The organism is Metabacillus indicus, assembly GCF_046603695.1.
GTDB lineage: Bacteria > Bacillota > Bacilli > Bacillales > Bacillaceae > Bacillus_P > Bacillus_P indicus.
In genome coordinates, this window is record NZ_CP176757.1 from 3,086,048 (window position 1) to 3,201,390 (window position 115,343).

A 115,343-nucleotide genomic window follows, 5' to 3' on the forward strand; every position below is an offset into this window, starting at 1 on the left:
TTTTGGATAAACGCATGCAGATGAAACAAAATATCATCCAGTTTGCCGAAAAATTTCTCTTTCAGCGGCCCCGGCAGCTGATTCAGTTTCCGGTTCAGCCACTTGTCGTATGTCCGTCCAAAATCTGAGCGAAGATCCTCCCGCATGGAATCTTCCCATCTTTTGATTTCTAAAAGCAAGGCGGTTTCACGTTTAGTTAGCGCCATGTTCAGCCTCCTGTAAATCTCCATTGTTTTCCTTATTATATCACAGGGAACGCTCCGTGCATGAGGATCTGTTATTTAAGAAAGAAACCCGCACATGCATACATGACCGCAGCTGCAGCACATCCGACTGCGGTAAATTTCAATTTATACCTTGCGTAGGATACAACCGGCATTTCCAAAATGGATGCCGTAGTAATCGTGGTATCACCAAGCGGAGATGTCATGGCCCCAAACGCCCCGCTTGCAAAAACCGCCCCGACTGTCAAAGGCAGTGATGCTCCTGAAGCAGCTGCGAGAGTCATTCCAAGAGGCATAAACAACCCCCACGTCCCCCAGGATGATCCGATGAAATATCCTACTGCTGAACCAAGCAAAAAAATGATGGTCGGGACGAATGCAGCCGGCAGGACATCTCCAAGCGTTGAACTGATAAAATCTGAAAACCCGATATCTTCTGCAGAAAGAGACAATGCCCACACAAGGATCAAAAGAATGATTGCCTGCATCAGCTGGTTGCCTCCGTCGTAAAAGTGATAGAGCGTTTCTTTCAGCGGCACGCGTCTTATGCTGTAAAACACTAATGTCAGAACGAGTGTTAAAAACACAGCAAGCAGCATGACAAATGTGGCATCCGCTTTTGCAAATGCCTGAAAAAGGGACTTTGCCCCTTTTTCCGTCCCGTCCTGCCACAGCAGAAACATCGACAGACCCAGCAGGAAGAATAAAGGCACAATCAAGTGCCAAGGCTGAGCCTCTACTTGTTCAAGCTCTTTCTTAAGCCCGACGCCATGATAGGGATGTTCCTCCGCTGCTTCTTTCTTTTCATCCTGCTTCTTTTTCGGCTTTTTAAACGTGCCGACAAGACCAAGGACCAGCATCGCGATGGCAAAAAAGTTAAACGGAATACTCTGGAGATAGATTTGATACGGCGGAAGATCGAGCTGATTCCGCTCAATTCCCCCTTCTACGAGTGACAGCATGAATCCCGTAAAGGCCGTTCCCGCCGGCAGGAGAACAATGGTTGAGGCTGTTGAAACGTCCATTGTAAATCCTACTTTTTGTCTTGATAGCTCGCTTTTTTCCATCAGCGATTTAATGACAGGACCAATCATCATAATCCTGAACATCGGCATCATGAACGTAAACGGCAATGACAGCCAGATCATGCTTAACAGGCCTCTTTCTGATTTGACCCTTTTGCCTACCCACTCTGAAAAACCTTTGATGCCTCCGGAGATTTTCATAATGCCGACAAGTCCGCCGAACAAATAAAGAAATCCGATAATCTGAATGTTTGTATCATCTTCAAGTGTTTTCAATACATACTTCAAAACCTGCTCAAGCCCTCCAAGCAGATCAGGTTTTACAAGATAAGAGCCGACAATAAGACCCGCTACAAGTCCGGGCAGTATTTCCTTCAGCCATATGGAAAAAGCAATAACGATGAGAAACGGTACAAGCGAAAGCCAGGCATACTCCATGATTGGCGCTCTCCTTTTGCATGACATTTCTGCTTAGTATTGCCTATAACGGCCATTAATTGCGCAAAAAAAGACAGCCGTTTATGCCGGCTGCCTTTTGCGTTTCATTATTTTGCAATGCGCTCTACGTCGCGTGCAATCATCACTTCTTCATTTGTAGGAATGATCATGACTTTAACCGGCGAGTGAGGGTAGCTGATAAACGCCTCTTCACCGCGCACCTGGTTCAGCGAAGGATCCCAGTAAACACCCATGAATTCAAGGCCGCGAAGAACGCGCTCACGAATATCAATGCTGTTTTCCCCGATTCCTGCCGTAAAGATGATCGCATCTACACCGGACATGCGCGCTGCATAAGAACCGATGTATTTATGAATTCTGCTTGCAAACACTTCAAGGGACGTTCTTGCACGGTCGTTTCCTTCTTCAGCAGCCTTTGTAATGTCGCGAAGGTCTGAAGAAAGTCCGGAAATACCTAGCAGTCCGCTCTTTTTGTTCAAGATATCAAGCACTTCAATAGCTGAGTGTCCTGTTTTTTCCATGATGAACGGGATAAGGGCAGGGTCAATGTTCCCTGAACGCGTACCCATCGCAACACCTGCAAGAGGTGTGAAGCCCATAGAAGTATCAATAGACTTTCCGCCCTCAATAGCAGCGATGCTTGCGCCGTTTCCTAAGTGGCATGAAATCAGGCGAAGCTGCTCAATCGGACGGCCAAGAAGCTCAGCCGCTCTTTCTGATACATATTTATGCGACGTGCCATGGAATCCGTATTTGCGGATGCCGAACTTTTCATAGTACTCGTATGGAAGACTGTAAAGGAAAGACTGGTCAGGCATTGTCTGATGAAAAGCAGTGTCAAAAACGGCTACAGCCGGCACATTTGGAAGCACTTCTTTAAATGCTTTGATTCCGACAACGTTTGCCGGATTGTGAAGAGGAGCAAGCTCTGAAAGCTCTTCAATTTGTGCAAGTGTTTCAGGAGTAATCAGGACAGAATCGTCGAACTTTTCGCCTCCGTGAACAACACGGTGTCCGATTCCTTCAATTTCATCAAGCGATTGAATGATGCCAAGGTCTGTCAGTTTAGAAAGAAGAATTTTAACAGCCACTGCGTGATCTGGAATATCCGTTGTTTCTGTTTGCTTTTCTCCGTTCACAGAAATCGTGAATACAGCATTGTCTAACCCGATGCGCTCAACAAGACCTGCTGTCAGCACTGTCTCTTCAGGCATTTCAAACAACTGGAACTTCAATGAAGAGCTCCCTGCATTAATTGCAATTACTTTTGCCATAATGGTTACCGCTCCTTTTTATATAAAAACACGATTGTGTATTAAAAAAATAAAGAAAATCAACTCTTCTTTATTCTTTACAAATGAACCCGAATATTATCTGCCTTTCTCATTTAAACATTGCATGTCAGACATTTCAAGTGCAATTCACACCTGCAATCGTTTACAGTTCATATTCATTTAATTCTGACTTTTCGTGTTGTCAGACATAAAAAAGAACCGCGCTGGAGCGGTTCGTGAATGTTATTTATTTTCTTTAAACCAGCCGTCAAGCTGCTTCATAATGGACTGCATGCCTGCTTTATCGGAGAAGCTCGGCAGCTCGGCAAGCATGGCGTGCTTCGGTGCAGAAACACCTTCGCCTTTCTTTTGAAGAATAAACAGGCTTTTCTCATGCTGCTTGTCTTTAAAGAGGGTTTGCGGCAGTTTCAAAAGCCCCTGAACAATAGCGTGATCCTTTAAGTATGCTTTCAGTTTCGGCGCTTCTGCAGACTCAAAAAGATGATTCGGCACGATAAAGAAAAGATAGCCGCCCGGTTTTGTATAGTTCAGACTCTGCTCAATAAACAGGTGATGGGAATAAGAATGACCGCTGTCTGCTTTTAATGTGAATTTGTCTGCACCGACATCATTTGGATAATACCCTACAGGCAAATCGCAGATGACGTAATTTACAGGATCTACATAGAGCGGCTCAAGAGAATCCTGGTTATAAAACTGAACAGTATGCTCTCCAAGATTGGCATTCAAATAAGCAAGCTTAATCAGGAGGTCATCCACTTCCACACCGTAGCTCAGCACATCCTCCCCGCCAATATGGTTAAGAACGGCTGTAAGAAGGTTGCCTGTCCCTACAGCAGGATCAAGAATCGAAATGTTCTTTTCCCCGGCTGCAAACTTGTTTACCAAATAGCCTGTAAACAGCCCGACTGTATCCGGAGTCATCTGGTGATTGGCATGAGCGCCATCTTTAAGGCCCTTTAAAATAACAAGCTGAAAGGCTTTGCGGATCTCCTCCTTTTGGAAGGAAGAGATGTTTGCCTGTTCATATTTTTTTGCAAGGTTCTTTTTCGTGACCTCGCTCATCTCATCTTGCAGGACTTCATTCTGGAAAAGATTTTCGCCGGTTTCCGCTACGGCTTCAATATATGTAAGGTTGCATTCTTTTGAAATAATCTCTGCTGATTCATTCATCATCGTGAACAGCTTTTCAACATTCGAAACGGCTTGCATGGTCGTTTCCTCCTTCATGGTTCGTATCCCTCATTCTACTCATCAGGAGGTGATAATTCAAGCAGGATTGCCTGGGCTTCATAAAAAAGAACCTCGCTGCCGAAAGGGCAAGAGGTTCTCAAGAACACTAATCAGTTAGCAGCTTTAGCCGCTTCGATTGCAGCATCATAGTCAGGGTGGTTCGTTGCTTCGCTCACGTATTCTACATACGTTACTTTGTCATTGCTGTCGACAACGAATACGGCTCTCGCAAGAAGTCTTAGCTCTTGGATGTGTACGCCGTATGCTTCGCCAAATGAAAGGTCGCGGTGGTCTGATACGGTTTGGACATTTTCAATGCCGTTAGCTGCGCACCAGCGCTTTTGCGCAAATGGAAGGTCGACGCTGACAGTCAGCACTTTCAGGTTGTCAATTTTTGAAGCTTCTTCATTAAAACGGCGTGTCTGTGCATCACAAACACCTGTGTCGATAGAAGGAACGACAGAAAGAATGCGTACTTGTCCTTTTGAATCGGACAGTGAAACTTCTGATAGATCATTGGCAAGCACTGTGAAATTTGGAGCTGTATCTCCGGCTTTTACCTCGTTTCCGATAAGTGTTACCGGATTTTGCTTGAATGTAATAGACGCCATTTACTATTCCTCCTCCGAAAATATGTACAGTGTAAATATAGCCTGAATCAGGCGCTGTTTGCAACGGAAAAGGGCATCTTTTCCCAAATTACAGCAAAAAAAACGCCTGTCATCCTATGACGGGCGTCCGGGCTTAAATATCAAAATCATCTTTTTGCTGCTGATGGCCAGTGTGGCTGTGATCATTTTTGTTCTTTTTGAAGATTCCCTGAATTTTTTCCACTGCCTGTGGAGCCGTATCAAGAATGCGTTCGTACAGGTGTGTGCTTTCATCTAAATGAAGCATTTTGATTCCATTGTGGCCGACAATGAGAAAGGCAATCGGCGTGATGGAAACTCCGCCACCGCTTCCGCCGCCAAATGGATGTTTATGGTGGTCGTGCTGACCGCCTGCTGTTCCGCCGGTATTCTTTTCTTCAATACCCGTTCCATTAAACTCACTGCCCCCTGCTGCAAAACCGAAACCAACCTTCGAGACGGTCAAAATGACGCTTCCGTCAGGTGTTTCGACAGGGTCGCCGATGATTGTATTGACATCAATCATCTGCTTAAGATTTTCCATAGCCGTCTTCATCAGGCCCTGAATTGGATGATCACTCATAAAAAGGTTCCTCCTTTAAGCTGGTGTGTTCTTTTTCTTGGACAAAAAAGAAAACTGCTGATCCCGTAAAGTTGGACGTCCGCCTCTCCAGTATTTGAGCAGGCGCAGTCCCGCCAACATAGCATGCCCTGTTCGAAAGTGGAGCATACATGAAAGCATCGTTTTTGAGCTCTTTTGATAAAAATTCGGCTCAATTGAAAGAATGGGCCGATTCTTCAGTTTCATATAATGGCTGATGATGCCGAGAGCCGCTCCTTTTAACGTCCACCCGGGCCCAATAAGGAAACCTGTTTCAGCGGCGTCACCTGTACCTATCTCAGACCGCCACTCAAACTTTGTGATGGAAATATTGGCGAGAAACCGTTTCACGATCGCATGCAGATGCACAATATGCTCGGTCAGTTCCTTCAGATCCTTTATGCTCGTCAGCATATCATCAGGAGAAACTTTTTCGTCACTGTTCTTAGGCTTCTTGTTTTCGCCAACTGCTTTTTCTTTTTTCAGCAGCAGGTTCGGTCCATCAGGATCCACTTTAATTAAAGGAATTTTATAGGTGTATTTCAGCAGTCCGAAAAAAGTCCTGAATTTAAGGCTTATCTCATCATCGTGCCCTACGTGCCTGATATCAGCGATAATCGTTATTTTCATAAATAAGATAAGCGTAAATAAAAGAATAAGTGCAATAGCGCAAATCCAGATCCAGGCCACCCCTGTCACATCCTTTCAATCCTCCAGTATCGTCCTCGGCAAAAAAAAATAAACCTGCGGCGGATGCAGGTTTATCTCGGTCAAAACTTATTCTGTCCCTGCCGGAGCAAGGATTCTTCCGCTTTTTCTCAAATATTCAGTTACAACGGCTGTATCTGCAAACAAATCGTGCACTCCCTGTTTCTTTGGAGTGAATGCTGCGACAGCGTAGCCGATCCACGTAAACTTTGAAATAAATCGCCCGATAAACTCTCTGAACAGAACGGTGCTCCATGTCAGTTCTTCCTGTTTGACGGAAATCACTTTCAGCCCAAGCACCATTTTACCGAGAGTTTGCCCGAGAAATTTCGTCATCAGGACAAAATACGCGTAAAAGACGGCCGCGGAACAAATCGCAATCGGAGAAAAAATGAACGTTTTCGATACTGGTATATCCAGCCATGTAAAAAGCGGATGAAAAACAATCCGGTTGATGCTCCAAATGACAATAATATCAATCAAATAAGCCCAGAATCTAAGCCAGAAGCCGGCATAGTGGACGTCCATTTCTTCTTGGCGATAAAGAGGCTGCTCCCGGGTTTGGCTGTTTTCTTCAAACGTAGCATCCATCTGCAAACCCTCCTTTTATTCTGAGTACAAATACATCATTCTTGGTGAATTCGACTGCGAGAAGAAACGGTATAAGCCCATCAGCTCAAATTCCTCGCTGAACACTTTTGTCGCGCCAAGTGAAAGCAGTGAATCAAGCCCGGCATTCGTTTCATACTCGACTACCTGTGCACCGTCGATCTTCAAATCTTTTTTCATGCCTTTTAACGCATCATCAGAGTATCCGAGTTCATCAATCAAGTTCAGCTCTTTTGCCTGGCGTCCGTCATAAATACGGCCGTCTGCAATTTTTCTTACTTCTGCATCCGACATCCCGCGCCCGCCGGCAATAACATCGACAAATCCGCTGTACGCATTATCAACCATTGCCTGAAGGATTTTGCGGTCTTCGGATGTCATTTCCCTGGAAGGAGACATGATATCTTTAAACTCCCCGCTCTTGATCGTTTCGAACTTCACGCCATATTTCTCAGCAAGGCCGCTGTAATTCACTCCCTGCATGATGACGCCAAGCGAACCGGTTAAAGTATCAGGGGCTGCGTAGATTTTGTCTGCCGGGGCAGAGATATAATAGCCTCCTGAGGCGGCTGTTGTTCCCATTGACACATAGATCTTTTTGTCATGCTTTTCTTTTGCATCCATTAAATGTTTATGTATTTCCGCACTCTCCACAACTCCTCCGCCCGGAGAATTCACTTTGAGCATAATGCCGCGGACATTGTTGTCTTCTGCTGCAGCATCGATCATTTTCAGGAACTGCTGATGATTGTAGCCTGCCGTCTCAAAAAAAGACGTCACATTTTCACCTGTATCCTGAATCACGCCGTTCACTTCAAGGACGACGATTTTGTCTGATTCATTTCCTGCTTCAAGCACCGTTTCTGCAAATTCTTCGTTTGCTGAAAGTGCATCTGTAAAGGCATTGCTGTTGGCCAAAGCCATACTTGTCAAGCTGATCACAACGGATACCCCGAAAAGAACAGCTGCGGTGACAAGTGCCCCCCATCGTTTCCCATTCATGCTGATTCCTCCTAAAACAGTTTCTGCTGGCCGAAAAACATTAGCCCGGCACGTGCAATTATTTTAATATTCAAGCCGAAAATGGTAAACTAAACACCATAAAGTATTGTAACACCATTTTCTAGGATTGTGTAACTTTTCCAACATTAAGGAGGATCACCATGACAGATAATCGGCGCAATGTTTACTTTTTCTACAAAAAACAGGATGATTTAGTACATAAAGTGGAAGGGCTTACTTCCCTCGCTTCCGAAAATGGATTTACAGTCGTGCAGGATGCAAAACAGGCTAACATCATTGTCAGCATCGGCGGGGACGGCACATTCCTTCAGGCTGTCAGAAAAACCGGATTCAGAGAGGACTGCCTGTATGCAGGAATTTCCGTAAAAGGAACTGTAAGCCTTTACTGTGACTTTAAAATCGAAGAAACAGATAAGATGATTGACGCCATGAGGGAAGCTCAAGTGGAGGTAAGACGTTATCCACTCTTAAATGTAACCGTTGACGGACACACATCCTTCCAGTGCCTAAACGAATGCTCCATCCGCTCCGGCATCATTAAAACGTTTGTTATCGACGTCTTTATTGATGACCTTCACTTTGAAACGTTCAGAGGGGACGGCATGATCATCTCTACGCCTACAGGCAGCACAGCCTATAACAAATCCGTTCAGGGAGCAGTGGTTGACCCGCTTCTGCCATGTCTGCAAGTAAGCGAGCTTGCCTCTTTGAACAACAATAAATACAGAACACTCGGTTCCCCGTTTATCTTGAGCGGAGACAGAAAGCTTACGCTGAAAATCGTCCAGGACGGCAATGACCACCCTGTCATCGGCATGGACAACGATGCCCTGAGCATCCGCCACGTCGAGAACGTCGAGCTTTCCTTAAGCCCATCCATGATTAAAACCGTTAAACTCAAAGACAATTCCTTCTGGGAAAAAGTGAAGCGGACATTCCTATAAAAGAAAGCAAGCGATTTAATGGTGTCCACTTTGGATAAAAAAGCAGCAGATACCCTGTATTTCGTGATTGATGAAATATAGGGTATTATTTTGTTTTTTGCTGACTTATATTCTACTCCGCTGATTTATAGGGCAGCATTTTAGCTTTTTGCATCCCTATAGTCTGCTACTCCTAATTTATAGGGCAGCATTTTCCCTTTTTGAATCCCTATATTTTGCTCCTGCTGATTTATAGGGCAGCATTTCGGCTTTTTGCATCCCTATATTCTGCTACTCCTAATTTATAGGGCAACATTTCGGCTTTTTGCATCCCTATATTCTGCTACTCCTAATTTATAGGGCAGCATTTCGGCTTTTTGCATCCCTATATTCTGCTACTGCTGATTTACAGGGCAGTATTTTGGCCTCTTGCCGCTCCATAATAACCGCCAGAGGAGGATGAACGGAATTTCAAAATTCATTTTGCACGCTGTTTCCAATTTCCTCTTCGGTTACTTCTTTCAATACATGTTTGTTTTATTTGTTATACTTTTCCTGTATATCAGTGAAGCTCTGGGCTATCCATTAGATCCAACATTAGAAAAAGGATTATTGGTTCCTTTTCTATTCATTACCGCTGCGGCAGGTTTGGTTTACTTTCCAACAGTCATATTGACAAACATGTATTGCCGGAAGAAGATTGAATGGAAATGGACCCCTTTTTTACTGCTCACTTTTCTCTTTTTTTCATCAGGTGTCTTTTCAAACGGAGAGAGAATAGCAACCTTTTCCAATTAATAAAGCGATTGAACTGCAAAGCATCAATGAAAAAACGCCCGGGAAGCCAGGCGTTTTTCTTGTTATATGATCTTGCAATCGTTCATTGACTTCTTCTCATACACTACCCTATCATCAACAACCGTCATAACAACTTCGGTCTCAAGCAGGGCATCTTCTTCAAAGATATCCCTGCTCAGGACGGTGAAGTCTGCGGTGTATCCTTTTGCGATGCAGCCGTATTCATGTTCATGATGCACGGCATATGCGCTCCCTTTTGTGTATAACTCTACCGCTTCATATACCGACAACCTCTCTTCCGGAAGATAGACCTGCCCGTCGTAAATGCTCTCTCTTTTTACAGCCGAGTAGATGCCAAGGAGGGGAGCAATCGGTTCAATCGGCGCATCTGATCCGCCTGCACAATTCACGCCTTCATTTATTAGTGTTTTCCAGGCGTAGCAGTACTTTATTTTATCCCGTCCGATGCGGTCCATCACCCATGGAAAGTCACTTGATGAAAATCTCGGCTGAATGTCGAGAATAACCGGGAGTTTTTTTACACGTTCAATCAGTTCCGCGTTCAGAATCTGAGCGTGAATCAGCCGGTCGTGCTGATGCTTTTGAAGGGGCGGATTCGCCTCAATGGCATCCAGTGCTTTTTCAAATGCAAGGTCGCCAATCGTGTGAATGGCAACCTCCATGCCATATCCTCTGGCTTTTTGAATCAGGCTGTTAAGCCCTTCTTCTGAATGGATGCTGACGCCATTTGTTCCGGGATCATCTTCATAAGGTTCGCTTAAGAGAGCCGTTCTTCCCCCAAGTGCACCATCGGCGAACAGCTTCATTGCGCCAAATTCGATAAACGGCCCCAAATCCCGCTCTTTTTGCTGAAATTCATCTGTTATATGATGATGAACAAGAAGATGCGCTCTAAACGTTTTCTTTTCTCCATTAATCACGGAGTCAAATGCGCCAAGAACATTTTCCAGGCTGCCGTAATATGACAGATCTTCGGTATGTCCTCCAACAAGACCTTTTTTATGGCAGTCTTCAATCGATTTCAGCAATGCTTTATGTAAATACTCCTTTGAAACCTGCGGTTGTGCCTGAAAAACAAGCTCCTGGGCCCCATCATGCATATAGCCTGTCGGATCGCCATTTTCATCCCGGACAATCAAGCCGCCTTCCGGGTCAGGAGTTTCTGAAGAAATACCTGCCAGCTCCATAGCTTTTGTATTCACAATAACAGCATGATGGCAAATACGTTTAATTAAGATGGGATGAACATTCGAAATGTCATCAAGCTCTCTCCTGTGGAGAATTTTGCGGTCAGGAAATTGGTTTTCATTAAACCCTTCTCCGATAATCCACTCACCGTGCTGGATCGTCTTTGCACGCTCACGCAAGCTTTCGAGCACTTTCTCTGAAGAAGCCATTTCTGAAAAATCAAGGTGCATCAGCTTTTCGCCATGGCCAATCACATGCATATGACTGTCTGTAAATCCCGGCAGCATCGTATGTCCGCCTAAATTCATTTCTTTGGCCCCGGGATACAAAGACCGGAGTTTTTCCAGATCCCCCGTATCTTTAATGTAGCCTTTTTCGGTATAGACCGCTTCAACTGTATCTCTTTCTTCTATTAAAGTATAAATTTTTCCGCCGAACCAAAGCGTGCCCACGTTCTCATTCCTCCAGCTCTTTCATTTGAATCTATGGTATCATTCAGAGCATGGAAAAACCAGACAGAGAGCTCCTGTCTGGTTTTCATAAATTTTAAGCTTCTGCAAGCTCTCGCTGTCTGAGCTCAATCCGTCTGATTTTGCCTGACGTCGTTTTTGGCAGTTCCTCGACAAATTCAATCTTCCTCGGATATTTATAAGGTGCAGTCAGTTCTTTTACGTGATCCTGAAGAGCAGGAATCAGATCCGGTGAGGAAGCATCCACTTCCTCCTGAAGCACGACAAATGCTTTTACGATGCTTCCGCGAAGCTCATCCGGACTTGCGACAACCGCGCATTCCTTGACGAAAGGATGCTTGACGAGCGCATCTTCGACTTCAAACGGTCCGATTGTATAGCCGGAGCTGATGATGATATCGTCTCTTCTGCCTTCAAACCAGAAGTAGCCGTCTTCATCTTTTCTGGCGCGGTCACCTGTAATATAGTAGTCCCCTCTAAACTGCATGGCAGTCCGCTCGGCATCTTTGTAGTATTCTTTGAAAAGAGCGGGAGTATCGACATGCACGGCGATGTCGCCGACTTCTCCGGCCGCACAGATGTCTCCGTCCTCATTGATGATTTCCACTTTGTTGCCTGGCGTCGGCATGCCCATAGAGCCGGGTTTCAGCTGCATTCCCTTCATGACGCCGACAAGAAGTGTGTTTTCTGTCTGGCCATATCCGTCTCTGACTTCTATGCCGAAGTAGTTTCTGAACGTATCAATCACTTCCCGGTTGAGCGGTTCTCCTGCTGAAACGGCGCTGTGGAGCTCAGGAAGTGAATAATCCTTCAGATTGTCCACTTTGGCCATCAGGCGGTACTCTGTAGGTGTACAGCAAAGTACGTTTACTTTATAATCCTGAAGCAGCTGAAGGTACTTCTTAGGTTCAAAGCGTCCGTTGTACACAAGTCCCGTTGCCCCCGATCCAAGAACCGATAAGAACGGGCTCCAGATCCATTTTTGCCAGCCAGGCCCCGCCGTTGCCCAGACAACATCATTCTCTTCAATACTCAGCCAGTTGCTTGCAGCGGTTTTAAGATGGGCAAATGCCCAGCCGTGCGTATGAACGACGCCTTTTGGATTGCCCGTTGTTCCCGATGTGTAGGACAAGAAAGCGTGGCTGTCCCTCTTTGTTTCTGCCACCTTGAGATCGCCTGATTGCCCGGCAGCCTCTTCTTCAAGGCTGTACCAGCCTTCTGCTTTTCCGCCGGCTGCAAACTTGTGCAGGCCGTCATATTCCTTAATCCCGCTGCATTCTGCAGTAAAATCTATGTAGGAAATGATGGCTTTCACATCTCCGTGGGTCACTCGGTATTGAAGATCCTTGGTACGCAGCATTTCTGAGCTTGGTATGACAACAAAGCCTGCTTTAAGGGCTCCCAAGTAAACCGCATATGCTTCCGGAAACCTCGGAATAATGACAAGGATTTTATCTCCCTGTGTAAGACCCTTACTAAGTAAAGCGCTTCCAATTCTGTTCGCTCTATCAAGAAGCTGTCCATATGTAAGTTCCTGTTTTTCTCCCTGCTCATTTTCCCATTTAAGGGCTACCCGGTTTGCATCTTTTGCGTGTTTTTCAACTTCTTCTACCAAATTGTAGATTTCTGGCGCAATTAGTTCATCTCTCAGCATAAGTGACCCCTCCTTGTACTTTCTATTCGATTATACATAATAATTTAACATTTTTGAATATTATTACAAAATAACTTTGTCTTCTTAATAAAATGAAAAAAGACACGGATGGAATCCGTGTCCTGTCTTAGCTCTGTTCATTTGATTCTACTGCATTTTTTGGTTCGTTTCTTCGTTTTCTGCCTTGCTTTCTTGACTTTTGAAGCTTTTGATCCTGTTCCGGTCCCTCAGAAAACTCAGTGCGGTTGTTTTTTGTCATGATTAGCAGCCTCCTCTATATGAATTGCTCATTGAGCAAAAAAGGGCAAAGAAAAGAGCGGGGTATGATCCCCACCCTTCGTAGCCATATCTATTTAGTTCAGGTTATTTTGAAAATCCACCCATGTTTTGTTGAGCGTAAGATACTAGACGTTTAGTGATCTCACCGCCAACAGAACCGTTAGCACGAGCAGTTGTTTCAGGTCCTAAGTTCACTCCGAACTCAGAAGCGATTTCGTATTTCATTTGGTCGATCGCTTGTTGTGCGCCTGGTACTACTAGTTGGTTTGAGCTGTTGTTTGCCATGTGTTTTCACCTCCTTGTGAGTATAGATTGTGTAAAAACACATGGCTTCATACAAACTTAATTTGGTAATTGTTCACAGTTTTTAAAAGAGCTCATCGAATTCCTCTTCAGAAGCAGCAGACAATTCCACTAACTCAGTTCGTTCAACAGCTTTTAAAATCATCGGCTCAAAATCAAGAAAGCTTTCAAAACGCTGCGCTTTCTCAAGCTTTGGCTTCGTTGCCGGTGATGGAGGCGTAAAAATGGTGCAGCAGTCCTCATACGGCAAAATGGATGTATCATGCGTGCCGATCTGCTTTGCAAGAGAGATGATATCTTTTTTGTCAGAGGCAATCAGCGGTCTGATGATAGGCGTGCTCGTCACGTCGTTAATGGCAAACATGCTTTCAAGCGTCTGGCTTGCGACCTGCCCGAGACTCTCTCCTGTCACAATCGCAAGCGCGTCATGCTTCTCACGTATCTTATCGGCTATTTGAAGCATCATCCTGCGCGTGGATGTCATGACATAGCTTTCAGGAACCTGCTTTTGAATCGCTTCCTGTATCTCGGTAAATGGAACGATATGCAGTCTGATCCTGCCCCCGAAAACAGTCAGTCTGCGGGCAAGTTCAATCACCTTTTGCTTTGCCCGCTCACTTGTGTACGGCGGGCTGAAAAAGTGGACAGCTTCAAGCTCTATTCCTCTTTTCATCGCAAAATAGCCGGCTACAGGACTGTCAATTCCTCCTGAAAGCATCAAAACGGCTTTACCGCTCGCACCTGCCGGCAATCCCCCGACGCCTTCGTAATCTCTTGAAGACAGATATGCCGCTTCTTCGCGAACCTCAACCCTTACATCAATATCCGGACTGTGCACATCTACAGTCAGTCCGTCAGTATTCTTCAAAATATGGCTGCCCACTTCATAATTTATTTCATTTGTCAGCAAAGGGAATGTTTTATCCGCTCTTTTTGCGGAGACTTTAAAGCTGTCTCCTGACTTATATTGACCTTCTATTAAAGCGAGAGCACCATTTTTGATTTCTTCCAGTTCTCTTTTCGTCTTCAATACAAGACTGAAGGAGTGAATGCCGAATACGAGCGGGAGCTTCTCGAGAATCTCCTCGTGATTCTCCCCGTTCAAGTTGATATAAAGCCGGTCGCGGTTGCCCCAGTACCCCAATGCAGGATAATCAGACAGCACCGATTTGAGGTTTTGCTTCAGACAGTTTACGAACCATCTTCTGTTTTTTCCTTTAGTGGTAATTTCCCCGTACCTTACCATAATGTGCTCATACTTCATAAAACTACCTCGCAAGTTTCACTAGTTTTTTTACAGATGCTTCTAAAACGGCTAAAAACCGCTCCAGGTCCTTATCTTCTGTGTCGTACGAAAGGCTGACCCTGATGGAGCTTGAAGCAACTGACCCGCTTTTTCCCATCGCAAGCAGCACTGTGCTGCTGCGCTTTCGTTTTGAAGAGCAGGCAGAGGTGGTAGAGACATAAATCTCTTCCTGTTCAAGCATCCGCAATAGAACTTCCGCCTCTGTACCCGGCACGGAAAAGTTGATGATATGGCCGGCCGACTGCCCTGCAGGCGTGTTGATCTGAACTGTATCCATATTTGCCAGCCCGTTTAATAAGAAGTGTTTTTGCCTGTTCATCTTTTCCCGGTTCGATTTGTACCGTTCAGTCGACATTCTTAGTGCTTTTGCCATCGAAGCCGCAAGAGCAGCACTTTCCGTTCCGGAGCGTGCCTGCATTTCCTGTTCGCCTCCAGAGAGCATCGGCAGCAGTTTAACCCCTTTTTTCATATAAAGGGCACCGCATCCTTTCAAACCATGGAATTTATGGCCTGAAATCGTGCACAAATCAATATGCTTAAGCGGCAATGGAACTTTTCCTGCTCCCTGGACAGCATCCACATGAAATGCGATTTTTGGATATGACGCAAGCATTTCCCCTATTTGTTCTATAGGCTGGATGGTCCCAACCTCATTGTTTATATGCATGATTGACACCAGGATCGTGTCAGGTCTAATGGCTTCTTCTACTTTTTCTATTGTGATCATCCCGTATTCATCCGGCTGCAGGTATGTAACGTCAAAGTCAAAGTGTTCCTTTAGCTGCTTGATGCTTTCAAGGACCGAGGGATGCTCGATCTTACTTGTGATGATATGTTTTCCGTGATGTTTTCTCGCAAGAGCTGACCCTTTAACTGCCAGATTGTTCCCTTCCGTGCCGCCGGAAGTAAAAATGACTTCGCTTTCTTCGGCACCTAAAAGCGCGGCTGTCTGCCTTCTTGCCTGAGTGAGGACCTTTTCCGCTTCAGCTCCGAGGCTGTGCAGGGAGGAAGGATTGGCAAAAAACCGGGTTGCAACTTGTGAGAAAGCGTGCAATACTTCATCGTATGGTTTTGTTGTAGCGCTATTGTCCAGGTAAATCATTTCCTGCTCCTCCTGTGTACAAACGAGGATGATTTCCTCAATCTTTATAGTTTGCACGAAACAAACAATCATAATAACACAGTTTGATGAAATAAGAAATCTTTGAAAGAACATTTGACAGATTTAATTTTTAGAATATAATAAAAATTGATTTAGTCACATTTTTCGACAAATTTTTTGGCGGATGTGATAGGATGTAAACGGATACATTGTTAGTACGTATATCTCAGGGGGATTTTTTGATGTCGAATAAATCGTTAACCATAAAAGAAACATTTGTTATAGGACTGATGCTGTTTGCATTGTTTTTTGGCGCAGGGAACCTTATTTTCCCTCCGGCACTGGGGCAGCTCTCAGGAGATCACATGTGGACGGCGATTATCGGCTTCCTTATTACAGGCGTTGGACTTCCGCTTCTTGGAGTCATTGCCATCGGGCTGTCCGGAAGTGATATTCAGTCCCTTGCAGGCAGAGTCCATCCTCTGTTTGGATTCTTCTTTCCTTTTGTACTCTATCTTGCGATCGGCCCGATTTTTGCGATTCCGAGAACGGCAACGGTCACATTTGAAATTGGGGTGATTCCATATTTGCCGGAGTCATCAAGCGGCGATGGCTGGATCCTGTTCCTTTTCACGCTGGTCTTTTTCGCTGTGACGTACTGGCTGTCTTTGAACCCTACAAAGCTTGTTGATACAATCGGCAAGCTGCTTACGCCGGTCCTGCTTATAGTACTTGCCCTGATCACAGTGAAAATGCTGGTTACTCCGCTTGGAACGTTTGAGAGTCCAACGAAAGAGTACGAGAACGGCGCGTTTTTCAAAGGGTTTCTTGAAGGCTACTTGACGATGGACACACTTGCGGCACTGGTCTTTGGAATTGTCGTCATCAATGCGGTTAAAGATAAAGGAGTTACAGACAGATCTCAAATAGCAAAAATCTGCTTAAATTCAGGCCTGATTGCTGCCGGCGGACTCGTGCTTGTATATGTATCATTGGCCTATCTCGGCGCTACAAGCGTCTCGAAGATTGGTTATCTTGATAACGGCGGAGCTATTTTATCTGAATCTGTCCATTACTTATTCGGCACGTTTGGAAATGCAGTGCTTGGAACCGCCATCCTGTTTGCATGCCTGACAACAAGTATCGGACTCGTATCTTCCTGCGGCAATTATTTTTCGAAAATTTTCCCAAGTCTGTCTTATAAAACGATTACCTTCATCATTTGTCTGTTCAGTATGACAGTGGCAAACGCCGGATTAACAAAGCTGATTTCGTTTTCTGTACCTGTTCTTGTGGCGTTATATCCTCTTGCCATTGTGCTGATTGCTTTATCTTTCTTCCACTCCTATTTCAAAGGAGCAAACGAAGTTTATCTTGGAAGCCTGCTGTTTACATTTGTGATAAGCGTTGCTGACGGCCTGAAAGCGGGAGGGCTTCTTCCTGCAGGACTGGACGCCTGGATGAAAGGAAATGTTCCACTGTTTGAATATGGAATTGGCTTTATCGTCCCTGCTGCTGTCGGCGGCCTTCTGGGATACATCTATTCCTCATTCAGAACGGCATCTGCTTCACCAGACAGCCAGAGAAAATAGTTGAACAGACATAAAAAATCCCGCACCGTTGAAGGTGCGGGATTTTTTATTTGGACGTCTGCTCTTCCAGCATGCTTTGAAGCTTTGAGAGCGAGCCCGGCTCAACCTGTTCCAAGGCTGCAGCTGCTTTATCAAGCGATTTTGTATATTCATAATTGCGGAAGTGATCTTCCGCTTCTTTCAGCTGTTCAGCGAGCGTACCATTTCTTCTCCGGTACTTGTTGCCGTACTGAATGACTTTCTCTGTCAGGTAGACTTGTTCGATCATCTCGTCTGACTGTCTTGAAAAAATTTCAATATGGGCAGTCGCTTCTTCAAGAATTCGATTCACTTCAATCATGTTAAGCGGGATTTCTTCAAGCTTTCGGCCAGCGTCTCCAAGCGAACGCTTCGCCTCTTTCAAAAGTTCTGCAAGATTCGGCGGCAGTCCCGGTACGTTGCTTTTTTGAATCTTCCGGCTTGCTTCATAAAGCTGTTTTCTTCCTTCAACAAGAGCTGCCCTTGCTTCTCTTTCTTCTTTCCTTAATGCAAGGAGCATTTCACTGAATTCCTGGTGCTCTGCACGCACTTCTTCAATTTGACTTTGGAGCTGCTCGAGCTCCTCCTTCAAAATGGAATGGGCCAGCTGTTCGGACTGAAGCTTGTTCTGGATAAGAGAAAACTGTTTGCACAGCGCTGAAATCTGTTTTTCAATTTTTCGGCGGCGGTCAAGGTCAACTTCTGAAATCTGGTAGCTTTCTTTGACAAGTTCCGCTTCTTCTTCTGTTTCCTGGCGCTTTTTAAGAAGATCTGCCAGCTGCTCATCTATTTTTACAGCAGCCGTCTGGACGAAATGATGGGCGAGTACTTCTTTTTCAAGCAAGTCGTAAAAAGTATCAATCGCTTCCTGCATCTCTTCTATATTTTCTTTTACTTCCAGTGTCTCGCCTTGAGCAAGAAGGGCCATATACGCCTCTAGCTGTTTGTTCATTTTTTCAAGCTCTGTCTCAAGCTGGATATGTTTCAGGTGGAATCCGTTCTCAAGCATTTCCTGATAGCCGTCTGACAGCTCTGAAAGCTGATTCGGAATGACAGTCTGACATTCTGCGAGCAGCTTTGGAATTTCATCAATTTTCTCAAGCAGAATATGGATCTCGTCCTTTTGCCCCAGAAGGATTTCACGGGCTGCAAGGTAATTCCCTTCTTCTGTTTCCGCTTCAAACTGCTTAAGCGCCTCAGTGATCTCTGCAAGCTTGATCTCAAGCGCTGCATGCGACTTTCCGAAGGTATGGCTGTGAGCCAGAAGCGTCTTCTTCGCTTTTTTGACTTGTGTTCTTACCTCTTCGATTTCTGTGCTGTTTTTCTCTTCACTCGTAATCAGTTCATTGATCTCAGAGATGATGATTTCAATTGATTCATCCACAAGCTTAAGCGTTTTCTCGATATGTTCAAGCACTTTTTTCGATTTAGTAAAGCGGTACTTGTCCGCGTAATCCTCTGCATCAAACAGGAGCTCCTCTACTTCCGGAAGCTGGGCTGTCAGGATTTCGTCCCACTCTTTTCTCCACCGCTCAAATAATTCTTCCGCCTGTCCTGTCATCTTTAGATCTTTGACCTTCGAAAGCTCATCTGCAATCGACCGGTTCATGATCTCGATTTTCAAGGCTTCCAGCCGGTCTACTTCTTTGTAGATATTTCTTCTGATTGCGTAGCCGACTCCAAATAAAACCAGCAAAATGACAATAAGTCCAATAACGACTTCCATAGTGAGCCCCCTCGTTGTGTTCCAGCAAATCGTCATAACAAGGTATAATATATTTATATGAATGTAAGTAACGATTGTCGAATTTTCATATGTAATCTGATCATTGTACGGTTAAATGTTTTTTCATTGTATTTATGATACCATGTAAACGACAATTTTTGACCGGTATTTTAAATTTTTTTGCACAATTTATCGCCATATTTCGCGGTACTTGAGAGGGGATTTTCTGCATGAGAAAAAAAGACGGACATGTACATACGCCATTTTGCCCGCACGGCTCTGATGACAGCCTTGAAATGTATGTTGAAAGGGCTTTGAGTGAAGGGTTTGAGGAACTGACTTTTACAGAGCATGCCCCTCTTCCGGAAGGGTTTGCAGATCCTGTTCCGGGGAGCGACAGTGCTATGAGCCATTCTGAATTGGAGGATTACATTACCCGGGTCACTTCTGTAAAAAAGACCTATTCCGGACATATAAAAATCAACCTCGGCTTTGAAGTGGATTACATCCGCGGGTATGAAAAGGGGACAGAAAGTTTTCTAAACGACTATGGCCCGTTCATGGATGACGGGATTTTGTCTGTTCATTTTCTGAAGCCCGGCAGCGAATATCAATGCCTTGATTTTGACAGTGATACCTTTTTAAAAATGGCCGAATCGGCCGGCGGCGTAAAGAAGCTGCATGAACTTTACTACGAGACCCTGATTGCTGCAGTTAAATCAGAGCTTGGTCCTTATAAGCCGGGCAGGCTGGGACATCTGACGCTTATAAAAAAATTCCAGAAAGCATTTCCTGCTGAGTTTGACCTAAAAGACATGCAGCTGTCCCTTCTTTCTGCTGTTAAAAAGAACGAGATGGAGCTCGATTTTAATACAGCAGGACTCAGAAAAGAACTTTGCGGCGGGATCTATCTTGACGGATGGATGATCAAGGAGGCAAAAAAACAAAACATCCCTCTCATATACGGGTCTGATGCCCATAGTGCAAAGGATGTTGGAGCACACTATTTTCATTATGAGGAGGCCCTGGTCTGATTGGCCGGAATCCTTACACGATTGCTTCCTTCTTTGAAGGATCGCATAAAAGATGGTCAATCCAGATTTCAATTTCGTGAAAATACTGTTTCACAAAATAGGATTCATGGGTTTGAATATAGAGCACTTCGCTCATATATTGCGGCTGAAGGTACGGCATGTTCAGAAGGCTCTTCAGCTGCACAAGAATGTGGGCCATCGGTGCTTTCCGGAACTGTCCGGAGCGGATGCCCTCTTCAAGAATGGCTTTAAAAAAGTACTTTTCTTTTGTGAGATACGTTGTCATCACTTCTCTGATCAACATTGAATCGAGGGTTACTTCTCTCAGAACAAATCGTGCAAGTTGACGGTTTTCATGCTGATAGTTTAGAATATCCCCAATCAAGAGAAGCAGGCAGTTTTTTGGTGTTTCTCGGCTCAGGCGGAGATAGCCTGTTTCAATGACTGAAAGGTATCCTTCATAATACTTTGAAACCAAGTATTCCAGAAGGCCGCCCTTTCCATTAAAGTAATAGGAGATGTGAGCAACATTGACATTCGCTTTTTTGGCAATTTCCCTTACGGATGTGCCGTTAAAGCCCTGTGTGTTGAACAGTGCTACAGCTGCATCGATGATCTTTTCTTTCGTTTGATTGGAGGCGTTCGGCTGCACTGGCATAAATCTCACCCCTTTCATCATTACTTTGTACATTCAAGAAAATAGGAAGATATCCTCTATTCTTTTATCGACAAAGTTTGTCCGCGCGCTCTAATACGCGTGAAAAATACACAAAGGTGGGGAAATATCGTGTTTCATGTCGAAAAATACAGCGGGAAACAAGAAGAAAATTACGAAATGCTCATTAAGCAGCTGAAGGCTTTGCTCGATGGAGAAAAAGATGCGATCGCCAATCTGGCCAATGCGTCGGCTCTTTTAAACCAGTTTCTTACGGAAATCAATTGGGTCGGTTTTTACCTTTACAAAGACAGCGAGCTTGTTCTCGGCCCGTTTCAGGGACTGCCGGCATGTGTAAGAATACCTGTCGGAAGAGGCGTGTGCGGTACCGCTGCACAAAACCGCAAAACAGAGAGAGTGGCGGATGTCCACGCTTTTCCGGGACACATTGCCTGTGATGCCGCATCTCAGTCTGAAATCGTCGTCCCGATGGTGAAGGACGGGGAGTTAATCGGCGTCCTTGATATTGACAGTCCGATTAAAGACAGATTCAGCGAGCTTGACCAAAAGTATCTGGAGAAGTTCACGGAAACGCTTGTTGATTTTCTGTAAGTTTTCAACTTAAATGACGACAAAATGCCCGAGAGCTTCATAGCCTCTCGGGCATTTCAACTTTATAAAGCATCCAAAGCCTGGTTCAGATCATTCCAGATGTCTTCCACATTTTCAAGGCCGACAGACAGCCTCACAAGATTGTCGCTGATGCCCATCTCATGCCTTTCTGCTTCCGGTATAACCGAATGGGTCATAGTGGCAGGGTGCTGAATCAGACTCTCCGCATCACCCAGACTTACAGCGATTTTAATAAGATTCAGCGCGTTCATAAACCGCTGGACCTCCAATTTGCTCTCTTCTTTTAACGTGAACGAAATCAATCCGCCGCCTTTTTTCATTTGCTTCCTGGCAATGCGCGTTTCCTCAGAGTCACCGATAAATGGATACACAACCTGCCCGACTGCAGGATGCATCAGCAGTCTCCCGGCAATTTCAGCAGCACTCTCACAATGCCGGTCCATTCTGACTGGGAGAGTCTTCAGCCCTCTAAGCAAAAGCCATGCATCAAACGGAGACATAATGGCCCCGATATCTTTCCTTTCAGTCATGGCAAGCTTTTGAATGTACTCTTTATCCCCTGCAGCAAATCCGCCGATCACATCTCCATGACCGCTGATGTATTTAGTGGCGCTGTGAAGAACGATATCACAGCCGTGAGAAAGCGGCTGCTGAAGGTACGGCGAGCAGAACGTATTGTCCACCACGACGCGAAGCCCATGAGCTTTAGCAGCTTCTGCAACGGTTTGAAGACTGATGATCTGCATCGTTGGATTAATTGGTGTTTCAATATAAATAAAGGCAGTTTCCGGTCTGATCTCTTTTTCAATCTCTTCTTTAGAAGAAAGCTCAGAAAACGAATAAGTCACGCCAAATTTTTCTTTTAGCATGTTCAAAAGGCCAAACGTACAGCCGTAGATCCCTTTTGAGCAAAGAATGTGAGAACCTGTTCTCACCATTGACATCATGACGGCAGAGACCGCCCCCATGCCTGATCCAAAAGCAAGTGCTGCTTCTGCCCCTTCAAGAGATGCAATCTTTTGTTCAGCCAGCTGAACCGTCGGATTGCCGAGTCTTGAATAGATGTGTCCTTCTTCCTCTCCCGAAAACCTCCGCTCTCCACTTTCCGCCTTGTCAAAGACAAAAGTGGCCGTTTGATAAAGCGGCGGAGCCAGACTGTTATATGGATCTTTCATCTTTTCCTGACTGTGAATCACCTTTGTTTCAAATTGATATTCCTTCCCCATGTCTTTTCCCCCTTAAGCTGCTGCCTTCCATATCATATGACAAATCAACTAATTTTGAAAGCGCTTTCTTATTTTCGTAAAAAAAGAAGAGTCAGGAGGTCTCGTGCATGACCTCTGATTCTTCATAAAAGACTGCGCAGTTCTTTCCGTTTTCTTTTGCTTTGTAAAGCGCCTGATCTGCTCTTCTTATCATTCTTTTCAGAGATTCAGGCTCCTCTGCCGTCCAGTGGGCAACGCCGCACGAAATCGTAACAGATGGAAAAGTCTCATTCTGTACAGAATCAACTATGCGGTTCGCAAGTTCGATACCGTAACGCGGGTCAGCCTGCGGCAAGTAAACGGCAAGCTCCTCACCGCCCCATCTGGCTCCAACGTCACTTTCTGTGATGCTGTTCATAATGATGCCTGCCACCTGAATCAAAATGTCATCCCCTGTCTGATGCCCGTGCGTATCATTAACGGTTTTAAAATCATCAATATCCATCAAGATAAATACTCCCTGGCTGTCCGTTTTAAGAGAGTGCTGAACCGAATCATCCAGATAATTTCGGGAATACAGTTTTGTAAGATGGTCTGTAATGACCAGCAGTTCAAGTTCTTCTCTCAGCATGGAGTTCATTAATGCAAGCGTTGAATGGTGAATAAGGGACTGCATCAATTTAAACATTTCAAACGTGAAAGCATACGGATTCCTATGCAGAATAACAGCGAAACCCTTCAATTCATCCCTTTGAACCATCGGAATGGCAATCAAGGAAGAAAAAGCGGCATCTTTCACCTTTAAGTCTCCAATGAATACTCCTTCAAGTTCCTGCCTTACTCTGCGCTCTGCAATTTCCAGATAAAAAGAAGCTTCTGCCGTATGAAAAAACGACGTACTGCCTGGAAGCATCCTCGTCCCTTCGCTGCTTGTATAGAAAAAGCCCGTCTCATCAGCAGAAAAAGAACGGATCATCCGGTCAGACATAAAGGTCATCGTATCAATGAGCCTTAAATTTTTGTTGAGTTTGTGCGATGTCTCATTGATGAGCTGCAAATCGGAAACAAGTTTTTTCGACTGTTCGTAGAGCTTGGCATTTTCAAGAGCATGACCGGCAGCTTCAGCAAGTGAAGCGGTCATCACCGTTTCATCCTCGTCCAGTTCAGACCGGTTCTGCTGAGTAACCTCGACTACACCGTAAATGCCCTGGTTCCCTTTAAGCGGCGCATACAAAACAACCTGGTTTGAAGACTCAGAGGCATCCCATTTAATCTCTCCGGTCAAATAGGCTTCCATCGCGCTCTCGCTGCCTGTCCCTTCGTAATCAAACTCTTTCACGGGCAGCTGATGGCTGCTGTCACTGTCGTGTGATAAAAATAAATAAAAAAGATAGTCAGGAAACATTTTCTGAAGAGATAAAATCAATTGATTTAACACTTCATCCTTATTCATAGTCGCATGAAGCCTTTTAGTAAGCGCATAGAGCTCCTGATAGTTTTTTTCCATATCCGTTTTCTTCTGAAGGCGCTGAAAGTGTGCAAGAAAAAGACTGCATTCTTTAATTAGAAGTCTATAAAAATCTTCATCAAAGACGTGTTCCTTCTCGGTTACAGAAAGCAGAAATCCCTCAGAAAGCATAAGGTCGACCCTTGACTCTGTCCGCTCGATCAACGAGCGCTTCTGTCTGAAGGGCACCGTGTGGTAGGAATGCGAACTTGCAGCAATCAACAGGTACTGATCCTCTTTGCGCTTAAAAAAAGAAACATACTCTGCACTTAAATATGATTGGAGGCAGCTGACAGCATATTCCGCTGCATGTCTGCTGTACGGACGTGCCTGACTGCTGATATAATCAAAAAAAGAACTTTTAATGGATAGTAGTATGTATTCAGAATGACTTGTCACAAAAATCCCCCGTATGTCCGAATCAGCTTTCGTTCCTTCATTGTAACATATATTTTTTTCCAATTTATTAACCGAATGTGTTTTTTCCTCTATTTGTATTATCGTCTTTTCTGATAGATTGTTGACTTTCCAATATCAAAATTATATAATGGTCGTTGTGTAAAATAAATATTCGCAGCCTATTGATACCACTGCTGTGATTTCATTTTGTTCCTCTGTGACGAGGTGTATCGTGTAACTCTCTGCTGCTGGAGCGAGGATATATGAAAACAAAATGTGCACTCAGTCAGGGTCAGTCTGTTTTTATTTTATGCCAAATAAAAACATGTAAGGAGGAGACATCTATGTCTCGTTATACAGGTCCAAGTTGGAAACTTTCCCGTCGTCTGGGAATTTCATTAAGCGGAACAGGTAAAGAATTAGAAAAGCGTCCATTCGCACCAGGTCAGCACGGCCCGACTCAGCGTAAAAAACTTTCTGAGTACGGCTTACAGCTTCAAGAAAAACAAAAGCTTCGCCACATGTTCGGTGTGAACGAGCGTCAATTCCGCAACACATTTGACAAAGCTGCTAAAATGACTGGTAAACACGGTGAAAACTTCATGATTCTTCTTGAATCACGTCTTGACAACGTTGTTTATCGTTTAGGCCTAGCTCGCACTCGCCGCCAGGCACGCCAAGTTGTTAACCATGGCCACATCATGGTTGATGGAAGCCGCGTAGACATTCCATCATTCCAAGTGAAGCCAGGTCAAACAATCACACTTCGCGAAAAATCTCGCAACCTTGACATCGTTAAAGAATCAATCGAAGTAAACAACTTCGTTCCTGATTTCCTAACTTTCGATGCTGACAAATTAGAAGGTACTTTCACTCGTCTTCCAGAGCGCTCTGAAATGCCTGCTGAAATTAACGAAGCTCTTATCGTTGAGTTCTACTCTCGTTAATCTGTTTCGAACCCCCTTATCATGTTGTTTTTACAACATGTCAGGGGGTTTTTTGTTTTATCTTCTCTGCAAATTCAGTCATGCTTGCACGATCAGACGTTTTTGATACAGCTGCCTTTCTTCCAAAGAAGACAGAAATGACTACTATAAATGCTGTTAATACTGTCACCGTTGTGATAGATTCGCCCAAAAAGAGAGCAGCAAACCCTATCATCAAAAACGGCTGTAAATATTGCAGCTGGCTGATTCGTGCAATCCCCCCTGCTGCCATCCCGCCATACCAGGCAACATAGGCCAAAAACTGGCTTACAACTCCCAAATAGAGCAAACTGACCCAAGCCTGCCATGGAACACGCAGCATTTCCACAGACATCTCCATCGCTACAGGAATCAGGAAAAAAGGCGCACCTATTACAATAGCCCAGGCAATAACTTGCCAGCTCCCCATTTCCTTTGACAGCTTTCCTCCTTCAGCATAACTCAGTCCCAAAATAAGAATGGCTGCTAAGAGTCCTGCATCCTCTAATTGAAGTTTTCCCAGACCCAAATACATCGCATATGCAATGACCGCTCCCGAACCAATGAAACTTGCAATCCAAAACCTCAGAGAAGGACTCTCTCCTGCTCTAAACAGGGCGAAACCCGCTGTTGCCAATGGCAGTAATGCCAATTCCACTGCTCCGTGCGAAACCGGGAGGGTCTTCATTACCCATGTAGTCAGTAAAGGAAAGCCTAACACAGCTCCTGCTGCAACAATGAAAATACCTTTCAGCTGCTTAAGGTCAGGTGCTTTTTCCTTTCGGACGAGCAGTATTACTCCCGCCAATATGGATGCAATGATTGTTCTTCCTAATCCCACAATCGTTGTGCTGAAATATTCAACTGCTATACCTGTAGCGGGCAGAGTTAAACTAAAGCAGATGACACCCGTTAACCCCAACAGTAACCCCATTTTTTCTTGCTCCATTTTGTCTCCTCCTTAAATTATCCAGAAAAATGAGGACAATTCAGATATAATCACATACTATTAGAAACAGATAACGGATACCATTGCTGTTTGCCGCATCTGTCAGGGTACAGTTGTTTTTAAGGAGGGCGGAACGAGATTGAATCTAAAATATCTTAAACTCGCAGAAGATATTAAGGGTGAACTTAAAAAAAGAAATTTACCTGCCGGCAGTAAACTTCCTTCTATCAGAAGACTGTCTGAGGAATATAACTGCAGTAAAAATACGGTCATAAAAGCATTCAATGAACTAGAAAAAGAACACTTGATATACGCAATCCCCCAAAGCGGCTATTACCTAGTAAACGAACCAAAACTGCCAGACAATCAACCTGGTACAATAGATTTCTTATCCGCTGGCCCAGATAAACAGCTTTTGCCCTACAAGGAATTTCAGCATTGCATCAATCAGGCAATAGAAACATACAAGGAAGAGATTTTTACATATTCAGATCAACAAGGCCTGCTTGCGCTGCGTAAAGAACTTGTAAACAACTTTCAATATAATCAGGTTTTTACATTTGTTGAACGTGTAGTTATCGTTTCAGGTTCACAGCAAGCCATACATTTGCTGACTGCCCTGCCATTTCCTAATGGCAAAAAAAATATTCTGATTGAACAGCCAACGTATTTCGGTATGATTGAAACGCTCAAAGTAAATCAGGCTAAAGCCTTTGGCATTGAACTATCCATGACTGAAATTGATTTAGAACAAATTGAATATCACTTTAAAAACAACGATATAAAGTTTTTTTATGTTATCCCGAGATTTCATAATCCCCTCGGACACTCTTATACGAATGATGAGAAGAAAAAAATTGTGGAGCTTGCAAATAAATACGATGTTTATATTGTTGAGGATGATTTCCTGGGTGAATTGGAACGAAATAAAAAAGCGGACCCGTTTTTCGCTTTCGATCCTTCTGGAAGAGTCATTTATATTCAAAGTTTTTCTAAAATTTTTCTGCCAGGCCTGAGGATTGGAAGCGTTATACTGCCCGGCAATTTAGTTGGAAATTTTTTGCGCTATAAATTTAGTGCTGACTTTAACAGCCCTGTCCTTTCCCAAGGCGCCCTCGACATTTATTTAAAAAGCGGAATGTACCGCAGTCATTTAAAGAAAATAAAAGAAGTATATTTTCATAGGATGAACCTGTTGAAACAATCTTGCGGACAATTTCTTCCCAAGGGAATCCATTATACTAAGCCAGATTCAGGATTTTATCTTTCTATCTATTTACCGAACAACATTTCATCAAAAAAACTCGCCCTATTACTTTCTGAGCAGAAGGTTCTTTTAGATGATACACACAGAATGTTTCTCCCAGAATTTAATAAAGACAATCTCATTCGTTTATGTATTTCCCAGGTGCATGATCAGGAAATAATACGAGGCGTGAAAAAGATAAATGAAGCTATTACAGCATTTGACAATAAAAAACCTCATGCCATTTACCCTCACAACTAAAAAGGAGTCCATGCTTGATTTTTGGGTTTTGAGGGCTTCCTTCAGTATGGTTACATGATTAAACCCACTCTACAATTGCGGAGTGGGTCTTAGTCTGCTGTTATAGGTACTAGTCCACCCGAAATCCGGATTGTACCGCGCAGCAAATGACACTTCTTTGTATTTTTTTCAAGCAGCAGCTAATCACACTAAAGTTTTAGAGATAGTAAAAGGCAATCCTTTTTAATGAGAGGTTGCTTAAAACGATTACTTTTCAATTGGCTTCTGTCTGGTCCACTATTACCTTACCATTCTCGTCTAACAAAGGTGTGAGAGTGCAGCCTTGCGCACTCCATGTGTATAAATAGTTAACACCTGTTTGACGGTCAACCCATATAGATATTAGGCTCCCCTGCTGAGAAGTTTGGATCAGCTTTTCATCAAAACGTTTATCATCTTTTTTAATGAACATTATTTTTCACTCCTTATAAATACTTTTAAATACCTAATCTCCTTTCTCCTTTAGTGATTAGATCAATACTGTATGCCACATTATTCTATACAGTGAATTTTTTTCCTGCATGTAACAATCCACTATTTTTCTTCTGCATGTTACTTCGAGTTTTCTGCGTGATCGAAAGCAACAGTTACATCTCCAGCTCCTGCAGCTTGAGCAAAACGCGATGCGTCCTCAATAAATCCCATTCTTGTGTACTGATAAGTACTCGAGAAACTTTCATAGAACAGCACTAGACAGTTATCACCATACAGCATAATATCTCCTGCCCGAATCTCTCCCGGCCTTTCGGAGTCTTCAGGAAGGGCATTTGAAAAATTGTAGAATTATTCATTGCGATTATGATCGTTCATATTAATACGCCGAAACTAAAGCTTTTATAGATTGGTGTTCTGAGGGAGATTCTACGCTGCAACAGAGGTATGAAATGTTTATCGAACGCAATGCGAGTGTAGAGGCTCAAATCGAGGAATTGAAAAAAAAAGACTATGGAAATCATTCATCATAAATGCTGGTATTACAAGACTGCGATGGACGCAGGAACAGAGAAAATTCATAAAGAAAACGACTAAGCACGACTTGAAAACTGCCTTTATTTTATCTTTAATAGGATGGAACAAAGGCAGTCTTTGTCTCTTTGAATCGCCAACCGTTTTTTCTAAAACTATGCATAATTCACTCTCTTCCCCTTCACACCGGCAGATAAAATGTTGTCCACCTTAAAGATCCTCACCTGCTGCTTTGAAAAACAGTACGCCTTTACATAGCTGCCGCGCATTTCCCTCACAGCAATTGTTCTCTGGGTCAGAGCTCCTTTTTCAGAAAGATAAATAATTTCAATCGGAAGCTTCTGATTTATCGACCTCTCAAATAATCCGTTCATGTTGTCAGCTCCTTTTCTCTCCCTATATTATATGCAAACACATGTTCGTTTACAACTTTTTGGGTGAGAATTTGGAGTGTGAATTTTGGAACTAAAAAGATACGATGAATCGCTTTCTTTTTTTAAAGATAGCCCACTCTTTATATCCGATTTCTTTTAACCGCTTTTGAACTTCATCAAATTCATCACCAACGCGGTCTGCTGAATGGGCATCTGATCCGAATGTTACTTTGACACCATGAAACAGCGCTCTTTCCAGAATTTCATCGGCCGGGTACCATCCGCCGCAATATTTATTTTTCCCAGAAGTATTTACTTCAATTGCGATTTCAAACTGCGATAAAATAGATAATGTTTGATCAATGGCGTTCGTCTGAATGAGAGAAAATTCCGGATAATATCCTTTCATAGCATCAATGTGGCCCAGAATTTGAAAAACACCGCTTCGGGCAGACTGTTGAATTAATTCATAATAGTTATTTTTCGTTTGTATCTTCTCCTTAATTGAAAGTCCCTCCCAGCGGTTTTTTTCAAAGATATTTCGTCCATCAACATGGTGAACAGAACCAATAATATAGTCAAATGGGTATTTCTCATATTGCCGTTTATATAACTCAATGTGTTCGGGAAAAAAATCAGATTCTACACCTAAAAGTACTTCGATTTGTCCTTTAAATTCATTTTTCAATTCAAGAATCTCTTCTACATAGGCTGGAAAATGACTATTTGCCATCGAGATATGCGGAAAAAGGTGATCTTCTTCACTGTAGAAATACGGTGAATGGTCTGAGATTCCTATCATATTGAATCCCTTTGTTATAGCTGACTGAATGTAGTCCCTGATTGATCCCTCTGCATGACCGCACCTTTTATGATGCGTATGGTAGTCAAATTTCAATTAATACACCTCCTTTTATTAGTTTACCAATTTTTCACTCAGCCAAAAAGCCACCCCTTTTAAGGATGGCTGATCATTAATAGATAGAAGAATAAACGATGTTGGCTATTTCTTTTGAAAGCGGACCTGTACTCGGGTAATTTCCATTTAAAAGTTGGCCGTTATTTTGTTTATTGGTCAGGATAATGATTTGAAGATCGTACTGCGGATCAATGATCATCTGTGTTCCTGTAAAACCAGTGTGACCGAAGGCTTTCTCTGAATAATGGTCCCCCATATACCAGCTTTTTGCTTTCTCAAAGCCGTAACCTTGACCAAACATCTGATCGGTAGTGAACGTTTCAACTGTTTCCTTATCGTAAATTTTTGTTTTTCCATATGCTCCGCCATTCAACATGACTTGTCCAAGTACCGCTAAATCCTTTGCAGTAGAAAACAACCCGGCGTGTCCGGCAACACCGCCGTTCGCATAAAAACTGTTCCCGTCATTCACTTCTCCGATAAGTGTGTAGTTTCTCCAGTAAGGAAATATGTCTGGATCTTCTGCTACAAAGTACCCGAAATTCGGGTCATCAATCATCTTATACTCGTATGGATTTCCCCAAGACGTAGCCGCAATTCTATTTCTTAAGTTTCCATCTGGTGTAAACATCGTATCTTTCATTTTAAGAGGCTTGTAGATTTGTTTTTCTAAATAATAATCTAACGATTGATTTGTTATCTTTTCAATAATAAAACCAAGTGTTAAAAAGCTAAAATCACTATATTTCCTTTGTGTTCCAGTTTCATATTCAAGTTCTAGTCCGTTTATATATTCGAGCACATCATTTGAGTTTCTTGCATAGAGGTAAGTAGGGTACCATGGGGTTAATCCTGAAGTATGTGTTAATAAATCTGCTATGGTAACATGTCCTTTGCCCTTTTGAGCAAACTGTGGAATATATTTCTTAACAGGGTCTGACAGGTCAAGCTTTCCCTCAAAATTAAGTTTCATAATTCCCTGAGTGGTTCCCATTACTTTCGTAACGGAGGCTAAATCAAAAATCGTATTTTTCTTCATTTTATGAGGATGTTCCAAAAGATTTCCCATATCATATTTTTGAGAATACCCGTATGCCTTTTCTTTTACTATCCTTCCGTTTCTGGCAACGAGAACAACAGCCCCCGGCGTAATGCCGTCTTCAATTGCCCGATATACCGCACGATCAATCTCGCCGAGAACCTTTGGATCCATTTTTTGTTTTAAAGGAGTTCCATACATAAGTTTTTCAGACCTATATTCATTTGCAGAAACATCTGTTTGCGCTACTGCGAAAAATAGAAGACATATAAGCAAATAGACTACATACTTCTTCATTTTCATTCCCCCTCGTTAAATTGTGATGAGTATCTCCTTTAAAAAACTTTTTCCGTATTCAGGAGATGGAAGATTCATATATTCTGCCATTGTAGCTGCAATATCAGCCATTGTTTCTCTTTCTCCTATTGAGACAGGCTTTACGTTATTCCCTATTACAAAGATCGGAGTTTGTTCTCTTGTATGATTAGAATGACCGATCGTCGGATCGTTCCCATGATCTGCTGTAACAATTAATAGGTCATCATTCTCAAGCAATGAACAGAATTCCTCAAGAAATGCATCTGATTCCTCAAGTACTGAGCGATACCAGTCACTGTCCTGTTTATGTCCAGCAAGATCCGTTTCCTGAACATTAACAAGAAAAATGGCGTTATCTTCAGCATTACGGTAGCTTTCCAGGAAAGATTTTAAAACACTGGCAGTTTCCACAGCAGGGTTACTGAACCCCTTTGCTTGTATGACATCTGCGGTTTTACCGATACGGTAAACGGGATAGCCTTCCATTTCCGCTATGTGTGCAAATTGCCTGCTGTAATCTACACCATAACCAAGATGCATTACCTGATAGCCTTCTCCGTAAACTTCAGCATTCGGGCTGTCTATTCCAAACTGGCCTGTGGGAAGTTTTCGTGCTGCTGCTAATATCTTCTTAACAGACGTTTTTTCATTCCCAAAAACAATAACCCTGCTTGTATCAACACATTTTCTTACTGCTCTTGCAACCTCACATGCTTTCTCAAACTGAATTTGATTTAAATCACAAATCAAGTTAATAATATTTCCCGGTGCTGACTCCAGATTATCTCCAATTACAATACTGCCGTTTACTAATAAAATTGGAGAATTGGAAAAGGGATGTTCTACAAGATATCCCTTTTCTGTAAGTGAGAATTTTATATCCCTGGCTACCTCTTTCATGAACCTTTTCTGAGGGACAGCAGGCTTACTCCCCATCAGTTCCTGATGTCCCATAAACGTGTCGGCACCAGCGTGGGCAAGATTGCTTTTTCCGTATGCAGCTATCGGTCTGCCCTCTCCATGCGTCAGCCGGTTCAGACCCATTTTATAAAGAAAGGGAATATTTAAGTCAGTGGATTCTTTCAAATGAAGATAAGTGTTTGCATAAATGTCCTCAGGTTTTACATTGGCACAATCTTTCATAGCCCCGACTCCAAAACCATCAAGAATAAATAACGATACTCTTCCCATTTCTCATACTCCCCTTCTCTGAAAGTGGACTAGTTCAGGAGTTTTAGAATCTGTATTTTTAATAAATGCGACATGGGATCTAGTAACAAATATCTGTGTGCGGAAAGCATATAATACGGGATCTCCCACTTTCATATTGGAGTTCCTGGTTAAGCTGCCGTAATAATCAATGTTCTCAGGTGAAGCATACTCTGCAATTGCTTCTCTATTAAGTCTTTCTCCAAATAAGGCTTTAGACATGTTGGATCGGGCATAAAAGCCGCCGGCAATAGTGTAGGCATGCTCCTCATCCATATGAGAGATTTCTGACAAGTACGCAATACTTGGAATTTCCAGAAGATCCTCATTATAAGCATGAAGCGGAGTAGTTCCTGTCAGCGCATGACCAGGCTCTCCATGTGTAATACCAACTTTTTTTAACATAGGTATTGTTTCACAACTTGTTGAGCTGGGAGCATTCAAATGAAGCACTTTAATACCCTGATTTAAAAGGGTATCTCTTGCTTTAAGTATCGTTTGCAAATTACTGGTGAATTCGAAACCATCCTTTTCACTATTCAGCTGCATAACGGGAAAGCAGGTCAGTCCAATCAGGTTTATCCCCTGAAGCTTTTTTAGTTCTCTAACACTATAATCTAATTGCTCTAGTGAAAATCCTCCGTACTGACCAGGGAATATAAGATCATCTTTGCTGATCACTCTTAAAATGACGTCTTGTTTCAAACCAAACTTAATGGCCGACTTAGAAAGCTGAACGGCCTTTTCCAGAGAAAACAGCGTGATTACTTCAGGTTTTAATTTTGTAAGAACCGTATCCCATTGATATTGTCCAGGCTGTACAAGATGTCCCAGGTTCCCGATGTTGCAGCCGGCTTCAAAAAGATTAAACGCTTCATCAATATCAACAGCAACCGCTTGCTTTATTCCATTTGCCTGAATGATCCTCCCGATAAATCCGCTTCGTCCAATCTGCTTGGTCATGTAATATAGCTGCAGCCTATTACTTTCAGCCGTTTTAGCTAAAGAGCGAACATTCTTCTCCACCGAATCTAAATCAATTACATAGGTATTGGGAGGAATAACGCCACTTTTATGCAAAATGGCAGCTGCGTTTATTAATGCAGGGTTTCGTTTGCGTAGCACGTCTATAAACAAAGCTGTTCAACCCCTCACAGCCTCTTTAACTGCCAGACCCAGTATTCTTAATACCGTTTCGGCTGAGGCTTTCATTGGATTAATTCTTAAGCCGCACTCTTTCAGATGCGGTTCACTTTCAAGGAAACTTCCTGAAACACGATAAATCATCGGCATAATCTCATACTTTGATTCCGCACCGACCGGATAAGTTGCTGCTCCAAATAAGGAAGCTTTTTCAATAACTAAAGGAGCTATTGGATCGGTGAGAACGGCAATGACATTCTTGGATTGGGAATTGGTTATATAAGCTTCTTTAATAAAAGGGTACGAACCGTTATTGAGCAAACTGCAAAGTTTCTCGACCTGTTGATTTTGAATAGCGAGCATAACAGGAGCCATTGTCATTGCCCTTAGAAGTTCATGTGCTTCCGGTCCCTGTACCTGTCCTCCGCCCGAATAATTAGTTTTATGGATTTTTTCGATAATTCCTTTAGAACCGAGAATCACGCCAATCCCTTCTGGACCCAGCAATTTAAATCCTGAAAATGTAGAAATGTCTGCTCCATATTCCACCCCAATTCCTTTCATTTTCATCGCACAATAATTGTCATCCACTACAATCAGAATATCCGGCCTCGTTCTTTTAACTAAGGCAATAATTTCCCTCAAATCATAGATATCTTCTAGCTGCTGCCTTGCGTGCTGGATATAAAAAACTTTGATGTTATGGTGAGCTCTTAGCGTTTGTTCAACATCTTCCATCTTGTTGTAATCTACAATTTCTTGCCTTAATCCCATTAATCTAAAGGTTTCTTTTGTTGTCATATACATTGGAGCCTTGTGAACAATAACAGAGTCACCCGGCCCTGCAACCATACTGAGCGCAATTCTGATTGCCCCTGATCCGCTTCCCCTGACAAGCGAACAATCTTCCGTGTCAAAAACGCCAGCAAGAACTTTTTCAACAGCCGCAGTTGTTTTAGGGCGGCTGAAATCAGGATTTAATCCTACATCTCCTGTCTCAAAAAATGCATTATTGGTAAACACTTTTGTCATTTGATTGACCAATTTGAATTGAAGAGCGATCGCCTCATCCATTGTTCGGTTAACAAGTACTGAGTCTGCATATTTAAGCGCCACTTATATCAACCTTTCTATCCGATGCTGAATGCCTTTTGAGGATTTTCTACAAGTAATTTTTTTATAACTGCACTGCTGACGCCACGCTTTTTTAATTCAGGTACAAAAGTTCGAAGGACAACATCATATCCCTGTCCTCCATACCTTTTAAGATGGGATTTTCTTGTCAGATCACCTGATAGCAACAATTGATCTTCAAAGCCTTCTTCAAGAAAGTACATAAGTGATTCAATGCGGTCAGCGTCAGTCCTATAATTTTCTTTTCCAATTGTGTCTAAAGCCGCAAATGCTCCGCTTTTTAATACTTCCAATACACTATCGTCGCTCACATTTAAATCCTGATGCCCGATAACAACCTTATTCAGCGGGAGACCTTCATTCTGAAAGAGGGTAATTTGTTCAAGGGCACAGGTTCCCAAAGTTGTATGGGTAGATAAGGGAAGTTTCGTTTGTTTCGCTGCCTGAATTGCTCCATAAAACAATTCCGTTTCAATAGGTTTGAATTCATTCAAACTGCTGCCGATTTCTCCAATTACACCGGGTTTAATTCCAGTCTGTTGGATCCCTTCTGTTATCTCATCGACCATCCACTCACCAAAATCGTCCCTGTCCCAGCCAAGTTTTGAATCGGGAATAAAGGGGTCCTTATAGCATCCCGTACTTGCAATAATATGCACCCCAGTTTTCCTGCTGATTTCCACAAGCTTTTGAATATTTCTACCCATACCATCATTTGTTACTTCTACCAATGCTTTGCCTCCAAGAGAGACAAAACTGTTCAAATCTTCGATAATTACCTCTATATCCTCTAAACAGGTATCATCATCTTTCTTAATTCTGCTCAGATCAACATAAAGGTGTTCATGACACGCACAGACACCTAATTCATGAGGCTCCAGCTTACCAATGACAGTCTGAATATACATTAAGAATCCTCCTTACCCTGCTGGCGGAGCGTAAAGGCCCAATAGAACAAGGATATTTCCGATTATCCCTACTGCGATAGCCCCAATCGGACCGACTGCCATTCTGACAATAGGGCGGCCAGCTGCCTCATTTAGAAGATAAATTCCTGCAATTGCGAAAAAACCAAGTCCAGGAACTATTACATTTGCTGCATTTGCTCCACCGATTAATAGAGCAACTTCCAAAACACGTGTCATAGCGGTACGAATATTTTCTCCTGAAGCGCGAATGCCGGGATAACGGTCAAGAACCTTTGCTAATTGAGTCAGAATCATAACTTCTATGAAAATGATAAGCGCTCCTAAAACAGCAGCTATAAATGGATTAGGAGAAAAAATACCTGCGCCAAAAACAAATGTAAAACCTGCTGGTCCATAGACACCGGTAGCGATCGCTGTGCTTGCAATTAGAGGAACAAATCCGATTGCTTTTGCAAGTGACGCAATGCCACCCTCAGCTATTTTTCCCTCAGCAAGCAGATTAAGTGAAATAGGATCTCCGGCAACCAGCAGCTTGCTTGTGGCAGCAGCGATAAGCCCACCGCTAATCATCAGCACCCAAGCATATTTCTTTATTTTTGCAACACGTTCAGTGAATAAGGCTGCCAATGCGGAAAGGTTTTTTTCGTCTGATTTTTCTCTGACAGCAAATCCGATTAAGAATATCATCCCTATAATCAGTGCTATACCTTCTGGGCTTAACACGATTTGAGTACCATTTATGCTGATTAGTTTTTCTGTGTTTGCAAAAACCATTAACTGCCTAGCAATAGCTGCGACAATGAACGTGATGATACCCTTTTTGATTCCAAATTGAAGTGCTATGGCGATTGCTGGAAACACCATAAAAGATACGACTACCGGTTCTCCAATTTTATTGAACCCATCTGCAAAGTTAAGCGGCAGCATAGCAAAAGCATCAACAACTACCTGAAGACCATAGTAGATGCCTGCACCATACAAAGCCCCGGCAATTCCAGCCAGAACAGAATGGATTTTTCCTCTATTAAAGGCAAGGCCTATTATATCTGTACCAAGGAGAATGCTGTGAATCAAAATAATGCTTCCTGCAATGGAAATTGGGATACCAAAACCGATTACCAAACCAAAACTCATCGCAAATGCTGTAATGGAAAGCTCTTTGCGGCTCATCCTTCCTTCGAGATTCTCCGGAACAATAGGCCTTAGACCATCATTAAATACAGCAATTCCCAAGTTTGCCATTACTGCTGCAAGTGCCCCTATACACGCCATCAGAATAACTTCTGCCATCTTCCATCCCCCGTCCCAATATCAATCTTTTTATCTTTTTTTCAGAGCAGCCATTAAATACTCAATCGCTTTTTCTTTGTGATCACCTGTAAATCCAAAAGCTCTTGCTCCTTGTTCAACCGCTGACTGCACATTTTCTTTAACTGGTGTCTTTCCTGGCATTGAAATGGTCGCGCATGCAGGTTTCCCAAGCAAGGCAATTGCCATAGCCAATGCTCCTCCTCCTCCTGTATGACAGGCTCCTACGTAATAATCTGCATCTCCTGTCTTGAGCATCATCGCAGCTTCTAGATCAGCTTTTACAACTACATTTACTTCGGCACCACCATATTTTTTTACTAAACTCTCAATCTCTTTCTTTTCTACTTGTCCGCCTACCACAATTTTCATCTTTCTTCCTCCTCTTCTGCTGTCAGGACCGAAACAAAATGCATATATAAAAAATCCTTTTCTTCGTTTGGAATAGTAAATCCGCACTCTTTTTCAATCCACTTAACACGATTTTGCGCTTCCTCCAATTTTGGAGAACGATAAATTTCATCCATTATTGTTGCAGGAGGACTGTTTAACGGTTCATTTCTTTCTACTCTAGTAACAGCCATTGCCAAATGAGTAATCAGCATCTGATAAATGGAAGTGTCTAAATTTGATACATAAGCTTGGATTGTTTTATGGCAAATTCTTTGTGCATGGCTAGTAATGGCATCTCCGGTTTGCAATACTTCGAGTCTTTCATAAAGCTCTTTCATAGGCTCCACCCCAATGTACAATAATTTGTATTTTGAACATAAAAGGGATTCCTTAATATTTAGGAATAAACTCCCCTTTTACAACCATCCTTTGAATTGTTTTAACCTCATTTAAGTTTAAATGCTTAAGAATGTACTCTGCCTTTTTGTTTTCTTTCCGAATAACACAAACAGCTTCTCCAATATTCTGCTCTTCTTTTATAGAAAATTCAGATACTAACGGCATCATGTGATATAATTCGCTGTCAATCTCATCAATATTCCAAACAGTAGCATCAATTGTTCCTGCTTTAAGATGCTGGAGCAGATGCATGTAATTAAGTTCAACAAATTCAATGTCCAGCTGATCTGCCTCAGCTTTCACTAAAAGCTGTTGATCAGTAGAGTTGTAATCAATTCCTATCTTCATACCATCTTTGATTTCAAAGTTATTTTTTTCTGAAAAAAAGACGGCGTGTTTTGACACATACGTGCTCGGTCCAAATGACAGTGCAATTGATAAATCTGGATTCCGTCTAATGGCTTCAGTTGCTGAAAATTTTGATACAAGGGCAAAATCGTACCTGCCTTTACTGACTTCATCAATTCTCAGTCTCGCCCCTCTCATGAATGCAATGCTTAAACTGAGATGATTTTTTTCAAACTGAGAACTTAGTCCAGTTGCTATTCCTTCATACTTTTTAGAATAGGGAAGCGGCATCACCCCAGTCATTCGTTCAGCTCCGCAAAATTTAAAGAGAGCAGGAATGTTTTTACTGCGAAGAAATGTACCCATATGACCTTTTGCTTCTAAAGTAATACTTCCGCTTTGTTCAAGATATTTTAGGGCTGTCTGTACAGTCCCCCTTCCTACATTATATTTTTCTGATAAATCGCCTACCTTGGGAATTCTGTCATTTACATCAATAAACAGTAAATCTTCAGCAATTCTCTGTAAAATAAGCCCTTTCTTAGAAAGAAGAGATTCAAAAATTTCCATAGCACCACTCTTGTACAATTATTTGTATTTTCATTGATGCAAACTTACCACAATTTTTAACCGTTTACAAGATTGATTTTTCTGATATTTAACGAAACGAAAAAGCACATCGATCAACTAAAGATCAATGCGCTTTTGTTATTCGCTTTATTTGTACTGAATCAGCGTGTACTTCTTCTTCCCTCTGCGGATCACGGTAAACTTGTCGTCAATGCGGTCTTCGGCTCCAAGAACTTTGTCTGTTTCCTGAACGCGTTCGCCGTTAATGTAAACCGCTCCGTTTGATACGTCTTCTCTCGCCTGACGCTTTGAAGGAGAGATTTTGGCATTGACTAAAAGGTCAATCAAGCCGATTTCGTCCTCTTCTACTGTAAAGGCAGGAACGTCTTTGAAGCCCTGTTCAATTTCGTCGCCCGTCAGTTCTTTGATGTTGCCGCTGAACAGCGCCTGTGAAATCTTGATGGCCTGATCAAGAGATTTTTCTCCATGCACAAGCTTTGTCATTTCTTCAGCGAGTGCTTTTTGAGCTGCACGTTTTTCCGGAGAGCTCACAAGCTCCTGCTCAAGAGCTTCAATTTCCGCGTGTGACATGAACGTAAAGAACTTAATGTATTTCATAACGTCGCGGTCGTCTGTGTTGATCCAGAACTGGTAGAACTCGTAAGGCGTTGTCTTTTCCTTATCAAGCCAGATCGCGCCGCCTTCTGTTTTGCCGAATTTTGTGCCGTCTGATTTTGTCACAAGCGGTACAGTTAGACCGAATGCTTTTGCATTCTCTTCTGATTTGCGGATCAGCTCAAGACCTGCTGTAATGTTGCCCCACTGATCGCTTCCTCCAACCTGAAGTCTGCAGCCTTCTTCTCTGTATAGGTTCAGGAAGTCGTATGATTGCAGAATCATGTAGCTGAATTCTGTGTATGAGATGCCGGATTCGATTCTTGATGCAACCGTATCTTTAGCAAGCATGTAGTTGATGCCGAAGTTTTTGCCAACGTCTCTTAGGAACGTAATGAGATCCATAGAGCCGATCCAGTCGAAGTTGTTTGCAAGTACGGCAGGATTTTTGCCTGAAAGATCAAAATCAAGGAAACGTGACAGCTGGTTTTTAATTTTATCTGACCATTCTTTGACGATATCAGATGTATTCAGCGTACGTTCTGCTTTTTTGCCGGACGGGTCTCCAATCATTCCTGTTGCTCCCCCTACGAGGGCAATCGGACGGTGTCCTGCCTGCTGGAAACGGCGAAGCGTCAAGATTGGAAGCAGATGGCCGATGTGCAGGCTGTCTGCTGTCGGGTCAAATCCTGTATATAATTTAACAGACTCCTCTTCAAGCACCTTTTTCAGGCCTTCTTCGTCTGTCATTTGTTGAATTAATCCTCTAAACTGAAGATCTTTGAGCAATTCACTCATTTTGCTTCTCTCCTTTTTCATAAAATACAAAAACGCCCCTTCAATAAATGAAGGGGCGTGGAATACGCGGTACCACCCTGCTTTGGGAAGCATGCTTCCCGTCTCGAAAAGATAACGGCCTTTAACCGTCTTCTGCTAATTGGCAGATCTGCCGTTCACAAAAGAAGCTCCTGGAGGTAATTCATGACACATCTTTGTGCTGATTTGCATCGACCATCAGCTTTCTGGGACAGGGAGATGTTCACTACTTCTTCCATTCAAAGCGATAAATAATAATAAATCTTTTTTACCACAACTCAGCATGACTTGTCAAACGATCCGCCCCGATTTGACAAGATCATACAAAAGAACTGTTTTTATATGATATAATAAAGTGATTGTATAGGGGGATGATACGCTCATGGATAAACTTAAAACGTGGTACAGAAAATGGATGCCATACAAACATAGAACAATTAAAGGGTTTAACATTACATATGGAGTCATCTGGAACCTGGTGCTTGTGTTTATTGTAATCGGTTTACTGACGGCTTCTTTCGGTGCGGGCGTAGGAGCAGGCTATTTTGCTTCTCTCGTAAAAGATGAACCTCTCCGCACATACAATTCAATGAAAAAAGACATCTACAACTATGAAGAAACCTCGCAGGCTTATTTTTCGGATAATGTTTACCTCGGCAAGCTCCGGGCAGATATTGAACGGCAGGAAGTAAAGCTTGCGGATATTTCTGATCATGTAAAAAATGCCGTAATCGCGACAGAAGATGAATTTTTCTACGAGCATGACGGCGTGGTTCCTAAAGCGATTATGCGCGCTCTTTTTCAGGAAGCAACCAACTCGTCTAATCGTTCAGGAGGAAGCACGCTGACTCAGCAGCTCATCAAAAATCAGATCCTGACCGATGAAGTTTCTTTTGACCGAAAAGCAAAGGAAATTCTGCTTGCGCTCAGACTAGAACGATTTTTTGAAAAAGAAGAGATTCTTGAAGCTTACTTGAATGTAGCGGATCTTGGAAGAAATGCATCAGGAAGAAATGTCGCGGGAGTACAGGCAGCTGCCCAAGGTATTTTCGGAGTCGATGCAAAAGACCTGTCGCTCCCTCAAGCAGCATTTATAGCGGGACTTCCGCAAAGCCCGTTTGGCTACACACCTTTTACAAACCAGGGAGAAATTAAAGAAAATCTTGATGCGGGGACGTCCAGAATGAAAACCGTTCTGCGCCGCATGCACGACAAAGGCTTTATTACCCAGCAGGAATATCAGGAAGCAAGCAAATTCGACCTTAGAAAAAGCTTAACAGCCGCCAAACCTTCTTCCATTGATGAATATCCTTGGCTCACATACGAAATTGAAGAGCGCGCAAGAGATATCATTCTTGCCCAGCTTGCGGAAAAAGACGGCCGCAAACTGGATGAATTAAAGCAAAATAAAGAACTCTATGCCGAATACAAAGCTCTGGCAGACAGAAATCTAAGACAAAACGGCTACAAGATTCATACCACCGTCAATAAGGCGATGTACGATAAAATGAACGCCATTGCCAAATCCTATGAATATTACGGCAACAGCAAACCAGAATACAAGATTAATAAAGAAACAGGCAAAAAGGATCAAGTTCAGGAACCAGTTGAAGTAGGCGCTGTGTTAATCGAAAACAAAACCGGAAAAATCCTCAGCTTTGTCGGGGGAAGAGATCACGGTGTTTCAGAGACGAATCATGCGACAGATTCGTACCGTTCGAATGGTTCGACGATGAAGCCGCTCCTTGCCTATGCCCCTGCCATGGAAGTCGGAAAACTGCAGCCTGGGTCCGTTCTTGCAGATGTGCCGATGGACGTTCGGGGATGGAAGCCTAAAAACTTTGACGGCAGGTTCCATGGCTTTACAAGTGCGCGATTTGCTCTTGAGAAATCATATAACATACCTGCCATCAAATCATATATGAGGGTTATGGATCAAAATCCTACTGAGTATTTAAAGAAAATGGGCATGAGCAATATTTCTAAAAGAGATATCGGAGCCCCTGCCGTTGCGATCGGTGGATTGACCAACGGAGTGACAGTAGAGGAAAACGTAAACGCCTATGCTACCTTTGCAAACGGCGGAAAATTTGTTGATGCTTATCTGATTGAAAAAATAGAAACAAAATCAGGAGAAGTCATTTACCAGCATCAATCAAAAGCTGTCGACGTGTTCACACCGCAAACTTCCTATCTGACGATTGATATGATGAGAGATGTTGTACAGTCCGGAACAGGGGCGTCAGCCAAAAAGTATCTGTCATTCAGTGCAGACTGGGCAGGAAAGACAGGTACGAGTCAGGAGTATAAGGATATTTGGTTTGTAGCTTCTAATCCAAATGTGTCCTTTGGCACATGGCTCGGCTATGATACTCCAAAGTCTGTTGATAAAAACTATAAAGGCATGTCCTACAGCCAGCGGAACATCCTCCTCTGGTCGAAGATGATGAACGCTGCACATGAAGTAAACCCGGGAATGATTGCACCAAAAGCGACGTTTAAAATGCCGGGCGGAATTGTCCAGAGATCCTACTGCGCCCTTTCAGGCGATCTTCCGTCTGCGATGTGCCAGCAGGCAGGTCTGGTTACAACAGATCTTTTCAACGCAAAGTTTGTGCCGAGAAAAACAGATGACAGTTTAACGTCCGGAAAATATGTGTTTGTGAAAGACCGTGCGTATCAGGTACCTCCTTCTGCACCTGCTGAATTTGTCCAGCAGGGCCCGATGCTGAAGAAGGAAATCCTTGAATTGCATAATCTCAGCAGCTTCAGCGATTTAAAAGAACTGCTGCCAAACAAAACAAATTGGGGAAAAATTGTCGTCACTGACGGAAATGAAATCAGGGACAACGGAGCGGTGCCAAGGCAAGTAACAGGTGTCGGAATAAGCGGCAGCTCTCTTGCATGGAACACAAGCGGAGATTCTGATGTCATCGGCTACCGCGTATATGCAGCCGGCAATTTCTCTAAAGACTTTAAAAAAGTTGCCAGCATTCCGGCTTCCAAGAGCCTTTCCGCTTCAATCGGCGGCTCTCCGGCAGCCTACTACGTCACAGCAGTTGATGTAGCCGGAAAAGAATCACCTGCTTCCGCCATTGTGAAAAGCGGCAGCTACCAGGCAGAAAAACCGGCCGCTGCAAAACCTGCAGAGCCAAAGCCTGCTGCACCTAAACCGGCAGAACCTAAGCCGGCAGAACCTAAACCTGCTGAACCTAAGCCGCCGGCTCCGCCTGAAAAACCAAAACCGGGAGAGCCTGCGAAACCGCCGGGCGAACCCCAAACACCGCCTGAAAAACCGAATGGATGATTGTGATGAAGGATGCCCGCTGCGGGCGTCCTTTTTTAGGTTCTGGGAGTGAGGCCACAAACCAGTTTTCGTCAATTAATAAAGTGGCATGGCACTTATGACCCTTAGTACGATCCCCCTCATGATAAAGGGTCATTACTTATGCACTTATGACCCTTCGCACAATACCCTACTTGATAAAGGGTCATTTCTTGTTTACTTATAACCTTTCACACAATAATCCTCCTGATAAAGGGTCATATCTTTTGCACTTATGACCCTTCGCACAATATCCCACTTGATAAAGGGTCATTTCTTGTTTACTTATAACCTTTCACACGGTAACCCTCCTAATAAAGGGTCAACACAACTCTCAAAACCAGCTGCAAAAATCCTTCCAACAGAAAAAATCCGAACTAATTACCTCAGTTCGGATTTTCTTTGCTCTATTCGTTCTTTAATCTTCCATCGTCGACAAATCACCTGTCGGCAGATCAAGTTCCCATGCTTTCAGGACGCGGCGCATGATTTTTCCGCTGCGTGTTTTAGGCAGCTTGTCGCGGAATTCGATTTCGCGAGGTGCCGCGTGTGCAGCAAGGCCTTTTTTCACGAAGTTGCGGATTTCTTCTTTGAGTTCATCCGTTGCCTCGTAGCCGTCGCGAAGGGCGACAAACGCTTTGATGATCTCGCCGCGGACCGGGTCAGGTTTGCCGATGACGCCTGCTTCTGCAATGGCAGGGTGTTCGACAAGCTTGCTTTCCACTTCAAACGGCCCAACTCTCTCCCCTGAAGTCATGATGACATCATCAATTCTTCCCTGGAACCAGTAGTAACCGTCCTCATCTTTATAGGCAGAGTCGCCTGATACATACCAGTCGCCCGGCATGAAATAGGATTCATACTTTTCTTTGTTGTTCCAGATCGCATGCATCATGGAAGGCCAGCCCTTTTTAATCGCAAGGTTGCCCATGCGGTACGGCGGAACTTCATTTCCCTGGTCATCCACTATGGCAGCCTCGACGCCCGGGATCGGCTTGCCCATAGAGCCCGGTTTGATTTCCATGGACGGGTAGTTGCAGATTACCTGCGCGCCTGTTTCAGTCATCCACCACGTATCGTGGATCCGGTTATCAAACACTTTTACTCCCCATCTGACAACTTCAGGATTAAGAGGCTCTCCGACACTTAAAACATGTCTTAATGAGCTTAAATCATATTGTTTAACGAGTTCGTCTCCTGCTCCCATCAGCATGCGGAAGGCAGTCGGCGCACTGTACCATACGGTAACGCCATAGTTTTGGATCGTTTCATACCAATGCTCCGGCTTAAACCTGCCTCCAACGATGACATTGGATGCACCGTGAAGCCATGGTCCGAAAATGCCGTATACTGTACCCGTTACCCAGCCTGGATCTGCTGTGCACCAGTAAACGTCATCTTCCTTCAGGTCAAGCACCCAGCTGCCTGTCTGGTAATGCTGCACCATTGCCTGGTGGACATGAAGCACACCTTTTGGTTTTCCTGTCGAACCGGACGTATAATGAAGAAGAAGTCCGTCCGTCTTTTCTACCCATTCTATTTCGAGCTTCGTGCTCGCGGTTTTCATTCTTGTAAGGAAATCTATGTACGGACCATCTTCATTTACATTTTCTCCAACTAATACAACATGCTTTAAAGCAGGCAGATCGTTGAACGGAACACGCTCAAGAAGTTCCGGCGTTGTCACGATGACTTTAGCCTCGCTGTCTTTCAGGCGGTCGCTTACTGCCCCCTCCATGAATGCCTCAAATAATGGACCAACGATGGCGCCCAGTTTGATGGCTCCAAGGACAGTAAAATAAAGCTCGGGCGTTCTCGGCATGAAGACAAACACTCTGTCGCCTTTTTCAACATCTGCACATTGGCGGAGAATATTCCCTGCTTTATTTGATCGTTCTTTCATTTCTTTAAACGTATACTTCTCTTCTCTTTCAGGGTCCCGGTAGTACAAGGCAACCTTGTTCTTCCGGAAAGATTCTGCATGTTTGTCAATTGCTTCGTATGCAGCATTGATTCTTCCTGTTTCCGACCACGAGAGGTTTCTTTCTGCCTCAGACCAGTCAAATTGGTCATAGGCTTTTTGGTAGTCTTCAAGATTGTGGTTCCCCTTTGCTGCTGGCAGCGCTTCCAACTTCATCTTAATTCCCCCTTGTTCAGTGTATACATCCTCTATTATAGAACAGTTTCTATCTTTTCTCAATTTTTAAAAAAATCCCGGTTTTTTCGTGTAAACGCTTCATTTTCTATTTTTTCTAGTATAATAGATGATAGTTCAGCAGATTAAAAAGGCGGTGAATGAATGGAACACCCGAAAACGTACAACGCAAAAGAGATAAAAACTCCGTTTGGCCCCCTTATTATTGAAGGACCCATTAAGCCTGAAAAACTGGCAGGACTTGAATTTCACAAGGATCTGACTGCCTTCAGGCAACCTGAGCAGCAGCATAAGGCATTGGTCGAAATAGCGGGACTTCCGGAAGGCCGGATAATTATTGCAAGAAATCGCCATACCATTGTCGGGTATGTTACATATTTGTATCCTGATCCTCTTGAAAGATGGTCAGAAGGTAAGATGGAAAATTTGATTGAACTCGGTGCGATTGAAGTCATACCTGAATTCCGGGGCTTCTCTGTGGGGAAAAATCTTCTGAGAGTTTCGATGATGGACGATGCCATGGAGGATTATATCACCATTACAACCGAGTACTACTGGCACTGGGATTTAAAAGGAACCGGGCTGAATGTATGGGAATACAGGAAAGTCATGGAGAAGATGATGAATGCAGGCGGCCTTGAATGGTATGCGACAGATGAACCTGAAATCAGCTCTCATCCTGCAAACTGCCTGATGGCGAAAATAGGGAAAAGAGTCGATCAGGACTCCATTCAGCAGTTTGACCAATTAAGATTCAAAAACCGCTTTATGTACTGATATGTTTCGTTCATGCTTTAAAACAAAGGGGTAATAAGAATGATCGTCGAACAAATCATGAATAAAAACGTCGTTACGCTTCAGCCGGATGCAACCATTGCTGAAGCCATTGAAAGAATGGCTGAACACCGAATCCGCCATATTCTTATTGTGTCAGGAAACGACATGCTCGCAGGCATCGTTTCAGATAGGGACATAAAGGATGCGAGTCCTTCCATATTCGAACTGACCAATGACCGGGAAACGCTGAATAAACCGCTCAAATCCATCATGAAAACAGATGCGATTACCGGACATCCGCTTGATTTTGTCGAAGAAATCTCGTCTATTTTCTATGAGCATAAAATTGGATGTCTGCCGATCATCAAGCACGGAAAGCTAGTGGGGATTGTGACAGAAACGGATCTTCTCCATACATTCGTTCAGCTGACAGGCGCTGACCAGCCCGGCTCTCAGATTGAAGTAAAAGTTCCGAATGTATCAGGAGTTCTTTCAGAAGCAGCTGCTGTTTTCAGCAGGCACAATGTGAATATATCGAGCGTGCTGGTTTATCCTGATCAGGACGAACGGTTTAAGATCCTCGTCTTCAGAGTTCAGACAATGAATCCGATGCCTTTAATTGAGGAGCTTGATAAAGAAGGCTATACCGTTCTGTGGCCCAATGTACCGGGGATTTCGTCATGAAAGAAAATATTTTCATCTACTCCCCTCTTTTTCAGCAGTACAAATTCAGCCAGGACCACCCATTCAACCAGCTTAGAGTAGAGCTGACCTATGATCTGCTGAAAAAGATGAATGCATTGTCTGATGATGAGCTCGCGGCACCTAGAATGGCCACTGACGAGGAGCTTGCACTTGTTCACGACAAAAAGTACATCGAAGCGGTCAAAAAAGCGGGAGCGGGAGAGCTGGATCAAAAAGAGGCAATGAATTACGGAATTGGAACGGAAGATACTCCTATTTTTCCAGGCATGCATGACGCCGCAGCTCTTCTTGTCGGAGGCACGCTTGCAGCAGTAGAGCATGTTATGGAAGGAAAATCCAAAAGAGCCTTGAATCTTGGAGGAGGGCTTCATCACGGCTTCCGCGGCAAGGCTTCCGGATTTTGCATATATAACGACAGCTCTGTTGCGATCAAGTATATTCAGAAAAAGTATCAGGCGAAAGTGCTCTATATAGATACAGATGCCCATCACGGAGACGGCGTGCAGTGGACTTTTTACGATGATCCTTCTGTCTGCACCCTGTCCATTCATGAAACCGGACGCTACTTATTTCCTGGGACAGGCAATGTGACCGAGCGCGGCGCAGGACAGGGCTACGGGTATTCGTTTAATATCCCGCTTGATGCCTTTACTGAAGATGAATCCTGGATGGATGCCTACAGGCAGTCGATACGGGAGGTTGCCGCTTTCTTTAAACCAGATGTGATTCTTACCCAAAACGGCGCAGATGCCCACTTTTATGATCCTCTTACTCATTTCGCGACAACGACCGCTATTTTCAAAGAAATTCCTAAGCTCGCTCAGGAAATCGCTGATGAGTACTGCGGAGGAAAATGGATTGCCGTCGGCGGCGGCGGGTATGACATTTGGAGAGTTGTCCCGAGGGCATGGGCGATGATCTGGCTTCAGATGAAGAATCTTCCTGCAGAAGGAAACCTTCCTCCTGAGTGGATTGAACACTGGCAGTCAAAAGCCCCTGTCACTCTTCCTTCCTTCTGGCACGATTCCAAGGATGACTATAAAGCCATCCCAAGAAAGCTTGAAATTGAAGAGAAAAATGCGCAGACGACCGCTAAAGCTCTTTTCCCGATCCGTCAGAACAAGGCGAAAGACAGACACTCTCTTTAAACCTGAAAAAAGGCATGAATCGCAGGGATTCATGCCTTTTACTTATGATTTTGTCGATTGTCTTATTTCAATGCGGTGCGGAAGCTCAACGATATGATTTTCCACTTCTTCTTTGTTCATCAGCTTTGTCAACAAGCGCATAGCTACAGCTCCGATGTCATAAGTCGGCTGTACAACGGTCGTCAGCTTAGGACGGACCATTGATGCAAGCTTCGTGTTGTCAAATCCGATGATTTCAATGTCATTCGGAATCACATAGCCCATGTCCTGAGCGGCATGTACAACTCCAAGCGCCATTTCATCAGTTCCTGCAAAGATCGCAGTCGGTTTATCAGAGAGCTCATTGATTTTCTCAAAAGCCTCAAGGCCTGAATCATACGTGTAGTCACCCTCTGTGATCAGCGCTTCATCAGCGTCAATGCCGGCTTCTGACAGGGCACGCAGATAGCCTTTCATTTTCATTTCTTTATTGATCGGCTCTTCCATTGGTCCTGTTACATAACCGATGCGCTTATGGCCTTTTTCAATCAGCATGGACACAGCATCAAAGGATGCCTGCTCATAGTTGATGTTTACTGAAGGTGTCACTTCATTTACATCTACAGAAGCAGCAAGAACGATCGGTACAGGGGAGCGCTTAAACTCTTCCACATGCTCGTCTGTAATGTTTCCGCCCATGAAGACAATTCCGTCCACTTGCTTTCCAAGCATCGTGTTCAGCAGGTGCAGTTCCTTGTCGCGGTTTTGATCTGAATTACTCAAGATAATGTTGTATTTGTACATAGTTGCAATATCTTCAATTCCGCGGGCAAGTTCTGCATAAAATGTACTTGAGATATCAGGGATAATGACCCCTACAGTTGTTGTTTTTTTGCTCGCAAGTCCTCTTGCAACAGCATTTGGGCGGTAGCCGAGACGATCAATGGCTTCAGACACCTTTTTGCGCGTTGTCGGTTTTACATTCGGGTTGCCGTTTACAACCCTTGATACTGTAGCCATGGAAACATTTGCTTCACGGGCTACATCGTAAATCGTAATATTGTTCATTTTCCTACACTCCTTCGAAATCCATCTATATGTATAGTTAGCATTTACAATTATTGAAAGTAACATGTCATCATTATGAATTTATATGTACATAATGATACGATACTATGAAAACGTAAGCAATCTATTTACAGCGTTTTTACGCAATATAACCGTATTTGTTCATAAATGAGCAAAGTTTTTCATAAACAGCACTGTTTTCTATCATAAATAAAACCTCATCATGTTGCAAGCAAAACAAAATCAGGGTGCCGTGCGGATTCAAGAATTCTCTCCTCCGCGGCACCCTGAAAAGGTTTTTTATGCTTTAACTTTAATTAAAGGTTTAATTTCATTCATGAAATCAGCAAACTGATCGAAGTCCATCTGCTGGGCAGAATCTGACAGTGCAACCGCCGGGTCCGGATGAACCTCTGCCATTACGCCGTCTGCTCCGATTGCAAGTGCAGCTTTAGCACATGGAATAAGCAAATCGCGGCGTCCTGTTGAATGCGTCACATCCACAAGTACCGGCAAGTGCGTTTCCTGTTTTAAAATAGGAACCGCTGAAATATCAAGCGTGTTGCGTGTTGCTGTTTCATACGTTCTGATGCCGCGTTCACACAGGATGATCTGATCATTTCCCTGTGAAATGATGTACTCGGCAGCATTCACAAATTCATCGAGAGTTGCCGCAAGACCGCGCTTCAGGAGCACAGGCTTATTAACGGCACCGGCAGCTTTCAGCAGCTCAAAGTTCTGCATATTGCGTGCACCGATCTGAATGACATCGATGTATTGAATTGCGATTTCGATATCTGCCGGGTTGACGATTTCACTGATGACAGCCATATCGTACTCATCGGCAACGCGTTTTAGTATTTTCAGGCCTTCTACACCAAGACCCTGGAAATCGTAAGGGCTTGTGCGCGGTTTGAACGCACCGCCGCGAAGCAGGCGCACTCCTTGTTTCTTGGCTTCTTCAGCAACAGCAGCAACCTGCTCATAGCTTTCAACTGCGCATGGACCGGCAATCAGCACCTGGCTGCCGTCTCCGATTTTAACTCCTTTTACATCCACAATCGTATCTTCAGGTTTCTTTTTGCGAGAAACTAAAAGCGCCTTGCGGTGGTCGTCTTCCTGAAGCTCAAGACTCGCTTTAAAGATTTCTTTGAATATATGCTGAATGGTGGAATCCTCGAAAGGCCCGTCATTGTTTTCTTTCAGTTTATTAAGCATTCTTCGTTCACGGACAGGATCATATCGATTAACGCCCTGCGCTTCCTTGGCTTTACCAATATCCTGTACTAACTTTCCTCGCTCATTAATCAGCTGTAAAATCTGCAGATTAATCTCTTCTGCTCTCTCTCGCAATGCTTCTAACTCGGCGTTACTCATCTGACTCATCCTTTCCCGTTTTTATAGAAACCGGCAAACCGGCTTGTACATGCATCTTATTCAAGCATCTGACCGTATTCCCGGCAGATGCATTATGCACTGAAAAGAAAATAGTAATCATTTTCTTTTGTAATTAGTGATAATTATATACAAAAACAATCCTGTTGTCACGCATTTTTCTTTAACATTTAAACGCTTTTAAGCAATAAAGTGTTTGAGCGATTGTTTTTGCAGTCTTTTTCAGGAGTCTGCTTGAGGCACGGCTGATGTTTTTTCGAATTCAGCCGATAAACTAGATAAGAATAAATGAAAGAGGTGCTGTTCATGAAAGCAGCTGACCATACATTCGCACTCGATATCGGCACGCGTTCAGTCGTGGGACTGCTTCTCTCTGAGCGCAGCGGCGTGTTTGAAGTCATTGATGCCGTCATGGAAGAACATAATGAGCGCTCAATGCTCGACGGTCAGATACACGATATTCAAGCTGTGGCTAAAGTCATTGTATCCGTAAAAGAAAAGCTCGAAAAAAAATATGGACCTCTGACGAAAGTCAGCGTTGCCGCAGCAGGAAGAGCGCTTAAAACACTTCGTGCAGAAGCATCCATCGATATAACAGGAAAACCGATTCTCGAAGATGAGGCAGTCTCCCAGCTCGAATTAATGGCCGTTCAGCTCGCACAGCAGGAAATCGCCCAGAAAGAAACCGGCATGGCTGGCTATGACTGCGTGGGCTACTCTGTTATTTCCTATAAGCTTGATCAGCAGGAGATCGGCAGCCTGCTCGACCAGCAGGGGCATAACGCATCTGCCGAAATAATTGCTACCTTCCTGCCTAAAGTCGTAACAGAGTCTCTCCTGGCTGCTTTAAAAAGAGCAGACTTAGAAATGCTTGCCATGACACTTGAACCGATTGCAGCCATCAATGTGCTGATACCGGCATCTATGCGAAGGCTCAATGTGGCTCTGGTTGATATTGGGGCAGGCACATCTGACATTGCCATTACAAGCGAAGGCACGGTTACCGCATACGGAATGGTGCCCGCAGCAGGAGATGCCATTACAGAAGCTGTTTCAGACGAGTATTTGCTTGATTTTCATGAAGCAGAACGGGTGAAAAGAGAGCTGAACAAATCACAGATAATCCATTTTAAGGATATCCTTGGGTACGAGAAAAGTGTTTCAAAAGAAGCAGCCGCAGTTTCCATACAGCCTGCCGCTTCCCGTCTTGCGAAATTAATCAAAGAAGAAATCCTCTCCCTCAACAGCGGAAAGCCGCCAAAAGCTGTCATGCTGATCGGTGGAGGCAGCTTAACTCCCGGACTGCCTGCCCTGCTTGCAGAACAATTGTCGCTGCCTGAAGACCGCATTGCCATTAGAGGAATCGAAGCGATTCAGCAGCTTCATCTCTCAGATAGCTTAGGAAAAGGACCGGAGCTTGTAACACCGATCGGCATCGCAATTACTTCAAGCATCAATCCGATTCATTATGTCAGTGTCAGTGTCAACGGACAGAAAGTGAGACTTCTTCAGATGAAAAAACGGACCGTCTCTGACAGCCTGCTGTCATCCGGCATTCAGCTGTCAGGCTATTACGGCAAACCCGGACTTGCCTATTTTGTTTCAATCAACGGCCGCTCTGTGACCGTTCCCGGCACCTACGGCGAAGCACCGGTCATCTGCAAAAACGGCAGGCGCTGTTCAGTAGATGAAGAACTTCAGAACGGGGATCAAATAACGATTCAAAAAGGGAAAGACGGTCACTCCCTCCCTGTCGTCATATCAGATTTGATCGATGTTGTACCGGAGAAGAAAATCATTTTGAACGGCGAGCAGGTTGCAGTGCAGGCGAAGCTCTTAAAAAATGGAACACCGGCTGACCCCAATGACCCGGTCGCTGACAGAGATGTGATTACTTATACATTCCCTGACAAAGTCATGGACCTTTTCCAGGACGCTTCAAGATGCACTCCCTTCTGCCTGTCTATTGACGGACGGTTAGTCCATCTGGACGCATTCTCAGGAAAGATCACGATTAACCATGAAAAAGCACATCCGGATTCCTCTTTCAAAGAACGGGATCAAATAACGGCTGTCCGCAAAAAAAGGCCTACTCTCGGCCAGGTGCTTTCTGCTCTTGAAATGGATGCCTATGAATCCATCACCATTTTCTATAATCAAGAACCGACTGTCATCAAAAAAATGCTTCTTCACGTATACAGAGGAGGCGTATTGCTCTCCTTATCTGATGAGATCCGAAGCGGCGATGACCTGAAGATTCAAAAACAGCAGGCAGGCAACTTCATCTTCCAGGACGTGTTCAAAGCTGTGGACGTCACATTCCCCGCTCAGACGAACAAGCGCTTCCTCCTGCTGAAAAATGAACAGGAAACAAGCTTCCATGAAGAGCTCTCTCCGGGGGATCGGATAAGCATAAAGTGGATGTAGACAAGAAAAGCGGAGCCGGTCCTCGGCTCCGCTTTTCTTGTGTTAGTTTCCTGCAGCCTGTTTCAGAGAGTCTGCTGTGATTTTCCAGTGTGATTCATTCCAGACAACCTGCTTGTCCTTAAACAGAAGGGCCTGAGGCGATTCGTGCCTGATGCCGTAAGTTTCGGCAATATGGTTAGATAGCGGTCTTGCTTCCTGCACGTTCAGGTAATAGGCGGGAATGGAATCGTTCCCTTCTGTAAACGCGGAGAACTCAGAAAAGGCGGCCTGGGCAATCGGGCACGTTAAGCTGTTTTTAAAGAAAAGAAATGCAGCTTCTTGCTCGGCGATTTTCTGGAAGTCTTCTACAGTATCAATTTTTACTTTTGGCATGATTTTTGGCCTCCACTGGTTTTACCTACATTTTATACGAATAAATGACAAAATAAAAACAATCGGCTTTAAGCTGCCGATTGTTTTTTCTATTTCAGGAAGCTTACTTGTTGATTTCTTCTTTTTTCGCTTCCTCGATCTCTTTGTTCACTTGTTTTTTAAGCTCTTCTGAATGAGGCGTTGTACCGGCAGTTGGAGCCGCCGCTGGGCTTACCGGCGATTGTACATCCGCATTCAGCTGAGGCTCATCGGCTGCTTCAGGAGCAAGTCTGATTTCGTCCTCTGTCTGCTCGTCGTTTTGCTGTTTAGATGATTTAAGATCACGCACTTTGCTCATGATCTGTGAAGACTGGTCAGTCACAGCCTGTGAAAGAGTGGCTGATTTTTCTTTTGCAATCGCAGCAAACTCATTGCCTTTTTCAAGGGCATCGTTTGTGATTTTACCTGTTTTTTCTTTTACAATGACAGCCTGTTCCCCAATATTATCACGAAGTTCTTTACCTGATTTCGGCGCAAGGAAAAGGGCTGTTGTTGCACCCACAATCCCTCCAACAAGTGTTCCGATCATAAAATCTTTACTGTTGATTCCATCTTTGCTCATGATAAATTCCTCCCTATTGTAATTCTTCTATATTTTTTGAAACGAGTTCATATAGTCGGGTACTTCTGCTGTTCTCGAACTTCTTTTTTGATCTTCCATTTGTTCCAGACATCCATGGCCACGTTGCTCCACTGGACGACCTGATTGATTTTATCCTGGTTTTTCTCAAGGTTTGTGCCGACAGAAGCGGCTACCTTTTGTACAGAATCATTGAAGTTCTGTAAAGATGAACCGACACCCTGAACAGCGGATACAACTGTGTTCAGTTTCTCGGATTTCTCCTGAATGTCTTCTGCCAAAGCATTGGTCTTATGCAGCAATTGAGTCGTTTCAAGGGTGATACCCTGCACCTGCTTCTCAAGGCCTTCCAGTGTGCCTGCTACATTGTTCAGCGTAGCCGACAGCGCCTTCAGCGTTTTCGACAGGAACACGACAAGAACTGTGAATGCAATTGCAATGAGTGCAACAGCTAAGTATAAAATAATTTCCAACTTCAGCACCTCCAAATAAGCGATAGTAACTGTTTCCCGTAAGAAACAAATCATAAACATGAATTTTTCATACCCCTAGTATTCTACAAAACGCGCCGGATTCCTCTCCTATTATGACCGAGTTTTTCAATTTTCACTAAAAATTTTAACTCTTTTTTAAAACATCGGTTACAATAAAGGCTGAGCCGGTTATATGTTTACATAGGAGGAAGAAAAATGAAAGATCCCCGCATTCAAACACTCGCCAAAAACCTGATCAATTATTCAGTTAAATTAAAAAAAGGCGAGAAAGTACTTATTGAAAATTTCGGTCTGCAAAGAGAGCTCGTTACGGCTCTTGTTCAAGAAGCCTACGCTGCAGGAGGATATCCATTCGTATCCCTCAAGGATCAGCAGGTGGACCGTGCCCTTCTCATGGGAGGACAGGAAGAGCAGTACAGCATGATGGCAGATTTTGAAGCAAATGTGATGAGCAAAATGGATGCTTATATCGGGCTTCGTTCAGGTGACAACATAAATGAGCATGCAGATGTTCCAGATTCTCAGATGAAGCTGCAGAGCCGGACTGTCGGCAAAAAGGTTCACCGTGATATCCGCGTTCCTAAAACAAGATGGGTTGTCCTCCGCTATCCAAACGCTTCTATGGCCCAGCTTGCGAAAATGAGCACGGAAGCATTTGAAGACTTCTACTTTGATGTCTGCAATCTCGACTACGGCAAAATGGATGAGGCGATGGATTCGCTCGTCAATCTGATGAACAAAACGGATGAAGTGAGAATTACAGGTCCTGGAACTGATCTCGTTTTCTCCATTAAAGACATACCTGCCGTTAAATGTGCAGGAGAAATGAATATTCCTGACGGAGAGGTTTATACGGCGCCGGTCCGCGATTCTGTCAATGGAACCATTACGTATAACACGCCTTCACCATACAACGGCTTCACGTTTGAAAATGTAAAACTCACGTTTAAAGACGGCAAAATCATTGAAGCCGAATCAAACGACACAGACCGCATCAACAGTATTTTTGACACAGATGAAGGAGCAAGATATATCGGCGAGTTCGCGATTGGCGTTAACCCGTACATCCAGCATCCGATGCAGGATATTCTGTTTGATGAAAAAATTGACGGCAGCTTCCACTTTACGCCGGGACAATGCTATGATGATGCATTTAACGGCAACCACTCCAATATCCACTGGGACATGGTTAACATCCAGCGCCCTGAATACGGCGGCGGAGAAATGTATTTTGACGGTGTTTTAATCAGAAAAGACGGCGTCTTTGTGATTGATGAGCTAAAAGGGCTGAATCCTGAAAGTCTTAAATAAGTAACAAAAGCGGAAGTGCCTTGTTCAGATCCGATAGGCAGATAAGAATCCGTCGGAAAAGTCCGGTTTTGACTTTTTTGACGGATTTGTTCTGACAGAGGATCTAGGCGCTTACTCTTGCAGAGGATAACTTTGTTATTTCGTGCACAGCCTTTTATTCATTAAAATTTCATTGAAAACACAAAAAAGCATGAGCCGCGGCTCATGCTTTTTTAACCTATTTCTTTTTCGTAGGCACGCTGGTATTTCTGAATGTCTCCTGCTCCCATGAACACGAGAACGCCGCCTTCGTGCTTTTTAAGGACGCCAGTTTCTTCTTCGTCAATCAGGGCTGCTGAATCAATTTTATTCAATAGATCCTGAATTGAGAGCTTTCCGATGTTTTCCCGGGCAGAGCCGAAAATATCGCAGAGGTAAACCATATCTGCTTTCTTCAGGCTGTCTGCAAATTCATCAAGAAACGACTGTGTGCGGGTAAACGTATGCGGCTGGAACACTGCCACGATTTCACGGTCCGGATATTTTTGTCTGGCTGCATCAATCGTTGCCGTAATTTCAGTCGGATGATGCGCATAGTCATCAATCAGAACCTGATTGCCGATTTTTTTCTCGTTGAATCGGCGCTTTACGCCTTCAAACGTTTGAAGCTGCGCCTGAATAACCTCTGCATCAATTTCTTCATAGTGGCAGATGGCAATGACAGATAGAGCATTCAGCACACTGTGGTCTCCGAACGTAGGAATCTTAAATGAAGCATAGAATGTGTTTCGGACAAACACATCAAAGCTTGTTCCATCCGTTGATTTGACTACATTGCGTGCCTGAAAGTCGTTTTCTTCGCTGAATCCGTAGTATACGACAGGAACATTAGCCTGGATATGCTGAAGGTGCTCATCATCACCGCAGGCGATGATCCCTTTTTTCACTTGCATGGCCATTTCCTGGAACGCTTTAAAAACGTCATCGATGCTGCTGAAGTAATCAGGATGATCAAAGTCGATATTCGTCATGATCGCGTAATCCGGGTAGTAGGAAAGGAAATGTCTGCGGTACTCGCACGCTTCAAAAACAAAGTATTCGCTTCCTTCCATCCCTCTGCCTGTTCCGTCTCCGATGAGGAAGGAAGTAGGCTTTGCACCCTGCATTACATGAGCGAGCAAACCGGTTGTAGACGTTTTGCCGTGTGCTCCCGTTACACCTACACTTGTAAACTTCTCCATAAATTGACCCAGGAAAATGTGATAGCGGATGATCTCAAGACCAAGATTCTTTGCTTCTTCAATTTCCGGGTGTGTGTCCGGAAACGCATTTCCGGCTATAATCGTCAGTCCTTGACGGATATTCTCTTTTGAAAATGGGAAAATGTTAATTCCGCGCTGTTCTAATGCTTTTTGTGTAAAAATCGGTTTTTCAATGTCAGATCCCTGAACCTCATAGTTCATGTCATGAAGAATCTGTGCCAGGGCGCTCATTCCAGTCCCTTTTATTCCAACAAAATGGTAAACAGTCATAAATAGAACCTCCAACAAACGTCTATCTGTTTGACATTATATGATTCTTAACCCAATGTGCAACCGGCGGCTGCATAAGATAGCGGTTATGTATTTTAATCGCAGGCCTGCAGCATTCTGCATTCTGCAGATTCTCTGCATGGCTTTTAAGAATGATGAAAACAAATCGTATTTTTTCCTGCCCAATGCATCTTAAACGATATCCTTGAACTTGGCAAGTGCTTAATCAAAATGGCGCGCTCTCATTCAGCCGCCCTGCCCCATGATGGCTTTCTATGAAAGAATTTGCCCTGATTTCAGGATTTTGTTTATCAAAGCAGAAAAAGAGGGAAACTGTATAGAAACAGTTTTCCCAATTGAGGAAGATAATACCTTCTCACCCTGAAAATATTATCTTCTTTTCAAATGAATCAGTAAACACTTCTTTCCTGCATGCTTTCTAGATCCTGCTCTGTAATCAGCACTTCACGGGGCTTGCTTCCCCTTGCCTCCGAAATAATGCCCTGCTTTTCCATCATATCCATTAATCTGGCAGCGCGGTTATAGCCGATTCTGAATCTTCTCTGCAGGCTGGAGGTTGAAGCTCCTCCCTGATCAACGATGTATTCACACGCTTCTAAAAGCAGCTCATCCTCATCGTTCTCAATGCTTGATTTTCTCATTAATTCTTCCTGTTCGAACAAAAAGACAGGCTTCATTTGATTTCTGACATGGCCTACTACCCGCTCAATTTCTTCATCCGATACAAAGTTCCCCTGCAGTCTGACTGCCTTTGATGTTCCGTTTTCAAGGAACAGCATATCCCCTTTGCCAAGCAGCTTTTCTGCCCCGGCTGCATCAAGAATCGTGCGTGAGTCTACTTGAGAGGAAACCGAGAACGCAATTCTTGTCGGAATATTTGATTTGATCAGACCCGTAATAACATCAACGGATGGTCTTTGAGTAGCCACAATTAGATGGATCCCGCAGGCTCTTGCTTTCTGGGCAATTCTGCAGATGGATTCTTCGACATCGGCAGGCGCAGCCATCATTAAATCCGCCAGCTCATCAATCACAATCACCAAGTAAGGCATATGTTCACCTGAATTGTGCTTGGCTGCAAGCTCATTGTAGCGTGAAATATCCCTCGCTCCTGCATGGGCAAACAGCTCATATCTGCGTTCCATTTCTTCTACTGCCCATTTCAGCGCACCTGTGGCGGCTTTCACATCTGTGATGACCGGGCTGACTAAATGGGGAACATTCTGATACGGAGCAAGCTCCACCATTTTAGGGTCAATCAGCATCAGCTTCACTTCATGCGGCGAGGCTTTATACAGCAGGCTCACAAGAATCGTATTGATGCAGACGCTTTTTCCTGAGCCGGTTGCACCCGCAATCAGTCCGTGAGGCATTTTTTTCAAATCGGTCACGACAGCCTGGCCGGATATATCCAGTCCAAGAGCTGCTGTAAGAGGCGACTGGCTGTTTATGAAGTCGGGACTTCTCAGAATTTCTCTCAGGTAAACCATTTTGCTGTGTCTGTTCGGCACCTCGATGCCTATCCGGTTCTTCCCTGGTATCGGCGCTTCGATGCGGATATCCTTGGCAGAAAGACTAAGCTTTATGTCATCTGTCAGATTTGTAATTTTGTTGACTTTCACACCCGGCTCCGGCTGCACCTCAAGACGTGTTACAGCAGGTCCCTGTGTCACGTGAACAACTTTTGCTTTGACATTGAAATTCTCAAGTGTCATATTCAGCAGCTGTGTCTGCTCTCTCAGCCATTCCGTGTCATCGACAATTTCCTTTGGCGGAATATTCAAAAGCTGGAGAGACGGAAATGCATAAGCAGAGCCCCCAGGCGCGCTCTGATTTCTTTGCGCTTTTTGCTTATCGCGCCCGAACATCATCACATTGAATGGAACCGTTGACCTCCTGTTGCCGCTGCTTGCTTGTTCCTGAACTTTTCCTGCTTCAGGCATTGTTTCTTCGGAAAGCTCTAATCCAGCCTCCTGCTGCGTGTTCTGAGTAGATCTGTTTTCCTCATGGACGTTCAGATTCCGCACATCCTGGAAAAGAGAGGCAGGGCGCTCTCGGTTTCCTGCTTCCGGTTCAGATTTTACTTCTTGTTCAAATTCTAATTCTGATTCAGATTTCAATTGTGGTTCATCAATAACTTCTTGTTCAAATTCCAGTTCTGGATGAACTGTTTCTTCTTGTTCAGATTCTACTTCTGGTACAGCTGTTTCTTCTGGTTCAGATGCCCGTTCTGTTTCTAGCGCAGGAGTTGTTTCAAGTGACGCTGCAGTCTCATACGCATCAGGCTCTTCAGGCTGCACTGACTGGGATGGCTCATGAAGTTCGGGCACTTCTTCTTCCATTGATAGAGCAGGAGCTGTTTCTATAAAGGCTGAAGACTGCTCTTCCACTCGATCTGAAGGACGAATGAAATCAGACCTTGTTTCATGTTCTTCCTCTTCCATTGTCAGAGAAGCTGATTCTTTGAAGCTTCGGGGCTGTTCACTCACTAGATCAGAAGTGTGCAGATCCTGTTTTTTCTCTTCCTTGCGGTATCCGAATGAGAACGTTTCAGGTTTATGATTTTGGTGTTTATGCAAAGCTGACACTTCAGGACGGTCCGGCTTATCCTGTGATGTTGCCTCATCAGGGATAGACCCTGAACGTGCCTTTAGCCGGTCTGCTTCTTTTTTCAGCATTTCATGATTCTGCTGATGAAGCCTTGAAATGACAGATTCTGCAGCCTTTGCTTCCTGCTGATAGCTTTGAAACAGCGTAGTTCCCGTTTCACGTCCGCCGTCCTGACTGACCCGGCTGTTAAACGGACCCTGGTTGTCTCTTGATCTGTATCCGTAAATCGGAGAAGGAATTTCTGTCGGACTGAAAGTTTTTTTAACAGGCTTGCTTTCTGTTTTTTTCAAAGCTTGCCCTGCAGGCTTTTTTGGCGCGGCAGGAGCTTTCCTTTCCGTTTTTGCAGCAGGTCTTCTTGGTTCTGTCCGGCTGTTCTGCTGGTCTGGAATGACCGGAAATTTAAAATTCCCTTTCGGGTACTGATAGGCGATTTTTGCATCTGCATTTTTCGTATTGGCAGCCGGCTGCTTCATTTGAGCCGGTGCATTATGTACAGGCGGAAGCTGTTCAGGCAGCTGCCTGCTTTCGGCTGATCTTTTTTCCAATTGCTTATCTTCTTCTGTTTCACCAGTAAAATAATTGATCATTTTAGAAAACCAACTCATTGCATACCACTCTTTCAAATGTTTCTTCTTTCATACCCCTCTATTGTATCAGGTAATCGCATCTTTTTCAGATAAATGACCATTTCATTTTCAAGAGAGAGAGGGAAATTTCGTTTCCCGCAAACGGAAAAAGCCACTAGAAAAAAATCTCCAGTGACGTTTCACATTTTTATAAATGGTACGATATTATCCGCTTTTTTATGGGAGTCAGCGGACAAATTTTCCAGTTTAGCTATTTAGTCCTGTTCTTCTTTTTTTGCACGGTTCTTCGCAAGAATAAAAACAGGTTCAAGCTCGCGGTTTTCATATAAGAAGGACAAAGCCGTAATCGGCACTCTGCCGCTTGCGAAAAAGCTCATCGCCATTTGCCCGAGAATATCGTAGCCTGTATCGTTGCGTACATCTGCTATGATCAGAACATCCTGATGGGGAACCGCGATGGCCATTGTTCCCTCTGCTTTCTTCTGAAACGAATCAAGGATCGATTCATTCAGCAGGCGGCTCGCATCATAACCGTCGTTTGCATTAAGAAAATAAAACACATTTCCTGCGACATGATCTTCTTTTACACTCGTATCAAGCGACCTGAGATTAAATCTGGCCATCTCTTTCAGCTTGCTGAACGTCCAGTTCTCACGCTCCATCATCTTTTCATCAATCAGACGATATGATTTTCCTAAATCAAGGGCATAATAGATTCTTGTTTCTGCCGTATGCTCTTCAAAAATCAGCTTGACTCCGTCTGATGACTCTTCAGGAAAAGAGGTGGATCTGATAACCGGAAAGATCCCTTTTTCTTTGCCGGTCAATTCCTGTTCATGATTCATAACGGTCAGTGCTTCTTCGATATAGTACACAAGCTCATCCACAGCCGTATCTTTTTTCTCTTCCCATTTGGCAATAATCCCCGGAAGCGAAATGGTCAGTCCTTTTTTCGTCTCATCATCTTCAACCCGGAGCTGATCCTTTTCCCTGTCAAACCGGGTGGACCATGCTTTATGGCTCAATCGCTCTTTAATCGTTTCAGCCATTTTTCTTGAGGTCATTTTCATCCCAGAATCTTCCCTTCTGTCTCAGGAAAGTTCATTAATGAATTCCTGAATCTGTTCTTTCGTTTTTCTGTCTTTGTTCACATAACGGCCTGTTTCCGCACCTTTTTGAAAAGCGACAAAGCTTGGAATACCAAAAACGCCAAGATCTGCACACAAATCAATAAAGTCGTCGCGGTCTACATAGTAAAACGTATAGCTGCTGTTTTCTTCCTGCAGCTCGGGCAAAATCGGGTCTAGAAACCGGCAGTCCGGGCACCAGTCAGCTGAAAACATTAAAATGACCCGCTCCTTCTGAATAACTTCATTGTATTGCTGCATCGATTGCAGTTTTTCCATGATAAAACCTCCAATATGAACTATATCTATCCACCCGAATCATACCAAACCCTGGTCCCTGTTGCCACTGTAGGGACTTATCAGAAAAAGCACGGCTGAAAATAAGAAGACCTCTTCCTGTCTGAAAGAGGCCTGTTTTTCATTCAAAAGAAACAGAAGAAACTATTTTCATCATTTGTTCTGCCGTATCTGCGACTTCCCGGCTTTTAGTCTGCGTCGTCATTTTCACTCCGCCGATGCCTGCCGACACTTCATACTCGTCGTCCGCTTTCAGTTTATCCACCAGGATGTAGCCAAAGCGGCCCTTGTCCTCAAACGTTTCATTTACCAGCGGATCTTTGTATTGCTCAAGAAGAGTATCATAGAAAAAAGAGCTCGTCTCTTTTTCATTCTCATTCACAAAGAGAATGTACTGCTGATCTCCCTTGGTAAAAATGACGTTATTTGTTTTCCCTGCTTCTGCTTTATAGCCTTCAGGCAAGTAATAGCTGATAGAGCCGCTTTTATCACCTGCTGCAGGCGGTTTTGCTTCAAAAGATGCTTTCGTCTGATCTATCGTTGCAGTCTGAATTTCTTCATCATTTATCGTACAGCCGAAAAGGAATAATAAGAATACGAATAATAGTCCTGTAAAATATTTTTTCATGCTGGAAAAGCCCTCCTTCATTACTAGGAAAATAGAATCCCCATCTATAATAACCCTTACATTTTATCGTTGACAAGACAGGTTTATTTTATGAAAAGAAATGATGTACATTTCGCATTCTGGACACGGTCTTTTTACTTGGGTTATAATTTTACTCATGAGAATACCTAACCATCCATCAATTGAAAGTATACGTTTATCGAGAGTGCTGCATGCGCTGAGTGACCCAAACCGGTTAAAAATTGTGAGAAGCATAGCAAGCAGGGGCGAGGAAGTATGCACGTACTACTCTTACGAATTCAACATCTCTAAATCAACCGTTTCCCATCATATAAAAACGCTGAGAGAATCCGGCATTATCAGAGTACGCGTTGAAGGATCCCAGCATTTTTATTCCATCAGAACAGATGATTTAAACAATAAGTTTCCCGGCTTAATGGACGTGGTCCTGAGCGCAGACCCTGAAAGCTATTAACAAGCTCTGATTTTTTCAGAGCTTTTTTTATTGTCATCAAACATCAGGCGTGTTATTATTCCATTGTGTTCGATATTTGTAGAACACTAGAACATTAAATTAACTAGAGGATCATATAATGAAAAAAGCACATCTGAAAAAAGCTGATTTGAACGTAACTAGAATCGGTTTGGGAACGAATGCGGTAGGAGGACATAACTTATTTGCAAACCTAGATGAAAACGAAGGAAGAGAACTAGTGAGAGAAGCCTTGAATTTGGGCATAACATTTATTGATACTGCCGATGTTTACGGATTCGGCCGTTCAGAAGAACTTATTGGAGAAATCATTAGACCAGTTCGATCCGGTCTCAAGCTCGCTACTAAAGGGGCAGTGGAACGATTGAACGACAGCACAACACGCATCAACAACAAACCGGAATATTTACGTGCTGCGGTTGAAAAAAGTCTAAAAAGGCTTCAGACCGACTTTATCGATTTATACTACTTGCATTATCCTGACAACGAAACACCTTTAGCGGAGGCAATAGGTGAACTGTCCCGCTTAAAAGAGGAAGGAAAGATTGGTTCTATTGGTATTTCAAATGTCAGTTTAAGCCAGCTCAAAGAAGCAAATCAGCATAACGATATTGATGTCATTCAGTCTCCTTATAACATGCTTGACCGCTCAGCAGAAAAAGAACTCTTGCCGTACAGCCGGGAACATAACATCTCATTCATTCCATATGGACCGCTTGCTTTTGGAATCCTTGGCGGCAAGTACAGCCGTGATTTGAAACTGAATGACGGTGACTGGAGAAAAGAAGAACCTTTATTTCAGCCGGAAACATTTTCTGCCGCTTTAACTAAAGTAGAGAAATTAAAAGCAATCGCAGGCGAATACGGAACAAGTCTCTCTAATCTGGCCTTGGTGTGGCTGCTTGCGCAAGAGGGTGTTGACACTGTCATCCCCGGCGGCAAACGGGCTGATCAGATCAGGGAAAATGCGAAAGCAGATACAATTGATTTATCTCCGGAGCATTTAATTGAAATTGAAAAAATAATCGGGTAAGTGCTGCAGATATAGAAAGCCTATTACGCATAGAAAGAGACCAGTCGATAAACGATTGGTCCCTTTTTTTAATCTGCTAATTTTTGTTTTATTTGGTAAAAATATTGTCCAAACAGTAGCAGGCAAATATGCTTAAACATCTCTTTCCTTGTCACAAGCCCGCCTGTAAAAATGCCGACGGCGCCTTCTTTATGGCTGACGTTCTCCTTATTGGCATACTCATCCATCACAAGCTTAAGCTCCATACCTGATTTCACTTTTCTGCCGATTTCCGCAGGCAGGGGAATCTTTGCGCCGCCTGCAATAATCGGATCCATTCCCTGAAAAGACAGCGCTCCCCAATTACAAAGGAAAAAACCCTCATCTGTCTCAATCATACCGCCTTCAAGGCCAATTCCAATGTCGGCATTCTCTTCTTCTCTTGCACGCAGGGCCCTGTTTACAGCTCCCTGGATCGTTTCCTCATCAGAAAACGGCTGGTCAGCAACACCTGATGAAACACTCGTACTGCTTAAAGTATAAGAGCCGAGCTGATCGAGGCATTCTTTTACGGCATTTACTTTTGCCGGGTTCAATGTCCCTATGACAACCTTCATAACTGATCTCCTTTAAAAAAGCGCATAGCTCCGGGAAACCGAAGCAAAATGCGCAAAGTAATCTGGCGGAAACGCCTTTTTTATGAGTTTTGTTTAATAGTAGTTACAGTCGACTGGTCACAGGCTTTCACAAGCTTCACGATCAGTTCCTTTGCTGCAGCGTAATCATCAATGTGCACAATGGACGCTGCCGTGTGAATGTAGCGTGAGCAAATGCCCACAACTGCAGATGGCACACCGTCGTTTGAAGTATGCACACGACCGGCATCCGTGCCGCCTTGAGAAACAAAGTACTGATACGGAATATTGTTTGATTCTGCCGTATCCAAAACAAATTCGCGCATTCCTCTGTGAGTGACCATCGTGCGGTCAAGGATGCGAAGAAGCGCACCTTTTCCAAGCTGGCCGAATTCATGCTTTGCTCCGCTCATGTCGTTTGCAGGACTCGCATCAAGTGCAAAGAAAAGATCCGGACGAATCATGTTCGCAGCTGTCTGCGCACCCCTTAAACCAACTTCTTCCTGAACAGTCGCTCCGGAATAAAGCGTATTCGGAAGGGTAACATCTTTCAGCTCTTTCAAAAGTTCAATCGATAAACCGCAGCCGTAACGGTTATCCCACGCTTTTGCCATGATTTTTTTCGGATTGGCCATCGGCGTAAATGGACAAACAGGAAGAATCTGCTGGCCAGGTCTAATGCCCAGAGCTTTCGCATCTTCATCAGAATCAGCACCAATATCAATCAGCATATTTTTGATTTGCATCGGTTTATTACGCTGGTCTTCGCTGAGCAAGTGTGGCGGAATGGAACCAATCACTCCCGGAACAGGTCCCGCATCCGTGATAACCTCCACACGCTGAGCAAGCAGAACCTGGCTCCACCAGCCTCCAAGCGTCTGAAAACGCAGCATTCCGTTTTTCGTAACACCCGTCACCATGAAACCCACTTCATCCATGTGGCCGGCAACCATAATCCTCGGACCTTCCTCACTGCCCCGCTTCACCCCGAAAATACTGCCGAGACGGTCCTGAATGATCTCATCTGAATACTTGGTGAGCTCAGAACGCATAAACTTTCGTACAGCATGCTCATTCCCCGGCGCACCCGGAAGCTCCGTCAATGTCTTAAAAAGCTCTAACGTCTCTTGATTCATCCATCATATCCCCTTTACTTATGTATATTTCCATTTTACAGAAGATTTATCGTTCGTGCTACTAAAGAAAAGCGGAATCGCCTGAACAGGAACACTTTCCCTTGTGCATCAGCCAGAGTTTCTGCAGCTAAATTCAGTAATGAACACTTTCCCTCACAAACCAGCCAGAGTTTGTGCTGCTACATCCAGTTATGAACACTTTCACCCGCAAACCAACCAGAGTTTCTGCTGCTAAATCCAGTTATGAACACTTTCACCCGCAAACCAACCAGAGTTCCTGCTGCTAAATCCAGTTAAGAACACTTTCACCCGCAAACCAACCAGAGTTTCTGCTGCTACATCCAGTTAAGAACACTTTCACCCGCAAACCACCCAGAGTTTCTGCTGCTAATTCCAGTTATGAACACTTCCCCCGCAACCATCCTTAATCATTTCTCTCCACCCTCCTGCTTAACAACAGAAGGCATTTTCTGTATACTTAAAACATCGTGTACAGGATGGAGGAGATTGTGATGAATGGCAGAAAAGTACTGATAGGAATCGGGATTGGCCTGGCCGCTGCATATCTTTTCAGAGATCAATTGAAGCCGGCTTATATTTCTTCTGAAAAAGCACTGACGGCTGTGAAGAACGCGTTTAAAGAGAAAGGCCCTATTAATGGTTCATGGATTTATACGGTTCGTGAATCCTTTATTAATCAGGGGGAAACTTACAGCATCTACAAGGCCGGCGTTACACGGATGGCAGGATCGGATCTTGAGCAGTACGAAGCATTTGTAGACGCAACAAACGGAAATATCCTGCATGTTGAACAAATTGCATAAAACACAAAAGGCATGGGGCGCACCCCATGCCTTCTTCATTATTAAACCGGACGAACCCGCTCGACCTTTTCTGTTATCTCCCGCTGACTGTTCCACTTGATTGCGCGGTAGAACGCATCATGATAAAAAGAGATCCACGTATTTTGATCAGCAGCAAGTCCGAGCCATTTTTGCTTCTGTTCAATCGAGGTCATCGGATAATCATCATAAGCGAGCACCCAAAGCGGATTGCTGTGCGCATGTGTAGGCATCAGATCTGCCATATGAAGGATTGTTTCCCCGCCGTCTTCAATCTTAATCACGCTGTGACCGTTGCTGTGGCCTCCGGTGTGGAACATCGTGATGCCGGGCACTACCTCGGATGACTCCTCAAAGGCTTCTACCTGATGTTCAATGGCCGTCCAGTTATCTTTCCAGTATGTATTCGCAGACCGTATATTCGGCTCTTTCATTTCATTCCATTCCGTAAGAGAAGTGATAATTTTCGCCTTCGGAAAAACAGATGCCAGTTCCTCCCCATCACGTTTGGTGAGGCCTGAAACATGATCAAAATGAAGATGCGTCATCAGAACAAAATCAATATCTTCTGGTTTTAGCCCAAGCTCATTGAGCGAATTCTCAACATTCGATTCAGCTGTTACACCGAAATTGCGTTTTTGTTTATCTGTGAGCCTGCCGGACCCGATACCGCTGTCGATCAGAAGATTTACCCCGTTCTTCTGGACCAGTATGGGATCTGTCCGCAATTCAATTTGATTAAGCTCGTTGACAGGATATTTTTTAGACCAAAGCGGCTTTGGAACGACGCCAAACATCGCACCTCCGTCAAGGTATGTCACTCCCCCGTCAAGCCAAGTTAAAGTTGTTTCCCCAATTGTTAACCTCTCCATTTTTATCCCCTCCTCCTCCATCATACCAAAAACAGGAGACAGCGGGCATTAAAAAAGCCCAGGATTGATCTCCTGAGCTACTTTCTGAATTTCACTTCTGAGCGGTAGATCCGCTGGCCTTTATTTGAAAATTTTTCTTCGTATTCAGTCATAATGTTGCCCTCAAACTCACTGCTGTGCAGGTCAAGGCTTACAAAAGTCAGAAGCAGGCCGTATTCTGAAAAGCTTCTAAGCGAATATTCGAATAGTCCCTGATTATCTGTTTTAAAGTGGATTTCGCCCTCTTCCACCAGAATATCCTGGTATCTTTTCAAAAAGGTTTTGTACGTCAATCTCCGTTTTTCATGCCGCGTCTTTGGCCAAGGATCAGAAAAATTCAGGTAGACTCTGTCAATTTCTCCTTCTGCAAAAAGGTCTGTCAGATCTTCGGCGTTTTCGTTAAGCAGGAAAAGGTTTTCACACTCTGATTCAACCGCTTTTTGAAGGGCTGCGACAATGACGCTCTGAGATAATTCAATGCCGATATAATTGATTTCAGGGTTTGCTTTTGCCATTCCTGTTACAAACTGGCCTTTGCCTGTCCCCACTTCAATATGAATTGGATTTTCGTTTCCAAAAAGCTTGCTCCACTTTCCTCTTTGTTCTTTAGGATTCTGTATTGCAATATGTGAATGCCCGGCAATGTAGTCATTTGCCCAAGGCTTGTTTCGCTGTCGCATCAAGCACACCTCTGTCCATGTAATGTCGGATAAAAGGGTATCACGAAAATGTTCGCGGTGCAAGATGTTCTGCAGGAATCATTAACAGAAAATGTGAATTGTTCAGCCAAAAAACAAAAAAGCCGGCTCCCCGCGGAACCGGCTGCATACGGGCGGAATGAAAACAGCGTCTCCTGCGCAAATTAAGAGAAGAATTTGCAAAGGAGGCTTTTTATGCCGCTTAAATACGAGAATCAAGTTGAGTTGTTAAAGGATATTCTGTCAGAGCACCAGAGTGACTGCTGCGGAACGGTTGCTGAATGCGAGCAGCTTGAGCGCGTGGTGAAATCTTTAATGGTTCATGCTGATGTGCATCAGGATTTAAAGGGTGTCCTGCAATCGATTTATTCGTACAGCCAGGACGGAAAAAATTCCCCTGAACTGAATTCATATATTACGTCTCAGCAAAATGTGCTGTCACAATGGATCAGCGACATTGATTCGTTTTCTTAATCTGCGCTGATTTTTGTGATCATTTGGCGCAGATAGCTGTGCCATTCGTTGGTTTCTTTTTCGTTGTGCTTGGCACGGTACCAAAGAGTGTAGGTAATCGTTTGCGCAAGCACATACCAGAACATTCTGGCCCTAAGCTGATCGTTAAGCTGAAGTCCGTAAGTAGAGAGCCAGCTGTCCCAGTCTTTTTCGTCAATGTACCAGTAAAGCAGCATGCCGATATCGATTGCCGGGTCTGCTATCAGCGCGCCGTCCCAGTCAATCAGATAGAGCTGGTTCTCGCTTGAGAGCAGCCAATTGTTATGATTGACATCGCAGTGGCAGACCACTTTTTCGGCACAATCCACATATGGCAGGTTTTCTTCAAGATAGTGAAGGGCCTGCAGCACTTCAGGGAGATAGAAATTTTCAAACTCAACCGTTTGCTTTAAGTCCTCTAATATCAAGGATGGAGTAAGAGGCTGCTTTCCAAGACGTTTCAGCATATCAAGCAGTTCTTTTGAATGATGGATCTTATGCAGCAGTTCCGCTACGTTTTCCCCGTTCATATCATTCGGCTTCAGTTCACGGCCGCTGAGCCAGTGCTGTGCTGTAATCACATCGCCATTTTCCAGTCTCTTTGTCCATACAAGCTTAGGAACAATTCCTTCTGCAGACAGAACGGCCAAGAATGGAGAACTATTTCGTTTTAAGAACAATTTTTGTCCTTCTCGCTGTGCAAAATAGGCATCGCCTGTTGCTCCGCCAGCAGGAGATAGCTCCCACTCGCTGCCTAGTAGTTGTTCCAACCAGTTCACCTTCAATTTCAACCCAACATTTCATTTATAAGTTTGGAATAGGAAAAGAAAGCATGCGCTTTTCCTGTCATTCGTCATCATTTCAGTCAATTAAAAAAGACAGCTAGTTTGATGAATCAAACAGATACAAGTAGCCATCCTTTTAAATTTTATCGTTTCCAGGCGAATTTAGTCAAGAAAAACCGAAAAGCTACTTTTGAAACAAGACCAAAGTGCCGATTTCATTTGCTGTGATCTGTGAGTCTGCCTTCTGATCATGGTGATTTTTATGCATCGATGGACTTGATGCTATTTCCCATTCTCCTCCTGCAGGGAGCGGAATGACCGCACCGTTTCGATGGCTGCAGTGGATGACCGCAATGTGTCTCCATGGACCATAATCTTTTACGTCCATTAATGCATATGCGTATACTCCGCCATCATTTTTGAGTACCCGGTAATGTCTGCTGATTTCATCAGAAGCTGCAAACCGGAAGGCGCCGTGGGATTTTCTTAAGGCAATAAGGTGCTTGACGTACTTGACATCTTCAGCGTATTTCTCCCGTTCATTCCAGTCGAGCTGATTGATGTCATCAGGTGATTTATAGCTGTTTTCAACGCCTTTTTTCGTCCGGTAAAATTCCTGGCCGCTGTGGAAAAACGGGATGCCCTGCGCAAGGATGACCATTCCGGCAGCAAGTTTTTGCCTCATCCGTCTGTCTTCATGCGCCTCATGAGGATTTGAAACCTCCATTTTATCCCAAAGCGTATGATTGTCATGGGATTCCACATAATTAATGGATTGTGCCGGCGACGTGAAATGGGCAATCGAACCTGTCATGACTCTTGCCAGCAAATCAGGGTTTGATGTATGCCCGAAAATAAATCCTTTGTCGTAAAGGTTAAATGTGCTCCCTTTGATGACATCCCTGAACTGGTCATTGAAAAAAGAGATGCCCGGCATTTTCCCTGCGTTTGCAATAATCGCTTTTTTTTCATAGGCAAGCGGGGTGTTTAAGTCCCATCCTTCTCCCAAAATAAGAAGATCCGGCTTAATCCTCATACATGATGCATGAACTTCATTCATCGTTTCAACATCTAAAATACCCATCAAATCAAAACGGAAACCATCTACATCATATTCGCTCAGCCAATAGGAAACAGAATCCACAATAAATTTGCGGGCCATTTTCCTTTCTGATGCGATATCATTTCCGACACCTGTTCCATCTGACGGAAGTCCGTTGTGATCGTGACGGAAATAATACCCCTGTACAATTTTTTCAAAAGAAGAGGTCTCCCGGATATAGACGTGGTTGTACACGACATCCATAATCACTCTGATTCCGCTTTCATGAATAGACTGAATGGCGCTCTTTAATTCTCTTATTCGTTCGGCAGGGTCATCAGGTTTCGCGGAATAGCTTCCCTCCGGCGCATTAAAGTGCAGAGGATTGTATCCCCAGTTATACTCCGCGGATGTGTCCTGTTCGTCCACGCCTTCAAAATCGTTAAAAGGCAAAAGCTCCAGATGGGTCACACCAAGCTCCTGCAAATAAGAAAGACCAGACGATAATCCGCCTGCTGTTTTCGTCTCTTTTTCATTGAAGGCTGCGTATTTTCCCTTTTGCTTTATGCCGCTGTCCGGATGGATGCTGAAATCGCGTATATGAGCCTCATATATAATGGCATCGGTCAATTTTTCAAAAGGTTGAGGTTTTTTCCTTAAGACGGCTGTTTTTTTCAGATCTGTTATGACACCATACTCTCCGTTAATGGAAACCGCTTTTGCATAAGGATCGACAGCTTCGTTCCAGATCAGGTTAACGCAGACAAGATACGTATAGAAAACGCTGTCAAAATTGCCCTGAAGCTCTATCGACCAAATTCCTTTTTCTCCAAGGGTCATAGGCATCGTTTCGATTTTATTTACATCCGGAAAAAGAAGCTTTACTTTCACCTCTGTCGCAGTAGGAGCCCAGACCTTTAATACTGTGGATTCCTCCCCGCATACTGCACCCAGGTCATTTTCTCCGTAGTAAAAATAGTCATCAAATAAATCCGTTCTGATGACAGCCCCCATCTGCAGATCGGTTTTACGGTTCAGGTCATCACAAATTTCGTACAGTTTTCCGAATGGCTTAACGGACGGGTCAAACCTGCATTGAATCTTTACTCTGTTTTCAATCGTCTCGATCCGTTCACACTTGAGCTCTGTCCGGGTCTCCCCGTCAAGCAGATAGAACGTCCTCTTTCCGTCTCCCTGCATTTCTGCAGGAATTAAAATGGTGATTAAGTTCATTTCGTCAAGGTATGCATGATATGCACGTTGTACCGTTAGCATGTTGATTCACCTGCCTGCAATAGTTGTTTCTTCATCACACCAGTATACCCATGTGGACACGTCTTGATATTTATTCAGATATAATACTTTATGCTTTTCGGCCTTAATGTGACTGTAACAGGTGTTTCGCCTAGATATTCTCCGTCTGCATGCACCATGACAGAAACGGGACCTGATATCATAATTTCATGACCCTCCATCATGCAAACTTCCTTCAGCCCTTTATGTCTGCCTGCAAAAACAAGTCCAAAAAGAAGGAGCAGTTTTCCTCTGGATAATCCGTGGACAATGGTGACATTCAGCAATCCGTCATCAGGCCTTGCATCAGGAGAGATTTTCATTCCTCCCCCGTAAAACGGATGGTTGCTGACTGCAGCAAGCCAGACCTTCTCAAAAACCTTTTCTTCGCCGTCAATCGTTACAGAGAGCGGACCGGGCTGGTAGGTGAAAAGACCTTTCATAAGAGCAAGAGTGTACACAAAGGAGCCTGCACCCGCTCTATTCAGAAACTTTTTCCAACTCATTTCATTGGAAAGTTTCGCAACGTAGGCGTCGAAGCCTGCACCTATGCTGTTCACAAACAGCCGGTCTGCTTTCCCGGCCCTGCAGCAGCCCAAATCATAGCTTTTAGCCTGTCTGTTCAGTCTTGTGAGAATGGAGCCTTTCGCCTTTGAGCTGCCGTATCCCTTCTTAAAATCATTGCCCGACCCTGATGCCGCATAACCGATTTGTATATGATCGAATCCGCTGAGCCCGTTTACAATTTCGTGAATCGTTCCGTCTCCGCCAATGCCTATCACCGTTTTCAGCCGGTAATCATGTATGGATGCAATTTGCCTGGCAAGTACTTCTGCATGTCCGGCGTAATCCGTCATAAAAGACCGGTACTCCATGTTTTTCTTTTCCATTTCTTCTTTCATTTTCTTCCAGACACGCAAAGACCGTCCGTTTCCCGCAACGGGATTTATAATAAAGTATATGCTGTTTTCCATCGTCAGCCCCATTATCTTCAAGTGGAATAGGAATACCTTAAGAGATATTCCGAGTCTAGTAAAATTATAGCTTTTTTCTTAGATGAAGTGGGTGTAATTGGGTAAAAAAATACGCCAAAAGGCGCATTAGTCATTTCTTCTGAACGATTCGATCACACAATTAGCCAGGAGCACACCTGCTGCCTTCAGCTGATCATGCTTCATCGGCATTGAATGATGGACGTGAGGGTACATCCACCGGCTGTATGACCTCTTATCCGCAACTGTCAGATCATAGGGAGCCTCGGGATATTCAACAAAGCCCTCTTTGCATACAAGTGCTTTTTTCACTTTTAATCCAATCTCTTTTTCTTTTAAAAGCTGCTTTACAAGGGCTGCTGTCCGGCTGAGGCTGATCATCGGCGAGAGGAGACTTGATTCATCTTTTTCTCCCGGGTTTTTACGCCAGAACCTTTCTGCGGATCCCATATATACGTCATGGCGGCCGCCTTCAAGAAAGTGAATGCACGTGATTTCCCCCGGGCTTATTAAAATCGTGTCGAGGGCGATGGATGTATTTTTCACCCTTAGGACCGGAGCATACATGATCAGATGCTGATCCGGAAGCTTTTGCAGAAGTTCCTGCAGATTGTGGTCATCCGAGAGAGACGGATCTGCAAAAGATCTGTCCCTAATGGTTGACGTTGCCCATTTCAGCTGGAAATGAAAGACACGCTTCATAAACATTTCCTTCAGCTCATCAAGCGAGCCGGGGGTGGCATGGAAGCTCAGCTCAGGTGAATCCATATTTGCTTCAGGATAGGTGACAGTTGTGCCGGACCTTTCCTTTTTAAGCCTGTAACTCCGTATCCTCGATAGCGAATCCCCCTCTTTTTCCATGCTTTCCATTTGCTCTTTTTTAACAAAATGGTGAAATTCGTTCTTTTCAAAAGCATCCTTCAGCATGAGCCACTGCTGTTTTTTCACACGCAGAAAACGGCTCTGATAGCGGTACAGATCCATTTCATATCTGGATATGCACGCATGAACTTTTATTAATTGAGCCACTTTATGTAAACTCCTTCCGAAACATTCAAACTCACAGAACGTGTAAAAGAAACGGAACCAATAACGGACACAGAACAGCCGTGAAAATGGCGCACAGCGTCATGGAAATGGAACTGACAGCTCCTTCAAGCTCTCCCATTTCAAGAGCCCTCGCCGTACCCGTTCCGTGTGATGCCGCACCAAGTCCGATTCCCTTTGCAACGGGATGGCTAATGCCAAAAGCTTTCAAAAGAGACGGCCCGAAAACAGCCCCCGACATGCCTGCTATAACCACATATATGGCCGCAAGCGCAGGGATTCCTCCGAGTATTTCTGAAATATCCATTGCAACGGGATTTGTGACCGATTTAGGAGCGAGCGACAGGATCATCTCCCGGTCTACATGGAATAATGCTGCGAGGCCGGCCCCGCTTACTATTCCGATAATGCTTCCCGTAAGCACGCTTGTAAAAACGGTCCACGCATACCTCTTCATCACATGTCTGTTTTCATACAGCGGATAAGCAAGTGCGACTACTGCAGGGCCTAAAAGAGCATCAATCCACTTTCCGCCAGTCATATACTCAGCATACTCGGTATCTGTGAGAAGGAAAAGCACAATTAAGAGAAAAGTGCTCGTCGAGATCGGCACTAATAGAGGAAAGGGGTATTTTTTATAAACCTCTCTCATAAGGGCGTATACGATTACCGTAAGGACAATATAGAAGATCACAGCCATTATGGGTTTTCCCCCTCTCCTTCATTTGCCGTTTTTCTGGTGCTCATCCACTGGCTTACAAAAGCGGCTGAAAGCATGACGAGAGCTGTGCTGAAAAGAGCAATCAGCGCACTGATCAGGCCTCTTCCCGCAAACAGGTCAAAATGGTCCATCAGCCCGACCGTTGCAGGAACGAAAAGCAAGGCCAAATGTTTAAGCAAAAAGGAGCTTCCTTCCTTTAACAGCGGCAGTTTTATGAGTTTGAAGGACAAGCAGAAAAATAAAAGAAACATGCCGATAATGCTGCCCGGCATGGACAAGTTGAAAAATTGCTGAATGGCTGTTCCGGCAAAATAAAATAGAAATAATCCGGCAAGCTGAATAACAATACGTATAAATTTCATAGTTTCCCCGCTAAGCGTAAAAGAGTCTTATTTATCTTATTGGGCATCATCGCAATAAGACAGCGTCAATTGTATGGTACTTGGGGACTTCCCCAAGCTTGGTCTGAAACAGATTGATTTTTGAAACCTGAAAGGCTGACACCGGATGACCCGGAAGCATCTCTTCCTGAAAGTCTTCATCTGCCGCCCATTTCCTCGCGATCGTGATATGAGGGGCAAATGGACGTTCATCTAGTGCGAAACCGTGTTTCCTGCACATGGAGTATACCGTTTCCCTCACCTTTTCTAGCGGCTCTGATTTTTCCGCACCAGCCCAGAAAATTCGGGGAGCCTGCTTTCTCCCAAATGTGCCGAAGCCACTGATTGACAGGTGAAATGAAGGAAACTCGCCAAAAGCTGTGTGCAGTTCCTTCATGACGGCCTGCAGTTGATCAGCGGAATCAGGATGCCCCAAAAAAGCGAGCGTCAAATGATAATCCAGAGGATGAACCCAGGACTTAAACAGCTTCTTCATCCCTTCTGTTTTTGCAGTCAGCATTTCCGCTTCATTCTGAGGGACAGGTATTCCAATAAAATAATGGGTTTGTGTTGTCATAACGGTTCCTTTCCCGTCTGTTTGCTAAGAGTATGGCTCTGCTCGTATGCTTCCATGCAAAAACTGCGCAGACACTTTTTTCATTTTATCAAAGTCTGCGGGAAGAATAGAACCAAAGCGCCTCGTTTCATGAAAATCGATTGCTGGGAAGGCAAACAGAGGATATGCTATTATATCAACTAAAGGAGCTGAAATAATCATGCGTGTTGTAGAAAATGTGGCAGATTTAATTGGCCATACACCTCTTTTAAAATTAAACCGCCTGAATCCAAAAGACGGGGCTGCGGTTTACCTTAAGCTTGAGTTCTTCAATCCAAGCGGCAGTGTAAAAGACAGAGCTGCTTTTAATATGATTGTCGAGGCCGAAAAGCAAGGCCTGTTAAACGAACATTCAACGATTATCGAGCCAACGTCAGGGAATACAGGCATTGGACTTGCCATGAATGCGGCAGCAAGAGGATACAAAGCCATTCTTGTTATGCCTGATACGATGACACAGGAGCGCATCAATCTGCTTAAAGCTTACGGTGCAGAAGTTGTGCTTACACCCGGCGACGAAAAAATGCCCGGTGCTATAAAAAAGGCAAACGAGCTAGCAGAGGAAATCCCTGACAGCTTTGTTCCCATGCAGTTTGAAAACGAAGCAAATGCTGATGCCCACCGCAAAACAACGGCACCCGAGATTATTGCCGCAATGGATGAGATCGGGAAAAAGCTTACTGCATTCGTTGCAACGGCAGGCACCGGCGGGACCATTACAGGCACCGGCGAAACACTCAAAGAGCATTATCCGGATCTGACCGTGCATGTTGTAGAGCCGGCCGGGTCCCCGGTCCTTTCAGGAGGAAAGCCAGGCAAGCATAAGCTTGTCGGCACAAGCCCCGGATTTATTCCCGACATTTTAAATCAGGATGTTTACGATGAAATTTTTAAAATACAGGACGCTGAAGCGTACGACATCACACGCAGACTTGCTGCGGAAGAAGGAATCCTTGTCGGTCCTTCCTCAGGGGCAGCCTGCTTTGCCGCCCTTGAAGTTGCCAAACGCCTGACACCGGATGATGTTGTTGTCTGCATCGCATGCGATACAGGTGAACGGTATTTATCAAGCGATGTATTCAGAGAAGAATAGGTCTTAAGAAAAAGAGCTGCTCCGGATTAAACCGGAACAGCTCTTTTTTGATTCAGCTTCATCACACAAAGGATGACAAGCGCAATAAGGGACATCGTTCCAAAGAATAAATACACATGAAGAATCGAATACCCTTCAAGGATAAGGCCCCCAAAAAACGTGCAAAACCAGTTTCCCAGCCCGTTGCCGACAGATGAATACAGAGAAATCGCCGTTGCCCCTACAGAAACAGGAGCAAGCTCTCTCACATACTGGAGGGCAGCAGGAATGAACAATCCAACAGAAAACCCTTGTGCAATCGTTGTGGCATACACAACCCCAAGTGGCGGTTCAAAGAAATACAGGAACCATCTGAGACATGAAATGCATGTTGCCATAACCAGGATGTTCATCATGCCGAGGCGCCTGATCCAGCTGCTTGCAAACTTCATAAACGGGGCTTCACTGCCCGCCGCAAGTAAAAATGCAATGCCGATACCGGTCAGCCCGCCGCCAAGATCAGCGACAAAAATACCGAAATAAATATTATTGGCAAGAATAGGGCCGAGAACAAGAAATGCTATAAATAGAAACAGAAAATACCTTGGAACATTCGCAAGTTCTTTTATGCCGTCACGGATGCTGATCTGCATCGTTCTGCTTTCATTCGGCAGCTGAGCTGCAAAGAAAATGGCCAGAAACAGCACGAGTGCAAAAGAATAAAAAATCACGTGAAGAGAATAGTGTTCAGACAGCTGGCCGACAGCCATGACAGCAACTGCAAAACCAACAGCTCCCCACAGCCTGATGGAACCGTATTCCGTTTTGGTCTTGTGGACATAATTCATTGAAATGCTGTCGGATAAAGGAATCAGAGCACTCTGAACAACCGCCAGCAGCAGAGCAATCACAATCAGCCAGAAATAGCCGTCAAGAAGTGAGAATACAATCCCAAACAGTCCGGCAAGCGTCAAAGCGACGGTCAGTAAAACAGTCGGTTTCTGCGTGATGTCACTTAATACCCCCCACAGCGGCTGAACTAAAATCATAACAACCGGGCTGATGCTCATAATGATTCCAATCTGGCTTCCTGAAAGTCCCACACTGTCCTTTAAATAAACTGGCAATAAAGGAAACAGAGAACCTATGGCAAAAAACATGAGAAAATAAAACGAACAGAACGAAACCCGCGTCATGCGGTGTTCTCTTTGAAGAGAATAATCCAAACCAGCAGCCTTCTTTCCCCACCTGTCATTTGATTGCTAAAAACCGCTCCCGGAAAAGGGAGCGGCTAAAAGCTTCTTCAAACATCCTACCACATGAAAAGCGTTTCGTTAATCTTATTTTGCCAGTTCATAAATGGCCTGGGCATAAATGGCCGTTGCCTTCAGAAGATCATCGATGATGACATATTCATCCTTTTGATGGGCAACATCCGGTCTTCCAGGAAACATCGGGCCGAAAGCTACACCGGCTTTAAGTGACCTGGCATACGTTCCTCCCCCTATGGCAATCAGTTCAGGCTTCTCGCCAGTCTGCTCCTCATAAACCTTTTTAAGTTTTTGAATGAGTTCATGCTCTGCTTCTACATAATGCGGCTTTGAGTCGCTGAAGGAGGTAAGGTGAAAATCAGTAATCGATTTGAGTCCTTCTTCAATCCTTTCCGAATCTGCTGTAACAGGGTAGCGGATATTTACCCCAAGCTCTCCGCCATCTTTGATGTCATATGACATGATGCCGAGATTGACTGTCAATTCTCCGCTTACTTCGTCTTCACATTGAATGCCGATTTTCTCGCCTCTCGTATCATTGCTGAAAAAGGCAGTCATCTGCCTCACAAAAACCTTTCCATTATGATCAAGCTCGGCTTCAGCAAGGAAAAGCCCCAGCAAAAGACCTGCGTTTTTGCCTGTATGGGGAAGACTTCCGTGAGCGGAAATTCCTTCAGCAGTTAATTTGAGGGTGCCATTCTCCTCTGAAACACTGCCTTTGATCTCATACTGGGACAGGTAGCTGCTGTATTTTTCGGAAAGGGCTTTTGCATCCTCTGTCTGAACGATCGCTTCGGCAAAATCCGGCACCATGTTAAAACGTCTTCCTGACTTGAAAGAAAGAAGCTTTGGTCCATTTTTGCTGATGCTCGTTTTATCAAAATGGAAAGAAAGCTTTGCATCAATAATTCCCTTTTCGGCATTTATGATTGGGAAATCTGCATCTGGAGCAAAACCGAGGGCAGGCATTTCTTCATGTTTGAAGTAGTGCTCCACACAGCCCCAGTCACTTTCTTCATCTGTTCCAAGAATCATCCGGACCCGCTTGTTCAGCGGAAGCCCAAGATCCTTCACAATCTTCATGGCATAATAAGCTGCCATAGTCGGGCCTTTATCATCAATCGCCCCGCGCGCGTAAATTTTCCCGTCACGGATTTCTGCTCCGAAAGGATCGCTGCTCCAGCCGTCCCCTTCAGGTACAACATCGACATGACAGAGTATGCCTACAATTTCATCTCCCTGTCCCATTTCAAGGTGTCCGGCGTATCCGTCGAGGTTTTTGGCCGTAAACCCGTCTTTTTCTCCCTTTTGGAGCATGTGAGTTAAAGCTTTATGTATGCCTTTTCCAAATGGGGCGCCTTCTGTTTTTGATTTCTCATCAAGCACACTCTTAATCCGCAAAAATTCCTGAGTATCTTCAGTAAATTGATCTTTTCTCTTCAGTACTTCCTGCATCCATTCCATTTGCATACCTCTTTTCATGATCATTTTCATCGTACCTCTACTTAGTTAAGATACCAAAGGATGCAAACATAAGAAAGCGCTGCACGGAGAAACTAAGCTTAAACAAAAAACAAAAACTCTTGCAAATCTGCCTAAAAACGAATAATATAATAAATGTTTTGCAAAAACGTTCGTTTATCAAGTGCACTTATCACTCATTCTGCTTCTGCTGCCGATAGACAGCGCATAAAAAGGCAGATGCCGATTATTCAACAGCGGTCCCTGTATTCAAGGGACCTTTCTCATGACAGCAGCTGAAGCCAGGCTGCGCGACAGATTACAAATTGGAGGCTTACTTATGTTTAAACTGAAAGAACATCAAACAACGGTGCGCACAGAAGCACTTGCAGGAATTACAACATTCCTGACAATGGTTTATATCGTGGTTGTCAACCCGATTATTCTAGCAGATGCAGGCGTTCCATTCGACCAGGTGTTTACAGCCACCATCATTGCGGCAATTGTAGGAACGCTGTGGATGGCGCTTGCTGCAAATTACCCGATTGCCATTGCACCCGGAATGGGTCTCAACGCTTACTTCGCCTACTCGGTTGTCGGCGGCCATCAGGTCAGCTACCAAGTTGCCTTTGCCTCTGTTTTTGTGGCGGGCCTCATTTTCCTGATTTTATCGCTGACGCCTTTTCGCAAAAAACTGATTGAAGCCATACCTGCTAACTTGAAATACGGAATTACAGCGGGAATCGGGCTGTTTATCGCCTTCATCGGCCTCAGACTGACAGGCATTGTAACAGACCATCCTGAAAATCTTGTGACGCTTGGTGATCTCTCTTCACCTCCTGTCATCCTTGCTCTGATCGGGCTTGCTGTTTCCCTGCTCCTTATGAGCCTGAATGTTCACGGTGCCCTGTTCTTTGGTATGATCATTACTGGAATTATCGCCTATTTCACCGGAGAACTTTCATTTGAAAATGGTTTTGTCTCTGTACCGAGCCTGCCTGAAGGATTTATGGTCCTGAACCCGGCCGATGCCATTGGACAGGTGATTTCAAATGGCCTTTACGCCGTTGTTTTCTCATTCCTTTTGGTTACGATCTTTGATACAACCGGCACGATGATCGGCGTTGCCCAGCAGGCCGGTCTTATGAAGGGAAATGAACTGCCGAATGCACGCAAAGCCCTTCTTGCCGACTCTGCTGCAACGACTGTAGGCGCTATGTTCGGCACAAGTCCGACGACTGCCTACATTGAATCCTCTGCAGGCGTTGCCGCCGGAGGACGAACAGGACTCACTACATTGACCGTTGCCGTCCTGTTCGGGCTTACCGCATTTTTCAGCCCGCTTGTAGGAGCCGTTTCAGGCATAGCAGCCATCACAGCTCCTGCCCTGATTATCGTAGGAAGCTTAATGATGGGCAACATTGCGAAAATTAACTGGAACGAACTCGACGAAGCTTTTCCTGCCTTCCTTGTCATTATCGCAATGCCGCTCACATCAAGTATTGCAACAGGCATAGCGCTAGGCTTCATCTCCTACCCGCTCATGAAAATAGCAAAAGGAAAATGGAGAGAGGTTCACCTGTTCGTTTATATCTTTGCCGTTCTGTTCTTCATTCAGCTTGTGTTCCTCGGCGGGCATTAAAAACCGCTCATAAAACACTTTAAAAGCATCCATACTAGATATGGGTGCTTTTTATACGCACAAAAATGTCATACTATTCAGAATTAATCACATATAGTAAAATAAGAAATATAGAGCAGATCAGCGTGTAACAAGATTAAAACTATGTAAAAATTTTGTTAATTCTAGCTTTTCGCTGGTATGATGATGTCGAAATCGTGTAAAATATTGTTGTAGCGTTCATAAATTTAATTAGTACAGTAACATCTGCAGTAGGGGACATCGTAGGTTAGGCTATGCCATACGATCAAATGATAAGGAGTGGTTTTTTGAAACCTTCAACAAACCGTATGCTAACTCGTATCAAATCTGTCTACATGTTTATCCATGAAAGAGGTACTGTTACAACTCAGCAGCTTGTTGACGAATTTGGTATTACACCGAGAACCATTCAAAGAGATTTAAATGTGTTAGCGTATAATGACCTGGTTCGGAGCCCAAGCAGAGGCAAATGGACAATTACACAGAAGAAGGTTAGAAAAATGTCTTCCTAGAAAGCCGCTTATTCCGGAAAAAATTTTAAAATTGCATACATAAGAAAACCAGTCTGCCCTTTTGGCGACTGGTTTTTTTCTTTGTATTTTACAGCTCTATGGCCTTAGCATTTCTCAGTGCTTCCACTTCTTCGTCCGTCAGCTCTCTGTATTCCCCGAGTTCAAGACTCTCATCCAGATGAAGCGGGCCCATGCTGATGCGCTGCAGATAGGCTACTTTTTTGCCGACTGCCTCAAACATCCGTTTTACTTGGTGAAATTTCCCTTCAGTGATTGTGATATGAATCTCTGACCGTTCTCCTGCTTCGATGATCTCAAGGCGGGCAGGCTTTGTGACATACCCGTCATCAAGCTCTACACCTTCTTTGAAAGCAGACGCATCTTCTTCTGTGACGTGTCCCTCGATTTTCGCATAATACGTTTTTGGCACATGCTTTTTAGGAGAAAGCAGTTGATGTGACAGCTGGCCGTCGTTTGTCAGGAGCAAAAGTCCCTCTGTGTCTTTATCAAGACGTCCTACAGGAAATGGCTTGTAGACGGCATCGTTCATTTCAAGCAGATCAATAACCGTTTTCTGGACAGAATCCTCTGTGGCCGACAGGAAGCCGGCCGGTTTGTTCAGCATCAGGTAAATGTGCTCTTTATATTCGACTGTTTCACCGTGTACTGTCACGGCCTGAACCGCTGGGTCAACATGTGTTTTGGCATCCTTGATGATCTTGCCGTCAGCCTTTACAGCACCTGTCTTCAGAAGCTGCTTTACTTCTTTTCTGCTTCCGTACCCTATGTTTGAAAGTAATTTATCGATTCTCATGTTACGACCTGCCTTTTGCGGTAAAGTATAAAATTGCGAATATTCGAATCCTGGAAGTATGCCTCTTTTTTTCTTCTAGAGCTTTGAAAAAAGAAGGCTTATTCAGCAGCCTTCTTCTTGCGGTTTAAAAAGGAAAAACGGCTGCCGAGCAGCTTCTCGAGCAAGTGAGAGCGGTGCGCTGCGTACAGGTATGCAGCTGCTCCTAAACCGATCGCAATCAGCAGTATGATGACTGACTGCATTTTCCCATCAGGGTATTCAATAAAAATAGATAGAACGGATTGGGTGACTGACACGACCAGACCCATAAAAGCAGTCAGAATTCCGATAAAGACGGTGCGCTTGAACAGCAGCTTGAATGAATAGCCTGCGTGGCGGCGTATCATTGCAAAACTGTACAGAATAGATGCACCGAACCCAAGCGCTGTTGCGAGAATGGATCCGACACCCTGGTACGCCTCAATGAGCGGAGCATTCACAGCAAGTTTAATGATCAGTCCAAGTGAAAGGGAAATAACAGCAAGCTTTTGCTTGTTGATTCCCTGCAGAACGGCTGCTGTTACGGTAAAGAAAGAAAACAGGATCGCTACAGGCGCGAACCATCTCAGCAAGAGTGCCCCGTCCGGATCGTTTTCATAAAACAGCATATAGGCAGGCTCTGACAGTATCACCAGCCCGACAATAGCAGGCAGTGTGAGGAATATGATAATCTGAAAGGCCTGATCAATCTGCTTATTCACAAGCTTCATATTCTTATCGGTGAAGGATCTTGTAATCGTCGGTACAAGCGTCAGTCCAAATGCTGTCGCGAGTGATACGGGTATCATCACAAGTTTTGGCAAATATAAGACAACAATTGAGAATATACCTGTTGCCGTTTCTTTGAATCCTCCCTCAACCATCGATTTAATGAACGTATTTGTATCAATGTACGTATATAAAGGAATAGCAAGTCCAACAAAAACAAATGGCCCTGCGTATGAAAAAAGCTCTTTAAACATGCGTCCTGCGGGCATATTTTCAGAAGGAACCACATTCTCCCTCATAGCTTCAAGACCGTGTTTGCGGCGCTGCCAGTAAGCAAACAGCACAAGCAGGCCTCCGATGGCTCCAACAAATGCAGCAAAGGTGGAGTAGCCGACTGCCGTTACAAGCGAACCGTCAAATACCTTCAGGACAAGATAAGCTGACGCAAGAAGGAAAGCAATTCTCACTATCTGTTCAATGACCTGAGAAACGGCAGTTGGCCCCATAGACTGATGTCCCTGGAAAAACCCCCTGATCAGGCTCATAATCGGCACGACAATTAAAGCGAGGCTGACCATGCGGATGACAAGCACGGCATCGTCAACCGTGGTATTGCCGATCTCTCTTTGCCCAAGCGAGCTTTCCGCCAGAACCGGCGCCAGAAAATAGAGAATAATAAACGCAAGCACTCCCGTTAAGAACATCACCGAGATGCCCACTCTGAACATCTTTCTGCTTGTTGCGTAATCCCCGATGGAATTATACTTAGATACAAATTTTGAAACCGCCTGGGGGAATCCCATGGTCGCAATGCCGAGGAAAACGGCATACTGCGCATATCCGATCTGGTACAAGGCCCCGCCGTCTTTTCCGACAAGCGCATAGAACGGGATAATGTAGATCATTCCAAGAATCCTTGATATGTAGGTGCCAAGCGTTAATACGAGTGTACCCCGCAATAATTTATTCGACATGAATGAAATCACCAATTTCTCTCTGAAGATTCAACTTTTCTATTTTAACACATTAGAGACCTATAACAAGAATGTTTGTGCATGACAAAAGCGGAAGCGCCTTGGTAAGATCCGGCAGGCAGATAAGAATCCGACGGAAAAGTCCGGGTCCCGCCTTTTTTGGCGGATTTGTTCTGACAGAGGATCTAGGCGCTTCCGCTTGCCGTTGATAACTTTGTAAGGTTATCAACAGCCTTATATTCTTTATAAAACAATAAAAGGCGGATTTGGCATTTTACGTGATTCCGCTATAATAGGGAGAGAAAAGGTTTTTCAGAAAGAAAAGGTTGTGAAAGAATGAAGGTTGATGTAGTGATTATCGGAGGCGGTCCATCCGGCCTGATGGCAGCGATTGCGGCAGGTGAAAAGGGAGCACGCGTCCTCCTGCTCGATAAAGGAAATAAACTCGGCAGAAAGCTTGCGATTTCAGGTGGCGGCAGATGCAATGTCACAAACAGGCTCCCGGTTGATGAGATTGTTAAACATATTCCCGGAAACGGACGATTTTTATACAGCGCATTCTCAGAATTCAGCAATGAGGATATTATCCGCTTTTTTGAAAAGCTTGGCATACAGCTGAAGGAAGAAGACCACGGCAGGATGTTTCCGGTCACAGACAAAGCTCAGTCTGTTGTTGATGCTCTTCTTAATGAACTTAAGAAGCTGCGTGTGACAATCCGTACAAACGAGCCAGTGGAAACGATCGAGTACGAGAACGGCAAGACCGCCGGTGTGCGTTTAAAAAACGGCGAGTATATTCAAACACAGTCGGTTGTGGTTGCTGTCGGGGGCAAAAGCGTTCCCCATACCGGAAGCACAGGAGACGGATATGCCTGGGCTGAAAAAGCAGGACATACCATTACAGAGCTTTTTCCAACAGAAGTTCCAGTAACATCCAATGAACATTTCATTCAGGAAAAAACGCTACAGGGCCTCTCTCTCCGGAATGTTGCCCTGAGCGTGCTGAATCCTAAAGGCAAGGTCATCAAAACGCACCAGATGGACATGATCTTTACCCACTTCGGGATTTCCGGACCGGCTGTTCTCCGCTGCAGCCAATACGTCGTCAAAGCGATGAAAAAGTTCAAAACCACGGCTATTCCCGTGAGCATCGACTCGTTTCCGGACCGGAACCAGGAAGAGCTTTTTCAGGAGACGGTCAAGCTCTTCAAATCAGAACCTAAGAAAGCCGTTAAAAACGTGCTGAAAGGATTCCTGACTGAAAGATACCTTCTGTTTCTCCTTGAGAAAAACGGAATAGACCCGAATCTTCAGGCTGCCAATCTTCAGATGGAAAAATGGCGGTCATTCATACAGGACTGCAAAGGATTTCAGTTTAACGTCCACGGGACGCTGTCTATCGACAAGGCGTTCGTCACCGGGGGCGGAGTATCGGTTAAGGAGATCCATCCGAAAGAAATGGCGTCAAAACTTATGAACGGTTTGTATTTTTGCGGAGAAATCCTTGATATCCACGGCTACACAGGAGGCTACAACATTACATCTGCTCTTGTAACCGGCAGGCTTGCCGGAAAAAATGCCGCACAATATGCAAAGGAAGCAGCTAATTTATAGCGGCTTCCTTTTTAGGTTCTGTATAAAATGAGGGCTGAAAAACAATAAAGCTGTTCCCCGTTCTGATCGCAGGCTGCCGACACATTGTATTTAATGTCAACAAGCTGCTCATCTGAAATCGACTTCAGGAATTGATTGATCGCCTTCTCCAGGTCTTTTTCATGCTCTTTATCAAAAACGGCCACCTTGTACATTTAGCACCATCCCATATCACAGCCTTCCGCATATTGCTGCTGAAGCTCGCAGTTCCGTTCATACATGCGGTAAAACCTGTCCTCTTCCATCATGAATCCATTTACTAATTCATATTCCCGTCCACCGGAAGTTATGACAAGCTTCCCGATATACTCCTTTCCGATGTACAGCTCCATAAATTCCCCGTGCAGCTTTGCGACAACGCGATCCGTTACATCAAGCTTGTGATAGTCAGACATATCACATCCCTCCTTAGTTGAAGTGTATTTTTAAGGGATGTTGTTTATGATAGCGTTCTCATTTTTGTGGAGGAGAGATTAGCGTGATTAGCTGATTTGGACTGTTAGACTCCTGTTTTGGATTGTTAGACCTGTAAATCGGATTGTTAGGACATTGTTTTGGATTGTTAAAGGCATGATTTGGATTGTTAGACCTGTTATTCAGAATTCGGAACCTGGTTATAGCGTGCAATCTGCGATTGACTGGAGCCAATACCGTCAAAAAGTACAAAAAACCCTGCCGAAGCAGGGAAATGGAATTATGCCAATTCACTTTTGCGTTTTGTGTCGCCTTTCCAGTCAAGCATGCCGCCCGCCATGTTCGTCACTTTGTAGCCTTTGTCCTCCATGTAGGAGCAGACGTTGCCGCTGCGACCGCCTGACCGGCAGATGATGATATATTCTTTGTCCTTATCAAATTGATCAAGTTTTTCAGGAATTTCTCCCATGCGGATATGTTTTGCTTCAGGAATCATTCCTTCTTCTACTTCATCCTCCTCGCGCACATCTACAAGGTTCAGTGTTTCTCCGCTTTTCAGTTTTTTATGTAATTCGTCTGTTGTTATTTCTCTCATTGAAATCATCCTTTCTGTTTCAGATGGGTTTATTATACCAAAGCCTGTGTGTGACATACCACTTTCACAGAGGCAATGAAAAAAGCAGGCGCTATGGCCTGCTTTTTCTTAGTTCGCTACAATATTTACAAGTTTTCCAGGAACGGCAATGATTTTGCGTATTGTTTTTCCGTCAACCTGTTCTTTCACGTCAACATCTGAAAGAGCAAGCTCCTGCATTTCTTCGCGTGTTGCGTCTTTTGGAACGTGGAGTTTCGCTTTTACTTTCCCGTTTACCTGAACAACGATTTCCACTTCGTCCTCAACTAATTTGCCTTCGTCGTATGCAGGCCATGTTTCATAGGAGACTGTTCCTTCGTGGCCGAGCTTTTCCCATAATTCCTCTGCAAGGTGAGGAGCTACCGGTGAAAGCAATTTAACGAAGCCTTCCATATATGACTTCGGAAGAACTGTTGCTTTATACGCCTCATTAATGAAAACCATCAGCTGGGAGATCGCTGTGTTGAAACGCAATCCTTCGTAATCCTCTGTTACTTTTTTAACGGTTTGATGATACACACGCTCTAAGCTGTCAGATGGGCTGTCTGTCACTTTCGCATTAAGAGCTCCGTTATCTTCTACGAACAGACGCCATACACGGTCAAGGAAACGGCGGGCTCCGTCAAGTCCTTTTTCAGACCAGGCGATAGAAGCCTCAAGAGGTCCCATAAACATTTCGTAAAGGCGGAGCGTATCTGCACCGTGGCTTGCAACGATATCATCCGGATTGACAACATTGCCTTTGGATTTACTCATTTTTTCGTTGTTTTCCCCAAGAATCATTCCCTGGTTAAACAATTTCTGGAACGGCTCTTTTGTAGGAACAATGCCAAGATCATACAGCACTTTATGCCAGAAACGCGCATACAGCAAATGAAGAACCGCATGTTCCGCACCGCCGATGTATGTGTCAACAGGCAGCCACTGCTTAATTTTTTCAGGATCTGCAAGGTGCTCAGCGTTTTTTGGATCAATATAGCGCAGGTAGTACCAGCAGCTGCCGGCCCATTGCGGCATTGTGTTTGTCTCGCGTCTGCCTTTTTTGCCTGTTGCAGGGTCTGTTACGTTTACCCACTCTTCAATAACGGCAAGCGGAGATTCACCTGTGCCAGAAGGACGGATTTCTGTCGTTTTCGGCAGAGTCAGTGGAAGCTCTTCCTCAGGTACTGCTGACATTGTGCCGTCTTCCCAATGAATAATCGGAATCGGCTCACCCCAGTAGCGCTGGCGGGAGAACAGCCAGTCACGAAGACGGTAAGTCGTTTTCTTTTCGCCCTTTTTGTTTGTTTCAAGCCATGCAATCATGTTTTCAATGGCTTCTTCTTTATTTAAGCCGTTAAGGAAATCAGAGTTCACATGCTGTCCGTCGCCTGTATAAGCTTCATTTTCAACATTGCCGCCTTCAACAACCTCTTTGATCGGCAGGTCGAACATTTTTGCAAATTCATAGTCTCGCTCGTCGTGTGCAGGAACAGCCATAATGGCGCCAGTTCCGTAGCTTACAAGAACGTAGTCTGCAATCCAGATCGGCATTTTTTCGCCGTTTGCAGGGTTAACAGCAAACGCACCTGTGAATACTCCTGTTTTTTCTTTCGCAAGATCTGTCCGTTCAAGATCACTCTTGCTTTTTACTTTATCAAGATAAGCTGCTACAGCATCCTTTTGGTCTTCTGTTGTAATTTTATCAACTAAAGCATGCTCGGGAGCAAGGACTGCATACGTCGCCCCAAAGAGCGTATCCGGACGTGTTGTGAAAACAGTAAAGGATTCTTCATGTCCGTCAACGGTAAACTGAACGTGCGCTCCTTCAGAACGGCCGATCCAGTTGCGCTGCATTTCCTTGATGCTCTCAGGCCAGTCAACTTCTTCAAGGTCCTCAATTAAGCGGTCTGCATATGCCGTGATTTTCAGCATCCATTGTTTCATCGGGCGGCGTTCAACAGGATGGCCTCCGCGCTCGCTCTTTCCGTCGATGATTTCTTCATTTGCAAGGACGGTTCCAAGTGCAGGACACCAGTTGACCGCTACCTCATCAACATAAGCAAGACCTTTTTTATATAACTGAAGGAAAATCCATTGTGTCCACTTGTAGTATTCAGGATCTGTCGTATTAATTTCACGGTCCCAGTCATATGAAAATCCGAGGCTTTGAATCTGACGGCGGAACGTATCAATGTTTTTGGCTGTAAACTCTGCAGGGTCATTCCCAGTATCAAGCGCGTACTGCTCAGCAGGAAGACCGAATGCATCCCATCCCATCGGATGAAGGACGTTATATCCCTGCATGCGTTTTACGCGGGAAAGAATATCAGTTGCCGTAAAACCTTCCGGATGTCCTACATGCAGTCCCGCTCCTGATGGATACGGAAACATGTCAAGTGCGTAAAATTTAGGCTTGCCGGCATCTTCCGTTGTTTTGAACGTCTTATTTTCAAGCCAGTAGTTCTGCCATTTCTTCTCGATTTTTTCGTGCTTGTAATTCATCATTATCCTCCTCTGATTGGTGCGCTGTTTCTACTAATTCAGTTTGAACGGGTTTTGGATTGTTAAACGGAAAAAACAGAAAAAACCTCCCGTCCCTGAAAGGGACGAGAGGTTTATTTCCCGCGGTACCACCCAATTTAGCGCCATACGGCACTCACTTGATATCCGTAACGTGGATCACGACAGACATTACCGTGCAGGCTGCCCTGCAGTTCGCATCCGTAACTCAAAGGCGAGTTCGCAGGCATTGGATGATTGACTCTCACCGTCCGTCAATTCTCTGAGCATCCGCAGTCTGTTACTAATCCTTATCACCGTTCAAAATCATAAAGTTATACATGTATTTTATAGAATTTAAACCACGGTTGCAAGCTGTTCGCTGTAAAAACTTATGAAATGGGCAGGAATGCGGGAAAATCATGCTTTTTAATAGAAGTGTAGGCTGTTGAGAGATAAGGTGTGAGATGATTTGGAGATTATTTCGCTTGGCGCTCATTGTCTTTTACAGGCTGTTCAATGCTGTCCTGCTGCTGTCTGACAAAGTCAAAACTCCGAAGTACGGCCTCCCCGCTGTAACCAGCGATAATAGAAAGCACGACAAGCTGAAATGAGGATGAAGGTTCTGTAGATAAAACGAGCAGGATCGATGCGGTCGTGCCCATTGCGATATCCTCCCAGAAACCGAGGTAGATAAAACGCTTGGTCATTCTTGGCTTTTCCATCCTTCCTTTCTTTTTAACATGTCCAAGCAGTCCCATTAACCCCCCAATCAATGACGCTACAAGTACAGTCTGCAGCATAAGATCACCTTCCTAAAGCCGTAATAAATTCGGCACGCGACTTCAGGTACAAGATATATTGCTTCTCTTTGCTTGTACAAATCAATAAAACCAGAAGCTTGTTTTACTTCCATTATATGTGAATACCGTTGGAACAATCTTGATTAAATAGAAGGAATTTTCAGTAAACTTTCATTCGTACTATTTCACTAGACCGAACACTTTTTCGGTCCGGCGCCTAAGTGATTAGTACCATGCATTTCTGGAGAGTACGCCTCTTTATTTTCCTCACTCTTCCAAATACTTGTCCATTTGACCGAAAAAAGCACACCATTTAAAAGGTGTGCCATCTGTTATCACGCACTCACTGCGGGTGCAGGATGCTTCTCTTTGATTTTCTTATCGTAAACGGATGTCGTGAACATGGCGATAAACAGCAATCCAATCAGAACAGCAAACAGCATGCTCATGCCATAAAGATCAACCAGTACGCCTCCAAGCAGCGGACCGATCATTCTTCCGCCTGTAGCTGTACTGTTGACGAAGCCCTGATAAAATCCTTCACGGCCTTTTGGAGCAAGATCATTGGCAATGGTCGGAACCGCCGGCCATACGAGCATTTCTCCAATTGTTAATATGATCATAGCTGTCATAAATCCGCTGAAGTCACCGGCAAAGGAGACCATGACAAAGGAGAAAATAAAGATGCAAAAGCCGATCATCATCTGCTTTTTAATTGATTTGGCAGCATATTTTACAAATGTATTCACAAGCGGCTGGCCGAAAACAATCAACGCCCCGTTTACCGTCCAGATCAAGCTGTACTGAGTAAGCGGGATGTTCAGCTCCTGTGTGTGGGCGGCAATCGTTGACTGCCACTGAACATACGCGACCCAGCACAGCAAATAGCCGGAGCAAAGAATGATCAGTGCTGTAAATTTATCGCGGTTCTGCAGCTTGGATGATTCCTGCAAAAGGGACGATTGGGCAGATGGAGCAGACGCAATCTTTCGATAACCGAAACATGCCAGCAAGAAAAAAACAGCATACAGTGCTGCATTTGCAATAAAGATCAGCTGAAATGAATACCCCGCAATCAGTCCGCCAAGCGCAGCCCCAATCGCAACTCCCGCATTTTGAGAAACATAAATCGCGTTAAACGCTTTTCGCCCTCCCTCAGGCCAAACCGTTCCGGCAAGTGCATACATAGATGGAAACACAATTCCGGAGCCAAACCCGACGAGCGTCAAAAAGACAATATACCAAGGCCAGTCATTAAAGAAAACAAGACCTAAAATAGCTGTGAACGTAAGCACAATCCCGCTCAAGATGGAACGGTAGCCCCCGTACCGGTCAAAAAGAACCCCGCCGATCAGGTTGCCCGCTACACTTGCGGCAGAATTCAGCATCAGGACAATCCCGGCAACTGTCAGCGATTTACCAAGATGATCATGAATGTAAATTGTATTTAAAGGCCACAGAAACGAAGAACCTGTTACGTTAATCAGCATTCCTGTTACAAGCAGCCATAAAGAACGCGGCATCGCGAAAACCTCCTTAAAAAACTCACAAAAAAGCACGAAGGCAAGAGCTGCCTTCGCGTTTTTTTAAATCCATAGAAGATTGTAGTCCTTTTATCTGGAGATTGCAACCGGGAAATACCGGACTGATTTGCCGTGCCTGGATGCTTGCAACATTGTTAATACAAAGACAGATCTTCTTCTGTTTCAAATATAATTTCACCACTGGATTGCATGCTCAGTGCTGTCACTTCTGCAGAACCCTGATATCCTTTTTCAAAATAGCCGACAATCGTTTCCTCAAGCTGTTTTCCGTTTTTGTCTCTGTAAAAAAGGTTAATAGAACTTTCACTGAACTTTTCGCTCGGCGTGATTTTCAGCTGATAGGTTTCTTTCGGTTCCAATGACGGAATCAAAATTTTTTCCTCATTATAAAAATAGCTGATCTCCATTTCATCCAGCTGATGTTCCGATTGATTTGTAATCGTAATGGTGATTGCACTGCTGAACATACCTCTTACAGGCAGAACAAATAAAATCACCAAAAGCAATGCGATCATCAAATTGACAAACCAGCTTTTCAAATGCCATCCCTCCGCAGGTCATAATTTGCAAACAGCAGGCATTGAATGCCTTTAAAGCTCTCGTCTGAGCGCGGAGAGAACATTGATATTCGTCGCCTTCACGGCCGGACGCAATCCTGAAATCAAGGCCACTCCGAGACTGATGCCGCCCGCAATCAGGACAAGACTGAGAGGAATGTAGGAGAACGTAAAGTCCACACCTTCCATGCTTCCCTCAGAAACGGCTCCAAGCACGAGCGGAATGGCAAAGTTTGCCGCAAAGCTGACGGCGTAGGCAATAATCACACCGAGCAATGCTCCGAGCAGGCCGATAAACGCACTCTCAAGAAGAAAGATTCTGCGGATCACGCCAGGCTGAGCCCCGATTGCCTTCATAATCCCGATTTCCTGTGTACGTTCTGTTACAGCCATCGTCATCGTATTAAAAATACCGATCGATGCAATCAGAACGGCTACAGTTCCTACAAAAATCAGTCCTGCTTTAAAGGCATTAAAGAATAAGTTCATGTTTTCAAGCTCTTCTGTTATGGAGTACACTAAGTATCCTTTATCCTTTAAGGAATCTGTCACGCCTTTCACATCTTCAACACTTGACGTATAAACCTTGATTTCATTATAATCCTGCGTCTCAATTTCATCTGCACCATCAGCTTTTGCGGCAAAGGCCTGCATGTCTTCTTTCCAATCATCACTGATGTAGACGGTGGCATCCTGTAAATAATCCTTTGCAGGAGCTTTTGTAATACCGGAGATTGTAAACGTCCAGCTTTTCGTTTCCGATTTGCCGTCAATCTGCTCGGTCTGTGTCAGGACAATCTCTTTACCGATCAATTCACCCTGATAGCCTTCCGGTTCTTCTGCAGCTGTCTCTGAATTCTGAGCCTGTTCATCGCGCTTCTTTCTCTCCGCATCCGTCAGAAGCGAAGTAGCAAAATGATGGCCGACGATGACTTCCCGGTCATTTTCCGGTGCTTTTCCTGAATCAAGCTTCAAATTTGCCTTAAATTCATTTTCCATACTTGTAAGCAGCAAAGGTGCGAAATCGGATGTTCTGTCACCGAGCTTTGCAGCCGTTTGTCCTGTCTGGGTAGCATACGACCTTCTGACGACTGCTGCCACATTCTTTGTATCCTCGAGTTCTTTAATTTGTTGATCATTCCCCTGCTCAAAGCCCGCGTCCGTTTCCTTCCCGCTGATTTGAATTTCATTCAGCTTTTGAGCAGTTAAAAGCTCTTCCTGCATGCTTTTTTGCATCCCGAAACCTACAGATGCAAGTACAATCAGAAACGCACAGCCGATGGTAGTCGCAAGCACGGTCATGAAAACCCTCATCCTGTTTTTCTTCATATTTCTTCTGACAAGGCCCAGCTGATCTCTAAATTTCAACAGGAACACCCTCTTCCTTCAGTACGCCGTCCTGCAGCACAAATTTTCTGTCGCTGAATGCCGCTACTTCTTCATCGTGGGTAATAATGAAGAACGTGATGCCTTTTTCTGTGTTCAGCTCTTTGATGAGGTCAAGAATTTCTTTTTCCGTCTCACTGTCCAGGCTTCCTGTCGGTTCATCAGCCAGAATGATTTCAGGATTTGTAATCAGCGCCCGTCCAATTCCAACGCGCTGCTGCTGTCCCCCTGAAAGCTCATTCGGATAATGGCCTGAATGATTTTCAAGGCCGATTCTGTCAAGCATTTCGGTTACCTTCGTTTTTCTTTCAGAGGAAGGAACGCCCTTCAATGTTAATGGCAGTTCAATGTTTTCAAACGTCGTCAGACTCGGGATGAGCTGAAAACTTTGAAAAATGAAGCCAAACGTATCAAGCCTGAAGGCTGCCCATTCTTTTTCACTGAACCCGGTCACCTCTGTGCCGCCGACAGTAATTTTCCCGTCAGTTGGGGCAATATAGCCTGAAACTAAATTAAGAAGCGTTGATTTCCCCGAACCGCTCCTGCCAACGATCGAAGCGATTTCCCCTTTTTGAATGGCAAGCGATACATTTTTCAAAACAGGTATTTCTTTTTCATTTCCTTTTTTTCCAACCTTGAACGAATGACTTAATCCATCAACTTTTATCATGATTTCCTCTCCTAGGAATGCTTTGTTTTTTTATATATGAGGAAGTAGCCCAGTAGCAGACTTACGGCTGCCCCGGCAGCGCCTCCGGTTACAAATCCTGTTATGCCTTGATCATACATTCGGTATCCCATTGAACTGAATCCAAGCACCCCAAGCAGCAGCACCAAGATCAGAATAGGCAGATTAAGCTGTTTCCATAAAAAGAAATTGCCGTTCCTTTCATTCGGATGATGCAGGAATGAATACAGTCCAATCACAAAGAATAATGCACCCATTGCTGCCTGGATCAAAAAGTAAAGGGGCATGCCCTCCGTTAGTTCCTTGAAAAAAGGCAAGCTCATCATTGGAAGAAACGGTGTCAAGAGACATCCCGCATTAATGAAATTCTCGATTTCTGCATAGGAGTATAATCCAAGGCCTTCTACATGGTTAAAGACAACAAATGTAAACAGAAACGGCAGCGAGCCGGTGCTCAGAGCCGTCAGCCCCTGCGCAAATGGCGTTCCCGTAAGAGAACCCGCTGCAAAGGTCAAGCTGTAAACCATCACCAGGCAGAAAAACAATTCCAAATAATAATCCATTAACGGTTCAGACAGGGCCACGCCTGCCGTCTCTGCGTAGATTCCTGACAGCACCAGGGAAATCAGTGACGAAAGCAGGATTGCAATAAGAACAGAAGCAGATTTCACAAGATAAATTTCTGAACGTTTAAACGGCAGACCGAGTGTATAATCCATTGTCCCCCTGGCTCTCTCCGTTCCCATTTGTGCAATTGCGATGAAAAACAGGAAAGCAGAGGATAAAATCAGGAGCAAATCGTCTCCTAAGGGATAAGTAAATGGATCAGTCGACAACTCGGGATAATCCTTCAGCATATTTAAATAGCTCGAATGTTCGGACCAAATTCTATAAGGAAGAAAAAAGGCATTAAGAATAAAAAATAAGACAAGCAGAACTCTGATCTGTCTTAACTCTTTTAGAAATAAAGCACGCACTACCATCTTCGGTCCCCTCCAAACTTTGCAATAAATACTTCCTCTAAGTTAACCGGGAGCGTATTCCAGACTTTAGGACCGAGAGATTGAAGCCGCTTCATCTTATCTTCATCCTTTTTTTCCAGAAGCATCGTGTAAAAAATACCGGAGTGTTCAAGGATTGGAACTCCCATTTCTCTGATTTTTAAATGCAGGTCGTCTTCAAATACCGCCTGTATTTTCACAAAATCCTCCCGGAGCGATTCAAGGTCCATCACATTGGACAGAGTATGGCCATCCAGAAAACCGATCTTGCTGCAAATCCTTTCAATATCCTCGAGCCTGTGGGAGGTAATCAGAATGGCGGTTTCTCTTTCCCCCACTTCATCCACCATAAGCTGCAGGAGATCTCTTCTTGTGACAGCATCAATTCCGTCAGTCGGCTCATCAAGCAAAATGACTGCAGGTCTTGAAGCAAAGGCCATAATGAGAGCGAACTGTTTCTTCAGCCCCGTTGATAAATCCCTGTATTTTTTTGTTTCCGGTATTCCGTAGCGGTTCATCAGCTCGTTCGCATAGGTGACATCAAAATCCGGATACAGGGATTTCAGCATCCCTGACAGTTCTTTATATGTATATCTATCATAAAAAGGGTTTTGGACAGGTACATAAATGACCTTTCTTTTAGCCAGGGGCTGCTTCTTTATCGAGACATTTTCAAACAATACCTCTCCCTCATCCGGCAGCACAATCTGCTGAATAATCCGCAGAAGCGTCGTTTTACCCGAGCCGTTTCTGCCCAGAAGCCCAAAGATATCGCCTTTTTCAATTGTCAGCGATACGTCCTCCAGCACCCTCACTCCATCGAGCGATTTTGAGAGATTTTTCAGTTCAAGCATGGTCTCCGCCTCTCATTTCTCTGCTGATTTCCTCAATCCATTTGTGAATGACTTCAATGTCAATTCCCGCATAAACGGCATCTACAATCAGCGGCTTCAATTGTTCTTTGATCATCTCCATCTTCCCTTCATCAAGCGTTACTCCGGCATTCTCGGAGACAAAAGTCCCCCTGCCCCTTAACGTTTCAATCATTCCTTCACGTTCAAGCTCTTTATACGCTTTGCTTACGGTATTAGGGTTTGCAATAATCATCGTTGAAAGCTCGCGCACAGACGGGAGCTTTTCACCGGGCTTAAGAATTCCTTTCAGACAGAGCTCTTTCATCTGCTGAATGATCTGTTCATATATCGCTTTTGAGCTGCGCGGGTCAATTTGAATCATCGGTCTCCCTTCTTCCTATCGTGAAATGGTTCTGTACTACGTGTATTAGTTTTGGTAGTACACTTAATACAATAATTGTTTTTGTAATTATTGTCAATGGATTGTTGGGGAATTTTGGGAGTGTTTTTTGTGTTTGGGGTATCAAAACGCTTTTGATGGAACTATTACCGGGGTTCGGTGCCATCAACACGTAGATTTCCTCTTTTGATGGCACTTATCTCGGAGTTCAGAACCACCAACACGCAGATTTCCTTTTTTGATGGCACTTATCTCGGAGTTCTGAACCACCAACACGCAGATTTCCTTTTTTGATGGCACTTATCTCGGAGTTCTGAACCACCAACACGCAGATTACCTCTTTTGATGGCACTTATCTCGGAGTTCAGATCCATCAACACGCAGATTCCCTCTTTTGATGGCACTTATCTCGGAGTTCAGAACCATCAACACGCACTATCCCTTTTTTGATGGCACTTATCTCGGAGTTCTGAACCACCAACACGCACTATCCCTTTTTTGATGGCACTTATCTCAGAGATCAGAACCATCAAAACGCAGATTTCCTCTTTTGATGGCACTTATCTCAGAGATCAGAACCATCAAAACGCAGATTTCCTTTTTTGATGACACCAAACCTCCAGCACCTTCTAAAAAACACCTAAAAAACCGCTCCCAAACCCGGAAGCGGTCATTCATTATTCAGGACGCTGTTTCGATTTCACTTTCTGTCCCTGTTTTTCATATTTTTTCTTGGACTCTTTTACCGGATCAAATTCCTGGCCGAATTCGGTGTCGGTATTGTTGATGCCGTTTCTTGTTTTCTGTTCGGGGTTTTGCTGTTTTGAGCGTTTTTTCATACAGACTTCATCCTCCTAGTGATCAAGCAGAATCATTTCATTTTGAAGCTGCTGAAGCTGGATGCGCATTCTGTACAGCTGTTCTTTTTGCTGATCGTTTGCGCTCAGAGACAATGCATTGCACTCATTTACTGCATCTTCAAGCATTTGCTGCGCTTTAGAGTATTCTGTATCGTTGTAATGCTCCTGCTTTCTGCCTTCTGTATACTGGCTTTGGGCGAAATCATACGTATTTGAGCAATTATCGAGACATTCAGTAACAGATTGTCTTGTTGCCATGGCTGCAGACCTCCTATTGTAAAATGAAGCATTGTGCTCCATTACTCATATTGTTTGCCTAGAGCCTGTTCCTTTTACTGAAAAACAATTGGTAAATCCGGCTGTGCATGTTTGTCATAAGAGTCTGCCCCGTGATAAAATGCTCTGATGGCTTGTTGAAAATTTTTTTACAAAAAGGAGGTTTTTCCGCTGAAAGAGAAAAACCCTTTTCTATATGCAGCAGACGATAAAAGGTATCATACGTGGAATTACCACTTGCGGAATCATTTTGGACATAAGGTGTTTAAAGTGGCTCTGGACGGGGGATTTGACTGTCCGAACAGAGACGGGACGGCAGCTTTTGGAGGGTGTACGTTCTGCAGCGCAGCAGGTTCTGGCGATTTTGCCGGAAACCGCAAAGAAGATCTTGTCACGCAATTTTATGAAATTAAAGATAAAATGCACGAAAAGTGGAAAGACGGAAAGTATATGGCTTATTTTCAGGCTTTTACAAATACGCATGCTCCTGTTGAAGTTCTGAGGGAAAAGTTTGAATCTGTTCTTGCTCTTGACGGTGTTGTCGGCCTCTCTATCGCGACCCGGCCTGACTGCCTGCCTGATGATGTGGTTGAATATCTGGCAGAATTAAATGAGCGCACGTATCTTTGGGTTGAGCTCGGACTTCAGACCGTTCATGAACGCACGGCCCTGCTAATTAACCGGGCACATGATTTTGCCTGCTACGCTGAAGGTGTTGAAAAGCTGCGCAAGCATAACATAAGAGTCTGTACACACATTATTAACGGCTTGCCGCTTGAAACAAATGAAATGATGATGGAAACAGCCCGTGCCGCAGCAAAACTTGATGTGCAGGGGATTAAAATCCACCTTCTGCATTTGCTGAAAGGCACGCCTATGGTTAAGCAGTATGAAAAAGGGAAGCTTGAATTTCTTACAAAAGAGGATTATGTGGCATTAGTATGTGACCAGCTTGAAATTCTTCCCCCGGAAATGATTGTGCACCGCATAACAGGCGACGGGCCGATTGACCTGATGATCGGGCCGATGTGGAGCGTAAACAAATGGGATGTGCTGAATTCAATCGATGCGGAATTAAAGAGAAGAAACAGCTGGCAGGGAAAATTTCACAAGACAGAAAAGGCAGGACAATTATGACACTCGAACGGGTTCTCACATTTGCAAAAACACTTTTATCCAAAGCCGCAGCAGAAGGCGACATCGCCGTTGACGCTACAATAGGCAATGGGCATGATACAGTTTTCCTCGCAGAGCTTGTTGGAGAATCAGGTCACGTGTACGGCTTTGACATACAGGAAGAAGCAGTCCGCGCCACTTCAGAACGGATTTTACAGGCAGGATACGCTGACAGGGTGACTCTTTTTAAAGAGAGTCACGAAAACCTGGCTGATTTTATCCCTGAAAAATGGCATGGAAAAGCGGCCGGAGCCATATTCAACCTCGGATATCTTCCAGGTGGCGACAAATCGATTGTGACTAGACCGGATTTTACACTGAAGGCTGTTGAGCAGCTGCTTTCCGTCCTGAAAAAAGGCGGAATCATGATTCTTGTCATTTACCATGGCCACGAAGAAGGAAAAGCAGAAAGAGATGCCGTTTTGGACTTTGTGCAAAAGATTCCTCAAAAAGAGGCACATGTCCTTAAATATCAGTTCATGAATCAGAAAAACGACGCTCCTTTTATTGTGGCAATTGAGAAGATGAAGGCATAATCGTGCTGAAAACAGAAAACGGGCCTTGAAACCAGTTGGGTTTCAGGCCCGTTTTTTCATTACGAACTTCTTGCTGACAGCTTTTGAAATGCCCTGTAAGCTCTTCCGTTCCAGTAGAAAAACGATGATGTTTTTCCGCCAAGCTTGATCAGCTGCCTGGCAAGTCTGCCGAGATCTTTTCTGGCTGTAACTTTTTCATCTGAGAGATACACGCCAAGAAGTCCCCGGTGAATCAGTTTATGAAAGTTTTCGTGGGGAATGCCGTTCAAATTGGTTTCTGCCTGAACGACGAAGTGCTGGAGACGGCCCATCATTTCCCGTTCGTCTGAGTAATAATTGCAGAAATTCAGGTCGCCGCCGATTCTGTCTTCTTCCTGGTCAATCAGGTAATCGAGAAGGATATGCAGTCCCTGAACATAGGGGAAGTAGCTGTTTCTGATGCGGGCAGCTTCTGACTTGCTGAAGTCTTTTCTGAAGGCATAGGAGACAAGGCAAAAGATGCCCAATGTAGAGCCTGCACACGCAGAAAATTCATACCACTGCATGTCAGGAAGCTCCTGCCTGTGTGTTTCAAACCAAGTTTCAAGCCTTGGTATGCGCTCGTTCACTGTTACGTGCTTATGTACCTGCAGGTCGCAATAGTAGCGGGCAAGTTCAATCAGATAATCCGCAATGTATGGATAGTTATCTAGACCTGACAAAATTCGCTGGCACGTTTTCACGAGCTCATGCAAATATCCGCCGTCATCCTGGTCGGTCCTGTATGCATAGTAATTTTTAAGAGGGGCGCCGGCTGTAAGAGCGTCAGTCATCGATTCATGAAGCAACGCAAAGTCTTCCGGATTAAGAGACGTGCTTCTGTCGCAAAGGTTATCGAGATAATCGCTGATTGTCTGATAGGCGACAATGAACTCCACGCAGTCGTGCCTGCAGTCTCCTGACAGGAGCCCGTAGATGCCGCCTCCTTCACAATGAAAGGTCTTCGTGCTGATGCTTGCAAGGGCCTGGGTTCTAAGCTCAGTATTCGGGATCTGTTCCGCTTTTTCTTTCCACGTGTTCAGATGGAAATGAACAGACGGAAAGATGTCTTTATAAATTTTTGCCATAAGCAAAAGCGGGTGCTCAGGAATTGCCTTCAAGAAAATCACCTCTTTATGTTCCTCGCTCTAAATGCGCGCTGACAAACGCCTCAGCGTACTTAAATACTTGATCTCTCTCTGGTTCGTTAAATATTTCATGATAAAAGCCGTCCCATTCCTTATATGCCTTTTCTCTGAGCGGGGCGCGGTTAAACCAGGTTCTGACCAAGGAGTGATCCACTACCTTGTCATCTCCGCCCTGCATAACTAAAAGCGGCAGGTCAGGGAATTGCTTCACTTTCGCATGGGCCTGTTCCATTGCCTTAATGAGTTCACGATACCACCTTATAGATACTTTTGTCACATAAAGAGTATCATTTTCATCCGCATCTCTGACTTCCTTATTTCTCGTGGCCAGACTGACGGAAAGACCCGAATTCACTTTTAAAGAAGGCGCCAGGATATTTAAAGGTTTTGAAATAAGTTCCAGTGCTTTATTGGGCTTAAAAATAAGTCCAAGGCATGGAGATGAAAGGATCACACCATTAATGTGCTGATGTTCTTCCTGCAAAGCCCTGATGACGATAAGCCCTCCCATGCTGTGTCCAAGCAGAAACAGCGGAAGGCCAAGCTTTCTCGCTTCTTTTACCCAGATGTTAAACTCTGCAATGTATTCGTCAAAAGATTTTATATGCCCTCTGTTTCTTGTCGAAGTCCCCTGCCCCGGCAAGTCGCCCATAATCACATGATACCCTGCACATTTCCACATTTGGACGAGCCACCTGTATCGTCCATGATGCTCTGCAGCTCCATGAACAATGACAATGACACCTTTCGGATTCTCATCTTCACATTCCCATTTCCACATAAACTCATTTCACACCTTTCTAAAAGGTTTTTCACGCCTGCTTTAACCCGGTCGTTCTTTGGTATAATATGTTTGCCTAATTATATAACAAAAGGAGTTTGATCCGCATGATTTATCCCTATAAAGACACATATCCGGATATAGCAGATTCTGCTTTTATTGCAGATACAGCAACCGTTTCAGGTGACGTAGTCATCGGCCGGGAGTCAAGCATCTGGTTTGGAACCGTCATCAGGGGAGATGTGTCTCCTGTCAGAATCGGTGACAGAGTAAATGTTCAGGATCTCAGCTGTCTCCATCAAAGCCCGAACGCCCCGCTTGTATTGGAAGATGGCGTAACCGTTGGCCATTGTGTGATTCTGCACAGTTCCATCATCCGTAAACATGCGTTAATCGGGATGGGATCCATTATCCTCGACGGAGCTGAAATTGGAGAAGGCGCCTTTATCGGTGCAGGAAGCCTCGTTCCCCAGGGCAAGAAGATTCCGCCAAATACCCTTGCATTCGGCAGGCCCGCTAAAGTCGTCAGAGAATTAACAGACGAGGACCGCCTGGATATGGAGCGCATCCGCAGGGAGTACGCTGAAAAAGGACAGCTTTATAAAGCGGTGCAGGAAAACCGGGAATAACCCATGCCGTTTTTACATATTAGTTAACACCTGCAAAAAAGGGGTCTATTCGGCTGGGCTGATGACCGCGGAATGGCTCTTGACTGCTGTTCCGCGGTTTTTTTATGGATAAAAAGAATGTAAATTTCTTACTTGAAATCTTTACATTCCATTATTATTCTCTAAATATTTCGCCATTAAAATGGAGGTAAACAGTGTTGTAAAGGAGCATCGGATAGATGACTAAATTAATTGCAAACATGTACGATTTTGAATGCAGATTGTTCCGCAGTGTAAACCGTCATTTTGACCGGAAGTTCATGAATTGCTTTTTCCGGAATATCACCCATACCGGCGGAGCAGCCTTTACCATCTCGCTGTGCCTTCTTCTCCTTTTCATCACATCAGGCCAGCTGCGCCTTGCAGCGGCAGCAAGTGCAGCGGCATTATTGCTCAGCCACCTGCCCGTTGCCTATGTCAAAAAGCGCTACCCGAGAAAACGTCCTTATCTTGCGCTGCTTGAGACAAAGGTGCCGGCGAACCCGCTTGAGGATCATTCGTTTCCATCCGGCCATACAACAGCCATCTTTTCCGTCATCATACCCTTTTTATTCCTCTTTCCTCAAGCTGCCGTTATACTGCTTCCTCTAGGGTTCAGTGTAGGAATTTCGAGGATGTATCTCGGACTTCACTACCCCTCAGATGTCCTGGCAGGATGCATTCTTGGCACGACTGCCGGTATAACCTGCTATCTTTTCATTCAGAAATACTTTGGAGGGGCATCCTTTTTCCAGCTTCCATTGTAACGTGAAAGAGAACATTGCTGCTGCTGCAGACTCATGGAGGGGTAAAGATGAAAATTGCGATATTCACAGACACATTTGCACCTGATGTAAATGGCGTTGCGAGAACGTTAAAGCGTCTTACCGATTATTTAGAAGAAAAGGGCCACGAATACAAAGTTTTTGCGCCGGAAAGCACGAAGGAATCACTTTTTTCCAGCCATATACACAGATTTGCGAGCTCATCCTTTTTTCTGTATCCGGAATGCAGACTTGCATGGCCCAACATGCTGCAAGTAAAATCAGAACTCATGAAATTCAAACCCGACATCATCCATGTAGCCACTCCTTTTAACATTGGTCTATGCGGACTGCATTATGCCAAAAAATTAAATATCCCCTTAGTCGGTTCATACCATACAGATTTTGACCAGTATTTAGAATTTTACGATCTGCAGATTTTCTCGAAGCTATTATGGAAATATATGCTTTGGTTTCACCGCCCTCTCCAGAAAGTTTTTGTGCCCTCGGAAGAAACGAAACTTCAGGTGCTGCATCAGGGATTTGAGAATGTCCGCATCTGGTCGCGAGGCGTAGATTGTCAGCTTTTTCACCCTAACTACCTTCGGAGGGAAATCATTCAGGAATATCAGATAAAAGAAAAGTTTATTTTGACTTATGTAGGAAGGCTCGCCCCTGAAAAAGATGTGGAGACTTTTATGAAAATCTCCCATCAGCTCCCGCCTCAATTAAAAAACAAGGTTCACTTTCTTGTCGTCGGTGACGGGCCGTCAAAAGAAGAAATGATGAACGGGGCACCTGGCAATATGACCTTTGCAGGCTATGCAAGCGGCGAAAAGCTCGCTAAGATTTACTCAGGCTCAGATCTTTTTGTTTTCCCCTCACCAACCGAAACATTCGGAAACGTTGTGCTGGAAGCACTTGCTGCTGGGACTCCAGTAATCGGAGCAAACTCGGGCGGAGTGAAGAACATCATCCAGCATGGAAAAACAGGCTATCTTTGCGAAACCGGCTCCGTTTCAAGTTTTACCGGAGCCATTGAAACACTTCTCACTAATGATGCTCTGCGTTACCAGATGGGCATGAGCTCCCGTGCATATGCGCTGACACAGACGTGGGATTCTATTTTTGAAGGACTTCTCAATGAGTACAATGAAGTGCTTCATCAGCAGTCCTATATCCGGTACGCTTAATAAAAGGGAGACCGCCATCATGCGTTCTCCCTTTCCTGTGCTGTAATTTTCATTTTATTGCTTATTTCATTCTCCTGCATCATTCAGGAATGGACAAGCTCAAGAGGACTGAAAGTGTAAACATTTTCGATGAAAACCTGATGCCAGAGAATAAACGTCAATACTGTCCAAATTTTTCTGCTGTAATCTCCTTCGCCCCTTCTGTGCTTTTCAAGCATCCCAAGAGCAAGAGTCTTATCCAGCAGGTAATCCGTCCCGTTTTCCGTGAGGAGCGACCTTGCCCACTCATACATTTCATCTTTCAGCCAATCCCTGATCGGGACTGGAAAACCAAGTTTCCGTCTGTGCAGGACATGCGGCGGAACCAAATCACGGACAGCCTTCCGAAGCAGATACTTGGTTTCACTATTTTTCACTTTCCATTCATGCGGAATCTGCGCAGCAGCTCTGAAAACTTCTTTATCTAAAAAGGGAACCCTCAATTCAAGAGAATGTGCCATTGTCATTTTATCCGCCTTCACAAGGATGTCCCCTTTCAGCCAAGTCATAAGATCGATGTACTGCATCCTTGATATACTGTCAAGCTGACGAACTTCATCGAACAGGCATTTAGTAATTCCGGTTGGCTTTTCATACTGTTCCATATTTGTCAGCATCATCTTTTTCTCTGATGATGAAAAAATGTTTGCATTCCCTATGTACCTTTCTTCAAGGAGCGTTGTGCCTCTTTCGATAAAGCTCTTTCCTTTCATTCCTTCCGGGAACATGACCGACAGCTGTTTTAGCGCTTTCCTGATGGGATTAGGCAAATAGGTAAACAGGGACAGATCTCCAGGCTCTTTATAAATGTTATATCCCGCAAAAAGTTCATCTGCTCCCTCACCTGACAGAACAACAGTCACCTGTTTTCTGGCTTCTCTGGCAACAAAATAGAGCGGAATAGAAGCGGGATCTGCAACAGGATCATCCATATGCCAGATAATTTTCGGAAGCTCTCTCATAAATTCCTCATGGTCCACATAATAGGAAACGTTCTCTACTCCAATAGCAGCGGCCGTTTCTTTTGCCACGTCGATTTCACTGTAACCGGACTGACTAAATCCGACAGAAAATGTTTTCAGCCCGGGATGATACCTGCTCGCAATGGAAGCAATAATACTGGAATCTACCCCTCCCGATAAAAAAGAACCAACCGGAACATCACTTCTCATATGAAGTTTCACAGAGTCAATGAGTGCCTCCTGAATGTTCCTGATCATTTTTTTCTCATCAGCCTGCGCTTTTGGTTGAAGCATCGGCTTCCAGTAGCCTTCAATTTGAAGAGGCTGTCCAATATGCTTTGAAAAGAAAGATCCGGGCGGCACTTTTTGAATATGCTCCTGGATGGTACGGGGATCCGGAACATACTGAAACGAGAGATAATGCTGCAGTGATTGGCCGTCAATTACAGGGTCTGAACTGTGTTCTTTAATACTTTTCATCTCTGAAGCAAAAAGGATCGTATGTCCGTCTTCCATATAGTAGAGCGGCTTAATTCCAAAATGGTCCCTTGCTCCAAAAAGGTGCTTGTCTAACCTGTCCCAAATTAAAAAGGAAAACATCCCCCTTAAATAATCAACGACTTCCGCTCCATACAAGTGATACAGCGCGACAATCACTTCTGTATCTGTTTCCGTTTTTAATGAAGCTCCTTTTGATAGCAAGTGTTTTCTAAGCTCCACATAATTATAGATCTCTCCATTAAACACAATGTGATAGCGGCCGTTTTGATAAGGCATGGGCTGATGACCACCCTTTGCATCAATGATGCTCAGCCTTCTGAATGCAAAAATCACGTGCTCATCCTCAAACATCCCGCTGTCATCCGGACCCCTGTGCTTTATCATCCTGCCCGCATTTTTTATAAGCTCCCTGTACTCCGTTTTCTTTGTTTGACTGTAATCAATAACACCTGCAAAACCGCACATTTTTTTCCCTCCAGCTTCTTGTCTGCCTATGAAACGACAGAACCTGCCGGAAAGTTGCATATTTTTACAAAAAGACGGATTTTTTAATTGACTAAAAACCATTAGGAGCTTCTTAACCATCTGGCGTGCACGAGTTGTTCCGTTTAGTGCCCTTCAGCTTCTTCTCCACCATCTGAAGGGCACGATCCATCCGCTTTTGTGACCTTCAGCTTCTTCTCCACCAACTGAAGGGCACGATCCATTCGCTTTTGTTACCTTCAGCTTCTTCTCCACAAACTGAAGGGCACGATCCTTCCGCTTTTGTTACCTTCAGCTCCATCTCCACCAAATGAAGGGCATGATCCATCTGCTTTTGTGACCTTCAGCTCCTTCTCCACCATCTAAAGGGCACAATCCATCCTCTTTTCTGACCTTCAGCTCCTTCTCCACCATCTAAAGGGCACAATCCATCCTCTTTTCTGACCTTCAGCTCCTTCTCCACCGACTGAAGGGACAATTTTCCGCATTTTTTAAAGTTTAAAATTCAATAAGACACTTTCTCTCCACAAAACAAAAAAAGATGAAACCCGCCCTAAGGCAGATTCCATCTTTTATCAATTTTATCGGTTTAATGCTTGCTCTTTAAGTACTTCAGCTTTGTCCGTTCTTTCCCATGGAAGGTCAAGATCGTTGCGGCCGAAGTGACCGTAAGCAGCCGTTTGTTTGTAAATTGGACGACGAAGGTTCAGCATGTTGATGATGCCTGCTGGACGAAGGTCGAAGTTCTCGCGGACAACGTCTACCAGCACATCTTCTTTTACTTTACCTGTTTCAAATGTGTCGATTGCAATAGAAACCGGCTGTGCAACACCGATTGCGTATGCAAGCTGAACTTCACACTTGTCAGCAAGACCTGCAGCTACAATGTTTTTGGCAACGTAGCGCGCTGCATATGCTGCTGAGCGGTCAACTTTTGTAGGATCCTTGCCTGAGAATGCGCCGCCTCCGTGGCGAGCGTAGCCTCCGTAAGTGTCAACGATGATTTTGCGGCCAGTCAGACCAGCATCGCCTTGAGGTCCGCCGATAACAAAGCGTCCAGTCGGATTGATGAAATATTTTGTATCTTCATCAATTAACTCTTTCGGAACAACCGGGTTAATGACATGCTCTTTTACATTGCGCTGAATTTGCTCAAGTGAGATCTCAGGGTGATGCTGAGTAGAAATAACAATTGTGTCAATGCGCACAGGCTTGTCATTTTCATCGTATTCAACTGTAACCTGAGTTTTTCCATCCGGACGAAGGTAAGGAAGAATGTCTTCTTTACGCACTTCTGTTAGACGGCGGGAAAGCTTGTGAGCCAGTGAAATTGGAAGAGGCATAAGCTCTTTAGTTTCATTGTTAGCATATCCGAACATAAGACCCTGGTCACCTGCACCAATTGCATCGATTTGCTCGTCAGTCATTTTTCCTTCGCGGGCTTCAAGCGCCTGGTCAACACCCATGGCGATGTCAGCTGATTGCTCGTCGATGGAAGTAAGTACTGCACAAGTTTCAGCATCGAAACCGTATTTTGCACGAGTGTAGCCAATTTCCTTCACTGTTTCACGGACAATTTTAGGAATGTCTACATAAGTAGAAGTTGTGATTTCACCGGCAACAAGCACAAGACCTGTTGTTACAGATGTTTCGCAGGCTACACGGGCATTTGCATCTTTTTCAAGAATTGCATCGAGAATCGAATCAGAGATCTGGTCGCAGATTTTATCAGGATGACCTTCAGTTACTGACTCTGAAGTAAACAGACGACGTTGTTTAGTCATTAAAGTTTTCCTCCTCAAAAGGTAGATGATACGGAACTCATTCCCTTTCATATTTTGACCATTCGGCAAAATATTTCAGTTGGCATGTTTTAGGAGAATCCACGAGTACATTCAGGCAAAATATCATTAAAAAAGAACAAAAGCGCAAGTGCCTTGGTCAGATCCGATAGGCAAATAAGAATCCGGCGGAAAAGTCCGGGTTTGACTTTTTTGACGGATTTGTTCTGACAGAGGATCTAGGCACTGGAGCTGGACGAGGATAACTTTGTTATGTTATCCACAGCCATTTATTCTTTAATTTTCCTTAACAATAAAAAATCCTTTCCCGCGAGGAAAGGTTATTTACTGAATTCGCAGCCTTTCGCTCTTATCGATCAAGGGCTTTCGCCTTGCATCAGGTTAGCACCTTTGCTTTTCAAATTCACTCAGGGCATTCTGATCTGAAATGAATTTTTCCGGTAAAGCAGGTTGCTGGGTTTCACAGGGCCTGTCCCTCCACCAGCTCGGGATAAGAGAATCCGTTCAAGGTCATATGATAGCGCACTTATAATGCAGGTGTCAACAAAAAATGACAAGGTTTTTATGTTCCTTTTTTTTACTCTCCCATCTTCTTTTCCACAAAAAGTTGCGTACGAAACACTTCTATTATATATGTATCATTTTCATGGAAAACAAAGCTGAATTTGTTCCATTTTGTGATTTTGCACGTAGAATAAGTTAAATAGTATAGACTATTTATTTTAATGTGTTATACTAATTAACAAGAGCAGGATGAAACTATAGATAAAAATCCGAAATATAGGTAAAGGATGGGTATGGGATGAATTCAATCGAAATCACAAACGAGCTTGAAGTATTACTTAATGGGGAAAATGCATTTCATAACTTATCGGTTCCAGTTCTTGTTGAAAAGGTTCTGGAGCGAAAAGAAGGCGTTTTAACATCAACGGGAGCCGTACGTGCAACTACAGGCACATATACAGGCCGCTCACCTAAGGATAAATTCATTGTAAACGAAAAATCCACAGAAGACAAAATTGAATGGGGTTCTGTGAATCAGCCTTTCTCAGAAGCAGCATTTGAAAAGCTATACTTAAAAGTCCTTTCATACTTAAAAGACCGCAATGAACTATTTGTTTTCAAAGGATTCGCCGGCGCTGATACGAAATACCGGCTTCCGATTCAGGTTGTAAACGAGTTTGCATGGCACAACTTGTTTGCCCAGCAGCTTTTTATCCAGCCTGGAAGTCCAGATGAACTTGTTCAGCATACAAATCCATTTACAATCGTTTCTGCACCGAATTTCAAAGCAGATCCTGCTGTTGACGGCACAAATTCCGAAACATTCATTATTGTCTCTTTCGAAAAAAGAACGATTTTAATCGGCGGTACGGAATATGCAGGCGAAATGAAGAAATCCATTTTTTCTGTTATGAACTACCTTCTGCCTGAGAGCGGCATTCTGCCGATGCACTGCTCGGCTAACGTCGGCCAGGAAGGAGATGTCGCCCTTTTCTTCGGACTTTCAGGAACAGGAAAGACAACGCTTTCTGCTGACCCGAAACGCAAACTGATCGGCGATGACGAGCACGGCTGGTCAAATGCGGGTGTTTTTAATATCGAGGGAGGCTGTTATGCCAAGTGCATCAACCTCACAAGAGAAAAAGAACCGCAAATCTTTGATGCGATCCGATTTGGATCTGTTTTGGAAAATGTGGTCCTAGATGACGATACAAGAGCGGCAGATTATGATGATACATTCTTCACTGAAAATACAAGAGCAGCTTACCCGCTTGAAGCGATGGACAATATCGTGATGCCGAGCATTGCCGGACATCCTCATACAATCGTCTTTTTGACAGCTGATGCATTCGGAGTTCTGCCTCCGATCAGCAAACTGACGAAAGAACAGGCAATGTACCATTTCCTTAGCGGCTATACAAGCAAGCTTGCCGGAACAGAGCGCGGCATTACATCACCGCAGGCTACGTTCTCAACATGCTTTGGCTCGCCATTCCTTCCGCTTCCGGCTACCGTTTATGCGGAAATGCTCGGACGCAAAATCGATGAGCACGGTGCCAATGTGTTCCTTGTCAACACTGGATGGACCGGCGGAGAGTACGGTACAGGGCAGCGTATGAAGCTTAAATATACGCGTGCAATGGTACAGTCTGCCCTTGAAGGAGAGCTTGACAGCGTTGAGACAGTAACTGATGCAAACTTCGGTCTGCAAATTCCTATTCATGTACCTGGCGTGCCTGATGAAGTGCTCCAGCCTGTGAAGACATGGGACAGCTCGGAAGCCTACAACGCAAAGGCGCAGGAGCTTGCTGGACAATTCAAACAAAACTTCAAAAAGTTCAAGAACGTTTCGGCTGATATTGAAACGCTTGGCGGACCTACAGTCTAAGAACAAAAGCGCAAGCGCCTTGGTCAGATCCGATAGGCAGATAAGAATCCGGCGGAAAAGTCCGGTTTTGACTTTTTTGACGGATTTGTTCTGACAGAGGATCTAGGCGCTGGAGCTGGACGATGATAACTTTGTTATGTTATCCACAGCCTTTTATTCTTTATAATTTCCTGGTTAACAATAAAAAATCTGTGCCCTCTTCTGCGGCACAGATTTTTTTGTTTCTTCTCCTTCATTTCCATATATTAATAAAATAAAATTCTCTTTTTTTATACAAATTTCAGTCCGCCTGTGCTAAAGTAGTTTCTATAACTCATGTACAAATGTATCTTTCAGGAGGACACATCAATGAAAATCAAGCTCGGATTATTGCCGAAAATTGTACTGGCCATCGCATTAGGTGTCGTGATCGGAAGCATTTCTCCCGAATGGCTGGTAAAAGGCTTCGCTACTTTTAACGGGATTTTCGGAAACTTTATTAATTTTGCCATCCCATTTATCATCATTGGCTTTATTGCTCCAGGTATTGGACAGCTCGGAAAAGGCGCAGGAAAACTGCTCGGGATGACAACAGGCTTTGCCTATCTGTCTACCATTTTTGCAGGTATCCTTGCTTTTGCGGCAGCATCCTTTATCCTGCCTTCATTTATCTCAGAAAATAAACTTGTTCAAACTGATAACCCTGAAGAGTTTCTTCAGAAACCCTTTTTTGAAATCGGCATGCCGCCTGTGATGGAAGTCATGAGCGCCCTTCTTTTCGCGTTTATCATCGGAATCGGCCTTGCATCGATTAAAGGAAACACACTGCAGCATGCATTTGAAGATTTCCAGAAGATCGTGGAAAAATTAATCAAAACGGTCATCATTCCGCTTCTTCCTTTTCACATTTTCGGAATCTTTGCGAACATGACATTTGGAGGACAGGTTCAATCCATTCTGTCTGTTTTTGCAAAAGTCTTTATCCTGATTATTGCTTTGCATCTAACAATGCTTCTTCTGCAATACAGCACGAGCGGATTGCTGACGAAAAACAATCCTTTCAAACTTTTAAAAATCATGTCGCCAGCTTATTTCACAGCGCTTGGAACACAGTCATCTGCAGCGACTATTCCTGTCACGCTTGGTCAGGTGAAGAAAACAGGCGTTCAGGCGAAAGTGGCCGATTTCAGCGTGCCGCTGCTTGCAACAGTTCACCTTTCAGGCAGCACGATTACTCTTGTCTGCTGTGCGATGGGCGTTATGATGATGAACGGCACAGTCCCGACTGCCGGAATGATGATTCCGTTTATCCTTATGCTCGGGATCACAATGGTCGCAGCACCGGGTGTACCTGGCGGAGCGGTCATGGCAGCGATCGGCCTTCTGAAGACGATGCTCGGCTTTGATCCGACGATGGTATCCCTCATGATTGCTCTGTATCTTGCACAGGACAGCCTTGGAACAGCAACAAATGTGACTGGTGACGGTGCACTTACAATGCTTGTAAACAAGTTCAGCACAAAGAAAGCACAAAAAATAAATGAATCGAAAATAGCTGTATAAAAGAAAAACGTTTGGCCGCATTTGCAGCCAAACGTTTTTTCTTTTTCCCCTCAGGTTACGTATGATAGTATTGTATAAAAAAGGCAGTTAAGGAGGTGATCACTTTGGCAGACTTATTCCATTTGCCGGATACTGCAGCAACTCATGCAAAGCCCAGTATTAAAAAGGCGATCCTTTGCATGAGGCAAATCACGAGTAAGGCAATCCGTGCCTAACATTCCGCATCGCCATTAATGCCAGGCTTTGCCCTTATTTCTCTATTAAAAAATAAGGAGCTGGCAGAAATGAAATATGTTAACGCAAATGAGGTTCTTCCTGACAGACTGATTACTGAAATTCAGCAATATATCCAGGGAGAGTCTATCTATATACCGCGGCCTGAATCCAGCCGCCAAAAATGGGGAAGCTGTTCCGGCAGCAGAAAATGGATTGATGAAAGAAATGACAGCATCCGTACATCCTTCCGCAACGGCAGCACCATACAGGAGCTTGCACAGGAATATTTCCTTTCCTCAGAGACTATAAAAAAAATTGTCTATAAACGAAAACCGGCAGCGGATGATCAATAAGATCATCCCTCTTTTTATGCCGAGTTTCCTTCTATTTGTTTCATCCATTTAAATAACGGATAAATCGTGCATATAATAAAAGAAAGCCGGTTCAACCGGCTGTTTAGAAGCGGAGTGAATTAAAAATGGAACCATTTATCCGAAGCGACCAGTACAACCATATAAAGGCACAGGCACAGATTCTTGTGAATGGGCACAGCACGGCTAATGACCGCCATGTCTTAGACGCACTAAAATCACTTGCGGCAGAAAGGGCTACAGCTGTATTCGAAGAACTTTCTCCTGAGCAGAGAGACCTTATTTCCCCTGTTTCAGATGTTAAAGACACGATGGATGCCGATGCATATCTTGCCAAACTGCGTCCATATACGATTCCGTTCAGGCCGTTAACGGAGCAGTCTGTCAAAAAACTTTTCCCGAAAGCAAAAAAATTAAAGCTTCCCTCTTTTGCGCAAGAGCTGGAACTAAACGAAGTATCCTATATCGGCTGGCACGACAAAGGTACGGGAAAATACTTTATGATAGCGGAATCAGGAGAAAAATGGACCGGACTAAGCGGAACCTTCAGCAGCAGTTACCAGAAAGGCATCTGTACAATCTGCGGAAAATTCGCAGAAACAGGACTTTTTACAGTAGAGCTGAAAGGATCAGAGCAGGGAACGTACGTTAAAAAGGGAAACTATATTTGCAAAGATGCCAAAACATGCAATGAGAATCTGACTTCAGTGGACAAACTGCATGACTTTCTTGATTGGATGAAAACCATATAAAGGAGAGATTCCATGGAGCTTAATCAGGCGTTCAGAAACAGACTGGGTTTACCCGCCGGCAGCACCATTTCATTTGAACAGCTTGAGGACCTGCTTGAGCGGACGGCCTCAGCTTTTCCTTTCGAAAATTTTCGTGTGCTGACCGGACAGACAAAGCCCGTCACTAAAGAAAACCTGACAGAAAAAATACTGGCCGGGAATGAAGGCGGGCTCTGTTATGAACTGAACCCCCTCCTCTATCATTTTCTTCTGGAAAACCATTTGAACGTAAAATTGGTCAGGGGAATGGTCTATGACCACCATAACAACTGCTTCAGCCGGACAGGAAGAACACATACCGCCATCCTTCTTGACCATGACAGCAGTCAATATCTGATTGATACAGGATTTGGAGGAAATCTTCCGTTAAAACCTGTTCCTCTAAATGGAGAGGTTATCAGCTCCCGCAATGGAGAGTTCCGCGTGGCTGAGGTTCCGGAGTTTTCAGGAGAATATCTGCTTGAGATGAAGCTTTCAGGCAGAGATACAGATTGGAAAAAAGGATATGTATTTGACTCAAGAGAAATGCAGGAGTCAGAATTAGATGAAATGCAGAATGTTATCTGTCACTCTGAATTCTCCCCATTTAACAAAAAACCTTTAGCCGTAAAAATAACAGACAGCGGCACGGTCACACTGACCGATACCTCACTCACCCGTACGATAAACGGCCGGGCTGAAAAGACAGCGATACAGCCGGAAGAGTTTGCTCATTTGGCGAAAACTCTTTTTCAGCTCAATTATAAAAGCTGCTGATGTGCTCAGCAGCTTTTTTGTATGCAGACGTCATTTCAGATGCTTTAATTCGTCGACTTCAGCGCAATCAGCTGATACGTCAGGATGGTTTTTGAGTCGACAAGTTCAAGTTTTTTAATCAGAGCCTGTCCGCTGACATCGCCGTCTTTTGTTTTTCTGACCTCAACAGGTATTTCCAGCGGATAAATGCGATAACCCTCTTTTTCAAGCGAAAAAAGATTCTCTTCCAGCCTGCTCTCTCTTCCTTTGGTCACGATCATTGTGTTCAGCTCTAAAGGCATACCCATCCTCATCACTCCTCTTCTTATATAGCTTTATTTTATCATAACCGTTCCCGGTTTTACTGCTTTTTCATCCATGCTGTAAGGTCCTTCACGACTTTTCTGTTTACAGCCGGTGGAAAATAGTGCGTATACTCCTCAAAGTACATCGTTTCTGCTTTTATTCCGAGTTCCAAAAGCCTGTTCTCCAATAAATGAGCATGCTGCACGGACACATTCTGATCATGCATCCCGTGGATGATTAAGATTGGCGCATGCCAGTCCTCAAGTTCGTAAAGAGGCGTTCTCCAGTGGTACCGTTCCGGATATTTGGACGGAGTCCCTCCTATCACCCGCTTCATCATTCTCCTCATGTCTTCTCTTTCTTCATAGGTCAGCGTCATATCCGATACCCCGCCCCATGTCACAACCGATTTCACATCCCGGTCAAGCAGTCCTGCAAACAGCGCCATGACGCCGCCTCTGGAAAAACCGAACACGTGAATCCGTTCGTTTATCACTTTTGAATGATTTTTCAGCAGCGTTAAAGCATGCAGGGCATCATATCTGTCTTCTCCTGCGAAATCTTCATTCCCTTCTCCTCCCTGATTCCCCCTGTAGAAAGGAGCCATGACGACAAACCCTTCAGATGCAAACTGCACGATCCGCCCGGGTCTGACTTTGCCGACA

109 protein-coding genes, 2 pseudogenes, 1 riboswitch and 2 other annotated features (2 of these 114 running past the window's edge) are annotated in these 115,343 nt (G+C 44.2%); of the genes and pseudogenes, 31 read left to right on the forward strand and 80 right to left on the reverse strand.

The features are described 5' to 3' along the window. The 9 genes from ACK1LH_RS15850 to sppA all read right to left on the reverse strand — a co-directional run. Positions 1-206 carry the 5' portion of an EcsC family protein gene (locus ACK1LH_RS15850; RefSeq protein WP_029279104.1) on the reverse strand. The gene continues 649 nt to the left of window position 1, outside the view, so 206 of the gene's 855 nt are visible here — the first part of the coding sequence; the start codon lies at positions 204-206; its stop codon lies off the left edge, out of view. A 71-nt stretch (positions 207-277) separates the two neighbouring features. Next, positions 278-1,687, reverse strand: a complete 1,410-nt coding sequence (locus ACK1LH_RS15855; protein WP_411333563.1) for a Na+/H+ antiporter NhaC family protein — start codon at positions 1,685-1,687, stop codon at positions 278-280. A gap of 107 nt (positions 1,688-1,794) precedes the next feature. After that, complete coding sequence (locus tag ACK1LH_RS15860) at positions 1,795-2,982, reverse strand: acetate kinase (RefSeq protein ID WP_411333565.1); 1,188 nt, start codon at positions 2,980-2,982, stop codon at positions 1,795-1,797. 243 nt (positions 2,983-3,225) lie between these two features. Beyond that, a complete protein-coding gene (locus ACK1LH_RS15865; protein ID WP_203288385.1) occupies positions 3,226-4,215 on the reverse strand; it encodes a class I SAM-dependent methyltransferase in 990 nt (329 codons plus the stop codon). Positions 4,216-4,346: 131 nt separating this feature from the next. After that, complete coding sequence (tpx, locus tag ACK1LH_RS15870; RefSeq protein ID WP_029279098.1) at positions 4,347-4,847, reverse strand: thiol peroxidase; 501 nt, start codon at positions 4,845-4,847, stop codon at positions 4,347-4,349. Between the two features lie 133 nt (positions 4,848-4,980). Further along, positions 4,981-5,448 carry a GerW family sporulation protein gene (gene ytfJ / locus ACK1LH_RS15875; protein ID WP_029279096.1) on the reverse strand — a complete coding sequence of 156 codons (468 nt, stop codon included), beginning with the start codon at positions 5,446-5,448 and terminating at the stop codon, positions 4,981-4,983. Between the two features lie 15 nt (positions 5,449-5,463). Then, positions 5,464-6,156 (reverse strand): DUF2953 domain-containing protein, encoded by a 693-nt coding sequence (locus ACK1LH_RS15880; protein WP_411333566.1) that lies wholly within the window; start codon positions 6,154-6,156, stop codon positions 5,464-5,466. Between the two features lie 87 nt (positions 6,157-6,243). Then, positions 6,244-6,765, reverse strand: coding sequence for an RDD family protein (locus ACK1LH_RS15885; RefSeq protein ID WP_411333567.1), 522 nt, complete (start codon positions 6,763-6,765; stop codon positions 6,244-6,246). 15 nt (positions 6,766-6,780) lie between these two features. Then, a complete protein-coding gene (gene sppA / locus ACK1LH_RS15890; RefSeq protein ID WP_203288399.1) occupies positions 6,781-7,785 on the reverse strand; it encodes a signal peptide peptidase SppA in 1,005 nt (334 codons plus the stop codon). 161 nt (positions 7,786-7,946) lie between these two features. Between sppA and ACK1LH_RS15895 the strand changes: the two genes are divergently transcribed. Next, positions 7,947-8,750: an NAD kinase gene (locus tag ACK1LH_RS15895; RefSeq protein ID WP_029279090.1), complete on the forward strand. Its 804-nt coding sequence runs from the start codon at positions 7,947-7,949 to the stop codon at positions 8,748-8,750. A gap of 839 nt (positions 8,751-9,589) precedes the next feature. Here the strand turns inward: ACK1LH_RS15895 and ACK1LH_RS15900 are convergent. From ACK1LH_RS15900 to ACK1LH_RS15925, 6 genes are all read right to left on the reverse strand, one after another. Further along, positions 9,590-11,188 (reverse strand): amidohydrolase, encoded by a 1,599-nt coding sequence (locus ACK1LH_RS15900; protein ID WP_411333569.1) that lies wholly within the window; start codon positions 11,186-11,188, stop codon positions 9,590-9,592. A gap of 94 nt (positions 11,189-11,282) precedes the next feature. Further along, the gene (gene mbcS, locus ACK1LH_RS15905) at positions 11,283-12,860 is read right to left on the reverse strand and encodes an acyl-CoA synthetase MbcS (RefSeq protein WP_029279084.1); all 1,578 of its coding nucleotides are present in this window, start codon (positions 12,858-12,860) and stop codon (positions 11,283-11,285) included. A gap of 127 nt (positions 12,861-12,987) precedes the next feature. Further along, positions 12,988-13,119 carry a hypothetical protein gene (locus ACK1LH_RS15910; RefSeq protein WP_267881643.1) on the reverse strand — a complete coding sequence of 44 codons (132 nt, stop codon included), beginning with the start codon at positions 13,117-13,119 and terminating at the stop codon, positions 12,988-12,990. A 104-nt stretch (positions 13,120-13,223) separates the two neighbouring features. Next, positions 13,224-13,424: an alpha/beta-type small acid-soluble spore protein gene (locus tag ACK1LH_RS15915; RefSeq protein ID WP_029279082.1), complete on the reverse strand. Its 201-nt coding sequence runs from the start codon at positions 13,422-13,424 to the stop codon at positions 13,224-13,226. Between the two features lie 82 nt (positions 13,425-13,506). After that, positions 13,507-14,706: a tRNA uracil 4-sulfurtransferase ThiI gene (gene thiI, locus ACK1LH_RS15920; protein WP_411333570.1), complete on the reverse strand. Its 1,200-nt coding sequence runs from the start codon at positions 14,704-14,706 to the stop codon at positions 13,507-13,509. Positions 14,707-14,710: 4 nt separating this feature from the next. Continuing rightward, the gene (locus ACK1LH_RS15925; RefSeq protein WP_029565825.1) at positions 14,711-15,850 is read right to left on the reverse strand and encodes a cysteine desulfurase family protein; all 1,140 of its coding nucleotides are present in this window, start codon (positions 15,848-15,850) and stop codon (positions 14,711-14,713) included. A gap of 242 nt (positions 15,851-16,092) precedes the next feature. On the opposite strand from ACK1LH_RS15925, the gene brnQ reads away from it, so the two are divergent. Beyond that, positions 16,093-17,442 carry a branched-chain amino acid transport system II carrier protein gene (gene brnQ, locus ACK1LH_RS15930; RefSeq protein ID WP_029279077.1) on the forward strand — a complete coding sequence of 450 codons (1,350 nt, stop codon included), beginning with the start codon at positions 16,093-16,095 and terminating at the stop codon, positions 17,440-17,442. A 46-nt stretch (positions 17,443-17,488) separates the two neighbouring features. On the opposite strand, the gene ezrA is transcribed toward brnQ, so the two are convergent. Continuing rightward, a complete protein-coding gene (gene ezrA / locus ACK1LH_RS15935; RefSeq protein WP_411333571.1) occupies positions 17,489-19,186 on the reverse strand; it encodes a septation ring formation regulator EzrA in 1,698 nt (565 codons plus the stop codon). Positions 19,187-19,416: 230 nt separating this feature from the next. Between ezrA and hisJ the strand changes: the two genes are divergently transcribed. After that, the gene (gene hisJ / locus ACK1LH_RS15940) at positions 19,417-20,220 is read left to right on the forward strand and encodes a histidinol-phosphatase HisJ (RefSeq protein ID WP_029565826.1); all 804 of its coding nucleotides are present in this window, start codon (positions 19,417-19,419) and stop codon (positions 20,218-20,220) included. 13 nt (positions 20,221-20,233) lie between these two features. On the opposite strand, the gene refZ is transcribed toward hisJ, so the two are convergent. Continuing rightward, positions 20,234-20,878, reverse strand: a complete 645-nt coding sequence (gene refZ / locus ACK1LH_RS15945) for a forespore capture DNA-binding protein RefZ (protein ID WP_029279072.1) — start codon at positions 20,876-20,878, stop codon at positions 20,234-20,236. A gap of 129 nt (positions 20,879-21,007) precedes the next feature. Here refZ and ACK1LH_RS15950 point away from each other — a divergent pair, with 129 nt between their 5' ends. Then, the gene (locus ACK1LH_RS15950; protein WP_029279070.1) at positions 21,008-21,487 is read left to right on the forward strand and encodes a GAF domain-containing protein; all 480 of its coding nucleotides are present in this window, start codon (positions 21,008-21,010) and stop codon (positions 21,485-21,487) included. A 62-nt stretch (positions 21,488-21,549) separates the two neighbouring features. Here ACK1LH_RS15950 and megL read toward each other — a convergent pair whose 3' ends face one another. Together megL and ACK1LH_RS15960 are read right to left on the reverse strand one after the other, a co-directional pair. After that, on the reverse strand, positions 21,550-22,734 hold the full coding sequence (megL, locus tag ACK1LH_RS15955; RefSeq protein WP_203288407.1) for a methionine gamma-lyase: 1,185 nt from the start codon (positions 22,732-22,734) through the stop codon (positions 21,550-21,552). 91 nt (positions 22,735-22,825) lie between these two features. After that, the gene (locus ACK1LH_RS15960) at positions 22,826-24,619 is read right to left on the reverse strand and encodes a diguanylate cyclase domain-containing protein (protein ID WP_411333573.1); all 1,794 of its coding nucleotides are present in this window, start codon (positions 24,617-24,619) and stop codon (positions 22,826-22,828) included. A gap of 344 nt (positions 24,620-24,963) precedes the next feature. Between ACK1LH_RS15960 and rpsD the strand changes: the two genes are divergently transcribed. Continuing rightward, the gene (rpsD, locus tag ACK1LH_RS15965) at positions 24,964-25,566 is read left to right on the forward strand and encodes a 30S ribosomal protein S4 (protein ID WP_029279064.1); all 603 of its coding nucleotides are present in this window, start codon (positions 24,964-24,966) and stop codon (positions 25,564-25,566) included. A gap of 40 nt (positions 25,567-25,606) precedes the next feature. On the opposite strand, the gene ACK1LH_RS15970 is transcribed toward rpsD, so the two are convergent. Then, on the reverse strand, positions 25,607-26,533 hold the full coding sequence (locus tag ACK1LH_RS15970) for a DMT family transporter (protein WP_203288410.1): 927 nt from the start codon (positions 26,531-26,533) through the stop codon (positions 25,607-25,609). Between the two features lie 139 nt (positions 26,534-26,672). Here ACK1LH_RS15970 and ACK1LH_RS15975 point away from each other — a divergent pair, with 139 nt between their 5' ends. Next, positions 26,673-28,040: a PLP-dependent aminotransferase family protein gene (locus tag ACK1LH_RS15975; protein ID WP_411333574.1), complete on the forward strand. Its 1,368-nt coding sequence runs from the start codon at positions 26,673-26,675 to the stop codon at positions 28,038-28,040. Between the two features lie 253 nt (positions 28,041-28,293). Here the strand turns inward: ACK1LH_RS15975 and ACK1LH_RS15980 are convergent, their stop codons facing one another. After that, entirely contained in the window at positions 28,294-28,491 is a 198-nt protein-coding gene (locus tag ACK1LH_RS15980) for a DUF6440 family protein (RefSeq protein ID WP_411333576.1), read from the reverse strand. A gap of 140 nt (positions 28,492-28,631) precedes the next feature. After that, positions 28,632-28,847: pseudogene (locus tag ACK1LH_RS15985) on the reverse strand (cyclophilin-like fold protein); the annotation flags it as partial. A gap of 53 nt (positions 28,848-28,900) precedes the next feature. On the opposite strand from ACK1LH_RS15985, the pseudogene ACK1LH_RS15990 reads away from it, so the two are divergent. After that, positions 28,901-29,108, forward strand: a pseudogene (locus ACK1LH_RS15990) (MerR family transcriptional regulator); the annotation flags it as partial. A 92-nt stretch (positions 29,109-29,200) separates the two neighbouring features. Here ACK1LH_RS15990 and ACK1LH_RS15995 read toward each other — a convergent pair. The 12 genes from ACK1LH_RS15995 to tyrS all read right to left on the reverse strand — a co-directional run bounded on the left by ACK1LH_RS15995 (position 29,201) and on the right by tyrS (position 40,541). Further along, positions 29,201-29,419, reverse strand: coding sequence for a hypothetical protein (locus ACK1LH_RS15995; RefSeq protein ID WP_411333577.1), 219 nt, complete (start codon positions 29,417-29,419; stop codon positions 29,201-29,203). Positions 29,420-29,510: 91 nt separating this feature from the next. Next, a complete protein-coding gene (locus ACK1LH_RS16000) occupies positions 29,511-30,317 on the reverse strand; it encodes a histidinol-phosphatase (protein ID WP_411333579.1) in 807 nt (268 codons plus the stop codon). 76 nt (positions 30,318-30,393) lie between these two features. Then, positions 30,394-31,674, reverse strand: coding sequence for a serine hydrolase (locus tag ACK1LH_RS16005; RefSeq protein WP_411333580.1), 1,281 nt, complete (start codon positions 31,672-31,674; stop codon positions 30,394-30,396). Between the two features lie 15 nt (positions 31,675-31,689). Next, complete coding sequence (locus ACK1LH_RS16010; protein ID WP_411333581.1) at positions 31,690-32,886, reverse strand: phosphopentomutase; 1,197 nt, start codon at positions 32,884-32,886, stop codon at positions 31,690-31,692. Positions 32,887-32,889: 3 nt separating this feature from the next. Continuing rightward, positions 32,890-34,041 (reverse strand): YhfX family PLP-dependent enzyme, encoded by a 1,152-nt coding sequence (locus ACK1LH_RS16015; protein ID WP_411333582.1) that lies wholly within the window; start codon positions 34,039-34,041, stop codon positions 32,890-32,892. A gap of 6 nt (positions 34,042-34,047) precedes the next feature. After that, entirely contained in the window at positions 34,048-35,163 is a 1,116-nt protein-coding gene (locus tag ACK1LH_RS16020; RefSeq protein WP_411333583.1) for an aminotransferase class V-fold PLP-dependent enzyme, read from the reverse strand. 14 nt (positions 35,164-35,177) lie between these two features. Beyond that, positions 35,178-36,089: a phosphotriesterase gene (locus ACK1LH_RS16025; protein WP_411333584.1), complete on the reverse strand. Its 912-nt coding sequence runs from the start codon at positions 36,087-36,089 to the stop codon at positions 35,178-35,180. A gap of 12 nt (positions 36,090-36,101) precedes the next feature. Further along, positions 36,102-37,400, reverse strand: coding sequence for a YhfT family protein (locus tag ACK1LH_RS16030; protein ID WP_320156491.1), 1,299 nt, complete (start codon positions 37,398-37,400; stop codon positions 36,102-36,104). Positions 37,401-37,430: 30 nt separating this feature from the next. Continuing rightward, positions 37,431-37,790 carry a DUF2620 domain-containing protein gene (locus ACK1LH_RS16035; RefSeq protein ID WP_320156492.1) on the reverse strand — a complete coding sequence of 120 codons (360 nt, stop codon included), beginning with the start codon at positions 37,788-37,790 and terminating at the stop codon, positions 37,431-37,433. Beyond that, the gene (locus ACK1LH_RS16040; protein ID WP_320156493.1) at positions 37,787-38,149 is read right to left on the reverse strand and encodes a PRD domain-containing protein; all 363 of its coding nucleotides are present in this window, start codon (positions 38,147-38,149) and stop codon (positions 37,787-37,789) included. Before ACK1LH_RS16040 ends, ACK1LH_RS16035 begins: the two co-directional genes overlap by 4 nt. Before the next feature lie 52 nt (positions 38,150-38,201). Next, on the reverse strand, positions 38,202-39,128 hold the full coding sequence (gene yhfZ / locus ACK1LH_RS16045; RefSeq protein ID WP_411333587.1) for a GntR family transcriptional regulator YhfZ: 927 nt from the start codon (positions 39,126-39,128) through the stop codon (positions 38,202-38,204). A gap of 147 nt (positions 39,129-39,275) precedes the next feature. Then, positions 39,276-40,541 carry a tyrosine--tRNA ligase gene (tyrS, locus tag ACK1LH_RS16050; RefSeq protein WP_411333589.1) on the reverse strand — a complete coding sequence of 422 codons (1,266 nt, stop codon included), beginning with the start codon at positions 40,539-40,541 and terminating at the stop codon, positions 39,276-39,278. Between the two features lie 48 nt (positions 40,542-40,589). After that, positions 40,590-40,811: a binding site (T-box leader), on the reverse strand. A gap of 130 nt (positions 40,812-40,941) precedes the next feature. Here tyrS and ACK1LH_RS16055 point away from each other — a divergent pair. Beyond that, on the forward strand, positions 40,942-43,866 hold the full coding sequence (locus ACK1LH_RS16055) for a transglycosylase domain-containing protein (protein WP_411333591.1): 2,925 nt from the start codon (positions 40,942-40,944) through the stop codon (positions 43,864-43,866). Positions 43,867-44,302: 436 nt separating this feature from the next. Here the strand turns inward: ACK1LH_RS16055 and acsA are convergent, their stop codons facing one another. Beyond that, positions 44,303-46,021, reverse strand: a complete 1,719-nt coding sequence (gene acsA, locus ACK1LH_RS16060; protein WP_411333593.1) for an acetate--CoA ligase — start codon at positions 46,019-46,021, stop codon at positions 44,303-44,305. 162 nt (positions 46,022-46,183) lie between these two features. On the opposite strand from acsA, the gene ACK1LH_RS16065 reads away from it, so the two are divergent. Genes ACK1LH_RS16065 through ACK1LH_RS16075 form a run of 3 tightly spaced genes read left to right on the forward strand, consistent with a single transcriptional unit; the run spans position 46,184 to position 48,669 of the window. Next, entirely contained in the window at positions 46,184-46,816 is a 633-nt protein-coding gene (locus ACK1LH_RS16065; RefSeq protein WP_029278972.1) for a GNAT family N-acetyltransferase, read from the forward strand. 39 nt (positions 46,817-46,855) lie between these two features. Beyond that, the gene (locus ACK1LH_RS16070) at positions 46,856-47,500 is read left to right on the forward strand and encodes an acetoin utilization AcuB family protein (RefSeq protein WP_029278970.1); all 645 of its coding nucleotides are present in this window, start codon (positions 46,856-46,858) and stop codon (positions 47,498-47,500) included. Beyond that, positions 47,497-48,669 (forward strand): acetoin utilization protein AcuC, encoded by a 1,173-nt coding sequence (locus ACK1LH_RS16075; RefSeq protein WP_411333596.1) that lies wholly within the window; start codon positions 47,497-47,499, stop codon positions 48,667-48,669. The genes ACK1LH_RS16070 and ACK1LH_RS16075 overlap by 4 nt, the downstream gene beginning before the upstream one ends. A 42-nt stretch (positions 48,670-48,711) precedes the next feature. On the opposite strand, the gene ccpA is transcribed toward ACK1LH_RS16075, so the two are convergent. Together ccpA and ACK1LH_RS16085 are read right to left on the reverse strand one after the other, a co-directional pair. Further along, complete coding sequence (ccpA, locus tag ACK1LH_RS16080; RefSeq protein ID WP_267881644.1) at positions 48,712-49,782, reverse strand: catabolite control protein A; 1,071 nt, start codon at positions 49,780-49,782, stop codon at positions 48,712-48,714. Positions 49,783-50,016: 234 nt separating this feature from the next. Beyond that, complete coding sequence (locus tag ACK1LH_RS16085; protein WP_029278965.1) at positions 50,017-51,093, reverse strand: bifunctional 3-deoxy-7-phosphoheptulonate synthase/chorismate mutase; 1,077 nt, start codon at positions 51,091-51,093, stop codon at positions 50,017-50,019. Positions 51,094-51,417: 324 nt separating this feature from the next. Between ACK1LH_RS16085 and pilM the strand changes: the two genes are divergently transcribed. Beyond that, positions 51,418-53,538, forward strand: coding sequence for a pilus assembly protein PilM (gene pilM, locus ACK1LH_RS16090; protein ID WP_411333598.1), 2,121 nt, complete (start codon positions 51,418-51,420; stop codon positions 53,536-53,538). Between the two features lie 42 nt (positions 53,539-53,580). Here pilM and ytxJ read toward each other — a convergent pair whose 3' ends face one another. From ytxJ to ACK1LH_RS16105, 3 genes are all read right to left on the reverse strand, one after another. Further along, the gene (ytxJ, locus tag ACK1LH_RS16095; protein WP_029565839.1) at positions 53,581-53,910 is read right to left on the reverse strand and encodes a bacillithiol system redox-active protein YtxJ; all 330 of its coding nucleotides are present in this window, start codon (positions 53,908-53,910) and stop codon (positions 53,581-53,583) included. Between the two features lie 103 nt (positions 53,911-54,013). Beyond that, positions 54,014-54,511 carry a YtxH domain-containing protein gene (locus ACK1LH_RS16100; protein WP_029278960.1) on the reverse strand — a complete coding sequence of 166 codons (498 nt, stop codon included), beginning with the start codon at positions 54,509-54,511 and terminating at the stop codon, positions 54,014-54,016. Positions 54,512-54,558: 47 nt separating this feature from the next. Next, complete coding sequence (locus ACK1LH_RS16105) at positions 54,559-55,002, reverse strand: DUF948 domain-containing protein (RefSeq protein ID WP_029278958.1); 444 nt, start codon at positions 55,000-55,002, stop codon at positions 54,559-54,561. Positions 55,003-55,218: 216 nt separating this feature from the next. On the opposite strand from ACK1LH_RS16105, the gene ACK1LH_RS16110 reads away from it, so the two are divergent. Then, positions 55,219-56,334, forward strand: a complete 1,116-nt coding sequence (locus tag ACK1LH_RS16110) for an aminopeptidase (protein ID WP_029565840.1) — start codon at positions 55,219-55,221, stop codon at positions 56,332-56,334. 212 nt (positions 56,335-56,546) lie between these two features. On the opposite strand, the gene murC is transcribed toward ACK1LH_RS16110, so the two are convergent. The 5 genes from murC to ACK1LH_RS16135 form a co-directional block, all read right to left on the reverse strand. Next, positions 56,547-57,845, reverse strand: coding sequence for a UDP-N-acetylmuramate--L-alanine ligase (murC, locus tag ACK1LH_RS16115; RefSeq protein ID WP_029278955.1), 1,299 nt, complete (start codon positions 57,843-57,845; stop codon positions 56,547-56,549). 410 nt (positions 57,846-58,255) lie between these two features. After that, entirely contained in the window at positions 58,256-61,081 is a 2,826-nt protein-coding gene (locus tag ACK1LH_RS16120; RefSeq protein ID WP_411333601.1) for a DNA translocase FtsK, read from the reverse strand. 236 nt (positions 61,082-61,317) lie between these two features. After that, positions 61,318-62,133 carry a DUF1444 domain-containing protein gene (locus tag ACK1LH_RS16125; protein ID WP_029565843.1) on the reverse strand — a complete coding sequence of 272 codons (816 nt, stop codon included), beginning with the start codon at positions 62,131-62,133 and terminating at the stop codon, positions 61,318-61,320. 21 nt (positions 62,134-62,154) lie between these two features. Continuing rightward, positions 62,155-62,469 carry a thioredoxin family protein gene (locus tag ACK1LH_RS16130; RefSeq protein ID WP_411333603.1) on the reverse strand — a complete coding sequence of 105 codons (315 nt, stop codon included), beginning with the start codon at positions 62,467-62,469 and terminating at the stop codon, positions 62,155-62,157. Between the two features lie 139 nt (positions 62,470-62,608). Continuing rightward, a complete protein-coding gene (locus tag ACK1LH_RS16135; protein WP_029565845.1) occupies positions 62,609-63,115 on the reverse strand; it encodes a hypothetical protein in 507 nt (168 codons plus the stop codon). A gap of 157 nt (positions 63,116-63,272) precedes the next feature. Here ACK1LH_RS16135 and ACK1LH_RS16140 point away from each other — a divergent pair, with 157 nt between their 5' ends. Continuing rightward, on the forward strand, positions 63,273-63,590 hold the full coding sequence (locus tag ACK1LH_RS16140; RefSeq protein ID WP_411333606.1) for an ArsR/SmtB family transcription factor: 318 nt from the start codon (positions 63,273-63,275) through the stop codon (positions 63,588-63,590). A gap of 118 nt (positions 63,591-63,708) precedes the next feature. After that, entirely contained in the window at positions 63,709-64,641 is a 933-nt protein-coding gene (locus ACK1LH_RS16145; RefSeq protein ID WP_411333607.1) for an aldo/keto reductase, read from the forward strand. Between the two features lie 68 nt (positions 64,642-64,709). Here the strand turns inward: ACK1LH_RS16145 and ACK1LH_RS16150 are convergent, their stop codons facing one another. Both ACK1LH_RS16150 and ACK1LH_RS16155 read right to left on the reverse strand, forming a co-directional pair. Beyond that, positions 64,710-65,237 (reverse strand): DUF84 family protein, encoded by a 528-nt coding sequence (locus tag ACK1LH_RS16150; RefSeq protein WP_411333609.1) that lies wholly within the window; start codon positions 65,235-65,237, stop codon positions 64,710-64,712. 80 nt (positions 65,238-65,317) lie between these two features. Then, the gene (locus ACK1LH_RS16155; RefSeq protein WP_029278939.1) at positions 65,318-66,391 is read right to left on the reverse strand and encodes a M42 family metallopeptidase; all 1,074 of its coding nucleotides are present in this window, start codon (positions 66,389-66,391) and stop codon (positions 65,318-65,320) included. Positions 66,392-66,903: 512 nt separating this feature from the next. Here ACK1LH_RS16155 and ACK1LH_RS16160 point away from each other — a divergent pair. Further along, entirely contained in the window at positions 66,904-67,215 is a 312-nt protein-coding gene (locus tag ACK1LH_RS16160) for a PepSY domain-containing protein (protein ID WP_282033127.1), read from the forward strand. Positions 67,216-67,256: 41 nt separating this feature from the next. Here the strand turns inward: ACK1LH_RS16160 and ACK1LH_RS16165 are convergent, their stop codons facing one another. Continuing rightward, positions 67,257-68,105 carry a YtnP family quorum-quenching lactonase gene (locus ACK1LH_RS16165; RefSeq protein ID WP_282033128.1) on the reverse strand — a complete coding sequence of 283 codons (849 nt, stop codon included), beginning with the start codon at positions 68,103-68,105 and terminating at the stop codon, positions 67,257-67,259. Between the two features lie 77 nt (positions 68,106-68,182). Then, entirely contained in the window at positions 68,183-68,824 is a 642-nt protein-coding gene (gene trmB / locus ACK1LH_RS16170; protein WP_282033129.1) for a tRNA (guanosine(46)-N7)-methyltransferase TrmB, read from the reverse strand. 213 nt (positions 68,825-69,037) lie between these two features. Here trmB and ACK1LH_RS16175 point away from each other — a divergent pair, with 213 nt between their 5' ends. Continuing rightward, complete coding sequence (locus tag ACK1LH_RS16175) at positions 69,038-69,316, forward strand: YtzH-like family protein (RefSeq protein ID WP_029278932.1); 279 nt, start codon at positions 69,038-69,040, stop codon at positions 69,314-69,316. Here ACK1LH_RS16175 and ACK1LH_RS16180 read toward each other — a convergent pair. The 7 genes from ACK1LH_RS16180 to thpR form a co-directional block, all read right to left on the reverse strand. Then, positions 69,313-70,113, reverse strand: coding sequence for a phosphotransferase family protein (locus ACK1LH_RS16180; protein WP_029278930.1), 801 nt, complete (start codon positions 70,111-70,113; stop codon positions 69,313-69,315). The genes ACK1LH_RS16175 and ACK1LH_RS16180 overlap by 4 nt on opposite strands. Positions 70,114-70,303: 190 nt before the next feature. Continuing rightward, positions 70,304-72,436 carry a type I pullulanase gene (gene pulA, locus ACK1LH_RS16185; RefSeq protein ID WP_411333611.1) on the reverse strand — a complete coding sequence of 711 codons (2,133 nt, stop codon included), beginning with the start codon at positions 72,434-72,436 and terminating at the stop codon, positions 70,304-70,306. Between the two features lie 74 nt (positions 72,437-72,510). Beyond that, the gene (locus ACK1LH_RS16190) at positions 72,511-73,428 is read right to left on the reverse strand and encodes a diacylglycerol/lipid kinase family protein (RefSeq protein ID WP_411333613.1); all 918 of its coding nucleotides are present in this window, start codon (positions 73,426-73,428) and stop codon (positions 72,511-72,513) included. 126 nt (positions 73,429-73,554) lie between these two features. Further along, positions 73,555-74,475 carry a hypothetical protein gene (locus ACK1LH_RS16195; protein WP_411333615.1) on the reverse strand — a complete coding sequence of 307 codons (921 nt, stop codon included), beginning with the start codon at positions 74,473-74,475 and terminating at the stop codon, positions 73,555-73,557. 31 nt (positions 74,476-74,506) lie between these two features. Beyond that, positions 74,507-75,193 (reverse strand): LrgB family protein, encoded by a 687-nt coding sequence (locus ACK1LH_RS16200; protein WP_029278922.1) that lies wholly within the window; start codon positions 75,191-75,193, stop codon positions 74,507-74,509. Beyond that, positions 75,193-75,576, reverse strand: a complete 384-nt coding sequence (locus ACK1LH_RS16205) for a CidA/LrgA family protein (protein WP_320156514.1) — start codon at positions 75,574-75,576, stop codon at positions 75,193-75,195. Before ACK1LH_RS16205 ends, ACK1LH_RS16200 begins: the two co-directional genes overlap by 1 nt. 46 nt (positions 75,577-75,622) lie before the next feature. Next, positions 75,623-76,171 carry an RNA 2',3'-cyclic phosphodiesterase gene (gene thpR, locus ACK1LH_RS16210; RefSeq protein ID WP_411333616.1) on the reverse strand — a complete coding sequence of 183 codons (549 nt, stop codon included), beginning with the start codon at positions 76,169-76,171 and terminating at the stop codon, positions 75,623-75,625. Positions 76,172-76,370: 199 nt separating this feature from the next. Here thpR and cysK point away from each other — a divergent pair, with 199 nt between their 5' ends. Further along, positions 76,371-77,303, forward strand: a complete 933-nt coding sequence (gene cysK / locus ACK1LH_RS16215; protein ID WP_029278916.1) for a cysteine synthase A — start codon at positions 76,371-76,373, stop codon at positions 77,301-77,303. Between the two features lie 26 nt (positions 77,304-77,329). On the opposite strand, the gene ACK1LH_RS16220 is transcribed toward cysK, so the two are convergent. After that, entirely contained in the window at positions 77,330-78,508 is a 1,179-nt protein-coding gene (locus ACK1LH_RS16220) for an MFS transporter (RefSeq protein WP_029278914.1), read from the reverse strand. A 114-nt stretch (positions 78,509-78,622) separates the two neighbouring features. Next, positions 78,623-80,017 (reverse strand): dipeptidase PepV, encoded by a 1,395-nt coding sequence (gene pepV, locus ACK1LH_RS16225; protein ID WP_411333618.1) that lies wholly within the window; start codon positions 80,015-80,017, stop codon positions 78,623-78,625. 337 nt (positions 80,018-80,354) lie between these two features. Between pepV and ACK1LH_RS16230 the strand changes: the two genes are divergently transcribed. Further along, the gene (locus tag ACK1LH_RS16230; RefSeq protein ID WP_411335109.1) at positions 80,355-81,656 is read left to right on the forward strand and encodes an NCS2 family permease; all 1,302 of its coding nucleotides are present in this window, start codon (positions 80,355-80,357) and stop codon (positions 81,654-81,656) included. 308 nt (positions 81,657-81,964) lie between these two features. After that, complete coding sequence (locus ACK1LH_RS16235) at positions 81,965-82,189, forward strand: DeoR family transcriptional regulator (protein ID WP_029278908.1); 225 nt, start codon at positions 81,965-81,967, stop codon at positions 82,187-82,189. An 88-nt stretch (positions 82,190-82,277) separates the two neighbouring features. Here the strand turns inward: ACK1LH_RS16235 and ACK1LH_RS16240 are convergent, their stop codons facing one another. Continuing rightward, complete coding sequence (locus ACK1LH_RS16240; protein ID WP_411333620.1) at positions 82,278-83,003, reverse strand: pseudouridine synthase; 726 nt, start codon at positions 83,001-83,003, stop codon at positions 82,278-82,280. Between the two features lie 98 nt (positions 83,004-83,101). Continuing rightward, entirely contained in the window at positions 83,102-84,724 is a 1,623-nt protein-coding gene (locus ACK1LH_RS16245) for an oligosaccharide flippase family protein (RefSeq protein WP_411333621.1), read from the reverse strand. A 336-nt stretch (positions 84,725-85,060) separates the two neighbouring features. Here ACK1LH_RS16245 and ACK1LH_RS16250 point away from each other — a divergent pair, with 336 nt between their 5' ends. Next, complete coding sequence (locus tag ACK1LH_RS16250; protein WP_411333623.1) at positions 85,061-86,338, forward strand: NAD(P)/FAD-dependent oxidoreductase; 1,278 nt, start codon at positions 85,061-85,063, stop codon at positions 86,336-86,338. An 11-nt stretch (positions 86,339-86,349) separates the two neighbouring features. On the opposite strand, the gene ACK1LH_RS16255 is transcribed toward ACK1LH_RS16250, so the two are convergent. The 14 genes from ACK1LH_RS16255 to ACK1LH_RS16320 all read right to left on the reverse strand — a co-directional run bounded on the left by ACK1LH_RS16255 (position 86,350) and on the right by ACK1LH_RS16320 (position 98,257). Next, positions 86,350-86,532, reverse strand: coding sequence for a sporulation protein Cse60 (locus ACK1LH_RS16255; RefSeq protein ID WP_029278896.1), 183 nt, complete (start codon positions 86,530-86,532; stop codon positions 86,350-86,352). Then, complete coding sequence (locus ACK1LH_RS16260) at positions 86,533-86,772, reverse strand: DUF2553 family protein (protein ID WP_282033136.1); 240 nt, start codon at positions 86,770-86,772, stop codon at positions 86,533-86,535. A gap of 299 nt (positions 86,773-87,071) precedes the next feature. Next, a complete protein-coding gene (locus tag ACK1LH_RS16265) occupies positions 87,072-87,395 on the reverse strand; it encodes a rhodanese-like domain-containing protein (RefSeq protein ID WP_411333625.1) in 324 nt (107 codons plus the stop codon). A gap of 99 nt (positions 87,396-87,494) precedes the next feature. After that, positions 87,495-89,909, reverse strand: coding sequence for a leucine--tRNA ligase (gene leuS, locus ACK1LH_RS16270; protein WP_029278890.1), 2,415 nt, complete (start codon positions 89,907-89,909; stop codon positions 87,495-87,497). Between the two features lie 97 nt (positions 89,910-90,006). Further along, positions 90,007-90,233, reverse strand: a binding site (T-box leader). Positions 90,234-90,385: 152 nt separating this feature from the next. Next, entirely contained in the window at positions 90,386-90,709 is a 324-nt protein-coding gene (locus tag ACK1LH_RS16275) for a DUF4257 domain-containing protein (RefSeq protein ID WP_369734562.1), read from the reverse strand. Positions 90,710-91,044: 335 nt separating this feature from the next. After that, positions 91,045-92,232, reverse strand: a complete 1,188-nt coding sequence (locus ACK1LH_RS16280; RefSeq protein ID WP_411333628.1) for an MDR family MFS transporter — start codon at positions 92,230-92,232, stop codon at positions 91,045-91,047. A gap of 155 nt (positions 92,233-92,387) precedes the next feature. Further along, entirely contained in the window at positions 92,388-92,792 is a 405-nt protein-coding gene (locus tag ACK1LH_RS16285; RefSeq protein ID WP_411333630.1) for a hypothetical protein, read from the reverse strand. 51 nt (positions 92,793-92,843) lie between these two features. Next, positions 92,844-94,178: an ABC transporter permease gene (locus ACK1LH_RS16290; RefSeq protein ID WP_411333631.1), complete on the reverse strand. Its 1,335-nt coding sequence runs from the start codon at positions 94,176-94,178 to the stop codon at positions 92,844-92,846. Beyond that, positions 94,168-94,866: an ABC transporter ATP-binding protein gene (locus tag ACK1LH_RS16295; protein ID WP_411333633.1), complete on the reverse strand. Its 699-nt coding sequence runs from the start codon at positions 94,864-94,866 to the stop codon at positions 94,168-94,170. The genes ACK1LH_RS16290 and ACK1LH_RS16295 overlap by 11 nt, the downstream gene beginning before the upstream one ends. An 11-nt stretch (positions 94,867-94,877) precedes the next feature. After that, entirely contained in the window at positions 94,878-95,867 is a 990-nt protein-coding gene (locus tag ACK1LH_RS16300; protein ID WP_411333634.1) for a hypothetical protein, read from the reverse strand. Next, positions 95,861-96,739: an ATP-binding cassette domain-containing protein gene (locus ACK1LH_RS16305; protein ID WP_029565867.1), complete on the reverse strand. Its 879-nt coding sequence runs from the start codon at positions 96,737-96,739 to the stop codon at positions 95,861-95,863. The genes ACK1LH_RS16300 and ACK1LH_RS16305 overlap by 7 nt, the downstream gene beginning before the upstream one ends. Continuing rightward, complete coding sequence (locus tag ACK1LH_RS16310) at positions 96,732-97,121, reverse strand: GntR family transcriptional regulator (RefSeq protein ID WP_029278882.1); 390 nt, start codon at positions 97,119-97,121, stop codon at positions 96,732-96,734. The genes ACK1LH_RS16305 and ACK1LH_RS16310 overlap by 8 nt, the downstream gene beginning before the upstream one ends. 695 nt (positions 97,122-97,816) lie before the next feature. Beyond that, positions 97,817-97,978, reverse strand: a complete 162-nt coding sequence (locus tag ACK1LH_RS16315) for a hypothetical protein (RefSeq protein ID WP_029278881.1) — start codon at positions 97,976-97,978, stop codon at positions 97,817-97,819. Positions 97,979-97,993: 15 nt separating this feature from the next. Next, entirely contained in the window at positions 97,994-98,257 is a 264-nt protein-coding gene (locus ACK1LH_RS16320) for a YtzC family protein (RefSeq protein ID WP_029278879.1), read from the reverse strand. 189 nt (positions 98,258-98,446) lie between these two features. On the opposite strand from ACK1LH_RS16320, the gene ACK1LH_RS16325 reads away from it, so the two are divergent. Together ACK1LH_RS16325 and ACK1LH_RS16330 are read left to right on the forward strand one after the other, a co-directional pair. Beyond that, complete coding sequence (locus ACK1LH_RS16325) at positions 98,447-99,412, forward strand: TIGR01212 family radical SAM protein (RefSeq protein WP_411335110.1); 966 nt, start codon at positions 98,447-98,449, stop codon at positions 99,410-99,412. Further along, entirely contained in the window at positions 99,409-99,987 is a 579-nt protein-coding gene (locus ACK1LH_RS16330) for a class I SAM-dependent methyltransferase (protein WP_411333636.1), read from the forward strand. Before ACK1LH_RS16325 ends, ACK1LH_RS16330 begins: the two co-directional genes overlap by 4 nt. A 59-nt stretch (positions 99,988-100,046) precedes the next feature. Here ACK1LH_RS16330 and ACK1LH_RS16335 read toward each other — a convergent pair whose 3' ends face one another. Both ACK1LH_RS16335 and ACK1LH_RS16340 read right to left on the reverse strand, forming a co-directional pair. Beyond that, the gene (locus ACK1LH_RS16335; RefSeq protein ID WP_411335111.1) at positions 100,047-101,093 is read right to left on the reverse strand and encodes a tetraprenyl-beta-curcumene synthase family protein; all 1,047 of its coding nucleotides are present in this window, start codon (positions 101,091-101,093) and stop codon (positions 100,047-100,049) included. Positions 101,094-101,139: 46 nt separating this feature from the next. Then, positions 101,140-101,934 carry an alpha/beta hydrolase gene (locus tag ACK1LH_RS16340; protein ID WP_029278870.1) on the reverse strand — a complete coding sequence of 265 codons (795 nt, stop codon included), beginning with the start codon at positions 101,932-101,934 and terminating at the stop codon, positions 101,140-101,142. A 107-nt stretch (positions 101,935-102,041) separates the two neighbouring features. On the opposite strand from ACK1LH_RS16340, the gene ACK1LH_RS16345 reads away from it, so the two are divergent. The 3 genes from ACK1LH_RS16345 (at position 102,042) to ACK1LH_RS16355 (ending at position 104,538) form a co-directional block, all read left to right on the forward strand. Beyond that, entirely contained in the window at positions 102,042-102,563 is a 522-nt protein-coding gene (locus ACK1LH_RS16345; RefSeq protein ID WP_029565869.1) for a gamma carbonic anhydrase family protein, read from the forward strand. A gap of 218 nt (positions 102,564-102,781) precedes the next feature. After that, positions 102,782-103,348 carry a phosphatase PAP2 family protein gene (locus tag ACK1LH_RS16350; RefSeq protein WP_411333639.1) on the forward strand — a complete coding sequence of 189 codons (567 nt, stop codon included), beginning with the start codon at positions 102,782-102,784 and terminating at the stop codon, positions 103,346-103,348. A 47-nt stretch (positions 103,349-103,395) separates the two neighbouring features. Next, a complete protein-coding gene (locus ACK1LH_RS16355) occupies positions 103,396-104,538 on the forward strand; it encodes a glycosyltransferase family 4 protein (RefSeq protein WP_029278865.1) in 1,143 nt (380 codons plus the stop codon). Between the two features lie 83 nt (positions 104,539-104,621). On the opposite strand, the gene asnB is transcribed toward ACK1LH_RS16355, so the two are convergent. Together asnB and metK are read right to left on the reverse strand one after the other, a co-directional pair. Continuing rightward, entirely contained in the window at positions 104,622-106,505 is a 1,884-nt protein-coding gene (asnB, locus tag ACK1LH_RS16360) for an asparagine synthase (glutamine-hydrolyzing) (RefSeq protein ID WP_411333640.1), read from the reverse strand. A gap of 599 nt (positions 106,506-107,104) precedes the next feature. After that, the gene (metK, locus tag ACK1LH_RS16365) at positions 107,105-108,307 is read right to left on the reverse strand and encodes a methionine adenosyltransferase (RefSeq protein ID WP_203288476.1); all 1,203 of its coding nucleotides are present in this window, start codon (positions 108,305-108,307) and stop codon (positions 107,105-107,107) included. Positions 108,308-108,671: 364 nt separating this feature from the next. Then, a riboswitch (SAM riboswitch) is annotated at positions 108,672-108,822 on the reverse strand. A gap of 305 nt (positions 108,823-109,127) precedes the next feature. Between metK and pckA the strand changes: the two genes are divergently transcribed. The 5 genes from pckA (at position 109,128) to ACK1LH_RS16390 (ending at position 114,393) form a co-directional block, all read left to right on the forward strand. Beyond that, on the forward strand, positions 109,128-110,717 hold the full coding sequence (pckA, locus tag ACK1LH_RS16370) for a phosphoenolpyruvate carboxykinase (ATP) (RefSeq protein ID WP_411333642.1): 1,590 nt from the start codon (positions 109,128-109,130) through the stop codon (positions 110,715-110,717). Positions 110,718-111,071: 354 nt separating this feature from the next. Further along, positions 111,072-112,259 (forward strand): dicarboxylate/amino acid:cation symporter, encoded by a 1,188-nt coding sequence (locus ACK1LH_RS16375; RefSeq protein ID WP_406818048.1) that lies wholly within the window; start codon positions 111,072-111,074, stop codon positions 112,257-112,259. 284 nt (positions 112,260-112,543) lie between these two features. Further along, entirely contained in the window at positions 112,544-112,828 is a 285-nt protein-coding gene (locus tag ACK1LH_RS16380) for a CD3324 family protein (protein ID WP_411333644.1), read from the forward strand. 125 nt (positions 112,829-112,953) lie between these two features. Then, positions 112,954-113,598 carry a FusB/FusC family EF-G-binding protein gene (locus ACK1LH_RS16385; protein ID WP_411333645.1) on the forward strand — a complete coding sequence of 215 codons (645 nt, stop codon included), beginning with the start codon at positions 112,954-112,956 and terminating at the stop codon, positions 113,596-113,598. Between the two features lie 12 nt (positions 113,599-113,610). Beyond that, positions 113,611-114,393: an arylamine N-acetyltransferase family protein gene (locus tag ACK1LH_RS16390; RefSeq protein WP_411333646.1), complete on the forward strand. Its 783-nt coding sequence runs from the start codon at positions 113,611-113,613 to the stop codon at positions 114,391-114,393. Positions 114,394-114,437: 44 nt separating this feature from the next. On the opposite strand, the gene ACK1LH_RS16395 is transcribed toward ACK1LH_RS16390, so the two are convergent. Then, entirely contained in the window at positions 114,438-114,680 is a 243-nt protein-coding gene (locus ACK1LH_RS16395; protein ID WP_411333647.1) for a DUF2584 domain-containing protein, read from the reverse strand. Between the two features lie 53 nt (positions 114,681-114,733). Then, positions 114,734-115,343, reverse strand: partial view of an alpha/beta hydrolase family protein gene (locus ACK1LH_RS16400; RefSeq protein WP_029278851.1) — the 3' portion only. Its footprint extends 173 nt past the window's final position; only the last 610 of its 783 coding nucleotides appear in the window; the start codon falls outside the window, past its right edge; the stop codon is at positions 114,734-114,736.

Excerpts from the sequence above, each read along its gene's own strand:
- ACK1LH_RS15855 (WP_411333563.1), bottom strand. The coding sequence starts at position 1,687 with ATGGAGTATGCCTGGCTTTCGCTTGTACCGTTTCTCATCGTTATTGCT.
- ACK1LH_RS15860 (WP_411333565.1), bottom strand. The coding sequence starts at position 2,982 with ATGGCAAAAGTAATTGCAATTAATGCAGGGAGCTCTTCATTGAAGTTC.
- ACK1LH_RS15865 (WP_203288385.1), bottom strand. The coding sequence starts at position 4,215 with ATGCAAGCCGTTTCGAATGTTGAAAAGCTGTTCACGATGATGAATGAA.
- tpx (WP_029279098.1), bottom strand. The coding sequence starts at position 4,847 with ATGGCGTCTATTACATTCAAGCAAAATCCGGTAACACTTATCGGAAAC.
- ytfJ (WP_029279096.1), bottom strand. The coding sequence starts at position 5,448 with ATGAGTGATCATCCAATTCAGGGCCTGATGAAGACGGCTATGGAAAAT.
- ACK1LH_RS15885 (WP_411333567.1), bottom strand. The coding sequence starts at position 6,765 with ATGGATGCTACGTTTGAAGAAAACAGCCAAACCCGGGAGCAGCCTCTT.
- sppA (WP_203288399.1), bottom strand. The coding sequence starts at position 7,785 with ATGAATGGGAAACGATGGGGGGCACTTGTCACCGCAGCTGTTCTTTTC.
- ACK1LH_RS15895 (WP_029279090.1), top strand. The coding sequence starts at position 7,947 with ATGACAGATAATCGGCGCAATGTTTACTTTTTCTACAAAAAACAGGAT.
- mbcS (WP_029279084.1), bottom strand. The coding sequence starts at position 12,860 with ATGCTGAGAGATGAACTAATTGCGCCAGAAATCTACAATTTGGTAGAA.
- ACK1LH_RS15910 (WP_267881643.1), bottom strand. The coding sequence starts at position 13,119 with ATGACAAAAAACAACCGCACTGAGTTTTCTGAGGGACCGGAACAGGAT.
- ACK1LH_RS15915 (WP_029279082.1), bottom strand. The coding sequence starts at position 13,424 with ATGGCAAACAACAGCTCAAACCAACTAGTAGTACCAGGCGCACAACAA.
- thiI (WP_411333570.1), bottom strand. The coding sequence starts at position 14,706 with ATGAAGTATGAGCACATTATGGTAAGGTACGGGGAAATTACCACTAAA.
- ACK1LH_RS15925 (WP_029565825.1), bottom strand. The coding sequence starts at position 15,850 with ATGATTTACCTGGACAATAGCGCTACAACAAAACCATACGATGAAGTA.
- brnQ (WP_029279077.1), top strand. The coding sequence starts at position 16,093 with ATGTCGAATAAATCGTTAACCATAAAAGAAACATTTGTTATAGGACTG.
- ezrA (WP_411333571.1), bottom strand. The coding sequence starts at position 19,186 with ATGGAAGTCGTTATTGGACTTATTGTCATTTTGCTGGTTTTATTTGGA.
- hisJ (WP_029565826.1), top strand. The coding sequence starts at position 19,417 with ATGAGAAAAAAAGACGGACATGTACATACGCCATTTTGCCCGCACGGC.
- refZ (WP_029279072.1), bottom strand. The coding sequence starts at position 20,878 with ATGCCAGTGCAGCCGAACGCCTCCAATCAAACGAAAGAAAAGATCATC.
- megL (WP_203288407.1), bottom strand. The coding sequence starts at position 22,734 with ATGGGGAAGGAATATCAATTTGAAACAAAGGTGATTCACAGTCAGGAA.
- rpsD (WP_029279064.1), top strand. The coding sequence starts at position 24,964 with ATGTCTCGTTATACAGGTCCAAGTTGGAAACTTTCCCGTCGTCTGGGA.
- ACK1LH_RS15970 (WP_203288410.1), bottom strand. The coding sequence starts at position 26,533 with ATGGAGCAAGAAAAAATGGGGTTACTGTTGGGGTTAACGGGTGTCATC.
- ACK1LH_RS15980 (WP_411333576.1), bottom strand. The coding sequence starts at position 28,491 with ATGTTCATTAAAAAAGATGATAAACGTTTTGATGAAAAGCTGATCCAA.
- ACK1LH_RS15995 (WP_411333577.1), bottom strand. The coding sequence starts at position 29,419 with ATGAACGGATTATTTGAGAGGTCGATAAATCAGAAGCTTCCGATTGAA.
- ACK1LH_RS16005 (WP_411333580.1), bottom strand. The coding sequence starts at position 31,674 with ATGAAGAAGTATGTAGTCTATTTGCTTATATGTCTTCTATTTTTCGCA.
- ACK1LH_RS16010 (WP_411333581.1), bottom strand. The coding sequence starts at position 32,886 with ATGGGAAGAGTATCGTTATTTATTCTTGATGGTTTTGGAGTCGGGGCT.
- ACK1LH_RS16025 (WP_411333584.1), bottom strand. The coding sequence starts at position 36,089 with ATGTATATTCAGACTGTCATTGGTAAGCTGGAGCCTCATGAATTAGGT.
- ACK1LH_RS16030 (WP_320156491.1), bottom strand. The coding sequence starts at position 37,400 with ATGGCAGAAGTTATTCTGATGGCGTGTATAGGGGCACTTGCAGCAGTA.
- ACK1LH_RS16035 (WP_320156492.1), bottom strand. The coding sequence starts at position 37,790 with ATGAAAATTGTGGTAGGCGGACAAGTAGAAAAGAAAGAGATTGAGAGT.
- ACK1LH_RS16040 (WP_320156493.1), bottom strand. The coding sequence starts at position 38,149 with ATGAAAGAGCTTTATGAAAGACTCGAAGTATTGCAAACCGGAGATGCC.
- yhfZ (WP_411333587.1), bottom strand. The coding sequence starts at position 39,128 with ATGGAAATTTTTGAATCTCTTCTTTCTAAGAAAGGGCTTATTTTACAG.
- tyrS (WP_411333589.1), bottom strand. The coding sequence starts at position 40,541 with ATGAGTGAATTGCTCAAAGATCTTCAGTTTAGAGGATTAATTCAACAA.
- ACK1LH_RS16055 (WP_411333591.1), top strand. The coding sequence starts at position 40,942 with ATGGATAAACTTAAAACGTGGTACAGAAAATGGATGCCATACAAACAT.
- acsA (WP_411333593.1), bottom strand. The coding sequence starts at position 46,021 with ATGAAGTTGGAAGCGCTGCCAGCAGCAAAGGGGAACCACAATCTTGAA.
- ACK1LH_RS16065 (WP_029278972.1), top strand. The coding sequence starts at position 46,184 with ATGGAACACCCGAAAACGTACAACGCAAAAGAGATAAAAACTCCGTTT.
- ACK1LH_RS16070 (WP_029278970.1), top strand. The coding sequence starts at position 46,856 with ATGATCGTCGAACAAATCATGAATAAAAACGTCGTTACGCTTCAGCCG.
- ACK1LH_RS16075 (WP_411333596.1), top strand. The coding sequence starts at position 47,497 with ATGAAAGAAAATATTTTCATCTACTCCCCTCTTTTTCAGCAGTACAAA.
- ccpA (WP_267881644.1), bottom strand. The coding sequence starts at position 49,782 with ATGTTACTTTCAATAATTGTAAATGCTAACTATACATATAGATGGATT.
- ACK1LH_RS16085 (WP_029278965.1), bottom strand. The coding sequence starts at position 51,093 with ATGAGTAACGCCGAGTTAGAAGCATTGCGAGAGAGAGCAGAAGAGATT.
- pilM (WP_411333598.1), top strand. The coding sequence starts at position 51,418 with ATGAAAGCAGCTGACCATACATTCGCACTCGATATCGGCACGCGTTCA.
- ytxJ (WP_029565839.1), bottom strand. The coding sequence starts at position 53,910 with ATGCCAAAAGTAAAAATTGATACTGTAGAAGACTTCCAGAAAATCGCC.
- ACK1LH_RS16100 (WP_029278960.1), bottom strand. The coding sequence starts at position 54,511 with ATGAGCAAAGATGGAATCAACAGTAAAGATTTTATGATCGGAACACTT.
- ACK1LH_RS16110 (WP_029565840.1), top strand. The coding sequence starts at position 55,219 with ATGAAAGATCCCCGCATTCAAACACTCGCCAAAAACCTGATCAATTAT.
- murC (WP_029278955.1), bottom strand. The coding sequence starts at position 57,845 with ATGACTGTTTACCATTTTGTTGGAATAAAAGGGACTGGAATGAGCGCC.
- ACK1LH_RS16120 (WP_411333601.1), bottom strand. The coding sequence starts at position 61,081 with ATGAGTTGGTTTTCTAAAATGATCAATTATTTTACTGGTGAAACAGAA.
- ACK1LH_RS16125 (WP_029565843.1), bottom strand. The coding sequence starts at position 62,133 with ATGAAAATGACCTCAAGAAAAATGGCTGAAACGATTAAAGAGCGATTG.
- ACK1LH_RS16130 (WP_411333603.1), bottom strand. The coding sequence starts at position 62,469 with ATGGAAAAACTGCAATCGATGCAGCAATACAATGAAGTTATTCAGAAG.
- ACK1LH_RS16135 (WP_029565845.1), bottom strand. The coding sequence starts at position 63,115 with ATGAAAAAATATTTTACAGGACTATTATTCGTATTCTTATTATTCCTT.
- ACK1LH_RS16140 (WP_411333606.1), top strand. The coding sequence starts at position 63,273 with ATGAGAATACCTAACCATCCATCAATTGAAAGTATACGTTTATCGAGA.
- ACK1LH_RS16145 (WP_411333607.1), top strand. The coding sequence starts at position 63,709 with ATGAAAAAAGCACATCTGAAAAAAGCTGATTTGAACGTAACTAGAATC.
- ACK1LH_RS16150 (WP_411333609.1), bottom strand. The coding sequence starts at position 65,237 with ATGAAGGTTGTCATAGGGACATTGAACCCGGCAAAAGTAAATGCCGTA.
- ACK1LH_RS16155 (WP_029278939.1), bottom strand. The coding sequence starts at position 66,391 with ATGAATCAAGAGACGTTAGAGCTTTTTAAGACATTGACGGAGCTTCCG.
- ACK1LH_RS16160 (WP_282033127.1), top strand. The coding sequence starts at position 66,904 with ATGAATGGCAGAAAAGTACTGATAGGAATCGGGATTGGCCTGGCCGCT.
- ACK1LH_RS16165 (WP_282033128.1), bottom strand. The coding sequence starts at position 68,105 with ATGGAGAGGTTAACAATTGGGGAAACAACTTTAACTTGGCTTGACGGG.
- trmB (WP_282033129.1), bottom strand. The coding sequence starts at position 68,824 with ATGCGACAGCGAAACAAGCCTTGGGCAAATGACTACATTGCCGGGCAT.
- ACK1LH_RS16175 (WP_029278932.1), top strand. The coding sequence starts at position 69,038 with ATGCCGCTTAAATACGAGAATCAAGTTGAGTTGTTAAAGGATATTCTG.
- pulA (WP_411333611.1), bottom strand. The coding sequence starts at position 72,436 with ATGCTAACGGTACAACGTGCATATCATGCATACCTTGACGAAATGAAC.
- ACK1LH_RS16190 (WP_411333613.1), bottom strand. The coding sequence starts at position 73,428 with ATGGAAAACAGCATATACTTTATTATAAATCCCGTTGCGGGAAACGGA.
- ACK1LH_RS16200 (WP_029278922.1), bottom strand. The coding sequence starts at position 75,193 with ATGGCTGTGATCTTCTATATTGTCCTTACGGTAATCGTATACGCCCTT.
- ACK1LH_RS16205 (WP_320156514.1), bottom strand. The coding sequence starts at position 75,576 with ATGAAATTTATACGTATTGTTATTCAGCTTGCCGGATTATTTCTATTT.
- thpR (WP_411333616.1), bottom strand. The coding sequence starts at position 76,171 with ATGACAACACAAACCCATTATTTTATTGGAATACCTGTCCCTCAGAAT.
- cysK (WP_029278916.1), top strand. The coding sequence starts at position 76,371 with ATGCGTGTTGTAGAAAATGTGGCAGATTTAATTGGCCATACACCTCTT.
- pepV (WP_411333618.1), bottom strand. The coding sequence starts at position 80,017 with ATGGAATGGATGCAGGAAGTACTGAAGAGAAAAGATCAATTTACTGAA.
- ACK1LH_RS16230 (WP_411335109.1), top strand. The coding sequence starts at position 80,355 with ATGTTTAAACTGAAAGAACATCAAACAACGGTGCGCACAGAAGCACTT.
- ACK1LH_RS16240 (WP_411333620.1), bottom strand. The coding sequence starts at position 83,003 with ATGAGAATCGATAAATTACTTTCAAACATAGGGTACGGAAGCAGAAAA.
- ACK1LH_RS16245 (WP_411333621.1), bottom strand. The coding sequence starts at position 84,724 with ATGTCGAATAAATTATTGCGGGGTACACTCGTATTAACGCTTGGCACC.
- ACK1LH_RS16250 (WP_411333623.1), top strand. The coding sequence starts at position 85,061 with ATGAAGGTTGATGTAGTGATTATCGGAGGCGGTCCATCCGGCCTGATG.
- ACK1LH_RS16255 (WP_029278896.1), bottom strand. The coding sequence starts at position 86,532 with ATGTACAAGGTGGCCGTTTTTGATAAAGAGCATGAAAAAGACCTGGAG.
- ACK1LH_RS16260 (WP_282033136.1), bottom strand. The coding sequence starts at position 86,772 with ATGTCTGACTATCACAAGCTTGATGTAACGGATCGCGTTGTCGCAAAG.
- ACK1LH_RS16265 (WP_411333625.1), bottom strand. The coding sequence starts at position 87,395 with ATGATTTCAATGAGAGAAATAACAACAGACGAATTACATAAAAAACTG.
- leuS (WP_029278890.1), bottom strand. The coding sequence starts at position 89,909 with ATGAATTACAAGCACGAAAAAATCGAGAAGAAATGGCAGAACTACTGG.
- ACK1LH_RS16275 (WP_369734562.1), bottom strand. The coding sequence starts at position 90,709 with ATGCTGCAGACTGTACTTGTAGCGTCATTGATTGGGGGGTTAATGGGA.
- ACK1LH_RS16280 (WP_411333628.1), bottom strand. The coding sequence starts at position 92,232 with ATGCCGCGTTCTTTATGGCTGCTTGTAACAGGAATGCTGATTAACGTA.
- ACK1LH_RS16295 (WP_411333633.1), bottom strand. The coding sequence starts at position 94,866 with ATGATAAAAGTTGATGGATTAAGTCATTCGTTCAAGGTTGGAAAAAAA.
- ACK1LH_RS16300 (WP_411333634.1), bottom strand. The coding sequence starts at position 95,867 with ATGGTAGTGCGTGCTTTATTTCTAAAAGAGTTAAGACAGATCAGAGTT.
- ACK1LH_RS16305 (WP_029565867.1), bottom strand. The coding sequence starts at position 96,739 with ATGCTTGAACTGAAAAATCTCTCAAAATCGCTCGATGGAGTGAGGGTG.
- ACK1LH_RS16310 (WP_029278882.1), bottom strand. The coding sequence starts at position 97,121 with ATGATTCAAATTGACCCGCGCAGCTCAAAAGCGATATATGAACAGATC.
- ACK1LH_RS16315 (WP_029278881.1), bottom strand. The coding sequence starts at position 97,978 with ATGAAAAAACGCTCAAAACAGCAAAACCCCGAACAGAAAACAAGAAAC.
- ACK1LH_RS16320 (WP_029278879.1), bottom strand. The coding sequence starts at position 98,257 with ATGGCAACAAGACAATCTGTTACTGAATGTCTCGATAATTGCTCAAAT.
- ACK1LH_RS16330 (WP_411333636.1), top strand. The coding sequence starts at position 99,409 with ATGACACTCGAACGGGTTCTCACATTTGCAAAAACACTTTTATCCAAA.
- ACK1LH_RS16335 (WP_411335111.1), bottom strand. The coding sequence starts at position 101,093 with ATGGCAAAAATTTATAAAGACATCTTTCCGTCTGTTCATTTCCATCTG.
- ACK1LH_RS16340 (WP_029278870.1), bottom strand. The coding sequence starts at position 101,934 with ATGTGGAAATGGGAATGTGAAGATGAGAATCCGAAAGGTGTCATTGTC.
- ACK1LH_RS16345 (WP_029565869.1), top strand. The coding sequence starts at position 102,042 with ATGATTTATCCCTATAAAGACACATATCCGGATATAGCAGATTCTGCT.
- ACK1LH_RS16350 (WP_411333639.1), top strand. The coding sequence starts at position 102,782 with ATGACTAAATTAATTGCAAACATGTACGATTTTGAATGCAGATTGTTC.
- ACK1LH_RS16355 (WP_029278865.1), top strand. The coding sequence starts at position 103,396 with ATGAAAATTGCGATATTCACAGACACATTTGCACCTGATGTAAATGGC.
- asnB (WP_411333640.1), bottom strand. The coding sequence starts at position 106,505 with ATGTGCGGTTTTGCAGGTGTTATTGATTACAGTCAAACAAAGAAAACG.
- metK (WP_203288476.1), bottom strand. The coding sequence starts at position 108,307 with ATGACTAAACAACGTCGTCTGTTTACTTCAGAGTCAGTAACTGAAGGT.
- pckA (WP_411333642.1), top strand. The coding sequence starts at position 109,128 with ATGAATTCAATCGAAATCACAAACGAGCTTGAAGTATTACTTAATGGG.
- ACK1LH_RS16380 (WP_411333644.1), top strand. The coding sequence starts at position 112,544 with ATGAAATATGTTAACGCAAATGAGGTTCTTCCTGACAGACTGATTACT.
- ACK1LH_RS16385 (WP_411333645.1), top strand. The coding sequence starts at position 112,954 with ATGGAACCATTTATCCGAAGCGACCAGTACAACCATATAAAGGCACAG.
- ACK1LH_RS16390 (WP_411333646.1), top strand. The coding sequence starts at position 113,611 with ATGGAGCTTAATCAGGCGTTCAGAAACAGACTGGGTTTACCCGCCGGC.
- ACK1LH_RS16395 (WP_411333647.1), bottom strand. The coding sequence starts at position 114,680 with ATGGGTATGCCTTTAGAGCTGAACACAATGATCGTGACCAAAGGAAGA.